At 36.4% G+C, this 115343-nt stretch carries 112 protein-coding genes, 1 tRNA gene, 1 pseudogene, 2 riboswitches and 1 other annotated feature (2 of these 117 running past the window's edge); of the genes and pseudogenes, 89 read left to right on the plus strand and 25 right to left on the minus strand.

The genetic code is table 11. From position 1 onward, the window contains the following. Nucleotides 1-540 carry the 5' portion of an FUSC family protein gene (locus I580_RS06345; RefSeq protein WP_010771130.1) on the minus strand. The gene continues 519 nt to the left of window position 1, outside the view, so the window shows 540 of its 1059 coding nt (coding positions 1-540); it begins with the start codon at nt 538-540; its stop codon lies beyond the left edge, outside the window. Between the two features lie 448 nt (nt 541-988). Between I580_RS06345 and I580_RS06350 the strand changes: the two genes are divergently transcribed. Beyond that, entirely contained in the window at nt 989-2665 is a 1677-nt protein-coding gene (locus I580_RS06350) for a peptide ABC transporter substrate-binding protein (RefSeq protein ID WP_010771131.1), read from the plus strand. Nucleotides 2666-2743: 78 nt separating this feature from the next. Here I580_RS06350 and I580_RS06355 read toward each other — a convergent pair whose 3' ends face one another. After that, nucleotides 2744-3091, minus strand: a complete 348-nt coding sequence (locus I580_RS06355; protein ID WP_010771132.1) for a DUF3899 domain-containing protein — start codon at nt 3089-3091, stop codon at nt 2744-2746. 81 nt (nt 3092-3172) lie between these two features. Between I580_RS06355 and opp1B the strand changes: the two genes are divergently transcribed. The 18 genes and pseudogenes from opp1B to I580_RS06445 all read left to right on the plus strand — a co-directional run bounded on the left by opp1B (nt 3173) and on the right by I580_RS06445 (nt 23651). Continuing rightward, complete coding sequence (gene opp1B, locus I580_RS06360; RefSeq protein WP_010771133.1) at nt 3173-4114, plus strand: oligopeptide ABC transporter permease Opp1B; 942 nt, start codon at nt 3173-3175, stop codon at nt 4112-4114. Next, the gene (opp3C, locus tag I580_RS06365) at nt 4114-5166 is read left to right on the plus strand and encodes an oligopeptide ABC transporter permease (protein ID WP_010771134.1); all 1053 of its coding nucleotides are present in this window, start codon (nt 4114-4116) and stop codon (nt 5164-5166) included. The genes opp1B and opp3C overlap by 1 nt, the downstream gene beginning before the upstream one ends. A gap of 5 nt (nt 5167-5171) precedes the next feature. Next, a complete protein-coding gene (gene opp1D / locus I580_RS06370) occupies nt 5172-6233 on the plus strand; it encodes an oligopeptide ABC transporter ATP-binding protein Opp1D (protein ID WP_010771135.1) in 1062 nt (353 codons plus the stop codon). Further along, nucleotides 6233-7192 (plus strand): ABC transporter ATP-binding protein, encoded by a 960-nt coding sequence (locus tag I580_RS06375; RefSeq protein WP_010771136.1) that lies wholly within the window; start codon nt 6233-6235, stop codon nt 7190-7192. Before opp1D ends, I580_RS06375 begins: the two co-directional genes overlap by 1 nt. A gap of 548 nt (nt 7193-7740) precedes the next feature. Next, entirely contained in the window at nt 7741-8862 is a 1122-nt protein-coding gene (locus tag I580_RS06380; protein ID WP_010771137.1) for an RNA-guided endonuclease TnpB family protein, read from the plus strand. Nucleotides 8863-9129: 267 nt separating this feature from the next. Further along, a complete protein-coding gene (locus I580_RS06385; protein ID WP_010771138.1) occupies nt 9130-9915 on the plus strand; it encodes a Cof-type HAD-IIB family hydrolase in 786 nt (261 codons plus the stop codon). A gap of 14 nt (nt 9916-9929) precedes the next feature. Beyond that, complete coding sequence (locus I580_RS06390) at nt 9930-10730, plus strand: Cof-type HAD-IIB family hydrolase (RefSeq protein WP_010771139.1); 801 nt, start codon at nt 9930-9932, stop codon at nt 10728-10730. 311 nt (nt 10731-11041) lie between these two features. Beyond that, complete coding sequence (gene infC, locus I580_RS06395) at nt 11042-11563, plus strand: translation initiation factor IF-3 (RefSeq protein ID WP_010763961.1); 522 nt, start codon at nt 11042-11044, stop codon at nt 11561-11563. Between the two features lie 47 nt (nt 11564-11610). Beyond that, nucleotides 11611-11811 carry a 50S ribosomal protein L35 gene (gene rpmI / locus I580_RS06400; RefSeq protein ID WP_010771140.1) on the plus strand — a complete coding sequence of 67 codons (201 nt, stop codon included), beginning with the start codon at nt 11611-11613 and terminating at the stop codon, nt 11809-11811. Between the two features lie 97 nt (nt 11812-11908). Further along, nucleotides 11909-12268 carry a 50S ribosomal protein L20 gene (gene rplT / locus I580_RS06405; protein WP_010771141.1) on the plus strand — a complete coding sequence of 120 codons (360 nt, stop codon included), beginning with the start codon at nt 11909-11911 and terminating at the stop codon, nt 12266-12268. 240 nt (nt 12269-12508) lie between these two features. Beyond that, on the plus strand, nt 12509-15439 hold the full coding sequence (locus tag I580_RS06410; protein ID WP_010771142.1) for a glycoside hydrolase family 3 C-terminal domain-containing protein: 2931 nt from the start codon (nt 12509-12511) through the stop codon (nt 15437-15439). 180 nt (nt 15440-15619) lie between these two features. Further along, nucleotides 15620-16723 (plus strand): UDP-galactopyranose mutase, encoded by a 1104-nt coding sequence (glf, locus tag I580_RS06415; RefSeq protein WP_010771143.1) that lies wholly within the window; start codon nt 15620-15622, stop codon nt 16721-16723. 41 nt (nt 16724-16764) lie between these two features. Continuing rightward, nucleotides 16765-17472, plus strand: a complete 708-nt coding sequence (locus I580_RS06420) for a LytR/AlgR family response regulator transcription factor (protein WP_010771144.1) — start codon at nt 16765-16767, stop codon at nt 17470-17472. Further along, nucleotides 17469-18785: an ATP-binding protein gene (locus I580_RS06425; RefSeq protein ID WP_010771145.1), complete on the plus strand. Its 1317-nt coding sequence runs from the start codon at nt 17469-17471 to the stop codon at nt 18783-18785. The genes I580_RS06420 and I580_RS06425 overlap by 4 nt, the downstream gene beginning before the upstream one ends. A gap of 123 nt (nt 18786-18908) precedes the next feature. After that, nucleotides 18909-21362, plus strand: coding sequence for a glycoside hydrolase family 3 C-terminal domain-containing protein (locus I580_RS06430; protein WP_010771146.1), 2454 nt, complete (start codon nt 18909-18911; stop codon nt 21360-21362). Next, nucleotides 21346-21855: a GtrA family protein gene (locus tag I580_RS06435; protein WP_010771147.1), complete on the plus strand. Its 510-nt coding sequence runs from the start codon at nt 21346-21348 to the stop codon at nt 21853-21855. Before I580_RS06430 ends, I580_RS06435 begins: the two co-directional genes overlap by 17 nt. 2 nt (nt 21856-21857) lie before the next feature. Then, entirely contained in the window at nt 21858-22868 is a 1011-nt protein-coding gene (locus I580_RS06440) for a glycosyltransferase family 2 protein (RefSeq protein WP_010771148.1), read from the plus strand. 175 nt (nt 22869-23043) lie between these two features. Then, a pseudogene (locus I580_RS06445) lies at nt 23044-23651 on the plus strand (CPBP family intramembrane glutamic endopeptidase). A 67-nt stretch (nt 23652-23718) separates the two neighbouring features. Here the strand turns inward: I580_RS06445 and celB are convergent. Beyond that, nucleotides 23719-25041: a PTS cellobiose transporter subunit IIC gene (gene celB, locus I580_RS06450; protein ID WP_010771150.1), complete on the minus strand. Its 1323-nt coding sequence runs from the start codon at nt 25039-25041 to the stop codon at nt 23719-23721. 367 nt (nt 25042-25408) lie between these two features. Here celB and psiE point away from each other — a divergent pair, with 367 nt between their 5' ends. Then, complete coding sequence (gene psiE / locus I580_RS06455; protein ID WP_010771151.1) at nt 25409-25858, plus strand: phosphate-starvation-inducible protein PsiE; 450 nt, start codon at nt 25409-25411, stop codon at nt 25856-25858. Nucleotides 25859-25993: 135 nt separating this feature from the next. On the opposite strand, the gene I580_RS06460 is transcribed toward psiE, so the two are convergent. Next, complete coding sequence (locus I580_RS06460; RefSeq protein ID WP_010771152.1) at nt 25994-27040, minus strand: YeiH family protein; 1047 nt, start codon at nt 27038-27040, stop codon at nt 25994-25996. 110 nt (nt 27041-27150) lie between these two features. Here I580_RS06460 and I580_RS06465 point away from each other — a divergent pair, with 110 nt between their 5' ends. The 12 genes from I580_RS06465 to I580_RS06520 all read left to right on the plus strand — a co-directional run bounded on the left by I580_RS06465 (nt 27151) and on the right by I580_RS06520 (nt 41772). Beyond that, complete coding sequence (locus I580_RS06465; RefSeq protein WP_010771153.1) at nt 27151-27969, plus strand: LysR family transcriptional regulator; 819 nt, start codon at nt 27151-27153, stop codon at nt 27967-27969. Nucleotides 27970-28171: 202 nt separating this feature from the next. Then, entirely contained in the window at nt 28172-28528 is a 357-nt protein-coding gene (locus I580_RS06470; protein WP_010771154.1) for a DUF7006 family protein, read from the plus strand. A gap of 571 nt (nt 28529-29099) precedes the next feature. Further along, nucleotides 29100-29600: a MepB family protein gene (locus tag I580_RS06475; protein ID WP_010771155.1), complete on the plus strand. Its 501-nt coding sequence runs from the start codon at nt 29100-29102 to the stop codon at nt 29598-29600. A gap of 972 nt (nt 29601-30572) precedes the next feature. Further along, nucleotides 30573-30782, plus strand: a complete 210-nt coding sequence (locus I580_RS06480) for a hypothetical protein (RefSeq protein WP_010771156.1) — start codon at nt 30573-30575, stop codon at nt 30780-30782. A gap of 147 nt (nt 30783-30929) precedes the next feature. Next, the gene (gene sapR / locus I580_RS06485; RefSeq protein WP_010771157.1) at nt 30930-31604 is read left to right on the plus strand and encodes a two-component system response regulator SapR; all 675 of its coding nucleotides are present in this window, start codon (nt 30930-30932) and stop codon (nt 31602-31604) included. Nucleotides 31605-31618: 14 nt separating this feature from the next. Next, entirely contained in the window at nt 31619-32644 is a 1026-nt protein-coding gene (gene sapS / locus I580_RS06490; RefSeq protein WP_010771158.1) for a two-component system sensor histidine kinase SapS, read from the plus strand. Nucleotides 32645-33028: 384 nt separating this feature from the next. After that, nucleotides 33029-33892 (plus strand): GRP family sugar transporter, encoded by an 864-nt coding sequence (locus tag I580_RS06495; RefSeq protein WP_010771159.1) that lies wholly within the window; start codon nt 33029-33031, stop codon nt 33890-33892. Between the two features lie 82 nt (nt 33893-33974). Beyond that, on the plus strand, nt 33975-35363 hold the full coding sequence (locus tag I580_RS06500) for an amino acid permease (RefSeq protein ID WP_010771160.1): 1389 nt from the start codon (nt 33975-33977) through the stop codon (nt 35361-35363). 134 nt (nt 35364-35497) lie between these two features. Further along, complete coding sequence (gene fumC / locus I580_RS06505) at nt 35498-36862, plus strand: class II fumarate hydratase (protein ID WP_010771161.1); 1365 nt, start codon at nt 35498-35500, stop codon at nt 36860-36862. Between the two features lie 30 nt (nt 36863-36892). Next, a complete protein-coding gene (locus I580_RS06510; RefSeq protein WP_010771162.1) occupies nt 36893-38071 on the plus strand; it encodes an NAD(P)-dependent malic enzyme in 1179 nt (392 codons plus the stop codon). 268 nt (nt 38072-38339) lie between these two features. Beyond that, nucleotides 38340-40349 (plus strand): methionine--tRNA ligase, encoded by a 2010-nt coding sequence (gene metG / locus I580_RS06515; protein ID WP_010771163.1) that lies wholly within the window; start codon nt 38340-38342, stop codon nt 40347-40349. Nucleotides 40350-40545: 196 nt separating this feature from the next. Next, nucleotides 40546-41772: a cytochrome P450 family protein gene (locus I580_RS06520; RefSeq protein WP_034860231.1), complete on the plus strand. Its 1227-nt coding sequence runs from the start codon at nt 40546-40548 to the stop codon at nt 41770-41772. Between the two features lie 127 nt (nt 41773-41899). On the opposite strand, the gene I580_RS06525 is transcribed toward I580_RS06520, so the two are convergent. The 5 genes from I580_RS06525 to I580_RS06545 all read right to left on the minus strand — a co-directional run bounded on the left by I580_RS06525 (nt 41900) and on the right by I580_RS06545 (nt 48697). Further along, nucleotides 41900-43087 carry a phosphoenolpyruvate hydrolase family protein gene (locus tag I580_RS06525; protein ID WP_211214780.1) on the minus strand — a complete coding sequence of 396 codons (1188 nt, stop codon included), beginning with the start codon at nt 43085-43087 and terminating at the stop codon, nt 41900-41902. Between the two features lie 110 nt (nt 43088-43197). Then, a complete protein-coding gene (locus I580_RS06530; protein ID WP_010771166.1) occupies nt 43198-44022 on the minus strand; it encodes a phosphoenolpyruvate hydrolase family protein in 825 nt (274 codons plus the stop codon). Nucleotides 44023-44275: 253 nt separating this feature from the next. Beyond that, entirely contained in the window at nt 44276-45505 is a 1230-nt protein-coding gene (locus I580_RS06535) for a Tm-1-like ATP-binding domain-containing protein (protein WP_010771167.1), read from the minus strand. Nucleotides 45506-45803: 298 nt separating this feature from the next. Continuing rightward, complete coding sequence (locus I580_RS06540) at nt 45804-46394, minus strand: hypothetical protein (RefSeq protein WP_010771168.1); 591 nt, start codon at nt 46392-46394, stop codon at nt 45804-45806. A 128-nt stretch (nt 46395-46522) separates the two neighbouring features. Further along, nucleotides 46523-48697 carry a HelD family protein gene (locus I580_RS06545; protein WP_010771169.1) on the minus strand — a complete coding sequence of 725 codons (2175 nt, stop codon included), beginning with the start codon at nt 48695-48697 and terminating at the stop codon, nt 46523-46525. Between the two features lie 152 nt (nt 48698-48849). Here I580_RS06545 and I580_RS06550 point away from each other — a divergent pair, with 152 nt between their 5' ends. From I580_RS06550 to I580_RS06610, 13 genes are all read left to right on the plus strand, one after another. Continuing rightward, nucleotides 48850-49620 carry a TatD family hydrolase gene (locus I580_RS06550; RefSeq protein WP_010771170.1) on the plus strand — a complete coding sequence of 257 codons (771 nt, stop codon included), beginning with the start codon at nt 48850-48852 and terminating at the stop codon, nt 49618-49620. Next, nucleotides 49617-50183 carry a ribonuclease M5 gene (gene rnmV, locus I580_RS06555; protein WP_010771171.1) on the plus strand — a complete coding sequence of 189 codons (567 nt, stop codon included), beginning with the start codon at nt 49617-49619 and terminating at the stop codon, nt 50181-50183. The genes I580_RS06550 and rnmV overlap by 4 nt, the downstream gene beginning before the upstream one ends. A gap of 26 nt (nt 50184-50209) precedes the next feature. Beyond that, on the plus strand, nt 50210-51091 hold the full coding sequence (gene rsmA / locus I580_RS06560) for a 16S rRNA (adenine(1518)-N(6)/adenine(1519)-N(6))-dimethyltransferase RsmA (protein WP_010771172.1): 882 nt from the start codon (nt 50210-50212) through the stop codon (nt 51089-51091). 201 nt (nt 51092-51292) lie between these two features. After that, nucleotides 51293-52486, plus strand: coding sequence for an MFS transporter (locus I580_RS06565; RefSeq protein ID WP_010771173.1), 1194 nt, complete (start codon nt 51293-51295; stop codon nt 52484-52486). Between the two features lie 42 nt (nt 52487-52528). Beyond that, nucleotides 52529-53521, plus strand: a complete 993-nt coding sequence (locus I580_RS06570; protein ID WP_010771174.1) for a choloylglycine hydrolase family protein — start codon at nt 52529-52531, stop codon at nt 53519-53521. A gap of 26 nt (nt 53522-53547) precedes the next feature. Then, nucleotides 53548-53651: riboswitch (glycine riboswitch) on the plus strand. Between the two features lie 185 nt (nt 53652-53836). Beyond that, on the plus strand, nt 53837-54922 hold the full coding sequence (gene gcvT, locus I580_RS06575; RefSeq protein WP_010771175.1) for a glycine cleavage system aminomethyltransferase GcvT: 1086 nt from the start codon (nt 53837-53839) through the stop codon (nt 54920-54922). Nucleotides 54923-54946: 24 nt separating this feature from the next. Further along, nucleotides 54947-55330: a glycine cleavage system protein GcvH gene (gene gcvH, locus I580_RS06580; RefSeq protein ID WP_010771176.1), complete on the plus strand. Its 384-nt coding sequence runs from the start codon at nt 54947-54949 to the stop codon at nt 55328-55330. Nucleotides 55331-55333: 3 nt separating this feature from the next. Continuing rightward, nucleotides 55334-56650 (plus strand): aminomethyl-transferring glycine dehydrogenase subunit GcvPA, encoded by a 1317-nt coding sequence (gene gcvPA, locus I580_RS06585; RefSeq protein WP_010771177.1) that lies wholly within the window; start codon nt 55334-55336, stop codon nt 56648-56650. Continuing rightward, nucleotides 56647-58092, plus strand: a complete 1446-nt coding sequence (gene gcvPB, locus I580_RS06590) for an aminomethyl-transferring glycine dehydrogenase subunit GcvPB (protein WP_010771178.1) — start codon at nt 56647-56649, stop codon at nt 58090-58092. Before gcvPA ends, gcvPB begins: the two co-directional genes overlap by 4 nt. Before the next feature lie 317 nt (nt 58093-58409). Then, the gene (gene lpdA, locus I580_RS06595; RefSeq protein WP_010771179.1) at nt 58410-59792 is read left to right on the plus strand and encodes a dihydrolipoyl dehydrogenase; all 1383 of its coding nucleotides are present in this window, start codon (nt 58410-58412) and stop codon (nt 59790-59792) included. A 166-nt stretch (nt 59793-59958) separates the two neighbouring features. Further along, nucleotides 59959-61146: a M20 metallopeptidase family protein gene (locus I580_RS06600; protein WP_010771180.1), complete on the plus strand. Its 1188-nt coding sequence runs from the start codon at nt 59959-59961 to the stop codon at nt 61144-61146. A 35-nt stretch (nt 61147-61181) separates the two neighbouring features. Further along, on the plus strand, nt 61182-62846 hold the full coding sequence (locus I580_RS06605) for a formate--tetrahydrofolate ligase (RefSeq protein WP_010771181.1): 1665 nt from the start codon (nt 61182-61184) through the stop codon (nt 62844-62846). Between the two features lie 234 nt (nt 62847-63080). After that, nucleotides 63081-63713, plus strand: a complete 633-nt coding sequence (locus I580_RS06610) for a hypothetical protein (protein WP_010771182.1) — start codon at nt 63081-63083, stop codon at nt 63711-63713. A gap of 43 nt (nt 63714-63756) precedes the next feature. Here the strand turns inward: I580_RS06610 and I580_RS06615 are convergent, their stop codons facing one another. Further along, nucleotides 63757-64866 carry an ABC transporter ATP-binding protein gene (locus I580_RS06615; RefSeq protein ID WP_010771183.1) on the minus strand — a complete coding sequence of 370 codons (1110 nt, stop codon included), beginning with the start codon at nt 64864-64866 and terminating at the stop codon, nt 63757-63759. 185 nt (nt 64867-65051) lie between these two features. On the opposite strand from I580_RS06615, the gene mgsA reads away from it, so the two are divergent. Together mgsA and I580_RS06625 are read left to right on the plus strand one after the other, a co-directional pair. Next, nucleotides 65052-65474 carry a methylglyoxal synthase gene (mgsA, locus tag I580_RS06620; RefSeq protein ID WP_010771184.1) on the plus strand — a complete coding sequence of 141 codons (423 nt, stop codon included), beginning with the start codon at nt 65052-65054 and terminating at the stop codon, nt 65472-65474. A 72-nt stretch (nt 65475-65546) separates the two neighbouring features. Beyond that, a riboswitch (THF riboswitch) is annotated at nt 65547-65645 on the plus strand. Between the two features lie 164 nt (nt 65646-65809). Beyond that, nucleotides 65810-66346, plus strand: a complete 537-nt coding sequence (locus I580_RS06625; RefSeq protein WP_010771185.1) for a folate family ECF transporter S component — start codon at nt 65810-65812, stop codon at nt 66344-66346. A gap of 55 nt (nt 66347-66401) precedes the next feature. On the opposite strand, the gene I580_RS06630 is transcribed toward I580_RS06625, so the two are convergent. Both I580_RS06630 and I580_RS06635 read right to left on the minus strand, forming a co-directional pair. Beyond that, nucleotides 66402-68165 carry an ABC transporter ATP-binding protein gene (locus I580_RS06630; protein WP_010771186.1) on the minus strand — a complete coding sequence of 588 codons (1764 nt, stop codon included), beginning with the start codon at nt 68163-68165 and terminating at the stop codon, nt 66402-66404. After that, nucleotides 68162-69886, minus strand: coding sequence for an ABC transporter ATP-binding protein (locus I580_RS06635; protein WP_010771187.1), 1725 nt, complete (start codon nt 69884-69886; stop codon nt 68162-68164). Before I580_RS06635 ends, I580_RS06630 begins: the two co-directional genes overlap by 4 nt. Nucleotides 69887-70264: 378 nt before the next feature. Between I580_RS06635 and I580_RS06640 the strand changes: the two genes are divergently transcribed. The 3 genes from I580_RS06640 (at nt 70265) to I580_RS06650 (ending at nt 73222) form a co-directional block, all read left to right on the plus strand. Further along, nucleotides 70265-71110 (plus strand): putative ABC transporter permease, encoded by an 846-nt coding sequence (locus tag I580_RS06640; protein WP_010771188.1) that lies wholly within the window; start codon nt 70265-70267, stop codon nt 71108-71110. Between the two features lie 228 nt (nt 71111-71338). After that, nucleotides 71339-72514 carry a 3D domain-containing protein gene (locus I580_RS06645; protein ID WP_010771189.1) on the plus strand — a complete coding sequence of 392 codons (1176 nt, stop codon included), beginning with the start codon at nt 71339-71341 and terminating at the stop codon, nt 72512-72514. Nucleotides 72515-72652: 138 nt separating this feature from the next. Then, nucleotides 72653-73222, plus strand: a complete 570-nt coding sequence (locus I580_RS06650; RefSeq protein WP_010771190.1) for a GNAT family N-acetyltransferase — start codon at nt 72653-72655, stop codon at nt 73220-73222. A 22-nt stretch (nt 73223-73244) separates the two neighbouring features. Here the strand turns inward: I580_RS06650 and I580_RS06655 are convergent, their stop codons facing one another. Together I580_RS06655 and I580_RS06660 are read right to left on the minus strand one after the other, a co-directional pair. Continuing rightward, nucleotides 73245-73760: an LURP-one-related/scramblase family protein gene (locus I580_RS06655; RefSeq protein WP_034860232.1), complete on the minus strand. Its 516-nt coding sequence runs from the start codon at nt 73758-73760 to the stop codon at nt 73245-73247. Nucleotides 73761-73800: 40 nt separating this feature from the next. Next, nucleotides 73801-74670: a Cof-type HAD-IIB family hydrolase gene (locus I580_RS06660; RefSeq protein ID WP_010771192.1), complete on the minus strand. Its 870-nt coding sequence runs from the start codon at nt 74668-74670 to the stop codon at nt 73801-73803. 188 nt (nt 74671-74858) lie between these two features. On the opposite strand from I580_RS06660, the gene I580_RS06665 reads away from it, so the two are divergent. The 5 genes from I580_RS06665 (at nt 74859) to I580_RS06685 (ending at nt 79295) form a co-directional block, all read left to right on the plus strand. Further along, nucleotides 74859-75542, plus strand: coding sequence for a uracil-DNA glycosylase (locus I580_RS06665; RefSeq protein ID WP_010771193.1), 684 nt, complete (start codon nt 74859-74861; stop codon nt 75540-75542). A gap of 153 nt (nt 75543-75695) precedes the next feature. Then, nucleotides 75696-76676 (plus strand): phosphate acetyltransferase, encoded by a 981-nt coding sequence (gene pta / locus I580_RS06670; RefSeq protein ID WP_010771194.1) that lies wholly within the window; start codon nt 75696-75698, stop codon nt 76674-76676. Between the two features lie 125 nt (nt 76677-76801). Then, complete coding sequence (gene tsaE / locus I580_RS06675) at nt 76802-77275, plus strand: tRNA (adenosine(37)-N6)-threonylcarbamoyltransferase complex ATPase subunit type 1 TsaE (RefSeq protein ID WP_010771195.1); 474 nt, start codon at nt 76802-76804, stop codon at nt 77273-77275. Further along, nucleotides 77272-77793, plus strand: a complete 522-nt coding sequence (locus I580_RS06680; RefSeq protein ID WP_010771196.1) for a GNAT family N-acetyltransferase — start codon at nt 77272-77274, stop codon at nt 77791-77793. Before tsaE ends, I580_RS06680 begins: the two co-directional genes overlap by 4 nt. Before the next feature lie 182 nt (nt 77794-77975). After that, a complete protein-coding gene (locus I580_RS06685; RefSeq protein ID WP_010771197.1) occupies nt 77976-79295 on the plus strand; it encodes a 6-phospho-beta-glucosidase in 1320 nt (439 codons plus the stop codon). Nucleotides 79296-79320: 25 nt separating this feature from the next. Here I580_RS06685 and I580_RS06690 read toward each other — a convergent pair whose 3' ends face one another. The 5 genes from I580_RS06690 to I580_RS06705 are packed head-to-tail and all read right to left on the minus strand — an operon-like array spanning nt 79321 to nt 81942. Next, nucleotides 79321-80073, minus strand: a complete 753-nt coding sequence (locus I580_RS06690) for a MurR/RpiR family transcriptional regulator (protein ID WP_010771198.1) — start codon at nt 80071-80073, stop codon at nt 79321-79323. A gap of 40 nt (nt 80074-80113) precedes the next feature. Beyond that, nucleotides 80114-80908, minus strand: coding sequence for an alpha/beta fold hydrolase (locus tag I580_RS06695; RefSeq protein ID WP_010771199.1), 795 nt, complete (start codon nt 80906-80908; stop codon nt 80114-80116). Nucleotides 80909-80926: 18 nt separating this feature from the next. Beyond that, nucleotides 80927-81289, minus strand: coding sequence for a GNAT family N-acetyltransferase (locus I580_RS06700; RefSeq protein WP_010771200.1), 363 nt, complete (start codon nt 81287-81289; stop codon nt 80927-80929). A 12-nt stretch (nt 81290-81301) separates the two neighbouring features. Next, nucleotides 81302-81448 carry a hypothetical protein gene (locus I580_RS17240; protein WP_010771201.1) on the minus strand — a complete coding sequence of 49 codons (147 nt, stop codon included), beginning with the start codon at nt 81446-81448 and terminating at the stop codon, nt 81302-81304. A 20-nt stretch (nt 81449-81468) separates the two neighbouring features. Next, nucleotides 81469-81942: a GNAT family N-acetyltransferase gene (locus tag I580_RS06705; protein WP_010771202.1), complete on the minus strand. Its 474-nt coding sequence runs from the start codon at nt 81940-81942 to the stop codon at nt 81469-81471. 252 nt (nt 81943-82194) lie between these two features. Between I580_RS06705 and I580_RS06710 the strand changes: the two genes are divergently transcribed. The 14 genes from I580_RS06710 (at nt 82195) to I580_RS06775 (ending at nt 95641) form a co-directional block, all read left to right on the plus strand. Then, a complete protein-coding gene (locus I580_RS06710) occupies nt 82195-82413 on the plus strand; it encodes a hypothetical protein (protein WP_010771203.1) in 219 nt (72 codons plus the stop codon). Next, nucleotides 82410-82919: a phage major tail protein, TP901-1 family gene (locus tag I580_RS06715; RefSeq protein ID WP_010771204.1), complete on the plus strand. Its 510-nt coding sequence runs from the start codon at nt 82410-82412 to the stop codon at nt 82917-82919. Before I580_RS06710 ends, I580_RS06715 begins: the two co-directional genes overlap by 4 nt. 105 nt (nt 82920-83024) lie before the next feature. Beyond that, complete coding sequence (locus I580_RS06720) at nt 83025-83366, plus strand: tail assembly chaperone (RefSeq protein WP_010771205.1); 342 nt, start codon at nt 83025-83027, stop codon at nt 83364-83366. Nucleotides 83367-83422: 56 nt separating this feature from the next. Then, nucleotides 83423-83707: a hypothetical protein gene (locus tag I580_RS06725; protein ID WP_051091053.1), complete on the plus strand. Its 285-nt coding sequence runs from the start codon at nt 83423-83425 to the stop codon at nt 83705-83707. 15 nt (nt 83708-83722) lie between these two features. Further along, nucleotides 83723-85723 (plus strand): phage tail protein, encoded by a 2001-nt coding sequence (locus I580_RS06730; protein ID WP_010771206.1) that lies wholly within the window; start codon nt 83723-83725, stop codon nt 85721-85723. A gap of 13 nt (nt 85724-85736) precedes the next feature. Continuing rightward, nucleotides 85737-86504, plus strand: a complete 768-nt coding sequence (locus tag I580_RS06735; protein WP_010771207.1) for a distal tail protein Dit — start codon at nt 85737-85739, stop codon at nt 86502-86504. Next, nucleotides 86501-89308: a phage tail spike protein gene (locus I580_RS06740; RefSeq protein ID WP_010771208.1), complete on the plus strand. Its 2808-nt coding sequence runs from the start codon at nt 86501-86503 to the stop codon at nt 89306-89308. The genes I580_RS06735 and I580_RS06740 overlap by 4 nt, the downstream gene beginning before the upstream one ends. Nucleotides 89309-89333: 25 nt before the next feature. After that, nucleotides 89334-90209, plus strand: a complete 876-nt coding sequence (locus I580_RS06745; RefSeq protein ID WP_010771209.1) for a phage baseplate upper protein — start codon at nt 89334-89336, stop codon at nt 90207-90209. Further along, nucleotides 90209-90439, plus strand: a complete 231-nt coding sequence (locus I580_RS06750) for a hypothetical protein (protein WP_010771210.1) — start codon at nt 90209-90211, stop codon at nt 90437-90439. The genes I580_RS06745 and I580_RS06750 overlap by 1 nt, the downstream gene beginning before the upstream one ends. Further along, entirely contained in the window at nt 90436-90756 is a 321-nt protein-coding gene (locus I580_RS06755; protein ID WP_010771211.1) for a collagen-like protein, read from the plus strand. Before I580_RS06750 ends, I580_RS06755 begins: the two co-directional genes overlap by 4 nt. Next, nucleotides 90756-91277, plus strand: a complete 522-nt coding sequence (locus I580_RS06760; protein ID WP_010771212.1) for a hypothetical protein — start codon at nt 90756-90758, stop codon at nt 91275-91277. Before I580_RS06755 ends, I580_RS06760 begins: the two co-directional genes overlap by 1 nt. A 284-nt stretch (nt 91278-91561) precedes the next feature. Further along, nucleotides 91562-92026 carry a MarR family winged helix-turn-helix transcriptional regulator gene (locus I580_RS06765; RefSeq protein WP_010771213.1) on the plus strand — a complete coding sequence of 155 codons (465 nt, stop codon included), beginning with the start codon at nt 91562-91564 and terminating at the stop codon, nt 92024-92026. Continuing rightward, nucleotides 92023-93759, plus strand: coding sequence for an ABC transporter ATP-binding protein (locus tag I580_RS06770; RefSeq protein WP_034860234.1), 1737 nt, complete (start codon nt 92023-92025; stop codon nt 93757-93759). The genes I580_RS06765 and I580_RS06770 overlap by 4 nt, the downstream gene beginning before the upstream one ends. Next, nucleotides 93752-95641, plus strand: coding sequence for an ABC transporter ATP-binding protein (locus I580_RS06775; protein WP_010771215.1), 1890 nt, complete (start codon nt 93752-93754; stop codon nt 95639-95641). The genes I580_RS06770 and I580_RS06775 overlap by 8 nt, the downstream gene beginning before the upstream one ends. 64 nt (nt 95642-95705) lie before the next feature. On the opposite strand, the gene I580_RS06780 is transcribed toward I580_RS06775, so the two are convergent. Then, nucleotides 95706-95779, minus strand: a tRNA-Arg gene (locus tag I580_RS06780). Between the two features lie 172 nt (nt 95780-95951). Continuing rightward, nucleotides 95952-96030 (plus strand) — a sequence feature (ribosomal protein L21 leader region). 19 nt (nt 96031-96049) lie between these two features. Between I580_RS06780 and rplU the strand changes: the two genes are divergently transcribed. From rplU to rpmA, 3 genes are read left to right on the plus strand one after another with little or no spacing between them, the layout of a single operon-like run. After that, a complete protein-coding gene (gene rplU, locus I580_RS06785; protein ID WP_010762829.1) occupies nt 96050-96358 on the plus strand; it encodes a 50S ribosomal protein L21 in 309 nt (102 codons plus the stop codon). A gap of 33 nt (nt 96359-96391) precedes the next feature. Continuing rightward, nucleotides 96392-96736: a ribosomal-processing cysteine protease Prp gene (locus tag I580_RS06790; RefSeq protein WP_010771216.1), complete on the plus strand. Its 345-nt coding sequence runs from the start codon at nt 96392-96394 to the stop codon at nt 96734-96736. A 12-nt stretch (nt 96737-96748) separates the two neighbouring features. Then, the gene (gene rpmA, locus I580_RS06795) at nt 96749-97036 is read left to right on the plus strand and encodes a 50S ribosomal protein L27 (RefSeq protein ID WP_010762831.1); all 288 of its coding nucleotides are present in this window, start codon (nt 96749-96751) and stop codon (nt 97034-97036) included. 118 nt (nt 97037-97154) lie between these two features. Here the strand turns inward: rpmA and I580_RS17445 are convergent, their stop codons facing one another. Then, complete coding sequence (locus tag I580_RS17445) at nt 97155-97391, minus strand: tyrosine-type recombinase/integrase (RefSeq protein ID WP_143141685.1); 237 nt, start codon at nt 97389-97391, stop codon at nt 97155-97157. Nucleotides 97392-98259: 868 nt separating this feature from the next. On the opposite strand from I580_RS17445, the gene I580_RS06805 reads away from it, so the two are divergent. Next, on the plus strand, nt 98260-99369 hold the full coding sequence (locus I580_RS06805) for a lysozyme (RefSeq protein WP_010771217.1): 1110 nt from the start codon (nt 98260-98262) through the stop codon (nt 99367-99369). A 306-nt stretch (nt 99370-99675) separates the two neighbouring features. Here I580_RS06805 and I580_RS06810 read toward each other — a convergent pair whose 3' ends face one another. Beyond that, complete coding sequence (locus I580_RS06810) at nt 99676-99963, minus strand: hypothetical protein (RefSeq protein ID WP_010771218.1); 288 nt, start codon at nt 99961-99963, stop codon at nt 99676-99678. A 604-nt stretch (nt 99964-100567) separates the two neighbouring features. Here I580_RS06810 and I580_RS06815 point away from each other — a divergent pair. The 3 genes from I580_RS06815 to I580_RS17060 all read left to right on the plus strand — a co-directional run bounded on the left by I580_RS06815 (nt 100568) and on the right by I580_RS17060 (nt 101986). Continuing rightward, on the plus strand, nt 100568-101032 hold the full coding sequence (locus tag I580_RS06815; RefSeq protein WP_010771219.1) for a DUF2798 domain-containing protein: 465 nt from the start codon (nt 100568-100570) through the stop codon (nt 101030-101032). Nucleotides 101033-101212: 180 nt separating this feature from the next. Beyond that, a complete protein-coding gene (locus I580_RS06820) occupies nt 101213-101617 on the plus strand; it encodes a pyridoxamine 5'-phosphate oxidase family protein (RefSeq protein WP_010771220.1) in 405 nt (134 codons plus the stop codon). A 222-nt stretch (nt 101618-101839) separates the two neighbouring features. After that, the gene (locus I580_RS17060; protein WP_010771221.1) at nt 101840-101986 is read left to right on the plus strand and encodes a hypothetical protein; all 147 of its coding nucleotides are present in this window, start codon (nt 101840-101842) and stop codon (nt 101984-101986) included. A 69-nt stretch (nt 101987-102055) separates the two neighbouring features. Here the strand turns inward: I580_RS17060 and I580_RS06825 are convergent, their stop codons facing one another. Then, nucleotides 102056-102865 carry a metallophosphoesterase gene (locus I580_RS06825; protein ID WP_010771222.1) on the minus strand — a complete coding sequence of 270 codons (810 nt, stop codon included), beginning with the start codon at nt 102863-102865 and terminating at the stop codon, nt 102056-102058. A 175-nt stretch (nt 102866-103040) separates the two neighbouring features. Between I580_RS06825 and I580_RS06830 the strand changes: the two genes are divergently transcribed. The 10 genes from I580_RS06830 (at nt 103041) to recN (ending at nt 112425) form a co-directional block, all read left to right on the plus strand. Beyond that, entirely contained in the window at nt 103041-104105 is a 1065-nt protein-coding gene (locus I580_RS06830; RefSeq protein WP_034860156.1) for a M24 family metallopeptidase, read from the plus strand. Nucleotides 104106-104596: 491 nt separating this feature from the next. Then, complete coding sequence (locus tag I580_RS06835; RefSeq protein WP_010771224.1) at nt 104597-105022, plus strand: Asp23/Gls24 family envelope stress response protein; 426 nt, start codon at nt 104597-104599, stop codon at nt 105020-105022. Next, nucleotides 105015-105464, plus strand: a complete 450-nt coding sequence (nusB, locus tag I580_RS06840; protein WP_010771225.1) for a transcription antitermination factor NusB — start codon at nt 105015-105017, stop codon at nt 105462-105464. The genes I580_RS06835 and nusB overlap by 8 nt, the downstream gene beginning before the upstream one ends. A gap of 319 nt (nt 105465-105783) precedes the next feature. Then, complete coding sequence (locus tag I580_RS06845) at nt 105784-106629, plus strand: bifunctional methylenetetrahydrofolate dehydrogenase/methenyltetrahydrofolate cyclohydrolase (RefSeq protein ID WP_010771226.1); 846 nt, start codon at nt 105784-105786, stop codon at nt 106627-106629. A 9-nt stretch (nt 106630-106638) separates the two neighbouring features. After that, nucleotides 106639-107982, plus strand: coding sequence for an exodeoxyribonuclease VII large subunit (xseA, locus tag I580_RS06850; protein ID WP_010771227.1), 1344 nt, complete (start codon nt 106639-106641; stop codon nt 107980-107982). Between the two features lie 4 nt (nt 107983-107986). Further along, nucleotides 107987-108226 carry an exodeoxyribonuclease VII small subunit gene (locus tag I580_RS06855; RefSeq protein WP_010771228.1) on the plus strand — a complete coding sequence of 80 codons (240 nt, stop codon included), beginning with the start codon at nt 107987-107989 and terminating at the stop codon, nt 108224-108226. Then, nucleotides 108226-109113 (plus strand): polyprenyl synthetase family protein, encoded by an 888-nt coding sequence (locus I580_RS06860; protein ID WP_010771229.1) that lies wholly within the window; start codon nt 108226-108228, stop codon nt 109111-109113. Before I580_RS06855 ends, I580_RS06860 begins: the two co-directional genes overlap by 1 nt. 16 nt (nt 109114-109129) lie before the next feature. Beyond that, nucleotides 109130-109945 (plus strand): TlyA family RNA methyltransferase, encoded by an 816-nt coding sequence (locus I580_RS06865; RefSeq protein ID WP_010771230.1) that lies wholly within the window; start codon nt 109130-109132, stop codon nt 109943-109945. 321 nt (nt 109946-110266) lie between these two features. Further along, on the plus strand, nt 110267-110716 hold the full coding sequence (locus I580_RS06870) for an arginine repressor (protein ID WP_010771231.1): 450 nt from the start codon (nt 110267-110269) through the stop codon (nt 110714-110716). Nucleotides 110717-110733: 17 nt separating this feature from the next. Continuing rightward, a complete protein-coding gene (gene recN / locus I580_RS06875) occupies nt 110734-112425 on the plus strand; it encodes a DNA repair protein RecN (RefSeq protein ID WP_010771232.1) in 1692 nt (563 codons plus the stop codon). Nucleotides 112426-112546: 121 nt separating this feature from the next. On the opposite strand, the gene I580_RS16715 is transcribed toward recN, so the two are convergent. Further along, entirely contained in the window at nt 112547-112660 is a 114-nt protein-coding gene (locus I580_RS16715; protein WP_010771233.1) for a DUF4044 domain-containing protein, read from the minus strand. A gap of 71 nt (nt 112661-112731) precedes the next feature. Next, entirely contained in the window at nt 112732-113688 is a 957-nt protein-coding gene (locus I580_RS06885) for a magnesium transporter CorA family protein (protein ID WP_010771234.1), read from the minus strand. A gap of 185 nt (nt 113689-113873) precedes the next feature. Between I580_RS06885 and I580_RS06890 the strand changes: the two genes are divergently transcribed. From I580_RS06890 to rsmH, 3 genes are all read left to right on the plus strand, one after another. Then, the gene (locus I580_RS06890) at nt 113874-114245 is read left to right on the plus strand and encodes a DUF3397 domain-containing protein (RefSeq protein WP_010771235.1); all 372 of its coding nucleotides are present in this window, start codon (nt 113874-113876) and stop codon (nt 114243-114245) included. 282 nt (nt 114246-114527) lie between these two features. Further along, nucleotides 114528-114959, plus strand: a complete 432-nt coding sequence (mraZ, locus tag I580_RS06895; RefSeq protein ID WP_010771236.1) for a division/cell wall cluster transcriptional repressor MraZ — start codon at nt 114528-114530, stop codon at nt 114957-114959. 13 nt (nt 114960-114972) lie between these two features. Next, nucleotides 114973-115343 carry the 5' portion of a 16S rRNA (cytosine(1402)-N(4))-methyltransferase RsmH gene (gene rsmH, locus I580_RS06900; RefSeq protein ID WP_010771237.1) on the plus strand. Its footprint extends 589 nt past the window's final position, so the window shows 371 of its 960 coding nt (coding positions 1-371); it begins with the start codon at nt 114973-114975; the stop codon falls past the right edge of the window.

The raw sequence follows: 115343 nt of genomic DNA on the forward strand, positions 1-115343 counted from the left end.
TCGTTCCTGTAAAGATATTTTTTTTTGCGGTACTGGAGATTCACCTTCAATAAAGTATAAGATGACAGCCACTACAAGTGACGTTAGAACACCTAATAAAACATAGCTCATCATGACGGGAACTTTGTCCAAAGGAATTTTAGTTCCACTGCCCATAGCTGTTACCATGACAATAAAAAAAGCCCCTGGCTTAGCTATCCTGTATAACCTAAAAATAATTCGAGCACTAAAGCTGATCAAAGCAATCACAATTGGAATCAACCATGGAATATGGGTGCTAAGAACACCAACGAGATTTCCAAAAAGTAAAAAAGCACCGACTGAACTTAAAAGGGTCAACAACTCCTTCAACGGAAGCGTTTGATAATAAAGAAAAGTAAAAATCCCTAGAGAACCAAAACTGCCAATCAATAAATTATTAGAGAAATAACCAATGAATAATGGCACTGCCATACAAATCCCCGCACCAATCAGGCGAAAAGGTGCTTTTTGAGGCTTATGAAATGTAGTTAATTCTTTGAAAAAAGATGAACGATGCATCTGATCACTCCTTTTTAATAATATGAAATGGGACAAATCGTTTTCAACTCACCTGTTGGAAACCGTCAAGTAAAAGAGCCCTGTTTGCGACTGTCAAATTATTTTTTCTTCTATATACTAATCTAACATATTTTTTTATAAGAAGACAATCGCTTTTTACCCAATATAGCCTTTTGGAAAAAGAAAACCTCTGATGGTATAAAAAGTTTTCCCATCGTGTTTTCCTGTTTTTCAGTTAGAACGGACTAAGCCTATTCAGCTTTCTATGGCTATTTCTAAGAAATCACTTCTAAGGAAGATAAAATTTAATGATGCGAGTATTAAGAAAGAATAAGATTATTCTTGATTTTTTAATTTAAAAATTGTAAACTATACCTCAGTACAATAAATAATTATTAAATTCTGATTTTTCAGAAAATACTCAGGGTCTTTTAGGGAGGAAAAAAGAATGAAGTTAAAGAAATCATTTGCTTTTGGATTCATCACTTTATTTAGTTTAACACTCGCAGCGTGCGGTAATGGCGGTGGAAATACAGACGATTCAGGCAGCTCAAAAAAGGCTGATGGCAAAGCAAGCGGAGAACAAATTTTCCGTATTAATGAACAACAAGAAATGCCAAGTGCTGATCCATCATTAGCAACTGATGAGGTTAGTTTTACAGCTTTGAATAATGTTTATGAAGGAATTTACCGTTTAGATGAAAAAAATAAACCACAACCAGCTGGTGCTGCTGAAAAAGCAGAAATGAGTGAAGATGGTCTTGTTTACAAAATCAAGTTAAACGAAGATGCTAAATGGTCTGACGGAAAACCTGTAAAAGCAGAAGATTATGTTTATGGATGGCAACGTACCGTTGATCCTGCAACAGCTTCAGAATATGCTTCCCTTTACAGTGCTGTTAAAAATGGTCAAGACATCATGGATGGCAAGAAAGACAAATCTGAATTAGGAATCAAAGCAGTTGGTGATTATGAATTAGAAGTCACTTTAGAGCAAGTAACACCGTTCATGGATTACTTATTTGCATTCCCTTCATTCTTCCCACAAAGAAAAGACGTTGTGGAAAAATATGGTGCTAAATTTGCGGCAAACAGCGAAAATGCAGTATATAATGGGCCGTTTACTTTAGCCGATTTTGACGGACCAGGAACGGATACAGAATGGTCTCTTAAAAAGAATAAAGACTATTGGGATAACAAGACTGTTAAATTAGACGAAGTTAAAGTAAGTGTTGTGAAAGAAGCGCCTACATCATTGAATCTTTTCCAAGATGGTCAAGTAGATGAAGTGGTATTAAGTGGCGAGCTAGCACAACAAATGGCGAGTGACCCAGAATTCGTTATTGAAAAAGAAGCATCAACTCAATATATGGAATTAAATCAACGTGAGGCAAATTCACCATTTAAAAATGAAAACCTAAGAAAAGCAATTTCGTATTCAATCGATCGCAAATCATTAGTTGATTCAATCTTAGGAGATGGTTCAATAGAACCAAAAGGTCTTGTTCCAGCAGATATGTCAACAAGTCCTAAAGGAGATAAAGATTTTGCTGATGAAGCAGGAAATGTGATTGCACATGACGAGAAAAAAGCAAAAGAGTATTGGGAAAAAGCGAAAAAAGAATTGGGTATCACTAAGCTAGATATGGACATTCTTTCTTCAGATACAGATTCTTCTAAGAAAACAGTTGAGTATCTACAAGGCGCTATTCAATCTACATTAGATGGTGTAAAAGTTACTGTTAGTCCCGTACCATTTGCTGTTCGTTTAGATCGTTCAAACAAAGGCGACTTTACAACAACAATCGGCGGTTGGGGAGCAGACTATGCTGATCCAAGTAGTTTCTTGAATCTATTTGAAACAGGAAATTCGTATAACCGTGGTCACTATAGTAGCCCTGAATACGATAAAAATGTTAAAGCAGCAGCGACAACAAATGCCAATGATCCTGAAAAACGTTGGGATAATATGATCGATGCTGAAAAGGTTATTATGGATGATATGGGTGTTGTTCCACTTTACCAAAGAGCTCAAGCTCGTATGCGTTCAGAAAAAGTTAAAGGGATTGCATTCCACCCAGCTGGACCAAAATTTGATTACAAATGGGCTTATATCTCAGAATAATCGAAATGGATAGTCAATAGCAAAAAGGACCTTTGCCCTCTTTGAATAAAAAGGCAACGGTCCTCTTGCTATCTTTGCTCATAAAAAGTAAAATAATAAAGAAACAATAGCGACAATCAGTAAAATACCCCCAGTTTCAAGCCAGTAAAGCTGATGAGCTTTGCCGATTTCTGAAAATGGGATGAATTCTTTCGGTTCATTTTTCTTTTTAAAGCGAAAATGCATTTTCATAAAACGTTGGAAATTATCAAAAAAACCTGAGGACATAATCCATAAGGCTAGACCGATAATCAGAAAGAATAATGAAACAATGAAGAAGGTATCAGATACAGAACGGATAGTTAGTGATTGATTTATCACTAGGTAAGTGAAAATACCGATGCTTGAGACCGCTGAGGTAATCAAGGGCCATTTAAAGTTTTTCATGTGCTCATCCTTACTTAATTTTCTATCCTTACTTTATCGAAAAAAGCTGATGAAGTCAAAATAATCTCGGAGGTGTCATTCTTGAACAGTTTTGGAAAATATTTTCTTAAACGGGTCTTCTTTATGATCATCACATTGTGGTTGATCGCAACGATTACGTTTTTCTTAATGCAATTATTACCAGGTACTCCTTATACCAACCAAGAAAAACTTAGTCCAGAAACAATTGCTATGTTGAATAAGCAATCTGGTTTAGATAAACCCGTGATCGTTCAATATGGAATTTACTTAAAAAATCTGCTAGTTGGTGACTTTGGTATTTCATTCCAATTCAAAAATCAACCAGTAGCAAAACTTTTGGCAGGTCGTATTGGACCGTCAGTTCAATTAGGGGCGCAAGCCATTATCTTTGGTACACTAGTCGGTATTTTACTAGGAATCATTGCAGCGATGCGCCAAAATACATGGGTAGATACATTAGCGACATTAATGGCAATTTTAGGACGTTCAATTCCTAACTTCGTCTTTGCCGTATTGTTACAGTATATCTTTGCCATGAAATTAAAAGTATTACCAATCGCAATGTGGAATGGTTTTGCTTATACGATTCTACCAACGATTGCTCTGGCGATGAGTCCGATGGCCGATTCTGCCAGGTTTATACGAACCGAGATGGTTGAAGTTTTACATAGTGACTATGTAGAGTTAGCTCGTGCCAAAGGTTTGAGTCGTTGGCAAGTGGCTGTGAGACACGGACTTAGAAACAGTTTGATTCCTTTGATCACATTACTCGGCCCATTAGCTGTTGGGTTGATGACAGGATCTTTAGTTGTTGAAAATATTTTTGCTATCCCAGGTATTGGAGAACAGTTTGTAAAATCAATTATGACGAATGACTATCCAACAATCATGGCTGTAACGATTTTATATTCTGCTTTACTAGTATTTGTTATTTTGATCGTTGATTTACTTTATGGATTGATCGATCCAAGAATTCGTGTTTCAGGAGGTGCCAAAGGTTAATGGAAACAGTTGACTTAAACAATGTCCCAGATAAAATCAAAGAAATACCTGCAAAAGAATTCCAACCTTTGGATACATCAACAACCAAGGAACGTGAACGAATTGCAACACCGTCATTGAGTTTTTTACAAGATTCTTGGCGTCGTTTGAAAAAGAATAAAGCTGCTGTGATTTCTTTGATTTTACTCGGAATCATCATCTTTATTTCGATTATCACTATTTGGGTCTCACCTCATGACCCAACACAACAAAATGTAGCATACATCAACTTACCACCGCGTATTCCATTTTTAGATAGTATCAATGGATTTAACGGTACAGCTAACGTTGCTGGTAAAATGGTAGACAAATACGCCCAAGCCAATGTTCCTGATAATGTAAACTTTTATCTTGGAACTGATGGACTAGGTCGTGATGTATTAAGTCGCTTATTCATGGGAACGCGTATCTCATTATTGATCGCATTTATCGCAGCTTTACTTGATATTACGATCGGTGTAACATACGGTTTGATTTCAGGACTATTAGGTGGACGTGTGGATACAGTGATGCAACGTATCTTGGAAGTTCTTTCTGGAATTCCTAACCTTGTTGTCATGATCTTAATGCTAACTGTTTTTGATCCAGGTATTTTGTCAATCGTATTAGCGATGGTGATTACTAACTGGATTTCAATGGCCAGAATTGTTCGGGCTCAAACGTTGAAACTAAAAGATCAAGAATTTGTTTTAGCTGCCCAAACATTAGGGGAATCTCGTTTGAAGATTGCCGTAAAACATATTTTACCGAATATTTCGAGTGTGATCATTGTTCAAATGATGTTCAGTATCCCATCAGCAATTTTCTTCGAAGCGTTTCTAAGTTTCATTGGTTTAGGATTAAGACCGCCGACCGCTTCACTTGGAACATTATTAAATGAAGGATATAAAACGTTCCGCTTCCTTCCATATTTGATGTGGATTCCTGCCGTAACACTGTCAGTCGTAATGATTTGTTTCAACTTGTTAGCTGACGGACTACGTGATGCCTTCGATCCTAAGATGAAAGAGTAGAGTGAATGACTATGGAAAAAGTATTAGAAGTAAAAGACTTACAGATTTCTTTTGATACGTTTGCTGGAAAAGTAAATGCTATTCGTGGCGTTAGCTTTGAGCTGTTCAAAGGGGAAACACTTGCGATCGTAGGAGAGTCTGGTAGTGGTAAATCAGTGACTACTAGAAGTATCATGCGATTATTGAGCAGTAATGCAAACATCGATAATGGAGAAATCCTGTTTAAAGGTGAAGATATCGTACACAAAACGGAAAAACAAATGCAAACCATTCGTGGAAAAGAAATTGCAATGATTTTCCAAGACCCAATGACATCATTGGACCCAACAATGCCGATTGGCAAGCAAGTTGCGGAATCGTTAATCAAACACAATAAAGTCTCTAAAAAAGAAGGCTTGGATCAAGCGTTAGAATTATTGAAATTAGTAGGGATTCCAAACGCTGAAAAACGTTTGAAAAATTACCCTCACCAATTTTCAGGTGGACAACGTCAACGTATCGTGATTGCGATTGCTTTGATCTGTTACCCAGAAGTTCTGATTGCCGATGAACCAACAACCGCTTTGGATGTTACGATCCAAGCGCAAATTTTAGAACTATTGAAAGATTTACAACAAAAAATCAGCACATCGATCATCTTTATCACCCATGATCTAGGTGTGGTAGCAAACGTGGCTGACCGTGTAGCGGTAATGTACGGTGGACGTTTAGTTGAAGTGGGAACATCAGAAGAAATCTTCTACAATCCACAACATCCATACACATGGGGCTTATTAGGCTCAATGCCGACAATGGAAGGAACAGAAGATAAGCTATACGCGATTCCTGGTTCACCTCCCGATTTGTTAGATCCACCAAAAGGAGATGCTTTCTATCCGCGTAATGAATTTGCGATGAAGATCGATGCAGAAGAAGCACCACCGTATTTTGAAGTATCACCAACTCATAAAGCTGCAACGTGGTTATTAGCACCGCAAGCACCAAAAATCACTCCTCCAGCTGAGATTGTAAGACGTTGGGCGATTTACGCTGAGCGCCATAATACGACTGCAGGAGGCGTTAAATAATGAGTGAAAAAAGAAAAGTACTTTTAGATGTTAAAGGACTAAAACAATATTTTAACGTTGGACGTCCTGATGAAGTAAGAGCGGTTGATGATATCAGTTTCCATATCTATGAAGGCGAAACCTTCGGGTTGGTTGGAGAATCTGGTAGTGGTAAATCAACGACAGGTCGCAGTGTAATTCGTTTATATGACCCAACCGATGGCGAAATCATTTTTGATGGGGATGATATCAGTAAAATTCGTTCAAAATCAGCAATGCAAGCATTTCGTCGTGAAGTGCAAATGATTTTCCAAGATCCTTATGCTTCGTTGAATCCTAGAATGAAAGTCAATGATATTATTGCAGAAGGAATCGACATCAATCATTTAGCGAAAGATGCAGCTGAACGCGAATCAAAAGTCAACGAATTACTAAAAGTCGTTGGTCTTGATCCAAGTCATGGTACACGTTATCCACATGAGTTTTCAGGTGGACAACGTCAACGTATCGGGATTGCAAGAGCATTAGCTGTTGATCCACGCTTCATCATTTGTGATGAGCCAATTTCAGCATTGGACGTTTCAATCCAAGCGCAAGTCGTTAATTTATTGCAAGACTTACAAAAAGATGCTGGCCTGACTTACTTGTTTATTGCCCATGATTTATCCATGGTGAAACATATCAGTGACCGTATCGGCGTGATGCATAGCGGTAGATTATTGGAAATGGGGTCAAGTGATGATGTGTATAACTTTGGTGTACATCCGTATACTGAAAGTTTACTATCAGCTATCCCATTGCCTGATCCAGATTATGAGCGTACACGTAAACGTATCGTTTATAAACCACAACCAGAAGACAACAAAGAACGTAAACTAAGAGAAATCACACCTGAGCATTATGTGTATTGTTCGGAAGATGAAGTTGACGTTTACCGTAAGAAAATTGAAGAGAAAAAAGCCCAAGCGAATCACGAGTAGTCCCTTGGAAAACAAAAGACTAGCTAAGAAAAGAAATCATTTTTTCTTAGCTAGAATTTTTAAAACATTAGATGAATGAATCAGTTTTCATTCTGACGTAATGATTTTAGATGGCTTTATGAGACAACGCTCTCAGTAAGTTAGGTGTCTCATTCAGCTTTTTATCTAGTCTAGCTTCACGGGCTAGCACCTCGGAAAAAAGATAAAATAAGAGTGAGACAAAAAGCGTCTCAATCGTAATTTCCTATTTTTCAGTCGGTGCTGAACGAGCCCGCTCAGCTTTTTATCTAGTCTAGCTTCGCAGGCTAGTCTCTCGGAAAAAAGATAAAATCTAAATGAGGCAAAAAGCACCTCAGTTAGATTTTCCTATTTTTCAGTCGAGACTAAACGAGCCCGCTCAGCTTTTTATTCAATCTAGCTTCATGAGACAGCTCTCTCGGCAAGTAGATAAATATATTGAAAGATAAAAAGCATCTTTCAATATATTTCCTAACTTGCTCAAGAGCTAAACGTCTCATTCAGCTTTTTATTGGTAGGGTGGTATTCAAATGAAGGTATTAAAGGCTTATAAATACAGGCTTTACCCTACGGCATCACAAGAAGAATTTATTAAAAAAACTTTTTCTTGTGTAAGGCTTGTGCATAATCTTTTATTACAGGAACGGATTAAGTTGTATAAGCAACTGAAAGAGGACCCTAATTTAAAAGTTAAGTTACCGACACCTGCTCAATATAAAAAAGAGTATCCTTGTTTAAAGGAAGTGGATAGTTTAGCTTTATCGAATGCGCAAGTTTATTTGGATCGAGCATTTAAAAAATTTCACAGAGAAAAGTCAATTGGTTTTCCCAAATTGAAACAGAAAAAAGATTCTGTTTGCTCTTATACAACGAATAATCAAAATGGTACAGTGAAAATTATTGATGAAAAATATTTAAAAGTACCTAAATTAAAATCGTTAGTGAGAATGAAGATGCATCGTCCAGTAATAGGGAAAATAAAGTCAGCAACGATTTCTTTGGCTCCCAGTAACAAATATTTTGTTTCAATCTTATGTGAAGAGGAAATTCCAACGATCGAGAAGACCTATTCGGCGGTTGGCATAACCTTAGGTGCTTCTGAATTTGCGATATTATCAAACGGTAGACGTATCGACAATGATAAATTTACGAAAGAATTCGAGCAGCGAATCACGAGAGAAGAAAGAAAACTGACACGTCGTAAAGAAATTGCAAAAGCAAAAGGGACGGATCTTTCCCAACAAAAGAATTACCAGAAACAAAAATTGAAAGTAGCGAAAATGCGGGAAAAGCTGATGAATCAACGAATCGATTTTCTTAATAAGATCACGACAGAAATTGTTCGAAAGTACGATTTGATTTGCATAGAAGATATTCATCAAGCTGATTTTTATAGAAATAGTAAGTTACATCGTGGCATCTCAGATGTTTCTTGGGCTTTATTTGTTTCAAAGCTTGAATATAAAGCTACATGGTATAACAAAAGAGTGATCAAGGTTTTAGCTTGCGGAAAATGTTCTGAACATTCAGAAAATAACGTGAGTCAAATTTTTACTCAAGATATCAATGAGCAAAAAGGACTGCAAGATCCTGAGACTGCTGCTAGTATCAACGTATTGATCCAAGGACTGAAAGAAACAACAGGCAATTAACAAAGTAAAGAACTGTAGGGACTACAGGGATAGCCTAGGGCATATAAGATAGATATAGCGTTTAGTCGATCATTTATCTTTTTCTAGGAAATTTCTAGTTAATAGAAATAGTTCACTAATTATTAGTTAATGAAAAATAAAAAATTGAACTTTATTCCTCTTAATTCAAGCAACCAATAGTTTGGATAAGATAGAATAAAGTTTTTTGTTGTATCCGTTAAAAATATAGTACAATAATAGTAAATAAAGGTGAAGAAAAGGGGCCGCATGAAGGAGTATAAAGCACTTGTTTTCTTTGATTTAGATGGAACATTACTAGATAAAGAGTCAAAAATACCAAAAGAGAATCATGAAGTCATTTTGAAGTTAAAGGAAAAAAATATTTTACCATTGATTGCCAGTGGGCGATCGCCAAAGGAAATCAGACAAATCACAAAAGATACACCAATCAATTCTTATATAAGTTTAAATGGTCAATTCAATGTTGCTGAAAATCGAGTCATCTCAAAGCATACAATTCCATTAGAATTGATTGAAGAATTGATGGCTCTCACTGAGAATTTAGGACATTCTTTGGCTTTTTATACAGAAACAGAATATGCTGCTCGCTATTCTAATAAAACTATGGAAAAATTGTATCATTTGGATAATGCGCCAATGCCAATGATTTCAACCGAATTTCACAAGAAACATGATATATATATGCTGTATCTTTTTTCAGAAGAGCAAGAAAAAGATACAATGTATCGAGTAGCTTTTGCTGATCGGCTTACCTTTTTCAGGGACAGTCCATATTCAATGGCAGTTGTTTTAAACGGTCAGTCAAAAAAAGCAGGTATCCAGCAAGTAATCGAAAACTTGAAACTAAACCATGTACCGACCTACGCGTTTGGTGATGGAGAAAATGATTTAGGGATGTTTGATGCTGTACAAACGGCAATTGCAATGGACAATGCTTCGGAACACGTAAAAAGTCAGGCAGATTTTATCACCAAATCACATGTGGATAATGGGGTCTGGTTTGGATTGCACCATTTTGGACTATTAGACTGAAAGGAAGTAGAAGAATGACAGTAAAAATGATTGCAGTAGACATGGACGGAACGTTTTTGAACAGTCAACAAGATTATGATCGTAAAAGTTTCAATCAATTGTACAAACAAATGAAACAACAAAATGTTCGTTTTGTTGTGGCTAGCGGGAATCAATATTATCAACTTAAATCTTTCTTTCCAGAAATTGCAGAGGAATTGTCATTTGTAGCAGAAAACGGCGCTTATGTGGTGAGTGAAGGGAAAGAGATATTTACAGGTGAAATCGATTCAAGCACTATTCATGAAGTACTTACTATTTTAGCTGATTTTAAAGAGGGGCACACGATTTTGTGCGGTAAAAATAGTGCGTATGTTGCTGAATCTGAACCTGATTCTTTTGTCGAACACGGCAAGAAATATTACCATCGATTAAAAAAAGTACCTAATTTATTCGAAGTAAAAGATGATACTCTATTCAAGTTTGCTTTGAGTTTTCCAGTTGAGCAAGTAGGAGAAGTGCTCGATCAATTACATCAAGCATTGGGTGATAAAGTAACTCCTGTTTCTAGTGGACATGGCGATGTGGATCTAATCATTCCGGGAATTCATAAAGCGCATGGATTGTTACAACTTCAAGAATTATGGGGCATAAAAAAACATGAAGTAGCTGCTTTTGGTGATAGCGGTAATGATTTAGAAATGTTAAAGCATGCGGAATATAGTTATGCAATGCGTAATGGACAACCCAAAGTGAAAGTAGCCGCCAAAGAAATTATTCTATCCAATGATGAAAATGGTGTGCTTGTGAAAATAGCAGAGCTACTTGGGAACTAAAAAATAGGAACAAAAAAGCTTAAAACAGAAGTGATCAATTCCTCATTTCTGTTTTAACTAACAAAGCATTGACAAAAGCAAATAAATAGCATATACTGTTAAAGTTGAGAAATGAAAGCAGAAGCACCCGCTTCTCGCCTTAGCTGACAACGTCACTGGGCTGGATATTGGATTCCTTATATCAATTGATATGAGTCCGAAAATCGCGGGGTCTGTATAACAGAGCCTGTTTTTTATTGTGTTTTTCACAATAACAGACTTTGGGAATAAGCGTTTCAGCATTGATTTTCTCTTAAAAAACTTGGAGGTGAATGACCATAGCAAAGGATATGATGGTGAACGACGGCATTCGTGCACGCGAGTTACGTTTGATCGGACAAGACGGAGAACAATTAGGAGTAAAAACAAAAGTAGAAGCATTACAAATTGCTGAAACTGCCAATTTGGATTTAGTTCTAGTAGCGCCTACTGCGAAACCTCCTGTTGCGCGAATTATGGATTACGGGAAATTCCGTTTCGAAACGCAAAAGAAAGAACGTGAAGCTCGTAAGAAACAAAAAGTGATCAACGTAAAAGAAGTTCGTTTAAGTCCAACAATTGACGTAAATGATTTCAATACAAAACTTCGTAATGCACGTAAATTCTTAGAAAAAGGGGACAAAGTGAAAGCTTCGATCCGTTTCAAAGGCCGTGCCATTACCCACAAAGAAATTGGTCAGAAAGTTCTTGATCGCTTAGCGGAAGAAACTGCAGATATTGCTACAGTGGAACAAAAAGCGAAAATGGACGGACGCAGCATGTTTCTAACGCTGGCACCGAAGAATGAAAATTAAGCTAACAAGCTGATAACTAGTATGAAAATGTAGGAGGAAAATTAGTCATGCCAAAACAAAAAACACACCGCGGATCAGCAAAACGTTTCAAACGTACTGGTAACGGCGGGTTAAAAAGATTCCGTGCGTTTACAAGTCACCGTTTCCACGGTAAAACAAAGAAACAACGCCGTCAATTGCGTAAAGCAGGAATGGTATCAGCAGGCGATTTCAAACGTATTCGTCAACAATTAGCAAGAATGAAGTAAAAAGCTTGCTTGATTTGAGAGAGCTGAAAAGATTCTTGTTACAACTTAGCAATTAAAATAACTCATAGAGACAACAGATATTTAGGAGGAATTAACCATGGCACGTGTTAAAGGTGGCGTAGTAAGCCGTAAACGTCGTAAAAAGATCCTTAAGTTAGCGAAAGGCTATTACGGATCAAAACATACTTTATTTAGAACAGCAAAAGAACAAGTAATGAAATCTTATAGTTATGCATACAGAGATCGTCGTCAAAAGAAACGTGATTTCCGTAAATTATGGATTGCGCGTATCAACGCAGCAGCTCGTATGAATGGCTTGAGCTATTCTAAATTAATGCACGGTTTGAAATTGGCAGAGATTGATATCAACCGCAAAATGTTAGCTGAATTAGCTGTTAACGATGCAGCAGCATTTACTGCATTGGCTGACCAAGCTAAAGGTGCTTTAAGCAAATAATTTTAAAAACATTGCTATAACAATGTCTAACCTTACTCATTTGAGTAAGGTTTTTTTGTCTCGCTAGATTTATTAGAAGCCTTCCTTTAACTTCTAACAGTGCGAACAAGTTATGAATGAAATCATACAGTTTGCGCAGGAAACGTTTTCAATAAGAGCCTTGCTGGATATAATCTTGTTGTAATTAGAGAATTAATTGACGATAAATCAATACTCTCTAAAGAGCAAGGAGGAAAAGATGTGAAAAAGCTAAAAATGACTAAAAAGAAATGGGCAATACTGGGAGGATGGCTTGCGATTGTCGCCTTTATTTATCTTTATTTATTTAATCATGGCAAAGCGAGTGGAAGTAATCCGTCATTTGGGATCAATGTCCAATTTTTAGTTGGCTGGATAACGAAAATCATTCTCGTATTGGCAATCTCTTTAGTCGCCTATTCTATCTATAGAATTGTCAAAATTCGCAAAACAAGGAAGATTTTGTATGCTCTATCCTGTTTATTGTTAGTTGTGCTAGTTATTTTCAATGTAGCAGTGAATCAATATGCAATGATTATCAATACTTATTTTTCCGCTTCACAAATCAATCAATCGGAAGTAAAGAAAACGAAAGAACAAGCCATGGCTTTAACTGAAAAAGTGGCAGGAGAAGGCTCTGTTCTTTTAGAAAACAAAAACGAAGTATTACCCTTACAAGGAAAAAATATAAACATATTTGGCTATGCATCTAGAAATGTTGTTTATGGCGGAACTGGTTCTGGCGGCGGTAAAGAAGATAACAATATCGATCTACAAAAAGGACTAGAAAATGCTGGCTTCAAAGTAAACGATCAACTAACAAAATTCTACGATGAGCGATATGTTCCTAGAGAAAAAATCAATATTCATAAATTAGTCGGTGGTGATTTCAATATTCATGAGCCAAAAGTGAGTGAATACAGTGAATCATTAATGACATCAGCAAAAGAATTTAGCGATACAGCCTTAGTCGTTTTTTCTAGAAATAGCGGTGAAGGTGCTGATATTACAAATGAAATGAAAGATTACACGGGCGGAACAAAAGGGAAACATTATCTAGAACTTTCAGAGGATGAATCAGCTACCCTTGATTTAGCGAAAGAAAATTTTGATAAAGTTGTCGTGATTCTAAACTCATCATTCCCGATGGAACTTGGCTTTTTAGAAGATGAAAAAGTTGACGCTGCCCTTTGGATCGGCGGTCCTGGTTCAACTGGGTTTAATGCAGTAGGCGAAATTCTATCTGGAGAGATCAATCCATCTGGCCGATTAGTCGACACATATGCGTATGATGAAACAAGCGCACCTTCTTTTAATAACATTGGAGAATTTCCATATTCTAATTCAGAATTTGATTACGAAAAAAATACTTGGCATTATAAATATGTAGACTATGCCGAATCTATCTATGTAGGCTATCGTTATTATGAAACACGTTACATCAACAATGAGACTGGAAAAATGGACGAAGCAGCTTATGAAAAAGCAGTCCAATATCCATTTGGCTATGGTTTATCCTATACAGATTTCAAACAGGAAATCTCAGATTTTAAAGTAGATGGTAAGGAAATCAACATGTCGGTCAAGGTGACCAATACAGGGAAACATTCAGGAAAAGATGTCGTACAATTATATTACACGCCGCCTTACACGATTGGTGGACTTGAAAAATCCCATGTTGTATTATCTGGATTTGCCAAAACGAAGGAATTAGCCCCAAATGAGACAGAAGAAGTCAACCTTTCTTTTGATGTAGAAGATATGGCTAGCTATGATGAAACACAGCATAAAGCTTATGTTCTTGAAAAAGGAACGTACAACATTAATTTAATGAACAATGCGCATGATATTATTGATTCAAAAAATTATGAAGTAGCAAAAGATGTTATCTTTAATAAAGAAAACAAGCGTGAAAGCGATCAACGTTCCGCAACGAATCAATTTGAGGATGCCAAAGGTGATGTCCAATATGTATCGCGTTGGGATTGGGAAGGCACGATGCCTAAAGAAATGGCAAAACCAAAAACGGCTTCTAAAGAATTATTAAAAGCGTTGAAAGATCAAAGCGTAAAAGAAGGAAAAGCGGATCCAATCAAATTTAAAAAATACGGGTTAGAACTATACGATTTAAAAGGTGTTGATTATAATGATCCAAAATGGGATCAGTTACTAGAACAATTATCTGTAAAAGATATGGAGAACCTAATCACGTATGGCGGTTTCCAAACACCAGCTATTAATTCGGTGAAAAAACCAGCTACGATCGACGCAGATGGACCTGCCGGAATCAATCATTTAGTAAGTCAAGCGCATGGTAATCAATATACTAGTGAAGTAGTTGTGGCTTCTACTTGGAATACAAAATTAGTAGAGGAAATGGGTGAAAGTCTTGGCAAGGAAGCAAAAGCTTCCAATATTACCGGTTTATATTTACCTGGTGTAAATATCCATCGTTCTCCGTTTGGCGGGCGAAATTTTGAGTATTACTCAGAAGATGCATTATTATCTGGAAAAATAGGCTCTAGCTTGTCAAAAGGAGCGATGAATCAAGGTAGTTATGTCTTTATGAAACATTTTGCGATGTATGATCAAGAAACCAGAAGATATGAATTCCCAACAGGGGCTGCGACTTGGTCGACAGAACAGGCGATGAGAGAAGTGTTTTTAAAACCATTTGAAATTGCCGTGAAAGATTCAGGAATCACAGGTATTATGTCTTCTTATAACCGAATTGGACCTAAATGGGTTGGTGAAAGTGATGCTCTGTTACAAAACGTTTTGAGAGATGAATGGGGCTTTAAGGGAACGGTTATTTCTGATTTTTACAAACCACAATATATGAATGTGGACCAAGGCCTAAGCGCAGGAAATGATTTGGTGCTGTACTTGTTACCGACGAAATTAAACAAAGTGACAACAGGAACAGATTGGGGGCAACAAAATATGCGGAAAGCGAGCCATAACATTCTTTATACAGTGGTGAATAGCCATGCTTATGAAGTTGCTGAAACCAATGTTCCAAACTGGATTTACTTACTTGTGAGCATTAATATCACGGTATTCACTTTCTTGGTTTTTTGTTTTACAAAAACAACGCATAGAAAAAAGCCAGCAAGAAAATTTAATTTTTTAAGAAGAAAAAACCATAAATAATAAGTTCTTTTAATAGAAACTAAGAAATCACTTTAAAAGGGTTTCTTGGTTTCTATTTAGTCAAATAAGTGAATAAATAGAAAGAGTCGTAAAAGTCACTTTTTAAGGGAATAATGCGCTTGATATAAAAGATTATATCCTTTACTATTTAAACTTGTATAGCATGAAAGGTGGATTGAATTGACACATTACTTAGTTGTAGGCTCAGGACTATTCGGTTCTGTTTTTGCCTATGAAGCAGCAACAAGAGGACATAACGTGACAGTTTTAGAAAAAAGAAGTCATGTAGCTGGAAATATCTATACAAAAGAAATTGAAGGAATACAAGTTCACCAATATGGTGCACACATTTTTCATACTTCAAAGGAAGAAATCTGGCATTATATCAACCAGTTTGCAACCTTCAATCAGTTTATTAATGAGCCGATGGCCAATAGTAAAGGAAAAATGTATAATCTACCCTTTAATATGAATACCTTTTCTCAGATTTGGGGAATAACGACACCAAAAGAAGCTAAGAAAAAAATCGATGAACAAAGGCAAGTCTTGCAGGGGAGAAAGCCGAGTAATTTAGAAGAGCAAGCAATTTCCTTAGTTGGATATGATGTGTATGAAACATTGATCAAAGAATATACAGAAAAACAATGGGGAGAAAGTTGTAAGAATTTGCCTCCGTTTATTATCAACAGATTGCCAGTTCGCTTTGTCTATAACAATAATTATTTTAATGATAAGTACCAGGGGATCCCTGTAGATGGCTACACTAGGATAATTGAACAAATGCTCAGCCATCCAAATATAGTAGTTCATTTAAATGAAGATTTTTTAGCGAACAAACAAAAATGGGCGGCGCTCTCAGATAAAGTGATTTATACTGGAATGATTGACGAATATTACGATTATTGCTTTGGTCATTTAGACTACCGCTCATTAGTGTTTAAACATGAAGTAATAGATCAGGCAAATGTGCAAGGGATCGCTGTCGTGAACTATATCGATAAAGAAATTCCCTTTACTAGAGTGATTGAGCACAAACATTTTGACTTTGGTAAACAGAACAAAACAGTGATTACAAAAGAATATCCTGTTGCGTTTGAAAAAGGTTTGGAACCGTATTATCCAGTCAATAATCCTGTAAATTCGCTCTTATATAAAAAATATAAACGTTTAGCACAAGCTGAAACCGCAATTGTTTTTGGTGGAAGATTAGGCATGTACCGCTATCTTGATATGGACGATACGATCGAGCAGGCTTTACTCTTAGTGAAGAGAGAATTGGCATAGGTACGAGGAGCAAAAGTTTAAACACATACTTGGGGGAAAAGATGAAAATAGCTATTTGTGAAGATAATCAACAAGATCGAAAAAGGTTAAAAGAGTTTATTCTCCAATATAGTGAAGAAAAGAATTTACTAGTCAATATCGATGAATACACTGATGGAATGGAGTTGATCGATCATTATAACAAGCTTTTTGATATTGTGTATTTAGATATTGAAATGGAAATGATGAATGGTATGGCTGCTGCTGAAAAACTGAGGAAACATGATGAAAATGTCATGATTGTTTTTGTGACAAATTATGTCCAGTATGCCATTCGCGGGTATTCAGTAAATGCATCAGACTTTTTATTAAAACCATTGACGTACTTTAATTTCGAAGAACATTTTAAAAAAGTGATCCATCAATTTGAGAGAAAAAAAGAAGTATTTATCTCGGTAAAAACCAACAGTGAAATCAAACGCATAGATGTAGATCAAATTTTATTTGTAGAAAGCCAAGGTCATTATCTATATTTAAATTTAAAAGCAGATATTTTTACTGTTTTAGACACAATGAAAAATATGGAAAAGCGTCTATCAGACAAAGGATTCTTTCGCTGTAACAATGGTTATATTGTTAATTTAAAATATGTACGGAGTGTGGATAAAAATACTGTAGACGTGGGCGGTCACTTATTACCGATCAGTCGACCTAGAAAGAAACTATTTATGGAAGCGTTAACTGATTATATTGGAGATGATTTATTATGATTGAAAATATTCCCGGTATTCCAAGAATGTATACTGCGTTGTCTGAATGGCTTGCCTGTATGATCATTATAGTACCTTTTTTTAGAGGAAAGTGGACGTTACCTAAAGTATTGACATTGTTTGGCACATTAGCTGTTCAGATTTTTTTTCAATTAGGGGCAGGTATGCTACCAATCATCTTCTGGATTCCTGGAATGATCATCAATGTTCTATGGATGTATGTTTCTTTAAAGTACTTTACGAGACAACATTTTAAGACAACAATTTTTTTATGTTGTAAAGCATTTATACTTGCAGAGTTCTCAGCAGCGATTTGTTGGCAGTTGTTCTATCAATTTTCGATGGGACGAGAGGTAGAGAAAGACAGTTCATTTCCTTATATGATCGGAGGACTAATCATTCTCTTTTTTGTGTTCTTGATTGTGGAACGTCGAATGAATCAACACGAGGTACCAATAAAAATTAGCAATAAAGAAACGTTAATGGCTATTTTGACCGCATTAATCATCTTTATTCTAAGTAATAGTGGGTACTGGTTATCTGATACTCGTGTTTTTTTTGGAAATGCAGTAGGTATTTTTTCTGTCCGTTCGTTTGTCAATCTTTCTGGTATTTGTTTATTATATCTTCAAGAAACGCAGCGAAACGAGGACTATTTAAAAAAAGAATTGTTGTCGATCAACAACGTATTCCAGACACAGTATCAACAATATATTGCCTATAAAGAAAATAGCGATATTGTGAATCGGATGTGTCATGATTTAAAACATCAAATAGATGTGATTCGAGCAGAAGATGATCCAATTAGACGAGAGCACTATTTAGAAGAAATGGAAAAAGAAATTATTGATTTTGAGTCGCCAGTGGAGACCGGACATCCAGTTTTAGATACCATTTTGACGAGAAAAAATCAGTATTGTTTAGAGCATGGGATTAAGTTGTCATGTTTTGTAGATGGGCAATTATTGTCGTTTATGAATGTCATGGACATCTGTAGTTTATTCGGTAATGCACTAGATAATGCGATCGAGTCGGTTCAGGAATTGCCCAATAAAGAACAGCGTCTGATTCATTTACGAGTAGATGAAAAAAATGGATTTGTGATCATTAAGTTGAATAACTATTCTGTCAATCAAATCGATATCGCAGATGGCTTACCAGAAACCACGAAAAGAGACAAATTAAGACATGGCTACGGTCTAAAAAGTATTTCCCAAACTGTTGCAGTCTATGACGGTACAATGACCATTTCCGCAAAAGAAAATTGGTTCATTTTAAAGATTTTATTCCCTAATAAAAGAATCGCTTTCTAAAAAAACTGAGATGACAAATTACGTATGAATCAAAACAATCTGTGAGGAATCTATTTTGTCTTTTGTGATCCATGCTAGAATGGGGAAAAAGGAAAGTGAACACCTTTTCTGAAAGGAGAACCTATGAAAAACAGTGAACGAATCGATAAAATGACCTTAACGGAGAAAGCTAGATTGATGTCTGGTGCATCCATTTGGCAGACAGTAGCACTTCCTGCTTTGGATATCCCAGCTCTTTTTCTTTCAGATGGACCTACGGGATTAAGGAAACAAAACGGTTCTGGCGATCATCTGGGGTTAAATGCTAGCATTCCCTCAACTTGTTATCCAACTGCGGCAACAATTGCCAATAGTTGGGATCTAGAGTTAGCTGAAACTCTTGGTAAATATCTCGGTGATGAAGCATTGGAACAAGAAATCGACGTTATTTTAGGCCCAGGATTAAACACGAAGCGCAGTCCATTATGTGGGCGTAACTTTGAATATTTTAGTGAAGATCCTTATCTATCTGGCAAAATGGCTGCCGCCTATATTAAAGGAATACAGGCCAATGGTGTAGCAGCTTGTCCTAAACACTTTGCTGCCAATAGCCAAGAGTTAAGACGGATGGCAAATAATTCAGTTGTAGATGAAAGGGCTTTAAGAGAAATTTATTTGACTGGATTTGAAATAGCTGTAAAAGAAGCAAAACCAAAAAGTATCATGACAGCCTATAATCGAATCAATGGCATCTATGCTAATGAACATCACTATTTACTTCGAGAAATCTTAAAAGACGAATGGGGATTTGATGGGTTTGTGGTTTCCGATTGGGGCGGAAGTAATGATCATGTGGAAGGGGTAAAAAATGGTAGCCATTTGGAAATGCCGGGAACTGGAAATGCGGGTGCTTTAGAAATTGTCGAAGCGGTTGAATCCGGTATTCTTGCTGAAACTATTCTTGACGAGCGCATAGATGAGTTATTATCAGTAACCTTAGATATTCATGAGCAAAAACAAACCCAACACGTGAAAACAACATCAGAACAACGTAATGCATTTGCTCAAAAAGCCGCGGCGCAAAGTATTGTGTTGCTTAAAAATAATCATGAAACATTGCCATTAAAAGAGCTGGAAAAAGTTGCGATTATTGGTGACTTTGCAAAAGTTTCAAGATATCAAGGAGCAGGCTCTTCTTTAGTGAATCCAACAAAAGTCGATACGATAGTAAATGCTGTGCAAGAATATGATCTTGAAATTGCTGGTTTTGCGCAAGGCTACGATCGTAAAAATAAAATGGATAACGGATTAGTGATGGAGGCAACGGCTGTAGCAATGAAATCTGATGTAATTTTACTTTTCATGGGTTTGACTGAGATTAGTGAAGTAGAAGGATTGGATCGGGAACATATGAAGCTTCCAAAAAATCAAGAAGTCTTATTGCATGAACTAGCAAAGTTAAATAAAAAGCTCGTTGTGGTATTGTCTGGTGGTTCAGCTATTGAAATGCCTTGGCTAGAAAAAGTGGATGCAGTGATTCATTGTTATTTAGGAGGACAAGCAGGCGCACATGGAGCACTGGATGTTTTGACTGGCAAAGTAAATCCATCGGGCAAACTAAACGAATCCTATCCAATCAGTTATTCAGATACACCAGCTGCATATTACTATCCAGGAAAAGAATACGATGCTGAGTATAGAGAATCTATTTTTGTTGGCTATCGTTACTATGACAAGGTGAAAAAATCAGTGTTATTTCCCTTTGGATTTGGTCTAAGCTACACGAACTTTTCTTGTACGGATTTTGTTGTAACAGAGCAAGGTATTTCATGTTCAGTAGAAAATAATGGCAAATTGGACGGAGCCGAAGTGCTGCAACTTTATATAGGAAAAAAAGATTCGGCGATTTTTCGACCAACGAAAGAGTTAAAAGGGTTTAAAAAAATATTTTTGAAAAAGGGCGAAAGAGCTACAGTCACTATACCGTTTGATGCGTATACATTTCGATGCTTTAACCCAGAATCAAATCAATGGGAAATTGAAGCTGGGGAATATTTGATTTCTGTTGGGACGAGTAGTCAGGATATAACATTTGAAACAACGATTATGCGACAAGGCGTGACGCTGCAACCATTTTACGACAAAGCGAAATTAGCACCATATTTCAGCGGTGAAGTGAATCGTTTGTCTAAAGCTGATTTTGAAATTCTTTACCAACATGAAATTACAGGAAGTATGTGGAATCGGGAAAAAGACTTAGGAATGAATGACACACTTAGTCAAATGTTCTATGCCAAAAGTAGGTTAGCAAGAGGAATCTATAGAGTTTTGACTAGAATCAAAGACAAAAGCGTTGAAAAAGGAGAACCGAATTTAAATATCTTATTCAATTACAATATGCCTTTTCGTGCGATGGCTAAAATGACTGGAGGCAATATCAGTCAATCCATGGTAAAAGCAATTTTGTTGATTGTAAATGGTCATTTTTTTAAAGGAACGAATAGATTGTTGAAAGACTTTTTTCTAAATAACAAAGTGAAGAAAAGACAAGATTTAAGCAAGCTTGAAAGGAATTTAGAAGGTGGAAAAAGAAAATAAAGTAGTTGAAGCATTTAAAAGCTGGAGAGGAAAACACCCTGAAATTTATGAGTTCCTCTTATTTAATGTGATGAGCAATGTAGCAACGATCACGAATTTTCTTGTATTATGGGCAAGTTCAGGACTTTTGCCGATGTTTATTGAAAACACAGCTTTTCAATGGTTTATTTTTGATTATCCAACTTCTGAAGGCGGACGAGTTGGGTTTGTCAGTTTTTTAATTGCGTATATTTGCGCTCAGATCGTAAACTTTGTGGTACAAAGAAAAGTTGTTTTTGGTTCAACGAATAAAATAGGAGATGCTTTACCGTGGTATATTTTGACGGTAGTTGTAGCTGGAATTATTTCTATCTGGCTACCACCTCATGTGATTGGGTTGATAAAACCAATGACAGGAAATTTTGCACCAACCATTGCTAATTTGGTAAATATCATCATCCAAGTGGTGATTAATTACCCGATGATGAAATTTGTGATAATGAAGAAGGACTGATCATGAAAATACTAAGTGTAGTTGTTCCAGCTTATAATTCAGAAGATTATCTTCATCGTGCTATTGACTCTTTATTAAGTGAAAAAGCCGATGTCGAAATTATTATTGTAAATGATGGATCGACGGATAGCACAGGAAACATTGCCGATCAATATAAAAAAAACTATCCAGATACAGTCAAAGTTATCCATCAAAAAAATGGCGGACATGGAGATGCTGTAACAACGGGATTACAAGTGGCTACAGGGTGCTATTTTAAAGTGGTAGATAGTGATGATTGGGTCGATGAAACGGCATATCAACGTGTTATCCAGCAATTAAAACAACTAACAAACGATCAAAAAGTTGATATGTTGATAACGAACTATGTTTATGAGAAAGTCGGAGCATTCCATAAAAAGCGTGTAACTTACACACGAGCTATTCCAGAAAATAAACTATTTGGTTGGAGTGAAACGAGATTCCGCCAAGGAAATTATTTATTGATGCATTCGATTATATTTGACACAAAATTATTAAAACGAATCAATCTTCGTTTGCCTAGACACACGTTTTATGTAGATAATTTATTTGTTTTTGAACCGATGCAGTATGTTCGGAAAATCTATTATTTAAATGTTGATTTTTACCGCTACTTTATTGGTAGAGAAAATCAATCAGTAAACGAAAGTAAAATGATTGAGCAAATCGATCAGCAACTTTTTGTTAATAAAAAAATGATTGATTTGTATACTTCTAATTCAGTTGATGATGAATCGTGTAGGCAGTATCTGTTTCAATTTTTAGAAATCGTCACTACTGTATCCTCCGTTCTGGCATTGAAGAGTAACACCCAAGAAGACCTTTGGAAAAAAGAAATGTTATGGCATTATATTGAAATGGTTGATCCTAATCTATATGCTCAGTTAAGAAAACGATTTTTAGGAGCATTGCTTTCGAGGAAAGGATTTGGTATTCGCTACTTTGTTTTACGAATTTATAAAATGTGTCAAAGAATTTATGGATTTAATTAAGATAGAGCCATCAAGTAAGCCTAATGCTCGATGAAACAGAACTACACGAAGCTCTTTTTATTTTTCTAGCAATGAGCAACTAAAATCCATTTAAACATTGAGAATATCAAATTAAGTGTATTAAGCTCGTTCCATCTTGTTGTTCACCTATGTTACTACTTTATAATAGTTTGGTATGATGGTGTTTGGTTTTGCTAAAGCGCCTTCGTTAGGAATGGGGCATGCGCAATTATCGTTATTTACATCAATTCTATTGATCCTGTTGGTGATTGGAAACATTTGGTTATTGATATTTTTAGGAAAAAATTAGGTTTTTTAAACCTAATTGTTGATTTTTTTACCAAGAAAAATGTTGGGATTATTTTAGGTGGATTTATTCTAGCAAGAGTAATTGCTATCGGGGGAACACTTTTATTAAATACTCAAGGGGCAGAATCGACTGCAAATGATGCTGCGATTCAAACAATATTTACAGGAGAAAGTCCTCTGTTAATCATATTATTGATTGGAATTTCAGCACCAATCATGGAAGAAATCGTTTTTAGAGGTGGAATCATTGGTTATTGGCTAGCAAAATTCCCAATAGTTGCTATTGCAATTAGTTCGATTGTATTTGGTTTGATTCATGGGCCAACAAATCTTATTAGTTTTTTGATTTATGGATTAATGGGCTTGATTCTATCGCTGGCTTGTTATAAAACACAGCGTTTAGAAATTAGCATCTCAATTCATTTTTTAAATAACATTTTTGCGGCGATTGTGATTGCTTTCGGAATGATTTAGTGAAATAAAAATAGTCAAAAAAGCGAAAAATCTGATCCTGATTTTTCGCTTTTTTGATTGTACTGCCTTAAACATACTCTGTATTTTCTGACTCCAATGCGTCATCATAAGACGTCTTCCCATCAAGCTCAATCTTATAAGCTTTTAAATCTTCCATCTTAAAGAACGGATAATACAGCCCAAAGCTTAATAAGATTTGAACGATTTGTAAGACAGCGCCTCGCCAGCCACTTACCATCAATCCAGCAATCACAGGGGGCATAGTCCACGGTAGATTGACGCCGTTAGCCAATGGAACGATTCCTGTTGCCATCGCTGTATAAGCAATGACACACATCAAAAGGGGTGTAATGACAAATGGAATCAACATGATAGGATTTAAAACAATCGGAATCCCAAAAACTAAGGGTTCATTGATATTGAAAATAGCAGGAGCAAAAGATAATTTTCCAAGAGTTTTAAACTGAGTGGATTTCGCGAAAAATAGACAAGCAATTGCTAGACCAATTGTTGCACTAGAACCACCTAGTTTGACGAAATTACTATAAAACTGATAATTTACAATATTAGGTAACGTTTCACCTGCAGCAAAAGCCTGTGCATTTTCTACAGTTAAGGCAATCCAGATCGGTTGCATCACAGCCCCAACAATATTTGAACCATGGATGCCAAACGACCATAATAATGCTTCAAATAACAAAATAATCAACGTTGCCGGAAGTGAACTACCCAGAGCTAAGAGTGGCGTTTGTAAAACTTCGAAAATAAAATTTTGAGCAGTCTCATATGAAGTAAACGTAAACCCAATTCGAATCAAGTTAAAAACAATGACCACAAAAAATCCTGGAATCAAGGCCGAAAAAGATTTTGCAACATTAGAAGGAACAGATTCTGGCATCTTTATTGTCCAGCCTTTCTGAACTACCCAACGAAAAATTTCAGCAGCTAGGATTGCTGTAATCATACCAACAAATAAACCTGATGCACCAAAGTTTCCTAAAGGTAAAAATGAACCATCATCTGTCGCTGTGATTGGTGTTAAAACTAGAAAAGCAACCAGAGCAATGGCTTGAGTAGAGCCGCGATCTACAGAATAGTATTTTGCCATCTCGCTAGCGATGCCTAAAATAACGAATAAGGTCATTGCATTCATTGTCATATTATTGACCTGTAAAAATAATGCCATCCAATCTTTTCCTAAAATGGACTCCATAAATTGAATATATGGCTGTATCGGTAATTGTGTAACCAGTAAGAACATGGAACCAATAATCAATAAAGGCATGGCAACGAAAAAACCATTTTTTATTGCAGAAAGATAACGGTTTGAATCTAGTTTATACGCGATTGGTCCTAACTTGGCTTGTAATTTTTCTAAAAAAGTATTCATGTTACTCCTCCTTTGTTGTGTGTAAATAAATAGATTGAAAACCCTTACATTTGTTTCGTGATGAAAAGTGTTTTTCCTGAGCTCTATCCTGAAGAAAGGTTGATAAATCTATTTTATAAGATAGGTTTACTAAAATCAACAGACTCTAGAGGTTTCTTTCAATAAAAAGGAGTTAAATAGTTAGTTATGAGAGGGTTTACTCAGATTTAGATTTTTACATCATATAAAAAAAATGCTATATTATTCTTATAAAGAAAGAGTAGCGAATATTTTTAGATAGACGGATACAGCTGTATTGTGTTATCTAGCTTTGCAAGCTAGACTCTGAACAAATTGGTTCAGCTCTTGAAATGAAAGGAGGATGAAAATGAAAGAGGACCAGAGATTTGGTATTATGAAAAAGTATGTCAATTGGGTGTTAGATATTGTTTTAGGTGTACTTGCTCTGCTTATTCTAATTTTTATGATACGTCAATTGATTGATATCAGTACATTTATCAATAAACCTATGACGCCTAAAAATTTATCGATTGTGATGCAAGAAGTTGTGGCATTTTTCATGTTATTTGAGTTTATTATGATGGTGATTCGTTATATTCAAGAAGGTCATCATATTCCAATCAGGTACTTGATTCTGATTTGTATTACAGCTATTTTAAGGCAGTTAATGGTCTTACATGGTGATGCTGTACAGACGCTCTTATTATCAGTATCGATTTTATCACTAGTTATTGTGTTGTTTGTGCTTAATTTAAGTGGGAATAAATCCTACGTTGGGTTTAAATCTCGCGCAGACGATAGGCAGGAAATAAAATAATTAAGTAAAAATAGGCTGAAATAGCAGCATTCACCCCTGAGCAATCAGAAAGGTTGCATGCTGCTTCACCGTTTATTCAGATTTAGGTTGTGAAACAAAAGTGAAGGTTACTTTTGTTTCGCAACCTTTTTTTATTTAAATGCTCAGTAAAAAAATCAACACAATAGCTAAAACAACTTGAATCACACCAACAGATAAGCCATAGATCAAGAAACGTTTTCCTTCTTTAAAGAATTTTTGAAAGTCTAAGCGTAAACCAATTGCAGCTAAAGCTGTAATTTCAAACCAACCGCTAAAGAAATGAGCTGTTTGACTTAATCCAACTGGCAAGTGGATCAAACTATTGATAACACAAAATAACACGAATCCCACAACATACCAAGGTAGTGCAGAGCTCTTTTTCTTAGATATTGTTTCTTCTGTTGTAGAAACCGGCACTCTTTGCTGTTTAAATCGACCAAAGAAGTAAACAACGACTACGAGCAACATGATCCGCATGATTTTAAACAGCATGGCAAGCTCTACTACTTCTCCATTTATCATACTGGCGCTAGCGACGACTTGTCCTACAGATTGTAGTATACCGCCGATCAAGGCACTTTTTGTAAGGATGTCAGTCCCATAAAGAATGGATGCGATAATTGGTAATAACAGCATCAAAATGGTGCCTAGCAAGTTGACTAGTGTAATAATTTGCCCTTTTTCTTCTTCTTTAGCATGAATCGCAGGTGCAATCGATGCAATCGCTGAAGAGCCACAAACGGCATTTCCGCCAGCCATTAATAAGGACATATTATCTGAAAACTGCATCTTTTTACCCAGTACATAAGAGGCAATGATCGTTAATACCATTTGGAAAAGAACAAAAATGCCTCCTCTGATGCCAATTTGAGCAATAGTCTGAAAAGTAACGGTTGCGCCTAAGAGAACGACAGAAAATTCTAATAGCTTTCCTTCGGCTATTTTAGTTCCTTTTTCCAAAATTGGATTTTTTAAAAAAGTATTCCCTAGCAAAATACCAAGCAAGATAGCAATCGTTGCAGCGCCCAAAGTCGGTAGCCATATCGCAATGACCTTACTAATCACGGCTACGATAAAAGCCGTGATCAGTCCAGGTAGAATGACCATTGCTTTTGTTAAATAAGCGCCTTTTACATAATTATTTTTCACTAAATCATTCATCTTCTTTCCTTGTTTATCTATCTACAAATTCAGTATAACGAAATTATTTGCATTTGAGAAATAAATAGTTAAAATAATATCTATAATGAAAACGAATGGAAAGGGTGTCTATGTTTAAATTACTGAAAACATTTCGCATTGTGTATGAAACAAAAAATTTTTCTAAAGCAGCAGAACGCCTGTTTATTTCACAACCAGCAGTTTCGAATCAGATCAAACAATTAGAAGAAGAACTTACTATTCAGTTATTTATGCGAAATGGGCGACAAGAAATCATTACAACCAAGCAAGCAGATATTTTGTACAATCACTTACTTAATTTAGCAGATGATTGGGAAGATGTTTTACAAGCGTTACAAGTTCATACCAACAGTAGAGAAACATGCAGGATTGTTGCTTCAAATACGTTTGCAGTCTATTATCTACCAGAATTGATTGACCAGCTAGTTCAGCAATTTCCAGAGGTTTCATTTATTTTAGACATGGATAATTCTGAACAAGTATTGGATAGAATAGAGAAGCATCAGGCACATTTTGGTTTTATCGAGAAACCGTTAATAACTGAGTCGATCATCCGAAAAAAAATTGTATCAGATGAGTTAGTACATGCAGGCGATTTTTCAAAAGACCTGTGGCTTGTTCGAGAAGAACATTCTGGTGTATTTCATTATACTGAACGTTACTTTTTAGCACAAAATCTGGATCCTCAAAAAATGATCATCAAAAATAATGAAATGATCGTTAAATGTTTAGAACAAGGAATTGGTCAATCGATTATTTCTAAACGAGCATTAACAGAAAAAATCAAATGGAAACCGTTAGAGCAAGAATATCAGAGAAATTTTTACTTTATCAAAAGACAACATATCGAATCTAGCCAGCTAAGTGAAATTGATTTGTATATCAATGAATACTATCAAGTAAAGTAGCACAAAAATAGAAAAAAATAATACTATTAGCCTTTTATATAAATAAAATAGCATTTTAATGGAATAAAATGGGTACATTGTGATATCTTAATAGGAGATTCTTTCATAAGAAAAAATAATTAGCACATTTTTGTGTAAGCATTTACTAATAAGAGCTCATATAAGAGCTTATTAATAGCAGGCCTAGGTCAGGGGGAACATTGTGGAAACATTTTTATGGAATATTCGGTTAGAAGAATATGTTGCAACAGTGGATCAAACAATTAAAATTGATCAGGAATATATCGAGTACTATAATAAGTTAGCAAAAGAAGCCAATCAATTGGTTGAGAAAATAAGCGCTGAGACGTTAGCTGCAACATTGCCAAAATTAATGGCTATCGATGAAAAATGTACATTGATTATTTTTTATATCTTTAATGGATATGCCCTTGAGAATGATACAGCACTTGATACAATTCGATTGATTGAACAAGAATACAAGAAAACACACAGGGAAAAGTACATTTTTGATATGCCTGAATATGAAACTTGGTCGATTTCTCAAAGAATTGTGTAGTGTATATCTCTGTTTTTATAGGGATTTTATGAATAGTACTAAATTAAACGAAACAATTGAAGCTGATTTAGAAAAACATGACGAACGAATAGGTTTAGTTGTGTTTTTTTGTCTGTTTAAATAAAAGAGTAGTTTTTGTTCGTCTCTGGTTAATTAGGCAAGTCACTCGGAAAAAAATTAGGAATGGATGATGAAACCGAGAAGTGAGCACAGTTGCTTGTTCTATAAAGAAGAGGGGCAGAATTAGTAAAGTATGTTCGAATTGCAGATATAGACTTGAAAGAAAATAGTTTTGAACTATAGAGGGAAACGAGTTACAAACAGAGCATGGTCACTAATTTAACTGAAATAGAGTCAATAGGAATCGATCGTTGAGTAAGTTTTTTAGTAAATGAATAAGCATAAGGGCTTTCTATATGGCGTATGCGGAGGTGATATGACAAAGAATAGTGAAGGTACAAGCAATAGATCGAAAAATGATTTTACGTTAATTTGTTTTTTTACTATGATATAATAGAATTTCTTATAAGGTATGGGCATGAAACATAGTTGAAATGAAAGGAATTTAAATATGGAATCGTTGGACTATTTACTAAAGATAGTGGCTAAAATTAGCCCATCTCCCATAGAAAATCTTCAAGTTGAAGAACAAAACATAGATTATGAAGGGGTAACGTTCTCACTAGGAAATCAAACGTTTAGGAGTAGAAAAGCAAAAGTAACACCAAAAAAATCAGGGTATTTTGTTGTTTTCTGGGAGAAAGATGATAATAATAAAAATCAGCCTTATGAATCAACAGGTGCCCCAGACAATTTGGTGATCACAGTACTCGATCAAGAAAAAAGTGGACAATTTATCTTTCCTAAAGAAATTCTAATAAAAAAAAATATTTTAACTGATGGAGAAGCGAAAGGCAAAATGGCTTTGCGTGTTTATCCAGAGTGGGTGACTGGGTTGAATAAAACTGCCAGTGCTACTCAAGAGTGGCAAAAACCGTACTTTGTGGATTTAACTAATACGTGGGATTTGAAGCGATTGGAAGATATTTATTTTAATCAATCAAAAAAATAAACAGGAAATAAGCAATAAAGCTTACTTCCTGCTTTAATAGTCATTAATAAAGAAAATACAGACAATGATCTTCATATAAAGGAAGTATTGAAAAAGGTAACGTTGTTTTTGATCGTTGTGTTTTCTTAAAAATACTTGGGAGTAGTAACTGACTATTATTTTTTTAGAACCGTTGCTTACTCTTTAAATCATCCAGGAGAATGGGTAAAAGCTGGTTGGGATCAGCATTTTATGATAGTCAATGGTTGGTTGACGATTATATGTTATGATTTAAAAAGTAAGCAGACGTTTCCTCTAGATAGAAACGAATAGACAAAAAAATGGCGTTGGACACACTTCCAACGCCATTGTAAGTTCAATAAATAAGCATAAACATCTTCAAGTCAGAAAAAACTAGTATAAACCTCTAGAAATTTCTGCCAAAATTGAGTAAAATGGAAGATGTCAATGTATAAATATTGGCTTAAGCAACTTGATTGGTCAGGTGTTCACTGACTATTCAGGGCTTCATGATTTAGTTGGTAGCTAAATCATGAAGTGCTTTTTTTTATCCTATTCGTTTCTATCTACTTTCCATTTTATAGGAAAACCCTTTTAGGGTCAATAAAGGGTTGGAAAAAAATTACGTGAATCGTTAAATTGTTGTGAATATGTACGGAAAATATATCTGCCAAAAGATAAACTAAATATAGCTAAAATAATGGATTAGAGAAATATCGATAAAACGCGTTAATTATTTTTAGTGCATAAAAAGAGATGATTGCGTTAGCTAGGTTTTGTCACTATCACTAGTTTCATTTTATCAAAATAAAGTTAGCGGCTAATGATAAAATAGTAGTAATAAATGTAGAACGCTGCTTGTTATCTGCTCTTATTCTGGCATCAGGGATATTATTTTCTTTAAAAAAAGACTGCATTAGCGTAAAATGTAAGTGTATACAAAAATAAGATGAAGCTATGGGGAGCAAAACAATGCTGATAGAACTCGTTTTAGTACTGACGGTTTTCACATACGGCAGTAACTTTATTTTATATCTAATTCTTAGGACGAAAGAAAAAATCCAAGGAATTGAAAAATTATCAATCTTTTTTGGTGTGAATATGACGATTTTACTATTAGATGGAATTTTTTTGTTTATTGGTAAAGCGATATCTGATAGTGGAGTTGCGGTTTTGGAGTGAGTTTAGAGAGGAAAAAGTGTGGCTGGGATATGGCTTTTAGAGTCATGTCTCAGTCACTATTTTGTTAAAAATTCGGCTAAAAGTCCTATATGAATGACGAGTGATTTCTGATAAGGTACAATAGAAGAAATAACAGGAGGTCAGGAAATGGCAAAGATCATGATCATAGAAGACGAGACAACGATTCGTGAATTAATCAGCGAGGAGTTGCAGAAATGGCAATTTGATACATTTGGAACAACAGATTTTAATAATGTTTTAGAAGATTTTCAAAGAGAAGACCCGCAATTGGTATTGTTGGATATCAATCTTCCGGTATTCGATGGTTATTATTGGTGTCAGAAATTACGAGAAATTTCCAAAATTCCGATTATTTTTATTTCTAGCCGAAATACAAACATGGATATGATCATGGCGATGAACATGGGAGCCGATGATTTTGTCACAAAACCATTTCAAATCGATGTGTTGATCGCAAAAATTAATGCTTTGCTGCGTCGTTCATATAATTACTCAGAAGTTGGCAGTGAAATCATGTCACACAATGGCATTACTTTGAATGTAGATAATGGTAGTATGGAAATCAATGGGGAAGTGATTGATTTAAGTAAAAATGAATATCGACTACTCTATATTTTGATTAAGAAACATGGCAAGATTTTAACACGAGAAAAATTATTGCGGGCTTTATGGGAAGATGAACGCTTTGTGGATGACAATACGTTAACTGTCAATATCAATCGTTTAAGAAAAAAAATTGAACAAGCTGGTCTTGAAGGGTATATCGAGACTAAAGTGGGACAAGGATACATCGTCCCATAGAATAGGAGCGGAGAATGACGATTGGCAAGTATTTAAAAGATCATTGGTTGTTATTGGTCGGTTGGCTATTTTTTATTGGTGTGACGTGTTTTATTTTGTGGCTTTCTCCAGATATGGTGGTGAATCCATCGATTATTTGGTATTTGGTCTTATTACAAGGGTTGTTTTTGCTTTTATTTTTAACAATCGATTATTCATTGAAAAAGCGCTGGTGGCGTTCTTTAGATATTTCGGAACATCCGCCGTCTTTACAACATTATTTAGGTGAGGCATCAAAATCAGAAGAAAAACTAGCTCAGGACTATATCAATAGTTTAGTAGTGGAACACCAGCAAGTCATGCAACAAGCGATCAACAATCAACAGGATCAAAAAGACTATATCGATTCTTGGGTTCATGAAATCAAAGTACCGCTAGCGGCTGTTAATTTGATTTTACAATCGATCGAAGATGATATTCCAGAAAAAAAATATTATTTGGTTGAAAATGAGCTAAGCAAAATCGATGAATATGTGGAGCAAGTTCTTTATTATGCAAGGTTGGATAGTTTTTCCAGAGATTATTTGATTCAGGAATATTCGCTGAAAGAAATCGTTCAATCGGTGATTCGGACACAAGGGAATTATTTTATTCAAAAGAATTTGCAATTCTCCATTGAAGGTGACGATCAAATGGTGCTGACAGATGCGAAATGGGTTGCCTTTATTTTTAAACAATTAGTCAGTAACGCCATCAAGTATACTCCTTCTGGTGGCAAGATCACGGTTATCATTTCCAGAACCAAAGAAGGAGCTTGGTTATCTTTGAAGGATACTGGGATTGGGATTCCTAAAGAAGATCAGCGTCGTATTTTTGATAAAGGGTTTACGGGTGAAAATGGTCGAACTGGTGAACAGCATTCTACGGGATTAGGATTATATTTAGCCAAAAGTCTTGCAGATAAATTAGGGCATCAATTGACGATGGAATCTGTTGAAGGCGAGGGAACAACTGTAAAATTGTTGTTTCCGTTTTTAAGTTATTTCAATGAGAGAAGATAAATAGAGCTATGTTATGAAATGAGTAGCTTTTTGTCAGCATTAAACAGAGGAGAACTGCCCCTAAGCTTGGCAGATCAACTGGTTATTTTTACCAATAAATCATGCATCTTAAATGGTATACAAAAGAGGGATATGTTCGCGCATATTCCTCTTTTGTAGAGTTATATACCTATGATTAGAATTAGATAGGGTAAAAGCGGAGACTGTAAGTGCCTTTGTGAATAGTTTTGCTAGATAGAGTACATTTGTATATGTGGAAATTTTTCATTTTCTACACTATAAATAATGAGAGAAATTTTAGTAAACTTTTTTCTATCTTATAGTTGTATAGAGAACGCTTTTATTGTTAGACTTAATACATCACACTTTTGATAGGAGCATATTATGGAGATATTAGTAGCGTTGATCCCGATGTTTGCTTGGGGCAGTATTGGTCTTGTCAGCGGTAAAATTGGCGGTAGTGCCAATCAACAGACACTTGGTATGACGATTGGTGCGTTGTTCTTTTCAATAATCATCTTTTTCGTTGTTCAGCCTGCGATCACTATACAAATGGTCGTGATCGGGATTTTATCTGGTTTATTCTGGAGTGTCGGGCAAAATCAGCAATTCCATGGGATGAAATATTTAGGTGTTTCGGTTGGTTTACCTGTGTCAACAGGGATGCAGTTAATCGTTAATACGATTGCCGGAGCAGTCTTTTTTCATGAATGGAAAGGTAGTCGAGATTTTCTTTTAGGGTTTATTGCACTTGGGTTATTGGTGTTGGGTGCTTATTTAACAGCTAGGCAAGATGATGATAGTGGTGTAAAAACAACGAATTCAATGTTGGATTTTAATAAAGGGTTGCGGGCATTGATTTTTTCAACGATCGGTTATGGCGCGTATACGATTATTATCAATGCAGCAGGACTTGATCCGATGGGGATTATTTTACCTCAAAGTATTGGGATGTTAATTGGTGCTAGCTTTTTTGCGTTTAAAAAGGTTAAGTTGGATCGCTATGTTTGGCAGAATATGAGTTGTGGTCTGTTATGGGGCTTAGGAAATATCTGCATGTTATTGACGATGCGACAAATTGGTTTAGCAATTAGTTTCTCTTTATCTCAAATGGGAATCATTATTTCCACATTAGGTGGAATTTATATTTTAGGTGAAAGCAAGTCTAAAAAAGAAATGAGATATGTCATTATTGGTTGCTTATTCGTTATTTTAGGTGGTATTCTTTTAGGGTATATGAAAGCGTAAATGTCATATTTACGCTTATTTTTATGAGAAGATTTGCACTTATTAAGATTAGAAAACGGATTGATTTATTGGAGGAAAAGAAATGTCGATGTTTCGGAAAAAAGAGCTGACGGCTGTCTCAAGTGAGCCAAGCGCAATGAAAAAGGATTTAAAAACAATGGACCTGATCATGCTTGGGATCGGTGCGATTGTTGGAACAGGAATTTTTGTTGTGACTGGCGTTGCGGCTGAACAATATGCAGGGCCTGCGCTGTCTCTGTCGTTTTTAGTTGCAGCAGGGGCCATTGTTTTAGCAGGTTTATGTTATGCGGAGTTCGCTTCAAGGATTCCAGCGATTGGCGGTCCGTATGCGTATATGTATGTGGTTTTTGGAGAATTGGTTGCTTGGATGACAGGTTGGTTAGTGATTTGCGAGTTCTTTCTGGCGGTTTCTTCGGTGGCTTCTGGTTGGTCTGGTTATGTTCATGGCTTTTTAAATAGCTTTGGTGTGGATTTACCGAAAGCGTTGAGCGGGGCATACAATCCAGCGAATGGCACCTATGTTGATTTGATTGCAATGTTGGTTCTGTTGGCTGTTACATTTTGGGTATCACTAGAAGCGAAAACAGCGTTGCGTTTGAATAATATGATGGTGTTTGTGAAATTTGGAATCATCGCGTTGTTCTTACTGGTTGGTATTTTTTATGTGAAACCTGATAATTGGCAGCCGTTTATGCCGTTTGGATTTTCAGGAGTCGTGAGTGGAGCAGCTGTCGTTTTCTTTGCATTTTTAGGATTTGACGCAGTGAGTATGACCGCAGAAGAAGTCAAAAATCCGCAAAAAGATATCCCAAAAGGAATTATTGGTTCAATCATTATTGCAACCGTTTTGTATGTAATCGTAACTTTAGTTTTGACAGGAATCGTTCCGTTTGATGCCCTTGGTGTGAAAGATCCAGTAGCCTTTGCGATGCGTTTTGTCCAACGTGACGGTGTGGCTGGCGTGATTTCTGTAGGGGCGATTTTAACATTGTTGACTGTGACGATTTCTATGATGTACAGTCTAGCAAGAATTATTTATGCAATCAGTAAAGATGGTTTATTGCCGAAGTTTATGAGTAAAATCGATGAAAAAAATCGTACACCGAAAAATGCAACGTATGTAGCAGGGATTTGCACGATGATTTTTGCAGGGTTAGTTCCGATGGAGTTACTAGCTGAGCTGACGAATATTGTGACCTTGATGTATTTGATCGTGATGGCGATCGGGATTATTCGTTTAAGAAAAGTAGCTGGCGATCCTAAGCCAGGGGAATTTAAAATTCCATTTGTTCCGTTTGTCCCGATTTTATTAGTCATTGTGAGTATTGCCTTAATGCTGCAATTACAGGCGGCAACTTGGAAGGCTTTTGTAATAGCATTAGTTTTAGGTTTTGCAATTTATTTTGGGTATGGCTATAAACATAGTAATGAAGGTAAGGTTAAAAATTAAAAGTGGAAATCAGTGATCGAAAGGATTGCTGATTTTTTTCTGTCTTTTTCCTGAATAAAGAAATTTTACTGTAAATCATGATTGGTTTACAGTATAGTGATAGTGAAGTGTGAAAAAAGGGGAGGATCACAAGCATGTCTTATCGTATTGAACAGGATTCTATGGGAGAAATTCAAGTTCCTGAAACGGCACTTTGGGGAGCGCAAACCGAGCGTAGTCGCCAAAATTTTAATATTGGGATAGAAAAAATGCCCGCTGCTCTGATTCGGGCACTAGCATTAGTAAAAAAGAATGCAGCCAAAGCGAATGAAGCAACTGGAAAATTAGACACAGTAATCAGTCAAGCCATTCAACAAGCCGCAGATCAGATCATTAAAGGCGAGGTAGATGAGCATTTTCCTTTGTCTTTATGGCAAACTGGTAGCGGTACGCAAACCAATATGAATGTTAACGAAGTGATTGCCCATTTAGCAGCTAAATCTGGTGTAAACGTTCATCCCAATGATCATGTCAATATGTCTCAAAGTTCAAATGATGTGTTTCCAACAGCGATACATGTAGCAGGTGTGCAGTTGATCGAGCAACAATTATTTCCTGTAATGAAACAAATGCTTGAAACGTTACATACACTTGAAACTGAAAATCAAAACATCATTAAAATCGGACGGACCCATTTACAAGATGCAACCCCAGTGACGTTTGCCCAAGAAATCAGTGGTTGGCGTTCGGGGCTTGAGCACAATTATCAGATGCTAGCGTTAACGCTGAGTGAGCTTAAACAATTGGCACTTGGCGGCACAGCTGTAGGAACTGGGCTGAATGCGTCTAAAGAATATATTCAATCATTTTTTACTCACTTGAACCAAGAAACGAACAATCAATTTTCAGAAGATCCCAATAAATTTCATGGTTTAGCCAGTAAAGACGCACTTGTTTTTACTTCTGGTGCCTTAAAAGCGTTAGCTGCCAATGCAATGAAAATGGCGAATGATATCCGTTGGATGGCAAGTGGTCCAAGGAGCGGCTTAGGTGAGATCACGATTCCTGCCAACGAGCCGGGGAGTTCTATCATGCCTGGGAAAATCAATCCAACACAATCTGAAGCCTTGACTATGATTGCCATACAAGTGATGGGAAATGATACCACGATTGGCATAGGCGCTTCACAAGGAAACTTTGAATTAAATGTCTACATGCCGGTAATGGCGTATAATTTGATCCAAAGTATTGCATTATTAACCGATGGATTGCGTTCTTTTGATAAAAATTGTTTGGTTGGAATCAAGGCAGATCAGGAAAAAATGAAACAATATGTAGAACAATCGCTGATGCTTGTTACAGCTTTAAATCCACATATCGGGTATGATAATGGGGCAAAAATCGCTAAAAAAGCTTTTGCAGAAAATACAACGTTAAAACAAGCAGCATTGACTTCAGGTCTAGTAACCGAAGCAGAATACGAAAGCTGGGTCAAACCAGAGCAGATGTTAGGCAAATAAACGGAGTGATCTTGGAAAGGAAAGAGAAAAATGGCAGATATCTATGAAGAAGCACTGAAAGCACACGCACAATGGCGAGGAAAGATCGACATTCATTCAAAAGCCAAAGTGAAAACAAAAGAGGATCTATCATTAGCTTATACACCAGGTGTGGCTGAACCGTGTAGAAAGATCCATGAAAATCCGAATTCAGTGTACGATTATACGTGGAAAGGCAATACTGTAGCAGTCGTAACCGACGGCACAGCTGTCCTTGGTTTAGGTGATATTGGTCCTAAAGCGGCATTGCCAGTGATGGAAGGGAAAGCATTGCTGTTTAAAGAATTTGCTGGAATCGATGCGATTCCCATTTGTTTGGATACGAAAGATCCTAAAGAAATCATTGCCATTATCAAAGCAATGGCTCCAACCTTTGGCGGAATCAATTTAGAAGATATCTCTGCTCCACGTTGTGTAGAAATTGAGCGTATATTAATGGAAGAGCTGGATATTCCCGTCTTTCATGATGATCAGCATGGAACAGCAATCGTTACGATTGCAGCGTTGATCAATGCGTTGAAAATTGTGGATAAAAAAGTCGATGATATCAAAGTGGTTGTATCAGGAACAGGTGCAGCAGGTAGTGCAATCATAAAAATGTTGCATCATTTTGGCGTAAAAAATATCATCGCGTTCAATATTGACGGTGCATTATCCAAAACAATGGATAGATCGATGAATTTTTTAGAGAAAGAAATTGTTGAAATCACGAATCCTGAAAACTTTAATGGAACTTTAGGAGAAGCCATGGTTGGAGCGGATGTGTTTATCGGTGTTTCTGCACCTAAATTGGTATCAAAAGAAATGGTCGCATCAATGAATGCAGGTGCTATTGTCTTTCCAATGGCTAATCCTGAATCAGAAATCGATTATCAAGATGCAATCGATGCTGGTGCGGCAGTTGTAGGAACAGGTCGTTCGGATCATCCAAATCAAATCAATAATGTTCTGGCTTTTCCAGGATTGTTTAAAGGTGCCTTTGTCGCGGGGGCAACAAAAATTACTGAAAACATGAAATTGGCTGCAGCAAAAGCCATTGCGGAAATTATTCCAGAATCAGAACTTACGAGTGAATACATTATTCCCTCTCCTTTTAATCAAGAATTAGTGGATGTCATCATACGTGAAGTCGCTGAAACAGCTGTTCAAGATGGTGTTATTAGAGGGTAAACATAGAAAAAGCTAACAGATTGCAAGACAAAACTAAAACGTAATAAACGGTGGCCAAAAGTCAGGCCCTTCGGCAATTTCGTAAAAAACGAGCAATACGAAAAGCGTATTGTTCGTTTTTTACTCCAATTGCTCGAACCAAAGCGACTTTTGGCTCAACCTCTTTTTTATCTTGAGAAAATATCAGGATTTCTAGTTCAATAAAGCCAAGTGTGGTATACTATTTAGGAGTAAATTCAAGAGAATGCTAGAAGGAGGATGTTTCTACATGTCAGAAAAAGAAACATTTTATATCACCACCCCGATTTATTATCCAAGCGGACAACTACATATCGGCAATTCTTATACAACGATTGCTTGTGATGCGATGGCCCGTTACAAACGTTTGATGGGCTTTGACGTATTTTACTTAACAGGTGTGGATGAACATGGACAAAAGATTGAAAATAAAGCCTCAGAATTAGGCGTTACCCCTAAAGAATATGTGGACAAAATGGCAGCAGATGTCCAAAAATTATGGAAAACACTGGATATCAGCTATGATAAATTCATCCGTACAACGGACGATTACCATAAAAAAGCCGTTCAGCAAATCTTTGATCGCTTATTAGAACAAGGAGATATCTACCTTGGCGAATACGAAGGTTGGTATTCTGTCTCAGACGAAGAATACTTTACAGAAACACAATTAGCAGAAGTCTATCGTGATGAAGAAGGTAAAGTGATCGGTGGTAAAGCACCAAGCGGTCACGAAGTAGAATTAGTCAAAGAAGAATCGTATTTCTTCCGTATGAGTAAATATGCGGATCGTTTATTAGCATACTACAATGAACACCCAGAATTTATTCAACCTGAATCACGTAAAAATGAAATGATCAACAATTTCATCAAACCAGGTTTAGAAGATTTGGCCGTGTCACGTACGACATTCTCATGGGGAATTCCATTATCGAATGATCCGAAACATGTGGTTTACGTTTGGATCGATGCGTTATCTAACTATATTACCGCTTTAGGTTATGGATCAGAAGATGACAGCCTATTTAAAAAATACTGGCCAGCAGATGTTCATATGGTCGGAAAAGAAATCGTTCGTTTCCATACGATTTATTGGCCAATTATGTTGATGGCTTTAGACTTACCGTTACCTAAGAAAATTTTTGGCCATGGTTGGTTGTTGATGAAAGACGGTAAAATGTCTAAATCTAAAGGCAATGTGGTTTACCCAGAAATATTAGTGGATCGCTATGGCTTAGATGCGCTGCGTTATTATTTATTGCGTGCGATTCCGTTTGGAAGTGATGGCGTCTTTACGCCAGAAGATTTCGTTTCTCGTTTAAATTACGATTTGGCGAATGATTTAGGAAACTTACTAAACCGTACGATTGCGATGATCAACAAATATTGTGAGGGACATGTTCCCACATACGCTTCAAAAGTTACGCCGTTTGACAGCGAATTATCCACTACTGCTGCAAATGTGATTGGAAAATACCATGAAGCAATGGAAAAAATGGAATTCAATACGGCAATTGCCGAAGTTTGGACGTTGATTTCTCGCGCGAATAAATATATCGATGAAACACAACCTTGGGTTTTAGCCAAAGATGAAGAGAAGAAAAATGAATTGGATAGTGTTATGGTCCATTTAGCTGAAAGTTTGCGTATTGTAGCGATTCTGTTACAACCTGTGATGACTGAGACACCGACAAAAATCTTTGAACAATTAGGTTTAGATCCTGATACGATGAATATGGAAGAGATCCATTTTGGTGAATTTCCAACCGAAGTCAAAGTTGTTGCGAAGGGAACACCGATTTTCCCACGTTTAGAGATCGATACAGAAGTACTTTATATTCAAAAGAAAATGTCTCAAAACGCGCAAACAACAACGGAAGAAATCAAATGGGACCCAGAAGAAACAGAACTTATTTCTACAAAAGAAAAAGAAATCAAATACGAAGATTTTGATAAAGTAGAGCTAAAAGTAGCCGAAGTTATTGATTGTAAAAAAGTCAAAGGTGCTGATAAGTTACTACAATTCCGTTTAGATGCAGGAGATGAGCAAGATCGTCAGATTCTATCAGGCGTGGCTGAATTCTATCCAGATCCAAGTGCTTTAATTGGTAAAAAAGTTGTGATTGTAGCAAACTTGAAACCAAGAAAAATGCGTGGTCAGATCAGCCAAGGAATGATTCTTTCTGCTGAATCACCGGATGGCAAATTACAAATCATTGATGCACCAAAAGAAATGCCGAATGGCGCAAGCATTGCATAGATGAAGAAACCACATATATAAATAAAAATGACCAGATGATTTGTCTAGATTCAAAATAGATAAAATTACTGGTTATTTTTTTATATAAATTTTGATAATTTGAAAAAAAGAGTTGAAATCCATGTCAAAAAAATCTATTTTATTGTATCATTATAATGGAACAAAAAAATTGAGTACTAAACAAGGAGAATGTTTAATGAAGATGAAGAAGTACATGTTGGGGATTATGACAGGGGTTGCCATTTTTTTATTAGCAGCTTGTGGCTCAGACCCAAGAAAAGAATTTAGCAATGCGTTATTCAGTTCTAAAGGGGAAGAGTATAATGCGGCAAGTTTTGAGATGAAGATCAAAGATTTGGCGTATGATGGTGATGAGGGTGGCGCATATGTAAAAATGTTTGCTAGTCAATTAAAAGATATGAGTATTGACGGAAAATATGCGATTGATGATAAGACAGATGCGATGGAAATGGAAGTCACAGCTAATCTATTTGGCGAAAAATTGCCATTCCAATTTGTTGGTGATAAAGACAAATATTTCATGTCTACTAGTTTTGTTTCAGGTATGTTGGATTTAGCGAATTCATTTGATTATCCAATTGAATTAAGCAAAAGTGATTTGAACAAATTAAAAGGAAAATATATTGATCTTGCTGAAGCAGGTGATACACTTACTTCAGGTGAATTAGACAAAAAAACCAATTCCTTGAAGAAGAGAACCTTTACAAACACTGAGGATTCTAAAATGGGACGAGAAATGAAGAAGCTGATTGAAAGCTTCGATAAAAAATCATTTACAAAAGATAAAGATGTCGTAACACACACATTTACTAAAAAAGAAATTATCCAAATGCTAGAAAAAATCGATGAAGTTGCCAAAGAAGATAAAGACTACAAAAAATCGGGCGATGCTAAAGAAATGAAAGATGCAATCAAGTCTTTAAAAAATGATTTGGATAAAATGGATGTTAAGATCAGTATCAATCAAAAAACAAAAGCACTTGATATGGATATGTCATTAGCGGCAACAGATAAAAAGGACGCTAAAATGAGCATTGTGATGACGATGGCTGTTAAACCACAAAAAAATAGTGGGAAAATCAAGATGCCTAGTAAAAAAGAAGTCATCAGTCAAGATGAGTTAGAAAATATTTTATCAAATATTACTGGAACTGGAACAGATGATTCAGCTCTAAATGATGACTCAATGGATTACAGTGATTTAAAAGATGATCCTGAGATTCAAAAACTAATGGATGAGCAATTAGATGAAATGATCAAACGCATAGAAGCAAATCCAAGTGCTGTAACAGAAGAAACTGCAAAAGAAGCACGTGAAGGCGCTAAAGAGATTTTCAACGAAGAGCAAATGAAAAAGCTAAATGATGCCTTAGATAAAGCATTGAAAGCTGGAACTGTTTAAGCTTAAAATAATAAATGAGGTTTGAAGTAATCAAAGAGAGGATTGCTTCAGACCTCATTTGTTTATCTACTCATTTATGATGAATCTTAAAAAAATTGAAGAAATACTAGAAAAAGAAAATCGATTCTTATTTCTTTTTAGATGAGCGAAAAGCATTTGGTGGAAATCCAGTATATTTTTTAAAGGCACGGCTAAAATAGGACGCATCTGTGTATCCAACCATTTGGGCTAGTTCGCTAATAGAAACATTCTTATTTTCTAAAATAGTGATAGCCTGATTCAATCGATAGCTTGTTAAATAATCAGAAAAAGTAAGGCCCATTTTTTCTTTAAATAAAGTACCTAGATATTGACGGCTAATGTGCATGATATCTGCAAGTTCCGTTAACTTAATTTCATCCATATAGTGATCAGCAATATATTTTTGGGTGAAATCTACATAATCGTAATGTTGTTCTAGTTCCTCCAGCAGCTGATAAAGCTTTTTATCTGATTCAAGTATACCAGCAGTCTTAAATTCGTTGGTGATTTGTCCGATGCTGTCTTCAACAGGGGTGCGTTCAAATGAAGAACCGCCGATATACCCTTGGGCAGAGGTTTGCTTAAACATATAATCTGCATCTAGCGGACTGTCCACAGGTCCACCGTAAATCATGCGAATGACGTTTGGATTCACTTTTTCACAGATATCAAATAACTCTTTGGCGATTTTTTTCCCAGCTTCTAAAGAGAGAATCTTTTTTGCACCAACCGTTCCACCACTAGTCAAGCCTAAATGAACACAGATAATATCAGCACCTGCAGCTAACATTTGCTTTGTTTGAGTTTGATCGAAGACAAAGGCAATCGTCAGTAAGCCTAAATCATGTGCAAGTTTGATGGATTCAACTTCTTGGTCGTAGTTTAGACCATTTTCGTCTAACCACTCTCTAAATTGACCATCGAACATACCTACAGTTGGAAAGTTATTGATTCCAGCAAAACCGTTGGCCTTTATTGACAACAAGCATTTTTTTTTGTCGATTGTAGGGTCGGTTCCGTTAAAACCAAAGAAGACAGGAATGTTGTTTACTCGAGGTAGAATCTCTCTTCTACCGTAATCCATTACGATTTCATTTGCATTAGAAAATGGCAACCAACCCGCTAACGAGCTAACCCCCATTTGCCGAAACTTTCCTGAATTCAGAGCCAAAATAAAGTCAGCTCCGCCACTTTCTGCAGCTTTGGCTGCTAACCCAGAACCAGCTGCGACACCGATGACTCGCTTATCAGTGCGAACGCTTCTTTTAAGTTGGGTCATTTGTTTTTGTTCCACTATAAGCAGTCCTTTCTATAGGTTTTTTCTTTATTATAAACGCAAACCATTATAAAAGAATAGAGTATAGAACAAAAGTTGCTCTATACTCTAAAACGACAGAATCAAATTCATTGAATTTGTTTAAAGGCTTGGGTTTGTTCTTTGATGCCTTTTTCAGCAGCAAATCGTTCAATACTTGAAGCACCGAAAAAGCCATGAACACCTGTTGTATGTTTGATGATGTATTGAGCGTCTTCTGGCTCTGCAATTGGTCCGCCGTGGCAAATGACTAAGATTTCTGGATTGATTTCTTTAGCTGCATCCGCAATTGCTTGAACACGTTTAGCAGATTCTTCTAATGTTAAAGCCGTTTGTGCACCAATACTTCCTTTGGTTGTGAGACCCATATGTGCGACGATCATGTCCGCACCAGCTTGCGCCATTTTTTTAGCTTGTTCAGGATCAAACACATAAGGTGTGGTTAAAAGATCTAACTCATGAGCTTTAGCGATCATTTCAACTTCTAGATCATATCCCATACCTGTTTCTTCTAAATTTTGTCTAAAGACACCATCGATTAGTCCAACAGTGGGGAAATTTTGAACGCCCGCAAACCCTTGGTCTTTTAGTTGCTTTAAAAAGACATCCATGACACGAAACGGATCTGTGCCGCACACACCTGCTAAAACGGGCGTGTTTTTTACAACAGGTAGTACTTCAGCACCCATTTCCACAACGATTTGGTTTGCATCACCATAAGACAGCAATCCTGCCAAAGAGCCACGCCCAGCCATTCTGTAACGTCCTGAATTGTAAATAATCAGCATATCTGTTCCACCGGCTTCAGAACTTTTGGCGGTGATACCAGTTCCTGCTCCCACACCTAATAAAATATTTCCATCTGCGATTTGTTGACGAAAGTCAGCCAAAATTTCTGTTCTTGTTTTTTTCATGAATTCATTCCTCCTAAATTTAAAAGCTGAAAGAGCTCGTTTAGTCTCGACTAGCAAATAGGAAAAAATAACTGAGACGTTTTTTGTTTCATTTAGTTTTTACCTTTTTCTCGAGAGACTAGCTCTTGAAGCTAGATACTGTTAAAAGCGTAGCGGGCTCGTTTTGCTCTGACAGGAAAATAGGAAATTATGAATGAGACGCTTTTTATCTCAAGCATAATTTATCTTTTTCCCGAAGAGCTAGCCCACGAAACTAGATATCGTCAGTATGTTCATTCATTAATTGAGCTAATTTTTCAGCAGCCACTGTGGCAAATTGCGGATCATTGATATTGTAATCTAGTGAAATGATCTCAACTAAAGGATTGCTGATATTCGCTGTTACAGTATCAAATAGAACTTGGTCGATTTGCGGTGCATAAAATTCATGGTTTTTATTATCTAAACTAGATAAGCCTTTTAAAGGTAGCATCAAAATGGTTTTACTCGTTACTTGATTTAATTTTTCAGCGATCGTTTCACCCAGTTGTTGATTTTCTTCGGCTGTAGTCCGCATCAGGGTTACCATAGGATTGTGTTGGTAAAACGTTCGATCTTGGTATTTTTTTGGCACTGTTTCTACTGCACCAAAGTTTACCATATCAAGTGCGCCTAGAGAAACAACTTGAGGAATTCCAGTTATCGCCGCCGCTTCTAAACGATGCTTTCCACCAGGCATGTTTCCGCCAAATAATTCATCACACCATTCAGTAGTGGTAAGATCTAGCACACCTGCGATATGGCCATCTGTGATTAATTTTTCCATTGATTTTCCGCCAGCACCTGTAGCGTGGAAAACAAGTACCTCATATCCGTCCTCTTCTAACAAACGTCTACTGACTTCCACGCTTGGGGTAGTTACACCAAACATACTTGCCGCAATAACTTTTTTCTCTTCTGTTTGTTCAATACTTAAATTCGCAACCATTCCGCTGATCGCATTCGCAGCATTGGTAAAAATTTTCTTAGAAATCGAGTTGATGCCAGCAACATCAACGATCGATGGATACATGAAGATATCACTTGATCCTACATAACCACTGACATCTCCAGCAGCAACCGTGGAAATCATCAGCTTAGGAACTCCTATTGGTAGTGCTCGCATACTTGGTGTGACCATTGAAGTTCCGCCAGAACCACCAGCAGAAATAATGCCATCAAATTTTCCTTCACTATATAGTTGAGGCAGTAAAATTTCTAAACCTTTGGCAATTGCATTCGTTCCTTGAGCACGATCTCTATTAACAGCTATTTCTGTTATATCAGCACCTACTACTTCAGCGATTTGGTGATTCGTGACGTCTGGTTCAAAAGCAGGGGTGAAAATACCGGTGTGGATCAAAAAAGTGTTTAGACCTGTTTTTTCAATTTGTTCTTTGATAAACAAGAATTCTTCAGATTTTGAGTCAAAGGTTCCAGCTATTGCTACAGTTCTTTTATTCATGAGAATACTCCTTTCAGTAATTTTGTTTACGTTTTCATTATAGAAGGTCTTTCATAAGAAAGATATGAAGTATTGTCATTTGAAATAGGACTTATGTCATGTGGAAGATAATAAAAAAACATGGCTGGGACATAACTCTACGAGTCACATCCCAGCCACAAGAAACCTGAATAACCGGTGGGAACCGAAGCAACTCTTTCGGAAATAGGCTAGAATTCATAAAAATCTGAAGGACAACTTTCGTGAATTCCCCCTTATTTCTCGGAGTTAAATACTTCCGTCCCAACCTCGAAACTGACTAGAATTTCAGTTTTCTATTTGATTTAACTCTATGAAAACGAGTTGGTAAGAGCATGATTAATAGTGCATAAGGCACGCTAATGATTGACCAAGTCAAGGTACGGCTCAAACTATTATTTTTATATAACCAATTAAGTAAAAAATGCAGGCCTAAGATACTGACGGAAACAAAAATCAACACGGCATAACTGGGCTCATTTTTTAGGATAGCTCTAAGAATACTGCCAATTAGAGGAACCAAATAAAAATAAGCACTAGTTATGGAAATCCGCCAACTTTTTGCGATAGTTCCAAGGTTCATCAAGAAAAACACAAGAGACAATAAGAGTCCAAGCGGCGGAAAAAAGGCAATCAAGGCGGAATATACAGCACCCCATAAAAGCATTAAGGGACCTTTAACAATTGCTGCAATAATAACGAAAACGACTATCAGAAGAAGCTGTTGTGTCATTGAGCCATAGGCTAACAAACCGAAAAGAACCAGTAGTACCCAGTGCCAGATCGTATTGACTTGAGGTTTTCGTTCAATCGTTACGTTCTTTTGGATCGTTGTTTTTAGAAAGCCAGATTCTTCAAAGAAATTTTTCAAACAGCATTCACTCCTATCAAATTGAAAATCAGACTGAAGTTAAGTTTACTGCTGAAAAGGGAGAAAAACATCGGGCTAAAGTCGTTTTTTTGAATGCTGTTGCTTCAAAATTGGATAATCTTCAATAACTATTTAGCCTTAAGCAGATTAGAAAGCTCCCCAATATAAGGTAAAAAGACCTGTTTCATTCCGCGAGAAATCGCTGTATAAAGAATCTTCTTCTCTCGTTCTGTTGTTCCATAGCGTAATGTCGAAGGGTCATGAATAATCACATTGTCAAACTCAAGACCTTTGGCCATATCGATCGAAAGAATTTGAGCCTTGATCGTGTTCTGTTTGGTAGTCAGTTGTTGTTCTAATTCTTCTGCTTCCATTTCAGTTTTCGTAATGATTACTGTCGCTTCTTCAGATGATAATGAATCTAAAAGTGAAGAAAGTGTTTTTAAATATGCTTCTTGATTTTCACAAGAAATAAACATCGGCTTCTCACCATCTTTTCGGATGGATACAATGTTTAGCTTTTCATGATTGGTCACTAACGTTTGAAATAGTTGAGTGATTTCTTTACTTGAGCGGTAACTATTCAATAATTGATATGAAGTAACAGAACGGCTAGAAGCAGATAATAGGTCTTTTAGTCCTATAAAACTGATTGATGTATTAAAAATTGCCTGATTTTCATCTCCCGCTAAAGTGAAGTTTGCTTGCGGAAATAATTTAAGCAGTAAAAGAATTTGAGCCTCTGTATAGTCTTGGACTTCATCCACCAAAATAAACGCCATTTGCCGATTGGACAAATCTTCAATAAATGTATCCTTGATCAGTAACAACATCACAACTTCATCAGCAGTATAGGCTGCAGTTACTCTTTCATAGGAATCTTGCTGATGATTCTGATACAATGCTTCAAAAAGTAACCATTGATCGAACCAAGTAAAATCAGTGATTGCATCCACTACTTTGCGGTATTTTTGTTGCAATCGTTGAAGGGCAAACTCTGCTAATTGTTCGTCATCTTCCTCAGCAAATGTTGTGTCAAAGTAGCGTAACTGCTCGGCTTCAGTCAAGTCTTGCATTTGATCGATCATTTGCTTGGATTTGGATTGTTTGATCAAATAACGATTCCATAAACTGGATAGTTTTTCTTTTGTTGCAGATAATCGGTCTCTGATTGACAAACTCGTTGGTGTTTCTTGGTATAAATTAAAAATCAGTTCAGCCGAAAAGATCGGTTTACGTTTGAATAAAATCGGTTTGAATAATGATTGTTGAATTAGGGAAGCATCTTCGAAAGAGTGAATAAAATCAACAAATTTTTGTGATTGAATCACTCTTTGCTGGGCATTGACGCGCTCCGCGGTAATTCGTTTGAAATAAGCTGATTCACTTTCGATCGGTGCTTTTTCACGAAAGGTAAATTTAAGAAACTGTAATAAAGTTAAATTCAGTGGATTTCGTTCACCTAAATTCGGTAATACCTGAGAAATATAATCAATAAAGGTAGAGTTAGGAGAAAGCAGTAAAATATCATCAGCAGTAATCTTGGTTCGATGATTATACAGTAAATAAGCAATTCGCTGCATGATCGCTGATGTTTTCCCGCTCCCTGCTATTCCGTTGACTAAAAGCAAAGGATGACGTTCATCTCGGATGATCTCATTTTGTTCTTGTTGGATCGTTGTTGTGATATCTTTCATGTATTGAGAAGAATCCGCTTCTAGTGAATGGAGTAAAATATCATCTTGGATCGCAAGGCTAGTATCAAAGAAATTAATCAAACGATCTTCCTCAATAATCAATTGCCTTTTTAGATTTAACGTAACAGGAATCTCTGTCTTATTGACAAGATAACTGCTGTCGCCTAAAACATTATTATAAAAAAGGGAAGCAATTGGTGAACGCCAATCGTAGATCCGTGATTCACCTTCCAGATTGGTAAAATCATTCATCCCGATATAAAAAACATCCCGATCAGAATCGTCATCTAAAAATGTCACATCGATTTTCCCAAAATAAGGAACTTTCAGTAACCGTTCAACTTTTTCCAGTTGCTTAGCAGCAGTTGCGTTTTGGATGTTTAATTGGTCGATTTCCCTATTTTTCATTTCCATCATGGCAAAGGTTTCTAAGTTATCTGAGTAACTATCAAAATTTAGCTTTGTATCACCGCCAAACTGCTCTAGCACTGACTTTCCTGTGGTGTTGACTTCATCGATAGCGGTTTGATAGGTATCTTTTGCTTGAGTTAATTCTTCGTAAACCTGATGTAGATGACGAGTTTCTTGTGTGCGATCGTTTGACATATTGGTTCCTCCTGACATAAATTGCCGTGACCGAATAGTATAAGCTATTTTTTTTAATAAAGCAATTATAAGAAGCTGATAATTTATCGATGCTGTCCATTCAGCTTTTGGTTAAAATGTGATAAAGTATAGAAGACAGAGGAGGGGTTTACTTGATTTTTGATTCTCATACCCATTTAAACGCAGAACAATTCAATGGAGATATTCCAGAAACTATTGAGCGTGCAAAAGAGTTAGGTGTAACGGAGATGGCAGTAGTTGGTTTTGATACACCGACAATCGAAAAGTCTCTTGAGCTTAGCCAACACTATAAAGAAATCCAAAGTATTATCGGCTGGCATCCAACAGAAGCTGGAAGCTATACGTCGGAAGTGGAGAAAAAACTTCAGCAGTTATTAACAACACCAAAAGTAGTGGCACTTGGTGAAATTGGTTTAGATTATTACTGGATGGAAGACCCAAAAGAGGTACAAGATCGTGTGTTTCGTCGTCAAATCGCAATTGCCAAAGAAATGAACCTGCCAATCAGTATCCATACACGAGATGCGATGGAAGATACGTATAAGATTTTAAAAGAAGAAGATATTCGTGATATTGGTGGTATTATGCATAGTTTTAGCGGTGATCCTGAGTGGATGGCGAAATTTTTAGATATGGGCATGCATATTTCTTTAAGCGGTGTTGTGACGTTTAAAAAGGCGTTAGAAGTACAAGAAGTAGCGAAAGCAGTTCCGTTAGATCGCTTACTGGTAGAGACCGATGCACCGTATTTAGCGCCTGTTCCTTATAGAGGCAAACGTAACGAACCAGGCTATACTCGTTATGTAGTAGAAAAAATCGCAGAATTAAGAGAAGTTCCATTGGAAGAAATTGCAAAGCAAACGACAACGAATGCGCATCGTTTATTCAGGTTAGCCGAATGACAGAGAAGTTGAGAATCGAAGAAATCATTGTCGTTGAAGGAAAAGACGATACCAGACGGATTCAAGAAGTTGTTGATGCAGATACGATCGAGACAATCGGTTCAGCGATCAATGAAGATATTTTAGAACAAATCGAGCATGCGCAAGAAACACGAGGTGTCATCATTTTTACTGACCCCGATTTTTCAGGTGAAAAGATTCGTAAAACAATCATGGAAGTTGTGCCTGATGCTAAGCACGCCTTTCTCTCGCGGCAACTTGCAGCACCTAAAAAGCGTGGCTCAAGTTTAGGCGTGGAACATGCCAGTGATGAAGCGATTTTAGAAGCGCTGGAAAAAATTGTAACACCTATTAATGAGACCGATGACTATCAAGAAATCCCTAGACAAACTTTGATCGCATATGGTTTAATAGCGGGAGCTCATGCAAAAGAACGCCGTGAAAAATTAGGCGATGAATTGCGCATTGGTTATACAAACAGTAAACAATTAACGAAACGCTTGAAAATGTTTCGCATCACTGAAAAAGAATTAAGAGATGTCATGAATAACTTAAATGAATGACCTAGTGAAAAATCGGAGGAATCAATTTGACAGAATATAAAGAAATAGCCACCCCTTCAAGAACCAAAGAAATTTTGAAGCAACACGGCTTTTCATTCAAAAAAAGTTTAGGACAAAACTTTTTAACAGAACCGAATATCTTAAGGAAAATCGTTGAGACAGCAGGAATCGATACGCATACCAATGTGGTGGAAGTCGGACCTGGTATAGGTGCTTTAACAGAACAGCTAGCCAAAAATGCTGCACAAGTTTTAGCGTTTGAAATCGATGATCGCTTGATTCCTGTTTTAGAAGATACAATGAGTCCCTATCCAAACGTCACAGTTGTTCATAATGATGTGCTAAAAGCAGATCTAGTTGGTACGACAAAAGAGGTCTTTAAAGAAGAACTTCCTATCAAAGTAGTTGCTAATTTGCCTTACTATATTACAACGCCTATCATGATGCACTTTTTAGAATCGGATTTAGCGGTGGAAGAAATGATCGTTATGATGCAAAAAGAAGTCGCAGACCGAATCTCGGCAAAACCTGGAACCAAAGCTTACGGCTCATTATCGATTGCTGTTCAGTATTTTATGGAAGCAAGCATCGCGTTTATTGTGCCGAAAACTGTGTTTATCCCGCAACCAAATGTTGATTCAGCAATCATCAAATTAACAAAACGTGATAAACCAGCAGTTGAAGTTACGAATGAAAAAGAATTCTTCAAACTGACAAAAGCATCCTTCCAGTTGCGCCGTAAAACATTGTGGAATAATTTGATTCATTTTTACGGTAAAGATGAGGAAACCAAAGCCTGGTTGACTAAAAGTTTGACAGAAGCTGAGATTGAACCTTCACGTCGTGGAGAAACGTTGTCATTAATCGAGTTTGGGCGTTTAAGTAATACTTTAGAAAAAAATCGTTAAAAAAGTGGATTGAGAAAAATTGTTTAATTTTTTTCAATCTCCTTTTTTATACAAAATAATGTAACAAACTTTTTTATAAAGAGAAGAGGAAATCATTTTCTTTTGACTTTATGTAAAATAATTGGATTGAGATATTGACTTTTTTTAAATATCAAGCATAATTATATTTAGAAAGCGCTTTCTGTTGTTAGGAGTGAAACTATGGAAAATAATAAGACAAGAAATGTTACGTGGATGTTAGTAGCTATTTTTCTGGGATACACTTGTATTTATGTTGATAAGACGACAATTGGGATGTCACTGGTGACGATTGCAAATGATTTAGGCTTTGATCCACAGCAAAAAGGTTTGATACTAAGTGCTTTTTTTCTAGGCTATACGATTTTTCAAATTCCATTTGGCTACTTATCTAGTAAGATTGGGACAAGAAAAATGATGATTACTTCAGTTTTTCTCGTAGGAATTTTTCTATTTTTATTTGGCTTCGGCTTTTCTTTATTATATTTGATTTTGATTCGATTTATGACAGGAGCTGTGGCTCATTCTGGGTATCCGTCTTCTGTGAGTACCTTTATTTCACAAGAATTGCCAATAGAGAAACGGGGACCAGCACAATCAACAATGATTGCTTCTTCAGGTTTTGCTGCAATCGTAGGACCGTTATTGATTGCCCCCCTTTTATTACAGATTGGTTGGCATAAGACTTATTATTTTTTAGGGGCAGCAGTCCTTTTGGTCGCCGTTTTAATGTATTTTGTGATCCCTAAAGAATTTGGTGGAGTGAAAGAACAGTTAAAAAATAAAAAAGTTATTTCATTTCGAGATGTACTAAAAGATCGAAATGTTTGGATTTTGATTTTTGCAGCATTCTTTATCAACGCTGCAATATATGGTCTAAATGGGTGGATGGCAACTTATCTAGTCGAAGCCCATGGTCTTGTTCTAACTCAAACGGCATATGTAGCAGCTATTATTGGCTTTTTCACGATGATTGCCGCTATGTTGGGTGGTGTTGTAGTGAATAAATACTTCGTTGGTAAAGAAAAAAATGTGATTTTTATAGCTACTATTGGTGGAGGAATCTTTGCTATTTTAGTTTCAGTTGTTGGAACATTCGTCATGAGTATGGTGGCATTAACTTGTGCTGTGGCATTTGCGAGCTTAGCTTTTGCTACATTGATGAGTATTCCATTAAAAATATTTCCAACAGATGAAGTGTCTGCAAAGTACGCAACGATCAATGCAATCGGTGTTTCAGGTGGATTTGTTGCGCCGACGATTATTGGTGCACTGATTCAACTGTCTAATGGTGCTTTCTTTAGCTCATTCTTATTTATTGGAATTTCGTTTATTGTTGCTGGAGGAATTACGTTATTAGTGAAAAAAAGTGAATGATCGTAGTTCAGAATTTTGAAAAAATGAGAAGGGTGTGAGAAAATGTGTACAGGAATTACAATTCAATCAATCAAGGGGAATAGTTATTGGGGGAGAACACAGGAATTTAATTTATTATTGGAGTATGATGCTGCAATTATTCCAAGAAATTATGATCTAACTGTTTCGTTAGACCACTTCTTAACACGTTATGCTGCGATGGGTGTCTCAATTTCCGGTCAGCCATTATTAGTAGATGGAGTGAACGAGAAAGGATTGATGGGCGGTTCTTTTTACTTTGGGCATTATAATCGGTATATCGAAGCAGAAAAAATTCGTGCAATGGGAAAATTACCATTAGCAGGTGCTGAATTTGTGACCTATGCGTTAACAAACTATGCTTCTGTCGAAGAATTGAAAGAGCGGGTAAATCAAGACACTGCAATAGCAATTGTTGACAATCCGGCGGGAATTCCGCAACATTATGTGTTTCAGGATGAATCTGGTGCCTCTGTTGTAGTTGAACCTTCCATCGATGGCGGATATGAAATTTATGATAATCCTGTCGGTGTTTTTACGAACAGCCCTAAGTTTGATTGGCATTTGACCAACCTGCAAAATTATGTTGGACTAAGTGATACAATAGCACCTGATATTCAGATGAATGATCTTCATGTGATTTCAAATGGGAAAGGTTCTGGCTTACGAGGAATTCCAGGGGATTTTACTCCACAATCTCGATTTGTTCGAGCCGCATATTTGAAGCATTTTTCTGAAAAAGTTGAGGATGAACAGGCAATAGAACAAATTTTTCATATTTTAGATAGTTTTGATATTCCAAAAGGTGTTGTGAAAGTCAGTTCAGATACAGATGTACAGTATACCCAATATACCAGTGCATATGACTGCAAAGAAAAACAAATGTACATTCATTTGTATGAAAATCGTACGATCCAAACTTTATCTTTAAATGCTGGCATACTAGATAGCTCTGTACCGCAATATTTTGAATTAAAAATGGAGCAACAATATCATACAATGCTAAAAAAAGGGTAAGGGTAAACATAATTTAAGTTAGATGGAAGAAAGTTACGGGAGAGACTAGTCATAGCACCGAAGGAATAAATGATCAGTGGCGCAAATCATTGAACATGAAGATCTCAGGTAAAAGGACCGTAATTGGACATCACTCTGGAAAGCGGATGCACCGAAGGAGCAACTCTTCAGATGAAGACGAATCTCTCAGGTTTTGTACAGAGGAACAGGCATTTCTTTAAGATGCCTGTTCCTCTGTTTTTATATAGTCATTTTGGCTTGGAGGTGCCATATATCAATTACAAAAAAATATGAAGAAGCAAAGGAGTAGAAAAGATGGATTTGAAAACACCTTTATATGACGCACATCTTGAAGCTGGCGGGAAAATGGTTTCATTTGCTGGATATACACTGCCTGTTCAGTATAAAGATAGCGGCGTGATCAAAGAGCATTTAGCTGTTCGCAACCAAGTAGGATTATTTGATGTTTCCCATATGGGAGAGGTCGTTTACGAGGGAAAAGATGCTTTAGCGAATTTGCAGTATTTATTAACAAATGATTTTAGTAATTTAGAAATAGGTCGTGTGAGATATACCTTGATGTGTAATAAAAACGGCGGTGTGATCGATGATCTACTCGTTTATAAATGTAGTGATGAAAAATATTTATTAGTCGTCAATGCGGCGAATCGTGCAAAAGATGTTGCATGGATGAAAAAGCACTTATTTGGTGAAGTCGAATTTTCAGACCAATCGGATCAATTTGTTCAAATCGCATTGCAAGGGGCATTTGCGAAAGAAATTATTGGAAAATTAACGAAAGAAGAAGAGATACCCAAAAAGTATTATAGCTTTACTGAACACGCCGATGTTGGCGGTGTGACGTGCCTTTTATCACGAACAGGCTATACAGGAGAGTTTGGGTACGAATTGTACTGTAAACCTGAAGACGGGCTTAAATTGTGGAATCTGTTATTAGAAACAGGTCAAGCATACGGCATCATACCGTGTGGTTTAGGAGCGCGTGACACTTTACGTTTAGAAGCAGGAATGCCACTTTATGGTCATGAAATGACGGAAGAAATCACTCCGCTTGAAACAGATCTAAGTTTTGCAGTTAAGATGAAAAAAGAAGATTTTATTGGTAAACAGGCAATCCTTGATAAAGGTGAACCTAAGATCACTCGGATTGGACTACAATTAACGGACCGAGGTATTGTTCGTGAAGGAGCAAATGTTTATTTTAAGGGAAATAAAATTGGTCAAACCACTTCAGGCACTATGTGCCCGTTTATCAATAAAGCATGCGCAATGGCATTAGTTAAAAAAGGGATTGTAGAAATCGGTTCATCAATAGAAGTTGAAGTTAGAGGCAAGAATCTCACAGCTGAAGTTGTTGCAATACCATTTGTAAAAAAATAATTAGAAAAGAAGGAGTCGGTTAATATGGCAAAGGCAGAAGAATTGAAGTTTTCAAAATCACATGAGTGGGTACTTTTTGATGAGGATAAAGTAAAAATTGGTCTTTCTGATTACGCACAAGATCAGTTGGGAGATATTGTTTTTATCGATTTACCAGATGAAGGAGATGATGTAACGAAAGGTGAATCATTTGCAGATATTGAATCTGTTAAAGCTGTTTCAGAAGCGTATTCTCCACTTACAGGAACAGTAATTGCAATCAATGAAGAGTTGATGGACAGCCCAGAGTTAATTAATTCTGCACCATTAGATTCATGGTTGATTGAAGTGGAGGGAGTCGAAGAAATCGAGGATTTATTAAGTGCTGAAGAATATAAAACATTCTGTGAAGAATCTGAGGAGGCATAATGAATGGGTAATTATCTTGGATCAACAGAAAAGCAACAGCAAGACATGCTGAAAACAATCGGCTTAACGGATATGAGCGACCTCTATCGTTCTCTTCCTAAAGACATGATCGTAGAAACACTTGATATTCCAGCTGGAAAGTCAGAATTCGAAGTGCGTCGCATCGTGGAAAATATGGGGAAGAAAAATAAAGTCTTTTCAAGTATTTTTCGTGGTGCTGGTGCGTATAATCATTATATTCCCGCTATCGTTAAACAAATTTCGGCAAAAGAAGAATTTATGACATCTTATACACCGTATCAGCCTGAAATTAGTCAAGGGTTATTACAGTCGATTTTTGAATATCAAACCATGATTTGTGAAATTACTGGAATGGACGCGACAAATGCGTCGGTTTATGATGGACCAACAGCTGCGGCAGAAGCTATTAATATGTGTTTAGAGAAAAAACGGCTGAAAGTCTTGATTTCAGAAACGACAAATCCAATGACGATCCAAACAGCCTTGACTTATTTTAGCTCAAGAGAAATCGAATTTGTGATGATTCCAGAGAAAGATGGGTTGACCGATGTATCGGTATTGCAAGAAAAACTGGATGATACGAGCGCATGTTTTATTGTTCAGCAACCAAACTACTATGGTGGAATCGAACCAGTTGAAGCGATAGCAGAAATGGTCCATGCTGCAAAAGCCAAATTTATTATGAGTGTCAATCCTGTTGCGAGCACAATACTGAAAACTGCAGGGGAAGTCAATGCGGATATTGCAGTCGGTGACTCACAACCATTTGGCTTACCACTAGCTTTTGGTGGACCATATATTGGCTTTATTGCCACAAAAGAAAAAATGATGCGGAAATTACCTGGTCGTATTGCAGGAGAAACAGTGGATGAAGCAGGTGAGCGAGCATTTGTTTTAACCTTGCAAGCCCGAGAACAGCATATTCGCAGAGAAAAAGCGGCATCGAATATTTGTTCAAATCAAGCCCTGTGTGCGTTAACTAATGCAGTTTATATGAGTACAATGGGTCCACGCGGCATTCAGGAGGTTGCTGAGCAATGTTATAGTAAAGCTCATTATTTAGCGGATCAACTAACTCAAATCAGTGGGGTAAAACGAAACAATCAAAGTCCTTTTTTCCATGAATTTGTTACAAGTTTCCCTGTTTCAATTGACGTCGTGTTAACAAAATTGGAAGAACACGACATTTTGGGTGGCTATCCTACAGATGAAGGGTTGTTATGGTGTGTGACAGAAATGAATACGAAAGAGCAAATCGATGAAGTCGTGGCTTTGGTGAAGGAGGCGTGTGAACAATGAAATTGATTTTTGAACGTAGCGTAGACGGATACTACAATGATATGATTTCGCCCTGCGATGTACCGACCACTGCACTTCCAGAAGCAATGAAGCGTCAAAAAGAGCTACATTTACCAACACTTCCTCAACCAGAAATCAGTAGACATTATACTGAATTGGCGAATGCAACCTTTGGAATCAATGACGGTTTTTATCCATTAGGTTCTTGTACAATGAAATACAATCCGAAAATCAATGATGAAATGGCGGCTTATCCAGCGTTTGCTAACATCCATCCACTTCAACCGCAGCATACAGTTCAAGGTTCTCTTGAAGTGTTTACTATGGCTGAAAGTTTATTAAAAGAGATTACAGGGATGAATGCGATTACGTTTCAACCGGCAGCAGGCGCGCATGGTGAATTTACAAGCTTACTAATGATCAAAGCTTACCATGAAAAAAATGGTCAGCCACAACGAAATAAGATTATTGTGCCTGACTCAGCTCATGGAACAAATCCTGCAAGTGTGGCAATGACCGGTATGATTACCGTTAATATTCCATCCGATAAATACGGTTGCGTAGATATTGAAGCCTTAAAAGAAGCGGTTGGAGAGGACACCGCAGGTTTGATGTTGACCAACCCAAATACAGCAGGTATTTTCGATAAAAATATTTTAGAAATTACAAAAATCGTTCATGATGCTGGTGGATTGAATTATTATGATGGAGCCAATCTAAATGCCATTATGGGTGTTGCTCGTCCAGGAGATATGGGCTTTGATATTATTCATTTGAACTTACACAAAACATTCTCTACGCCTCATGGTGGTGGTGGGCCTGGATCAGGTGCTGTAGGCTGTAAAACGTTATTAAAACCATTTTTACCTAATTATTATCCAGTAAAAGAAGGGACAGAAATTTCATTTACAGAGCCTGAATACTCGATTGGTATGGTCAAAGGATTTTATGGTCAATTTTCAGTATTTTTGAGAGCATTGACGTATATTCTATTTTTAGGATCAGAAGGGATTTCATCAGCATCTAAAAGTGCTGTATTGAATGCGAATTATATGCTTCATGAACTAAAAGATATTTTTGAAGTGCCATATGGCGAAACATGTATGCACGAATTTGTTATCAGTTTAGATAAATTAAAAAAAGAAACTGGTGTGACAGCATTAGACATGGCTAAAGGAATTTTGGATCATCACATGTATCCACCGACAATGTACTTCCCGTTAACAGTGCCAGAAGCTTTAATGGTCGAACCTCCGGAAACCGAATCAAAAGAAAGATTGGATGATGCGATTGCAGTCTATCGCAAACTTTATGATGAAGCATATAAAAATCCAGAAGTCTTTCATGAGTATCCACTACATGCTCAAATCCATCGAGTGGATGAAGTAAGGGCGGCTAGAAAGCCAATTGTTCGATATGATTTTGGTGATAGTGATAGCTAAGTAAGGGTGCTATTTGACTAGTGTAATTGTCTAACTTCATGAGCTAGCTCTACTTTTAAGTTAGCTAGCTTGACAGGCTAGTCTCTCGAGAAAAAGATAAAATATACTTCTGGCAAGGAGCGCCATTCTTATATTTTCCTATTTTCTTGTCGAGACTGAACGAGCCTGTTCAGCTTTTAAAGTTATCTAGCGTCACAGAACAGTTCCCTCAACAAATAGACAAATCATCTGAAAGTCAAAAAGCGACTTTAAGTTGATTTCCTAATTTGCTGGGGAACTAGACATTCTGTTCAGCTTTTAAAGAAAGGAGGAAAGGTATGCGTTATGATTTAATCGTTATTGGTGCAGGTCCTGGAGGCTATGTTGCTGCAATCAAAGCAGCTCAATTGGGGATGAGAGTGGCCTTGGTTGAAGGGAATCGTGTTGGTGGTACTTGTTTAAATCGTGGTTGTATTCCGACGAAAGCGTTACTGCATTCAGCGGAGACGGTTCGCAAAATAAAGAATGCGAGTACTGAAGGGATCCATATTAAGGAACTTCAAATAAACATGGAAGAGGTCTATGAAAAGAAAAATAAAGTTGTTGGTAATCTAGTACAAGGCATCGAAGGATTGGTCAAAGCAAATAATATTGAACTAATTTTTGGAGCGGCTAAAATTATCAAGCCAGGAGTCATCGAAATAGCTGGCACGATATATGAAACAAAAAAAATCATGATTGCAACAGGTTCAAAACCAGCGCTACCACCAATTCCTGGTAGTGATTTACAAGGTGTTGTGACAAGCAACGAGATTTTAACTGAAGCGAAGAACTATGAAAGTTTGATTATTATCGGTGGTGGTGTGATTGGTGTGGAATTTGCGACGATTTTTAATGCATTGGGTTGCGCTGTAACAATCATTGAAACGGCCGATACACTACTTCCCAATTTTGACAAAGAAATCGCCAAAAAATTAGCCATGACTTTAAAAAAACAAGGAATCAAAATAGCAACGAAATCAATCGTTACCAACATTTCCGAAGAACAGCAGTTAACATGCACCTACACTTCTAATGGTAAAGAGAATGTTATAACTGGTGATGCTGTTTTGATTGCGACGGGGCGAAAAGCAAATTTTGAAGGGTTATTTACCTCTGAACTGGCTATCAAAATAGAAGACCAAACAATTTGGGTAGATGAGAACTTTGAAACATCTGTTAAAGGTATTTATGCAATTGGTGATGTAGCTAGCCAAGGAACACAATTAGCGCATTTAGCTTCTGCTCAAGGGGTAAATGCTATTTTAAAAATGAATCAACAACCAATAGAATACAATTTAGAGATAATTCCATCTTGTGTCTATACAACACCAGAGATTGCTTCTATTGGTATGACAGAAGCCAAGGCGAAAGAGTTAGATATACCAGTTAAAATCGGCAAGTATAACATGGCGGGTAATGGAAAAACCATGATTGCTGGTACCACATTAGGATTTATCAAAGTTATTGCTGAATCTGAAAGTGGGAAAATTATTGGTGCTCAATTAATGTGCGACCGTGCAACGGATATGATTAGTGAATTTACAACAGCAATCGTGAATGGCTTGTCGATTCATGAAGTGACTTCAATCGTTCATCCTCATCCAACGTATAATGAAGGGGTAGGCGAAGCTTACGAAAATCTTCTGGGACTTGGGATTCACACAATTCCTAAAAAATAACAGAAATTTAGCAAATATTCTGAAATATTTGGTACTATATAGTAAAGAAGATTTTAATTCATTCGCTTTGGTTGTATCGTTGGGAAGTTGAGCCACTACAACAGTCAATTGACCGATAAAGAGCAGTCAAAAGTCACTTAGCTTTAAAAGAAAAGGAGAAAAATAAATGCTGACAGAAAAACAAAAAAGCTTTGCCAATGGTTTAGAAGCAGAACTGATTCAAATTAGAAGACACTTGCACCAGCACCCGGAAATTGGGATGGAATTGCCAAAAACTGTCGCTTTTGTAAAAGAAAAATTAACAGAATATGGTTATGAACCGAAAGCTTGTGGAGAGTCTGGCATTACAGTGTTAGCGGGAAAAAAAAGCGGTAAAACATTCCTATTACGTGGAGACATGGATGCTTTGCCCATCAGGGAATTAACGGACTTACCATTTAAATCTGAAAATGGATATATGCATGCTTGCGGTCATGATATGCATACTACGATGTTGCTTGGGGCTGCTAAGATTTTGAAAGAATTTGAAGATGACCTAACTGGACAAGTAAAATTGTTGTTCCAACCTGGAGAGGAGATTCTTTCCGGTTCTAAAGATTGTATTGAACATCAGGTCTTAGAAAATCCCAAAGTAGATGCTGGTATGATGATCCATGTATTTCCATTTAAAGGATTTAAAGCAGGTCAAATTATACCAACACCAGAAGGAACTTTTATGGCCAGCGCAGATTGGTTTGAGATTAATATCAAAGGACGAGGTGGTCATGGCTCGCAACCGGAAACATCGATTGACCCAATCAATGTAGCAGTTCATATTTACACTGCTTTACAAGAACTTTCTGCAAGAGAGATTGGCTCAGAAGAACGTTTTGTTTTAACCATCGGTGAGTTTACAGGAGGGACTCCTGGGGCGTCAAATATTATTCCAGAAACAACCGTAATGAAAGGAACTTTACGAACCTTGAAAGAAGATGTTCGTACACAAGTCAAAGAACGAATGATTGTAATGGCAGAAAACATTGCCAAAGCTTTTCGGGCAGAAGCAGAAGTGATTTTCACTAACGGTTGTACCACGAATGTGAACGATCCAGACTTGACAGCATTTGCAAAAAAATCATTAATTGATACTTTCGGAACTGAACGAATCGTTGCAATTCCAACATCAACTCCGCTGATGGGCAGTGAGGATTTTGGAGAAATCAGTCAGCTGATTCCAACGACAACCGTCCTGTTAGTAGCGTCAGAAGAAAATATCAATCTTCATAATCCAGCTATTGTTTTTGATGAATCCGTCTTAATTGAAGGCGCAAAAGTATATGCAGATACAGCGATATCTTGGTTGAAAAAAGACTGATAGTATGAAAAACATAGTAAAACGGAGGGGAAAAAGTGGTTAAATCAGATATTGAAATTGCACAAGAAGCAACGATGCTGCCGGTTACTAAAGTAGCAGAAAAAATTGGATTGAATGAAGAACAATTTGAATTATACGGAAAATATAAAGCAAAAATTGATGTAAACAAAATTAAAGCTGATAAAAAAGGGAAAGTCATTCTAGTGACGGCAATCACACCAACACCAGCTGGTGAAGGGAAAACAACAACCGTTGTTGGTTTAGGTGATGGGTTAAATCGAATTGGACAAGATGCGATCATAGCTTTAAGAGAGCCTTCTTTAGGACCTGTTTTCGGGATTAAAGGAGGAGCAGCAGGTGGCGGATATGCTCAAGTTGTGCCAATGGAAGATATCAATCTCCATTTTACTGGTGATTTTCATGCCATCGGTGCGGCGAATAACTTATTAGCAGCCATTATTGATAATCATATCTTTCAAGGAAATGAATTAGGGATCGATAATCGTCGAATCACTTGGAAAAGAGTAGTGGATATGAACGATCGACAATTGAGACATGTGGTCGATGGTTTAGGTGCTCGTGTCAATGGTGTTCCTAGAGAAGATGGTTTTGAAATCACTGTTGCATCAGAAATCATGGCCATTTTATGTTTATCAAATGATATCGAAGATCTAAAAGAAAATCTAGCCAATATCATAGTCGGCTATACCTATGATAATCACCCTGTCACAGCGAGAGAATTGAATGCTCAAGGCGCAATGACTGCTTTACTAAAAGAGGCGATCAAACCTAACCTGGTTCAAACGTTAGAAAACAATCCTGCTTTGATCCACGGGGGCCCATTTGCAAATATTGCTCATGGGTGTAACAGTGTAATAGCAACGAATACTGCTAGAAAGCTAGCGGAATATGTTGTGACTGAAGGTGGTTTTGGTGCTGATTTAGGCGCGGAGAAGTTCATCGATATCAAATGTCGAAAATCTGGAATTCGTCCTTCGGCAGTTGTCGTAGTGGCAACTGTTCGTGCTTTGAAAATGCATGGCGGCGTGTCGAAAGATCAACTAGGCATTGAAAATGTAAGTGCCCTTAAAGAAGGGTTGCCGAATCTTTTAAAACACATCGAAAATACAACAACTGTTTTTGGATTACCTACGGTTGTTGCAATCAATAAATTTCCAACAGATACTGAAGCGGAATTGAATCTTGTAAAAGAAGAGTGTCAAAAACGAAATGTCAATGTGGTTTTATCGGATGTGTGGGAGCATGGTGGCGCTGGTGGAGAAGAGTTGGCGAGAGAGGTTGTTCGTTTAGCTGATCAAGAAAATAATTTTTCATTTACGTATTCAGATGAATTGTCAATCAAAGAGAAGATTCAAGCAATCGTAGAAAAAATTTATGGTGGAAATGCTGTTCGTTATGAGCCGATTGCCGAAAGAGAAATTGCTAAACTAGAAAAACTTGGTTTTGGCAACTTGCCAATTTGTATGGCGAAAACACAGTATTCATTTTCAGACGATCAAACTAAATTAGGAAGACCAACTGATTTTACGATAACAATCAGTAATATCAAAATATCAGCTGGAGCAGGTTTTATAGTGGCATATACAGGCACTGTGATGACGATGCCTGGGCTGCCGAAAAAAGCAGCTTATGAAAAAATCGATGTGGATTCTGATGGGAAGATTATTGGTTTGTTCTAAGTTGAGAAAGTAAAAAAGAATAAGTACTGAGGTTGGGAAGAAGTGTTTAACTCTGAAGGCGTTGTTTTTGCTCCCACCGTTTATTCGGATTTCTTGTGGCTAGGATGTGACTCGTAGAGTTATGACTTAGCCACATTTTTAGATTGAAATAAATCTCTTATGTGTCTTGACACATCTGTTTTTTTCTCGTAAAATAAACAATGTTAGATATGTCAAGACACATCGGAGGAGAATATGAAAAAAAATTCAGTTAGACATTTAACGATTGCAGCATTGTTAGTAGCAATGGGGATTATTATTCCTATGGTTATGCCAAGAATTGTGATAGGACCAGCTTCTTTTACTTTAGCCAGCCATGTGCCATTATTTTTAGCAATGTTTTTTTCACCAGGAATAGCGGTTGCTGTTAGTTTAGGTACTGGTTTTGGTTTCTTTCTTTCAGCTACGCCGATCATTGCGATAAGAGCACTTTCTCATTTACTTTTTGCATTGATAGGGGCATTTTATTTACAGAAACATCCGACGATTGTTTTAACGAAGAATAAACTTGTTTTGTTTAATGGTCGTTTTCAACTATTTAATTTTGGAATTGGCTTAATACATTCTGCTGCAGAATTAGCTGTAGTAAGTGTTTTTTATACGATGGGAAATATGCCAGAGACGTACTATGCACAAGGATACATGCACTCGATCTTTTTATTGATGGGCATTGGCGGACTGATTCATAGTTTGATCGATTACAACATTGCCTATTTTGTGGCGAATGCATTAAGTAAACAATTTGATATTCCAGTATTTAGCCAGGCTAAAAAATTGGAACAAGTAAAAGTGAATAATCTTCCCCAAGAAATTGAAGCACAACAATAAAAAATGAGCAGCAGACAAATATCTGCTGCTCATTTTTTATTGTTTAAGGTAATTTGATGACTTGTTCAGATTTTGGATCGAAGAAATGTGCTTTACTGATATTAAAGGCTAAGTCAACCATTTCTTCAGGTTCATGAAAATCTCGAGCATCTACTTTTGAAATAAACTCAGTATCACCTAATCTTGTATAAAGCATTGTTTCAGCACCTAGTAATTCAGAAACAACAACCTCAGAACGAACGACTGCATCATTCATTGTATCCAAAGCTACTTGTTCACTATGAATATCTTCTGGTCTAATTCCAAAGATAATTGATTTTCCTTCGTAGCCTTTTTCAACTAATAATTTATTTTTGCCTTCAGGAATTTTTAATTCTAAACCATGCCCATCACGGATGATACCATTGTTTAACGTAACATTGAAAAAGTTCATAGCAGGAGATCCGATAAATCCAGCAACAAAGACATTATTTGGCATATTGTAGACTTCTTTAGGTGAACCAATTTGTTGTATAAAACCATCTTTCATGATGACGATTCGATCGGCCATTGTCATGGCTTCTGTTTGGTCATGGGTAACATAAACTGTAGTTGTTTCTAAACGACGATGTAATTTAGCAATTTCAGCACGCATTGCCACACGTAATTTTGCATCTAAGTTAGATAACGGCTCATCCATCAAGAAAACTTTTGCATCTCGAACAATTGCTCGACCTAATGCGACACGTTGGCGTTGTCCACCTGATAAGGCCGCTGGTTTACGATGTAGATATTCTGTTAAACCCAAAATTTCACCAGCATTTTCTACACGTTTTTTGATTTCTGCTTTGTCATATTTACGTAGTTTCAATCCAAATGCCATATTATCAAAAACAGTCATATGAGGGTATAGAGCATAGTTTTGGAACACCATGGCGATATCACGATCTTTTGGTGCAACGTCATTCATCACTTTGTCACCAATCGAAAGTTCGCCTTCAGTAATATCTTCCAGACCAGCAATCATACGAAGTGTTGTAGATTTACCACAACCTGATGGACCAACAAAAACGATAAATTCGCGATCTGCAATTTCTAAATTAAAGTCTGTAACAGAATAATTTTCTGCATTGTCATATTTTTTATAGATATGTTTTAACGCCATTTCTACCATTATCGTCACTCTTTTCTTTTTAATATATCCATAGTATAAATGAAAGCGCTATACATCTTCAACGGAAGGTTGCACAAGAAAAAAACTGCTTTTTCGTCAAAGTGACAAACGTTCGATCATTCCTTTAACTTTAAGATGGAAGACTTTGTTATAATGGGGAAAAGAATTGAATTGGGGGAGTAATGATGAAGATTGCATTAATAGCACACGATCGCAAAAAAGACTTAATGGTTAAACTGACATTGGCATACCAACCAATATTAAAAGAACACGAGCTATTTGCCACAGGAACAACAGGATTGAAAATATCAGAAGCTACAGGATTATCAGTACATCGATTTAAATCGGGACCATTAGGTGGTGATCAGCAAATCGGAGCGATGATTTCAGAGGATAAATTAGATATGGTGATTTTTTTACGAGACCCTTTAGCTGCACAACCTCATGAACCAGATGTAACAGCATTGATTCGTTTGAGTGATGTTTATGAGATTCCTTTGGCTACGAATATTGGGACTGCAGAGATCTTACTAAGAGGTTTACAGGCTGGTTTTGCGGACTTTAGAAATGTGGTTCATAAAACAGAGAATAAACCGCTGTCGTTTTGATTGTTTTTATTAAAGTTTGTTGCAGCAAGGTAAGGAATATGCTATATTTCACTTAGGCTTAGGCCTAAATAAAACAGAGTAGGAAATAAAGCGTTAAGTGCTGAAAGGATGGGATGTTGCCTTTCGGACGAAGAATATATAAGAATAGTGGTATAGCTACATGAAGCAGTCTTTGAGGAAAATAGATAAAGTATCAGTGAAACAAAGAACGTTTCAATGCTACTTTCCTAATTTTCAAAAGAGATAACCAGTTCGTTCCACTTTTCTATATTCGCGGTTTTGTTTTCGCATTCGCTGCATATTTTGTGTAGCAGCTCTTAGAGGAGATGCTAGAAATGAAAAAAAGAAACATTGATACACGTACCATTACGCTGATGAGTTTATTGATTGCGTTGATGGTGGTTTTCACACGATTTATTTCGTTTGAAACCCAATTTTTACGAATTAGTCTAACCTTTATTCCAGAGTCGTTAATGGGGATTCTTTTTGGTCCATTCTGGACAGGGATTGGTAGTGCAGTAGCTGATACGGTTGGTATGCTGTTATTTCCAAAAGGACCATATTTTCCTGGTTTTACCTTGAATGCATTTATTTCAGGAGCGATTTACGGGTTCTTCTATTACAAAAAGGAGTTAACTTGGCAACGAGTAATCTTTGCAACGCTATCTGTTACGTTGATTATTCATATGTTTTTAACCCCCCTATGGTTAGGACTAATGTATGGCGTAAATATCTCCAACTTGGCTTGGTGGGCGCCTAGAATCGTGAAAAATATTATCTTTTTCCCAATTCAAGTAGTCGTCACTTATTATCTAGGGAACAAAGTCCCTTATAAACAATTTTTGAATAAATCTTTAACCAATTTAAAATAAAAAAAAGACCTCAAACTTTCTAACATCCCATGGAAAGTTGAGGTCTTTTTCTGAACTACAATTGATTTTTGAATTGAGCTTCGTACAATGCACGATAATAGCCATCTTGTTTATGAATCAATTCATCATGATTCCCAATCTCTACCACAGCTCCTTGCTCCATGACTAAGATTTTATCTGCATTCTTAATGGTGGAAAGTCGGTGAGCAATCACAAAACTTGTCCGTCCTTCCATCATTTGTAAAAAGGCATCTTGAATTTTTTTCTCAGTTAAAGTATCAACTGAACTGGTTGCTTCATCTAATATCAACATTGGCGGATCACTGATCATTGTTCGAGCAATCGTCATCAGCTGTCTTTGACCTTCTGAAATTTTGATTCCGCTAGTCCCGATTAGTGTATCTAAACCTTTAGGTAAACGAGTCACAAAATCAAAAATATAAGCTTTTTTCATAGCAGCTTCGATTTGAGCATCTGTTGCTGTTGGGTTACCGTACGTTAAATTATCACGGATTGTACTATCAAACAACCAAGTATCTTGTAGCACCATACCAAAGTTTTTTCGTAAACTATCTCGTGTGACGTGAGTGATTTTATGATGATCGATTGAAATTTGACCATTGTCTACTTCGTAAAAACGCATCAAGAGATTAACTAAAGTTGATTTTCCAGCACCTGTTTTTCCAACTATGGCAATCGTTTCACCAGGTAAGGCCGTTAAATTGAAATTTTGAATCAATGGTTTTTTCGGTGTATAAGCAAAATCCACATGTTCAAAGACCACTTTTCCTGTAACATTGCTTAAAACAAATGCATGTTGACCATCTGGCTTTTCTTCAGGCTGATTAATGATTTCAAACGTACGGTCTAATCCAGCCAACGCCGTCTGGATTTGGGTAGTGATCCCTGATAATTCAATAAACGGTTTAGAAAATTGGCTAGAGTAGATTGTGAAGCTTGAAATCACACCAATCGTAATTGCCTGATGCCCACTTAGTAACAATAATCCGCCAACAAGACCAATCGATAAATAAGCTAAATGATCAACGAAACGTGACAGCGGATTTGTTAATGAAGAAGAAAACTGTGCTTTTTGTCCGCGCACATATAATTCTTGATTCAATGCTTCAAAACGTTTTTGAGAAACACTTTCTTGTTGAAATGCTTTAACGATTTTTTGATTGCCAACCATTTCTGAAACGAAACCTGAAATTTCTCCTACGATTTTTTGTTGGGCGGAAAAATTTTTCTGAGAGGATTTAGCAACCAACCAATTGACTAAAAAAATAATAGGTGTAGCGACTAGAACAACTGCTGTGAGTAATGGGCTGAGTTTAAGCATAAAGAAAAACGCAATAATCACTACAGATAACCCAGAAAATAACTGATTGAAAACAGCCGAGCAAGCAACGGAAATGTTATCCATGTCATTTGTAAAACGACTGACGATATTTCCGTGTGAAGTCTGATCATAATAATTTAATGGTAAACGATTTAAATGCGCAAAAGCATCTTTTCGTAATTCTGCAACAGAAAGGTAAGAAACCCGGTTACCTAATCGTTGAATCAGCCATTGACTGATAACGGTAATAACTAGAATCCCACCTAATGTGCTAAGTAACTGCATAAGAATCACGAAATCGACATTGCCTTTAGCAATCATTGTATCGACAGATTTTCCCATATAATACGTCATTAAAACCGTTGTTAATCCACTCAAAATACCTAGAAAAACAGCGGCAACCATTTCTTTTGGATAGCGAAGTAAGTAAGGCATAAAACGATTAAATGAGTTAGATACCATTTTTTTGTTCATCATTTTTCGCTCTCCTCCTCTTGTGATGCAACGATTTCTTGATAGGCTGGAGAATGCTGCAATAATTCCTCATGTGTACCTAAACCAACTTGTTTGCCACTTGCCAAGACTAAGATTTGATCCGCCTGTTGAATCGAACTGATTCGTTGAGAGATTAGAATCAATGTCGTCTCTTTTAAGTCTCGTTGAAGGGCTGTTCGTAAGTTTAAATCAGTTTGGTAATCCAATGCGCTTAAAGAGTCATCTAAAATTAAAACATCTGGTTTATGAATCAAAGCACGAGCAATTGTTAAGCGCTGTTTTTGACCACCTGAAAAGTTTTTTCCACTTTCATATACTTGTGTATCCAAACCTTCGCTTAGATTTTCGACAAACTCTTTACATTGAGCAGTTTCCAAGGCTTGCCAACACTCTTCATCAGTCGCACCTTCTTTTCCCCACTGGAGATTTTCCCGAATCGTACCCGTGAATAAAACAGCGGTTTGTGGTGTGATTGCGATTTTTTTACGTAGTTTCTCAATAGACCAGTCACGAACATTGATACCATTTACGAATAGATTTCCTTCACTAGTATCATAAAAGCGGGGAATCAATTGAGTTAATGTACTTTTTCCACCACCTGTAGGTCCTGTGATACCTAAAACGGAGCTAGCTGGGATATTTAAGGAAATGTCTGTTAAAGCTAACCCTGCTTCTGGTTGATAACGGAAGGAGACATGGTCAAAAATGATGCCTTTTTCGTGTTCTTTAAGAGAATTATTTGGAGTATCAGACTGAATACTTGGTACAACAGACAAGACTTCACTTACTCTTGAAGCGGATGCTGATGCACGAGTGAAAATAATGACTAAATTTGATACTACGATTAAAGCAAGCAACATTTGATTCATATAATTTATCAAAGCGAGTACTTCCCCTTGTTGTAGCCCCCCAATGTTTACTTTGATTCCACCAAGATAAAGCAGGGCTAAAATACCAAGATTCATTACTAATGTCGTAGCAGGAGTTAATAAAGCAGAGATATTAGAAACACGAATATAAATAGAAGAAAGGTCATCGGTTACATCATTGACATGTTTTTCTTCAGTTTGTTTTCTAGCAAAGGCGCGAATGACTCGAACCCCGCTTAAATTTTGACTGATTTGACGATTTAATAAGTCGAGCTTTTCTTGAACTTTTTTATATAATGGCACAGTTGTTTTTATAATAAAATAAAGAATCAGGCAAAAAAGCGGCAACATCAAGAGAAAAATCAGCCCCATTTGCACATTGATGTAAAAAGCCATAATAACAGAACCAATACTTAAAAAAGGCGCACGAATCACTAAACGAATCAACATCGCCAAAGCTAACTGCAACTGATTGATATCATTTGTCATACGTGTGATCAAGGTATCCGTGCCAAAACTGTTTAATTCAGCATGGGAAAGCTGATTGATTTTTTTCATTAATTGATTTCTCAATTCTGTTCCGAAACCTTGAGAGGCAATAGATGAATAATATTGACAAATCATCACACAGATTAAGCCAATAATAGACATCAAAAGCATCCATCCGGCCATTTGAAGCACGTAAGACCGATCATTATTTCGAATTCCCTGATCAACCAAACGGGCCATAAATAAAGGCAAGACTAATTCGAAACAAGCCTCTAAAAATTTGAAAAATGGACCAAGAATAATCTGTTTGCGGTATTTTTTTGCATATTTTAGTAAATCGATCATAGGTTCCTCCTTATTTTAAAAGCGGAATGGGCTCGTCCAGCCTCGACAGAAAAATAGGGAATTTTGACTGAGGTGCATTTTACCTCATGCAAAATTTATCTTTTTTCCGAGAGGCAAGCCCATGTAGCTAGATAATAGAAAAGTTAGAATGGGCTCGTCCAGCCTCGACAGAAGAATAGGAAATTTTGACTGAGGTGCACTTTACCTCATGCAAAATTTATCTTTTTTCCAAGAGGCAAGCCCATGTAGCTCCATATCGTCTAATGCAAAACTTTCCTTCTATTGTATATCAATCTGCCATCATAATAAAGATACTCGCATAAAACCATAATTATTTGATACAATGACTAGCAAATGCTATTTTAAAGGAGAAAATATATGAATGAATTTATTAAAATCGTTTTATTGTTTTTCATTTATTCGTTTATCGGCTGGCTATGGGAAACTGTTTATTGCTCATTAAAAGCTGGAAAATTTGTGTATCGTGGATTTTTAATCGGCCCGTATTGTCCAATTTATGGTTTTGGTATTGTAAGTGTCTTATATTTTTTAGAACCATTTAGACAAAATATCGTGGTTTTGTATCTATTATCAACAATCTTAGTAACAATTTTAGAGTATCTCACAAGTTACGGATTAGAAAAATTGTTTCATGCTTCTTGGTGGGATTACAAAGATGTACCGTTGAATATCAACGGTCGAGTCGCATTACCTGTATCACTTTTTTGGGGGATCGGCTGCGTGTTGATTGTTCGTGTCATTCACCCCAAAGTAATGATAGTAGAGCTTTTTCTATCTGAAAAATTTGGGTTGATCTTGCCAATTATTTTATTGATAGTTATTGTTCTTGACTTAGTTTACACGTTGGTCAATATGCAATCGTTCAAAAAAGTTACAACACAAATTAGTGCAGCAATAGACGAGCGTAAGCAAGAGTTATCTTCAGCATTGAATGAAAAACGCGATGAATTATCGGAAAGTTTTTCTGATTTAAAAGAGTCTGTAGCTGAAGAAATCAGCGAGCGGAAACGGACAAAGAGGTTGGAACGAACTTCATTGATAGAAGAATTTAAAAATACGCCATCGATCAAAAAATTAGTAACCCATATGAGTTACAATCAAAAGCGTTGGGTGCGAAATTATCCTAATTTAAAGCTGAAAAATGTGAAAAATCTTTCTGAAGTTCAACAAATCATTAATAAAAACAAAAAAAATAGTAAATAAGTTATAGGAAGTATAACAGTCTTTTTTTGTGTCTTATAGTTGCTTGAAACGTTTTTATATAAGCGTTTCAAGCGATATCTTTAAGATGGAATGAAACGGATGAAACGTGATAATGTTACAGATAAAAAGGAGTTTTCGCTAAAACGTAATAAATTGTAACGTTATTGAAATAAAATAGGCGTCATAGATTAGTATAATAGGTGGAGTTGGATTTAGTTAGGAAAGGTGTTGGATTCAGTGAAAGTAAAAAAATTGATACCATTTTTAGCTGCTATCATGCTAGTAAATGTTGCCCTACCACTCGGCGCTGCAGCAGAGTCATTAGATGAGCTGAAGGATAAAGAAGCACAAGCCGCACAAACAGGAGCATCACTTAGCGAAGATATCAATACAGCTTTGAATGATGTTAATGAAAAATACGCTGAAATTGAAAAATTGAAAGCAGATATTTCAAAAGCTGAAGAAACAATCAAGAACTCTGAAGCCGAGATCGAAGTAACAGAACAAAGTATTGCACGCCGTAAAGAAGTCGTTGGAAATCGTATGAAAGATGTCCAATTAAGTGGGGAACAACGGACATGGCAAGTATTGTTAGATGCTGAAAGTGTGTCGGATTTCTTTAATAAAGCGTATGCGATGACGGTCTTACAAAATGCAGAAAAAGAAAAAATAGATAGACTATCTAAAGATAAAGAAAAATTGTCTGATCTTCAAAAAACTGTAAAAAGTAAACAAGAAGAATTACAAACCAACGAAGCTAAATTACAGGATGAAGCATCAGCAATGGATGAACAAGTTGTTACATTAAAACAGCAATTATCTGATAATCAAGCGGCGTTACAACAAATCGCCAGCCAAAAGCAAACAGAAGAAAAACGAATTACAGATGAGAAGAAAGCAGCTGAAGAACGTAAGCAACAAGAGGCAGCCAAAGAAGCGCAAAGAAAAGCTGATATTATTGCTTCATCAAGTTCAAGTAGCAGTTCATCATCAAGTAGCGAAACAAGTAACAGTTCAAGTTCAAGCTCTAGCAGCGAAGAACAACCAGTTGTTACACCACCTTCTCAACCAGAAGAAATACCAAATACTGGTGGAAATACAGGGAATGGTGGAGCGAACGGTCGAGTACTTTACATGCAATCAACTGCCTATTCATGGAGAGAAGCCGGCTCTGGTTTTATTACAGCAACAGGGATTGATTTGCGCTCTCAAAGTAATGTGATTGCGGTTGACCCAAGTGTAATACCACTAGGATCATTTGTTGAAGTAGAGGGTTACGGATTTGCGGTTGCAGGAGATACTGGCGGCGCAATCAAAGGAAACATTATTGATGTGCATTTTCCAACAGTCGATCAATGTTTGACTTGGGGACGCAGAAACAATGTGAAAGTTACAATTCAATAAGAATGCGAAGACACTCTGATGAGTGTCTTTTTTTGATTGCTTTTGAGAGTTACTTAAATGATTATTAAAAAACAGCTGAATGTAATGCATTAATAAACAATAAATGGTACACTTCAATAAAGAAAGTGAGGAATAACAATGATTCGTTTTGCAACAAAAGAAGACGGAAAGGCTATTGCTCCGTTAATTTTAGTTATTTTAAAAGATATGGAATTACCTTTATTAGAAATTATCCCAGAAGAAACTCTGTTGGCTGTTTTAGCTGAAGCTGTCGCAGATCCTACATACCGCTATGGTTATCAACGTGGTCTAGTTTATGAGGAAGCAGGAGAAGTTGCAGGTATTGCTTTTGGGTACCCTAATGAAGACGAACCAATAATTGATGAACCCTTAAAAAAAGTATTACGTAAGTACAATTTGGATGAAGAAATCAGAATATTTATTGATCCAGAAACATTGCCTGGTGAATGGTACCTAGATTCAATTTCAGTAGACGAAAAATATCGTGGTTTAGGAATTGGCTCTAAATTATTAGATGCCTTACCAAAAATGGCTAAAAGAGCTGGGAAAGAAGTGATTGGCTTAAGTGTCGATAAAGGGAATCCCAACGCTAAAAAATTGTATAGCCGTAAAGGATTTAAAGATGTTGCTGAGATGATGATCAGCGGGCATTTATACGATCATATGCAAAAAAAAATCAACGGATAGTATCCGCTGATTTTTTTTTGATTCAACAGGTTCCCCAACCAATAATCGGTTTATGCCCCTGATTTTTTTTCTTGTTGTATAACCAATAATCCAAAACCGCCGCAACGCAAATACATACAGGCGCATCTTCATCATCGGCCACTACCAAACTAAAATAATCGCCTGAAAAAAGAGTAGCCTTACTCATCTCCATGATTTTATGATTGACTTGATAAATAGAGTACTGGTGATTTTTTATATCACCTAAAACAGTCCAATGGAGATGTTGAATGTAATAAAAATCAGCATTTAAATTTAATATTTTGCGAAGAACGCCAACCTTTTCAAAGCCTTTATACAATTCAAAACGCGAACCAAAAGCAAACGATGTCTGTCTGATACTAGCGACTAGTTCACCATCCATTGCATAGAGAGAAAGGACATCACCACGAGTACCCCAGCGTCCAACAAGTAAGAAAATGGACTTGCCGTCCTCATCTTTGACAAGTGTTCTTGTGACTTTGCTCAACTGTTGTTCTTGAATAAAAAACTCAGACACCATATCTCACCTCTTTTCAGCGTTTTTAGTCATTCAATGGTTACAAATCTTCTCTGATCGCGCGGAGTATCGCTTCACCTACACCGTTTTCTAAATTAGTTGATGTAATGTATTTTGCGTGATCTTTGACTTCAAGTTCAGCATTCCCCATGGCAAAACTGACACCAGCCCATTGTAACATGCTAACATCGTTAAAGTTATCACCGATGGTCATGACCTCTTCTTCTGATATTCCACGCTCTTTTGCAACGTGAGCAACTGCAATTCCTTTTTGTGCATTTTTATGATTGACTTCAATATTATTTTGGGCAGATGAAGTAACAACTAAATCATTTAACTGTCTAATTTCAGTGCTTGCAGGTGCCAATACTTTTGGACCATCCATACTGAAACCAATAATCTTTAAGACTTCAATATCAGGTTGTTGAATTAATGTACGCATATCTTCAATGTAAGTGATATCCAACAAAGATAAGTGAGCAGCAGCCATTGCGATTGCTACTTTGTAGGTTAAATGAGGCATTGTTGTTGCAATATGAGCAGCAAAATTCTCAATTCTTTTTTCTTGACGCTCAGAATAAATCCCTTTATTCGTAGAAACTTCAAAATATACATCATGGGTATCTAAAATATCTAGAATCTCAGTTGTAGTTTTTTTATCAATACCAGCAGTAAAAAGTGAATTACCAGCTTTATCAAAAACTTTAGCACCATTCAAGGTGATCATCGCACATTCAATCCCGGCGTCATCTAGAGCAGGTTTTGCTTCTGTATAAGCACGCCCAGTAGCAACCATAAATTCAATACCCAGTCTTTCAGCTTCTCGGATAGCAGTAGCGTTGTCTTTAGAAATTCCCATTTTTGAATCCAGTAAAGTTCCATCCATATCTGAAGCAATTAATTTAATCATAAAATTTTCTACTCCTCGTTTATTTAACTTATCTATAGTTTACCATGTTTTTTCGGTTTCAGTGCAGAAAAATTCTCTTGTCACTTCATTAAAAATCCGATATGCTAAAAGTGTAAAAAAAAGCTGTCAGAATAAAAGCTATTAATTATTAATACCTAAAAAAAGAATCAAATGAAGGAGGGCGACTAATGAAAGCAATTATTCATAATAGTTGGCAGGAAGTTTTAGAGGAAGAATTTACAAAAGAGTATTATTTACATTTAAGAGAATTTTTAAAACAAGAGTATAGCGAGCAAACAATTTACCCAGATATGTATCATATTTATTCTGCATTAGAATTAACTCCTTATGAAGATGTCAAAGTCGTGATATTAGGACAAGATCCTTATCATGGGCCTAATCAAGCTCATGGGTTGAGTTTTTCTGTGCAGCCAGGCGTGAGAACACCGCCGTCTTTGATGAACATTTACAAAGAACTTCAAGCTGATTTAGGGTATTCACCAGTTTCACACGGTTTTTTAGAGAGCTGGGCAAAACAAGGCGTTCTTTTATTAAACACTGTTTTAACTGTTCGTAACGGACAAGCCTATTCTCATAGAGGGCAAGGGTGGGAACAATTAACTGATGCGATTATTAAAAAACTGAACGAACGTGATAAGCCAATTGTATTTATTCTATGGGGCAAACCAGCGCAAGAAAAAATCAAAATGATCGATACGAGCAAACATATTATTATAAAATCCCCACACCCAAGTCCTTTAGCTGCTCACCGTGGTTTTTTTGGATCGAAGCCATTCTCAAAAACGAACCAAGCTTTGGAACAATTGGGAGAGACGCCAATCAACTGGCAGTTACCTGATACAGTGTCATAAAACAGGACGTTCTGTTATAGTGCAGTGGGGTGAGTTTGTGAAAAGAATATCAGAATCAGCATTTTTTCCACTAATACAGCTAGAAATAACTGTTATTTTCTTGAAGAATGGTGTATGATAAGTTTGTATAAATAATCAGTTGGAGGGTATATCGTGGAATTATTCGATAGCTTAAAATTTAAAGTCATTCGCCGTAACATCAAAATTGTTTTTCCAGAAGCAACAGATCCTCGTATTTTAGGGGCTGCAGCTCGCTTGAAAGCAGAAGAATTAATGGAACCGATCTTGATTGGGAAACAAGAAGCCATTGTGGAAGCGGCTCATGCTCGCGGAATCAAGGCATCTAACTTTACGATCATCGATCCAGATAATTATGATGGATGGGAAGAAATGGTTACAGCGTTTGTTGAACGTCGTAATGGTAAAGTCACTGAAGAAGATGCACGCAAGATTTTGAAAGATGTCAACTATTTTGGAACAATGTTAACTTACATGGGACTTGCTGATGGTATGGTCAGTGGTGCGATCCACTCAACTGGAGACACTGTTCGTCCAGCCTTACAAATCATCAAAACAAAACCAGGTGTTAGCCGTACAAGTGGTGCAATGATCATGGTTCGTGGCCGTGACCAAGAAAAATACATCTTTGCAGATTGCGCAATTAATGTAAATCCAACAGCCCAAGAGTTAGCTGAGATTGCCGTTGATAGTGCTAAAACAGCTGAATTATTCGATATCGAGCCAAAAGTTGCAATGATGAGCTTTTCTACAAAAGGTTCTGCGAAAGCACCTGAAGTTGATAAAGTCGTTGAAGCAACAAAAATCGCGAAAAGCTTAGCGCCTGAACTTGAAATCGACGGCGAATTACAATTTGATGCTTCATATGTAGCGTCAGTTGCACAATTAAAAGCACCAAATTCACCTGTTGCAGGACAAGCGACAGTCTTTGTTTTCCCAGAATTACAATCAGGAAATATTGGCTACAAAATTGCACAACGTTTAGGTAACTTTGAAGCGATTGGTCCAATCTTACAAGGATTGAACAAACCAGTATCTGATTTATCTCGTGGAGCAAATGAAGAAGATATTTACAAATTATCTATTATTACTGCTGCACAAACATTAATGAACTAATGAATACTATAGAGAACTAAAACAAAACGTTCAGCGTTGTGTCTTAGTTCTCTAGTTTTTTTTGCAAAAATTCGGTATACTACACTACATAGAAACATGAACCGTTTAAATAGGCAGGTGAAAAAATGGAGATTAGGATCAACAATCCAGAAGAAACAGAAACAATAGCAAAGATCATCGGATCAGTCGCTGACCCAGGAGATACGATTATTCTTTCTGGCGATTTAGGTGCAGGGAAAACTACGATGACTAAAGGGATTGCATTAGGTTTAGGTATCGATCAAATGATTAAAAGTCCGACGTATACTATCATTCGTGAGTATCAACAAGGACGTTTGCCACTGTATCATATGGATGTCTACCGTATTGAAAATGGAGCAGATGATCTTGGTTTAGATGAGTATTTTGAAGGTGATGGTCTATCTGTTGTTGAATGGGGAAAATTATTAGGAGAGTTTTTACCAGCTGACTATGTAGATATCACGATTGAAAAAGATCCAGAAGACATGGAAAAAAGAAAACTACGGATTCAAGCATTTGGGAAAAAATCAGAACAATTTTTAAGCCGTATTCAGCAAAAAATGGAGGAATCTGTATGACAGAGGTTGAATTTACAATTCGGGAAGCTATTCCAGATGACGCAGCAGAGATTTTACATGCATTAAAAGTTATTGGCAGTGAGACACCTTATCTCGTGATGGATGAAAAGGGAATGGAAATGACTCCCATTGAGATGAGTGAGAACTTAGCAAATCTTTATGAATCACCGAACAACGTGTTGATGGTTGCTTTAGCAGATGGCAAAGTCATTGGTACGGCTTCTGTCAAAGCGTCTTCAAAAAAGCGAATGGAGCATATTGGAGAAATTGGGATCAGTATCTTAAAAGACTTTTGGGGCTTTGGTTTAGGAAGTTTGATGATGGATGAGCTGATTTTATGGGCGAAGGAAAGCGAAGTGATTCGCCGTTTAGAATTAACAGTTCAGCATCGAAATCAGCGTGCGGTACACGTTTATGAAAAAATTGGGTTTAAAACAGAAGCAATCATGCCGCGAGGAGCGAAAACGGACGATGGTGAATTTTTAGATGTTCACTTAATGAGTATGATGATCGATTGAGATAAATAAAGCGTTGGACAGATAAAGAATCGTGTTCAATGCTTTTTTAGTTACACTACGTTACCTAGATGTCACAAGTTACCTCTTCTTTCATCGTGTAACTACTTTCGTTTTTTCTATATATTGTTTTCTTCGTAAGCGCTATACTGAGGTCAGATAAAACGCTTAAGGAGCTGAACGAAATGTCAAAAGGAATTAAAATCGTTACGATCGGTGGAGGATCAAGTTACACACCAGAATTAGTAGAAGGATTTATTAAACGTTATGACGAATTGCCTGTGCGTGAATTATGGCTGGTTGATATTGAAGCAGGAAAAGAAAAATTAGAAATCGTTGGGGCTATGGCAAAACGGATGGTCAAAGCAGCTGGTGTAGATTGCGAAGTTCATTTAACATTGGATCGTCGTGAAGCACTGAAAGATGCTGATTTTGTTACAACACAGTTACGTGTAGGATTATTAGATGCTCGTATTTTAGATGAACGTATCCCTTTAAGCCATGGGTTGATCGGTCAAGAAACAAATGGGGCCGGTGGCATTTTCAAAGCGTTAAGAACTGTTCCAGTGATTTTAGATATCGTTGAAGACATGAAAGAATTATGTCCAAATGCTTGGTTGATCAACTTTACAAACCCAGCGGGAATGGTAACGGAAGCTGTTTTACGTTACGGAAATTGGGATAAAGTTGTTGGCTTATGTAATATTCCAGTCAATGCGGTCTTTGAAGAAGCTGAATTATTAGGTGAAAAAAATAGTGACTTGTTCTTCCAGTTTGCTGGGATCAATCATTTACATTGGCATACGATCACAGATAAAAATGGTAAAGACCGCACAGATGAGCTAATCAAAGTGATGTATGGACAAGACGATGCCAAATCAATCGTAGCAAATATCAAAGATAATAACCTAATTTGGGAACAAGTTGAAAATCTACACATGGTTCCTTGTCCGTACCACAATTATTACTACTATACAGATAAAATGTTAGCTGAAGAATTGGAAGACTTTAAAAACAATGGCACACGTGCCGAAAAAGTGAAAGAAATCGAGCATGAATTGTTTGAACTATATAAAGATCCAAATCTAGACTATAAACCAAAACAATTAGCAGAACGTGGTGGCGCTCGTTATAGTGATGCAGCGTGTGAAATCATCAACTCTATCCATAACGATAAGCGTACAACGATGACAGTTAGCACTAGAAACAACGGTACGATTACTGATTTACCAGCTGAAAGTGCAGTAGAAGTAACATGTACGATCACTGGAAAAGGTCCAGTCCCTTATAACTTTGGTAGCTTTAAACCACAAGAACGTGGTTTACTACAAGTGATGAAATCAATGGAAGAATTAACGATCGAAGCAGCTGTTACAGGAGATTATGGTACGTTGCTACAAGCATTTACGATGAATCCACTGATCACTAGTGGTGATGTTGCTAAAGAAGTCATGGATGAATTATTAGAAGCACATAAACAATATTTACCTGCATTCTTTAAATAAACTAAAAAAGCAAGACTGCTCAATTTTATGAGTGGTCTTGCTTTTGTTTTTGCACTTCTTTTGCTAAATACTCAACTGTATAAAGCGCGGGAACTTGGGAAGTAATATCACTATCACCAATTCTTTCAGTTGAAATGTAATAGGGAATATTTACATCAGAAAGAGCCGCAATCGGAGATTTTTCACTATTCGTGATCGAAATGATCGAGCTGTCGTTCGTAATAAAATGATTCAGATAATTAATAATCGCTTCATTTTCTCCACTGACGGAAAGAGCGATCACACAAACATTTTTCGCCATACTTTTATTAAAAAAGTTGACTGGATGATTGATCGGATCTTCAATGTGAAAGGCCATACTGAAAATAGATGAAAAATACAGCGCACCATATTCAGCGATAATATTTGATGATCCTGTCCCAATAAACAAAACAAGATCTTTTTCGGACAACAATTTCGCCGCAGCTTGAATTCGTTCTTGATAAAAAGTTTCGGTCGATCGTTGGATAAAATTAGTAAAAGATGTTTCATCTACAGCATGGGTGGTTACGGGTTCAGCCAATGATTTTCGATATAAATTCAATTTAATTTTAAATTCAGAAAATCCTTCACAACCAAACTTGCGGCAAAAGCGTAAAATACTAGCGGTACTGCTATGTGTTTCTTTGGCTAATTCGCGAATTCTCATATACACGACTTCATCGATATGAGAGGCAATATATTTATAAATTTCTAAATCGATGGGACTCAAATCTGGACTGTGATCTAAAAATAACAAGATATCCACTACTTTCTTTGTTGAATAAATTAATAGTTGGCTAGCTATGGAAAAATGAAATAAGTAATTGGTTGATTAATTCTGGTGCTTCTAAATTAGCTAAATGTGCAGCATTAGGAATAACCATTTTTTCAGAATGAACAATAGTTTGATTAAAAAACTCCGAAATGTTTTGAAAATCAGGAACATCATTTTCTCCAATAATCACTAAAACTGGAAGTTTAAGTTGACTAAGTCGATCAGGTATGGGAGGCATTGATGCCTCTTCCTCAACGGAAAATGGCGGTTCCGGTCTTGTAAAAGCTGCCATTTGCATATCAATTACCAGCTTTTTGAGTTTAGGATCAAGAGACTCTGGATTACGATCTCGAAGGATCCATGTTTGGTAATTTAATTCTGCTGCTTGTTCAAAACGTTTTTGTGCTAATAATTGTTCTTCTTTTTCATCATATTCTTGTAATTCTTGTGAGAAATCCCATGTGCCGATAGCAGAAGATTGTAAAGCTAAACGTAAACATCGCTCGGGATGTTCTAACACAAAATTTAAAGCAATTTTTCCTCCAAATGAAGCAGCAAGGATATGTGTTTGATTAATGGATAAGTGCGTTAAAAGCTTATTAATAAGCTTTGTATAGGAAAAAGTGCCTCCAGTAAACGAACTTTGTCCAAAACCTGGTAAATCAAATCGAGTGACGTGAAATTGTTTAGCTAATGAATGGAACTCGTTTTCCCACATACGAGAATCGGCAATCCCTGCATGGATCAACAAAATATGTGGTCCATGTCCTTTCGATTCAAAATAAATAGTCGCACCAGAAACGTTTAAAAAAGGCATATGATTCCTCCAATATTGTTAGTTTAAATCAAGGCTATAAACAAAATGTCGGACTGGTCGTCCAGAATAATCTTTATCAAATTGTTTGATTATAGTCATTCCATTTTTTTCTGCAACTTTTCGAGAAGCAAGATTTGTATCTCGAATGAATGAACAAATTTTTTCTGCTTTTAATTTGTCTTTAGCATAAGCTATGCATAGTTGGCTAGCGGAACTTGCATAGCCTTGATTCCAGTATCGATTGTTCACTAAATACCCGATTTCTAAGAACGATTCATCTTCGACATCAGAATAGACAATCCCGCATTGACCGATAAAGTCTTTACTTTTTTGATCGATGATAGCCCATAGACCAAATCCGTGTTCTTGATAACTTTTCAAATTCCAGCTCAATCAATTGTTTACTTTTTCTTCTGTAAAAGCTGTTTCATAAGCATACATTGTTTTTTCATCTTGGAGAATCAAACATAGATCCTCAAAATCCTCAGACGTGAATTCTCTTAAATAGAGCTGTTCATTTTCGATTATTTTTTTAGTCAATGTAGATTTCTTCCTTTTTATCAAACTTCTAACTTCATATTCATGACGAATAGCGGTCCAAATTCTCCTTGGATAATTTTCTCTAAACGCTCAAAACCTGTTTTCTCATAAAGTGTTTGGGCAGCAATGTTCTTTTGGTTTACTGCAAGAATGATTTCATTAGTATCTGGGAAATTTGATCGGATGTAATCGGGTAGCGCTTTTAGTACTGCTTTTGCGTAGCCATGCCCTTGATATCGCTTATCTGTAGAGAAGGTTCTGAGTAAAATAGCTTGCTCATTTGTTGTATATAAAGCAACATCTTTTTTTTCATCTAAAACAAAAAAATTTGTTAATTGTTTGTTTTCTATCCCTAAAATTGGATGGATAAAAGGGTTTGTTTGGGAAATTTGGATGGGCATCTCAGGAGTTCCTGTATAGAGTAATTGTTCATCATTTAATTGATAGTGCTGGATCATTGCTGAAAAATCAGCGGTATACCGTTGTAAGAGCATATTTTACACATCCTTTCATACATATTTTTCCTGCATCAAAACAGGAAGAGCTTCTATTATTTTACCACAGTAACTGGTTAAGACTGTAAAAAATAAGGTTGAAGAGTTCAAATAGTGACAGAAAAATAAAAGGAAGTTGGGATAATGTCAACAGAAATCTGGGAGTTTGCACTCACTATTTCCACGTATACTAAGTCCATCAAGTAATAACTGCTGTATTACTTCGATAATCATAGTCGCCCGAGACTTTAAATGAGAGGAGATGTCAAATCGAAATTGAACGGTGTTTATTTGGATAGTAACCGGCATTTAACTTTTGAGCAGCAAGATAAGGCAATCAAAAAACAGTTGAAAGTTATCGAAAAGCTGCAAAAAAGGGTAAAAACAGAACAACAACGAAAAAATCAGCTTGCATCTCAATTAAAAGAATTAACACAGCAGCAAAACACTAAGGAGGAAATGAACAGATGACAGCATTAAGCGGAGTAGATGTAGTTTGGCGTTTTCGTTTAGCCGAAGACGAAGGAAATGAAAGTGCGTGGGGACTAGCCTACAGTACAGAAAATGGTTATTCAAAATCGAAAGAAAGTGAATCGACTGTTACGAAAGACGGGAGTGTTGTAACGCCAGGAGCAACTGAAACAACAGTAACGGCTACAACATTATACAAAATCGGTTCAACTCAAATCGATAAATTAGAAACAGCGATGGATGAAAATAAACGTGTCCAAATTTGGCGCATCAATACCAAAGAAATTGGTACAGGAAACAATGAAGGAAAATATAAAGCAAAATATTTTGAAGGTTTCTTTACATCATTTGAAGAAACGGATTCAGCAGAAAATAAAGTTGAGTACTCTTTAGAATGGGCAATCGAAGGCGCTGGGAAGAATGGTTTTGCAGCATTAGAATTGGATACTTCTGAAGGCGGCGATTATGAATTTAAAGACACTGTAAAAGTTGAAACGAAAGCATAATCATCCCAGACTTAAATACTTGAAAGAGGTTAGATTCTAGCCTCTTTTATATAGTTTATTGTAGCGAGACAATTATTGTAGTTTTAAAAATTAGGAGGAAATGACATGGAATTATCAATGAATGAAAAAAACTTTGACTGTAAATTCGGGTATGGATTTCTAAAAGAAATCAACAAACGGTACTCAGTAGAACGCGGCGGCATGCAATTAAAACTAGGAGTTGGGGCAATCGTTTCAAATCTCCTTTTATCAGATGTAGATACGCTTTTTGAAGTTTTGTTGATTGCAAATATGACAGAGAAACCTCGAATGACAGTCAAATTTTTAGAAGATTATGTTGAACAAAAAGGGACAAAAGATTTATTTGAAGAAGTGATCGATGAGCTAAAAAAGTCGGAATATACCGGAATGATGACCAGCAAGATGTTAGAAGAAGCACAAGCGTAAATAACATAGATTTTGATGAAGTATATGAGCAGGTTCGTTTAAACTGTTTACGTTTCTTGAAGATAGAAGATTTTAATGAAATAGATCGTTTGACGATGCCTGATTATGAGCTGCGAATGAAAGCCTATCAATTAAAGCAATTGGACCGACAATATGAAATTCATATGCAGGCGTGGGCTACAGTCATGGCAGGACAGACAAGAAAAGGCAGACCCGTTTTTAAAACTTTCGATAAATTCTTTGATTATCACAAAGCAGAAGAGAAAATACTCGGCAGGGAAAAAAGAACTTCTCCTGATAAAGAGAAGCTTCAAAATTGGATCGCGAATTTTAATTCATAGGAAAGGAGGAGGGAAATGGAAAAAAAGATTGATGTAATAGCGGTTTTAAAAGCTGTAGATATGGGATTAAACACTTCCCTTGATGGAGCTTTAGAAAATATTGAAAGAGTACATGACAGTATTGTAAAACTTTTTGACTCCTCGATGGATTCTTCAACAATTACGGCAAATTTTAATGAAGTAAAAGCTTCATTTACCTCGCTAAATAGTTTGCTAAATGGGTTTGGATTATCTAATGTTCAGAGTTTAATTACTAGTTTTGGAGGAATTACACAGGAACAAATTGGTAAAGCCGCAGGAACTTTTGATCTATTTGCTGATAAAGCAAATAGTGCAACAGATAAAGTTGGGAGTATTTTTGGTAAAGTTGGCTCATCTTTTAAAAATATACCAGGAAGTATTTTGCCAGCTTTCGACGTAATTGAAGGTAAAGTTAGTGGTTTTACAAATGATGTAGCTAGAACGTTCAGTAATCTTGCTCCGAAAACAGTACTATCTATGCTGAACATGGAAACTGGTGTAGCGTCAGCAATGGATAAAATAGGGTTAAAAGCGATAGACGCGGAAATTTTCTTTGAATCAGTTTCTGAAGGAATGAAAAATGCCACTCAAAACGTTCCGCTTCTAACTAAATCTTTGGGTGGAATAGGCTCAAGCATTCAGAAATCAGCAGGTGTGGGAACAACAGCTATGAGTACGATGGTTCAAGGATTAACCTCAGTTTTTGGATTTGCACTCAAAGCATTAGGTCCAGCAGCTATTTTAGGAGTAGCTCTTGTGGGGCTGGGTTTAGTTAATAATAAATTTGGTGGTCAATTACAAGAGATGATTACAACAGCAATTGAAAAGGGCCCGGAAATTATTACTGGATTTGTGGATGGAATTATTTCAAAATTACCAGCTTTAATAGCCTCAGGAACACAACTAGTTGTTGGCTTGGCAGAAGCTATCTCTGTAAATCTACCTGTGATCATGCAAAGTGCAGTTGACCTGATAGGCGCACTAGTTCAAGGTGTAATCGAAAGCTTACCTACTCTTATCCCAGCCGCTTTAATGTTGATTGAATCATTAGCGACAAGTTTATTATCTGCAGCGCCACAGCTGTTAATGACCGGATTAGATCTATTGATTGCTTTAGTAGATGGGATTATGGCTAATAAGGATCAAATCATTACTACGGTAACAAATATTATCCAAGCGTTCACTACAAATATTACGAATAAATTACCTGAGATTATTAAAAAAGGGGTTGAAGTTTTAACAAAACTTGCAGAAGGTATCGCCTCTGTATTGCCAACCTTGATACCAGTCGCTATAGAAGCAATTGCAACGTTAGTAGGAACACTACTAGAGCAGTTGCCAACCTTAATTGATGCAGCAATAAAAATTGTCGCAACTTTGTGTAAAGGGTTATGGGATAGTTTACCAGATATTTTATTAGCTGCTGGTAAGTTGTTATGGACATTTATTGAAGGAATTATGGGACTTTTACCTGATATTGCCACAGCAGGATGGAGAATGGCCAATGAAATAATCAAAGAAATTACAGGTGTAGATTTATTTGAAATTGGTGGGAACATAATACAAGGATTGATAGATGGGATCGAATCAGGAGTTAAATGGCTTTTAAAAACATTGGGGAATATTGGTAGCAGTATTCAAAATTTCTTTACTGGTAAGTTCAAAATCCACTCACCATCACGCTGGATGCGAGATGAAATCGGGGCAATGCTACCAGCCGGTTTAGCCGTAGGTATCGAAAGAAATACCCATGTAGTTGACCAACCAATGGACAAGCTAGCCTCTCAAATTATGTTACCTAGCTTAGACAGCCTAGATCAACATTTAGAAACGGTCCAAGATGTATCTGTCCAATCTAGCAGTAAGCAAATGATGATCCAAACAAAACAACCAGCAACCTTCAACATCAAACTGGGCAACCAACAATTCAAAGCGTTTGTTTCAGATATTTCAGAAGCAATGGGACAAGATTCTGCTATCAATTTAGCATTTTAGAAGGAGGGAAAAAATGTATTATTTTGAAGACACAACGAAAAAAGTCCACAAAGATGATTTGATCCTTCCTTCTTCAGCTATGCTGTATGACGGCCTTTATCTTGAAAAAATGATCACAGGCTACCGTACACTAGCTGTAACAGGTAGGGAAATGTTATCTCTCAATATAGAAACGCAAGAAACACAAGTCGGTAGTATCAAACTAAATCAAAAGTTACCTGCTAGAACAATCAAAGTCAGCTATCAATTAATTGGAAAAGACGCAAAAGATGTGCAAAAAAAATACCATCAGTTGATGCGTTTACTTTATAAAGAGTCAGATGTCGAGATTCGGTTTAAAGATGAGCTAGATTACCATTATTATGGACAATATATGACAACAGATGATGTTCGCGGAGATACCAATAGTATTATTGCTAGTTTTGAAATTCTTTGTACAGATCCAAAAAAATATTCTGTATTATTACAAACAGATAGCACAATCACCACCTATTTACCCTATCCGACAACCCCTGAAAAGATTGAAGTTATTATTGAAAAATTTGGACCGTTAATGATTTCAAATGGTGATAAAACAATTAAAATCACCAGCTACAATTTAAGTGCAGGTGATCAAGTCACTTTTGATTTTTTAAAAGGAAAAGTTTTTGTAAATAAGCTGGATCAAACATTTCTACTCGATTTAGAAAGTGATTTTGAAAATTTTACGATCCAAGAAGGTCAAACTATTGGTTGTAGCAATGGGTCGATGATTATTTCTTATCGGGAGGTACAACTATGACCAAAAGTGTTTATTTCTTTGATGAACGTCAGCATTTACTTCGAATCGTTAAAGAAAATGAGTTGATAGAAGTTATTCAGGAAAAAGAGATCACCTCAAATAAAGAAGAATTGATGAATGATACTTTAAATGTATCTACAATTTATGATGAAGAGCTAAAGCAAGCGGCTTACATGGCTGTAAAAGAAGAAAGTTCTTTCTATAGTTTGTACAGAATCATTTTAGACAGGGAAGAGGAAAATCTCTTATCCTTTGTTGGGATTAGTTTTGCGCCTGATGAGTTAGATTCCTATGTTGTTAAAAATGTTCAAGTGAAAAACGAATCGATCAAGAATACCATACAAAAGTTACTGGTAGAAACAGAGTGGCGCATAGGTAAACTAGACTCTAAATTACCTGTAATAACAGAAGATTTTCGTTTTCTCTCTGTACGTGACGCTTTAAAAAATATTCAAGCACAAGGTTGCGAAATTCTATTCAAATATAAAATTGATGGTATCGGTATTACGGATAAATGGCTAGAAGTCTATCGTGAAATTGGCGAACAAAGCAATCAACGTTTTACGTATGGTGAGAAAGCATTAAGTATTGTAAAAGAACAAGACCGTAACCAAGTGTATACAAGTTTAATCGGTCGTGGTCGTGGCGAAGATGTTGGTGACGGCAAAGGGAAGCGAATCGAGTTCACTAATGTAGAGTGGAAAAAAGCCAATGGTAAGCCTTTAAATAAACCAAAAGGACAAAATTGGCTGGAATTTCCTGAGATGACCAAACAGTATGGCATTCCCTTAAAAAATGGTGGGATGAGAAGACGGGAAAAAGTCATCACGTTTGATGAAGAAGAAAGTCCAGAAAAATTACTACAAAAAACATATGATTCACTCATCGAATATTCTCGTCCACTTGTTCAATTTAAAACAGAAATCTTAGGTGGAGATACAATTGGTAATACCGTAACGATCCACCGTCATGATCGAAACTATCACTATCAAACACGAGTTTTTAAAGTGAAAATCGATCGTTTAACAGGCAAAGTCGAAGCTGGTTTAGGAGATAATATTACAAAAAGTATTTCAAAAGCTACCTCTGATTTAAAAGGGAATGTCGATTCTTTGGACGAAAAGAAAATGACGTTTTATGATTCAGAAGAAATTTCAAAGTGGCAGGATGACATTATCCGTGGAGCAAAAGGTGGCTCGATAAAACTGATGAACGGAATCGAAACGGGAAAGTCAAATAGCCGTGAACCATATCAACAAGTTTTTATGGATGGAAACTCGTTAGATAATAGTAAACACTTTTTAGTCATGAATTCTGAAGGGATAGGTTTTGTTAAAGGAAAGTTTACAAACAAGCCTAAAACGGCTTGGACGATTGATGGGAAATTTAACGCTGATTTCATTCAAGCAGGTACATTAGAGGGAGTTACTGTCCAAACAAAGAAAGACAATGATTTTCAAATTAAGTTACAGTCTAATGGAACTATTGCTTTTAGAAATCAAAAAAAGAACGAAGAAGAAGCTTGGATTGGTGCTGTAATCGATGGGAAAACAAAAGAACCAGTCGGTGTTGCCGTTTGTCAAATTCCTGGATATCAGTTTTCAATTGGTTCAGCGGTTTCTAGAGAAGAAAGAGCACCAAGCGCGGTGTTTGAAATCCCTAAAGAATCCAACGCAAATAAGAAAATATGGCGATTACACGGCCAAGGAGAAATTAATGGTGACTTAAATATCACTGGCAATCTAAACATTAAAGGGAAATTATTCCTAAATGGCAAGGAAATCACTGGTAATGGGAATGGCAGTGGCGGTAACGGAGGTACCGGTGGAGCATATCCACCTGAGATAACAACTCAAACAGATAAATTCGCTTGGGATTTGTGGAGCTTTCTAACTTCTAATGGCTATAGCAAAGCCACAGCTGCTGGTATTTTAGGAAATGTTCAACAAGAAACCGGTGGGACGATGGACCCAAATACAGACCAAATTGGTGGACCAGCCTATGGTTTAGTGCAATGGGACGGCTCAAGCTATCCACTAATTGGTAGTCCAACTTGGGATGGTCGCGAGTACGTTAAACGTTTGATTGGAGCCGCTGGTATTACAAATGATTACCAATCAACATTAGCGCAAGCAAAATTAATTGATTGGTGTATGTACAATGGGCAGTGGATCGGCGCGGTTAATCCAACGAGTGTTAGTGGTTTTAAGGCAATTACAGACCCAGCTATAGCTGCGTATGCTTTTGAAATGAATTTTGAACGACCTAAAAATGCACATCCAGAAAGACAAGGCTATGCCCAAGAATGGTTTAACAAATTTAAAGATTTAAAACCATCAACTGGAGCAGGCAAAGCGGGGTTGGATCATTTAGAATCATTAGTTGGTCGCTATTGGGGCAATGGTCAATGTTATGCTGTACCAGCAGAATATTCAGGTTTTCTGGGTGGCTGTGGTTTAGGTGCTCAAACGAACTATCCTTTAAGTCATGTAATCGGAAATACTGAAGCTGCGGCTGATATTGGTAGCTCGTATGATTGGGCTGCGGTTGGCTGGAAAGTTATCTATCAACCGGAGTATAAAGACTTAGTGACAGGAGCCATAATCAACTGGAAACGTGGAGGAAATATTGGCGGATTCAATGTCGACTATACTTACGGACATACAGGTGTCATCAGAGGATTAACAGCTGGTGGATTCCAAACATATGAGCAGAATATCGGAAAAGGACAAATTATTGAAAGATACGAACGTCAATGGGTTGGGGCAAGCGAAATCAGTTCAATTGTCATCCCACCCAAATAATCAATTTTTAGAAAGGAGTGAGTAAATGTCAATCGTATATCCAATTTTCTTATCAACGACACAACCAAACGACAATATTCCATCAATCATGATTCGTCAATTTGACGAAGGAACCCAAGTCTTGGCTGTGACAGTAACGGAACATGGAAAACCAAAAGACATTTCAAATTTAACCCCTTTTTTCTGCGTCAAACAAGGGCATCATGCTGGACTTGGACTATCCGAGCAAAAAGTTACTAAAGTTATCGACGCCAAAAAAGGGAAATTAGAATATACATTAACAAATTACGATATGCAAAATGTCGGGGAAAATACTGCTTACTTTAGCTTTAGAGAACTTCAAAAAGATTTAAGTTGGAGACAACAATTTTCGACGAGAGATTTTGCTTATCAAGTCAAAGAAAGCATTTACGACGAGGGAATCAAAGACAGTAACTATATTTGGACATTTGAAGAAATCTTACGCTATTTCACTGAATGGGTGAAAACATGCCAGGAGATTTATGATGATTGGTATTTAGTAGCACAAGAAGAATTGCAGCGTATTATTGCAGAGTTTCAAAGTTGGATCACAACAAATCAAGAGCGATACGATCAATGGACGACAGTTCAAAGAGCAGAATTCGATCAATGGTTTGCAACGATCAAAGAAATCTTAGATGAAAATGTTGCGGGGAATCTTTTAAATTTAATTGAAGAGTTAAAACAAGCACATTTCACGTTGAAAAGTGGTGAAGCTGGAATCCTTAGAACGATCCGAGATGATAAATTTAGCTTAAATCACGGCGTAACCAAATTAGGAACAGTGACACATAAAAAAGAAGCTTCAGCTTTAGTAATAGCTGAAATTGATAGTGAAAAACAAAAGACTTTCTTCATAAGAAAGGTAGGTTCAGTTTGATGGCAAATGAAGTAGAAATAAAAAAAGTCATGGAAACGGATGAAGCGGGTGTACAACGCCAAGTTTTTCCAGAAACACACGTTAGTGCAATCCTCGGTTTAGATAAAATCGAAACAGTAGGAAGCGGTGTGACTTCGATCAATGGAAAAACGGGAGATATTACGTTGACTGCTAAAGATTTAGGCGTTGAAGGAACAGGAATATCAATAGAGAAGGTGGGAACAGTATGACAGATATCGTCGAATTAAAAAGTGATGGTGTTGTTGTTTATCCTAAAACACACGTAAATGCGGTGGAAGGTTTAACAACAATCAAAGGTGAAAAAGGAGATATAGGTCCAGCAGGTCCGAAAGGCGCAACTGGAGCAACGGGTGCAGTTGGTCCACAAGGTTTAAAAGGTGCAACTGGACCACAAGGACCAGCAGGAGTCAATGCAACAACGACTGTAGCTGCAACACAAACTGCTAATGGTTTGATGAGTGCAGCTGATAAGAAAAAACTAGATACATTACCAACAATAACGTTTAGTAAGGTGGGAGCAGTATAATGGCAGATATCGTACAATTAGAAGAAAAAGGGAACTTGCTTTATCCAAAGACGCATACAAGTGCTATTGATAATTTTGATGAGACTGTTGTGAAGAAAACAGGGAATGAAACTATTTCAGGGGTTAAAAATTTTAAAGATGGGATTCAAATTAATGGAGAAAATTTAATCAACGACAAAATATATTCATTGGCAAGTATTCCACTTGGTTTTGGAGTAATTGGTGGGTTAAATAGAGTTGGCAATTTGGTCACTCTATCAGTACACGCTAATCAAAATAATACAAGAAGTAACGGACAGTCAAATTTGGCCGAAAAAATTCCACTAGGTTATAGACCTACACAAATGCAGTGTATTCCAGCTATGATTTCAATTGGAAAAACAATAGAAACAGGGAGATTTTTAACTCAAATTATTCGTCCTGATGGTAGTATGCAGACGTATAACAAAGGTATGGATGTCGCTCCGTTAAGTATTAGTTTTAGCACAACATGGATTACAAATGATCCAATCCCAGTTTAAAAAATAAAAAGTTTAAGTAATATTCGCAAATTAATTAAAAAATCTATTTATGTATTTAAGATAGGCAAAAATGTTTGATTAATGATATTTTATTTTAAATAAGGACACTTTACTAGTTATCACGTTTATTTTCTAGTAAAGTGTTCTTACTTTTTTGTTCACATGTCTTGAACTGATTAGAAAGGAATTTGTTTAGTATTGCTCAATTAAAATTCTGCTTGACCAAGTCATAACACTTATCGTAATATAGTTAGGAACCGAACTATATCATAAGGAGGTAAATCATGGACAGAAAAATCGGTCTAAAAATCAGAATACTAGCCAACGAACTCAATCGAAAAGCAGCAGAAATTCTAAAAGAAGACAACGGCGAAGCATCATCAAGCATTCAAATGCGCATCCTCAACTTTATTCATCGTCGCAATAGCCAACCAATCCCAGTTTATCAAAAAGACATAGAACAAGAATTTGATATTCGTCGTTCCACTGCGACAGGCGTCTTACAAACGATGGAGAAACGCTTATTTATTGAACGAAGTAGTTGTAAAGAAGACAATCGTTTCAAAACCATAATTTTAACCGATTTAGGGCAACAAAAAGTCAAGGAAAACATCGTAAAGCTACATAAATTCGATGAATTATTAGTTCAGGGAATCTCAGAAGAAGACCTGACTATTTTCTTTAAGTTAATGGACAAACTTTCTGAAAACAGCAAAAAAATAAATAAGGAAGGTGAATGGGTTACATGATAAAAAAACTGATTGCCAATATAGGTGTCTACAAAAAAGAAAGCATCATTACACCACTTTACGTAACTGGAGAAGTGATTTTAGATATCATCATTCCTTTGGTGATGGCGATGATGATCGATAATGGAATCGAAAAAGGTGATACAAAAGCTATTTTAATGTATGGAGCAATTTTATTTGTGTGTGCAATCATTGCTTTATTTTTTGGTGCGATGTCAGGTCGTTACGCAGCTGTTGCCTCTGCTGGTTTTGCCAAAAATCTACGAGATCAATTATTTGTCCGTATCCAAGGGTTTTCTTTCTCAAATATCGATCGTTTTTCTACATCAAGTTTGATTACTCGGATGACAACGGATGTGACCAATGTTCAAAATGCCTATCAAATGATTATTCGACTTTTAGTTCGTAGTCCGTTGATTATGATTTTTTCATTAGCGATGGCGTATAGTATCAATAAAGATTTATCATTGATTTATTTAGGCGTTGTGCCATTTCTGATGATTGGTTTAGCAGCAGTTATTTACTTTGCTCATCCGAATTTCAATAAGGTTTTTCGGATCTATGATAAATTAAATAACGTTGTACAAGAAAATTTACAAGGGATTCGCGTTGTTAAATCTTATGTGAGAGAAAAACATGAAGATGAAAAATTTAAATCTGTTTCTAAAGATATCTACAAAACATTTTCAAAAGCTCAAAGTATTGTTGCTTTCAATAATCCTATTTTACAGTTTGCAGTCTACACTTGTATGCTACTGATTTCATGGTTAGGGGCGAAATTTGTGGTAGGGAGTACGTTAACTACTGGGGAATTAGTCAGCATGTTCACCTACACAATGCAGATTTTAATGAGTTTAAATATGTTATCAATGGTTTTTGTAATCGTGCTGATTGCCCGGACTTCTGCTGAGCGGATCACAGAAGTTTTATCAGAGGAAAGTGATTTAAAAAATAATGCAGATCCTCTATATGAAATAGCGGATGGTTCTGTTCGTTTTAACGATGTGTGTTTCAGTTATGCGAATGATCTTGAAAAATTGGCATTGATGCATGCAAATATGGAGATAAAATCGGGTGAAGTGATTGGGATTGTTGGTGGAACAGGGAGTTCAAAATCAACGTTGGTTCAGTTGATTCCAAGGTTATATGATGTGACAAAAGGGTCGGTCGAAGTGGGCGGACATGACGTACGGAACTATGATCTGAAATCTTTACGGGACCAAGTCAGTATGGTTTTGCAAAATAATGTATTGTTTACAGGGTCAATTAAAGAGAATTTGCGCTGGGGAAATGAAGAGGCGACAGATGAAGACTTGATCAGAGTCTGTAAAATTGCACAGGCAGATAGTTTTATTCAAGAATTTCCTGATAAATATGATACGATGCTTTCACAAGGTGGAAATAATGTATCTGGAGGGCAAAAGCAACGTTTATGTATTGCTCGTGCGCTATTGAAAAAACCAAAAATTTTAATTTTAGATGATTCAACTAGTGCTGTGGATACGAAAACAGATCGTTTAATTAGAGAAGGAATGAGACAAGAGATTCCTGGTACAACTACCTTTATCATCGGACAGCGTGTGTCTTCCATTCAAGATTCTGACCGTATTATTGTGATGGATAAAGGCTTGATCGATGCTATTGGAACCCATGATGAATTACTTGCTAGTAATCAGATTTATCAAGAAGTGTATGAATCTCAAGAGAAAGGATTTGGTGAAGAGAATGCGTGATGAACAAACAAAAGGGATTCGCAAAAGTCAAGATCCTTTGAAAACCTTAAAGCGCCTGTTTTCATATATGGTTAAAAAATATAAGTTTCGTCTCGTATTAGTGATGATCCTTATCCTGCTAAGTACCTTTGCCAATGTCCGAGGCTCTTTGTTTTTACAAGTAGTGATCGATGATTATATTACACCACTACTTGGCCAAAGCAATCCTAACTTTTCTGGATTATTAAAGGCAATTACAACGATGGCACTGATTTATGGTGTAGGAATCATTTCAAATTTAGGGTTTAATCTAATCATGGTTCGTATTAGTGAAGGCACTCAAAAAACAATTAGAGATGAAATGTTTACCCATCTTGAAACATTGCCGATTCGCTATTTTGATTCAAATTCTGATGGAGATATTATGAGTCATTTCACGAATGATACGGATACTTTGCGGCAGATGATTTCTCAAAGTATTCCTAATCTGATTGCCGCTGTAGTGAGTTTTGTCAGCGTGTTTATTGCAATGTTTACCATCAGTGTGCCATTGACTTTAGTGGTGATCGTTTCTGTTTCAATAATGATTGTGACAATTCGGATGATAGCTGGGCGGAGTAGTCGTTATTTTGGCAAACAGCAAAGAGATTTAGGAAACGTAAATGGGTTTATTGAAGAAATCATGCATGGACAAAAAGTGGTGAAAATTTTTAATCATGAACCACAAACAATCAACCAATTTAAGGTAATTAATGAAGAGTTACGGCAAAGTGCGACACAAGCAAATAAATATGCGAATAGCTTAATGCCGATCATGATGAATTTATTAAATATTCAATATGTACTATTAGCTGTAGTCGGCGGAATTTTTTCAGTATATGGTGTTTCTGGTCTGACTATTGGGATGATTGCCTCTTTTCTTCAGCTGAGTCGTTCATTGAATATGCCGATCAGTCAAGTGTCTCAACAAATCAATTTTGTGATCATGGCATTAGCTGGAGCTGACCGAATCTTTACGTTGATCGATGAAAAGTCAGAAGTAGATGATGGCTACGTGACGTTAGTTAATGTGAATCGACAGGGAGATAATTTGGTTGAAAGTGAAACTAGAACAGGTATTTGGGCTTGGAGACATCCGCATAACGATGGTACAGTGACATATACTGAATTAACTGGGGATGTACGTTTTGAAGATGTGTCTTTTGGCTATACAGATAAAAATCGAGTGTTAAAAGATATCAATTTATATGCTGAACCAGGACAAAAAGTGGCGTTTGTTGGCGCAACAGGTGCGGGCAAAACGACTATTACAAACTTGATCAATCGTTTTTACGATATTCAAGAAGGGAAAATACGTTACGACGGAATCAACGTGAAAAAAATCAAAAAAAGTTCTTTACGAAGATCATTAGGGATTGTTTTACAGGATACCCACCTATTTACTGGGACGATACGCGAGAATATTCGTTATGGGAAGTTGAATGCTTCTGATGACGATGTGATCCGAGCAGCGCAGTTAGCGAATGCTGAGAATTTTATCAATAATTTACCTGAAAAATATGACACTGTAATCACAGGTGATGGTGAAGGCTTATCTCAAGGCCAACGGCAATTATTATCGATTGCTCGTGCTGCAATTGCTGATCCTCCAGTAATGATTTTGGATGAAGCAACCTCTAGTATTGATACAAGGACAGAAAAGCATGTACAGGCTGGGATGGATCGTTTGATGAAAGGCAGAACGGTATTTGTTATTGCCCATCGGTTATCGACGATTCAAAATTCAGATGCGATTATGGTGATGGATCATGGACGTATCATCGAACGAGGGAGTCATGAGGACTTGCTTAAAGAAAAAGGAATTTATCATCAACTGTACACAGGAAAAGTAGAACTTTCATAAGTATAATAAAAAAACACCAACCGTTTAATAGGTTGGTGTTTTTTTAGATATACGTTTAAAAGAATACGCCAAGAGAGATTCGAACTCCCGACCGCTCGCTTAGAAGGCGAGTGCTCTATCCAGCTGAGCTATTGGCGCAAAATATTAACGCAACAAAATTTATTATAATGAACATCTAAAACAAAGTCAATCATAAATTAGAAATAACAACAAAGTTTTTTTGAAAAGTAGTTTATATCGCTAAATCACTAAGTTCTTATTGACTCTCGCGCCTTATTTTGATATGATACTAATGTTGTAATTGTGGACTCCACAGCTACAACCGCACAGAACAAGTATTGTAAGTATGACACTAGTCATCACTTGGGATGGCGAGTCTAAGTCTAGAAGAAGGAGGTGCTGTATAGCATGTACGCAATTATCAAAACTGGTGGTAAACAAGTAAAAGTTGAGGTAGGTCAAGCAATTTACGTTGAAAAATTAGACGTAGAAGCTGGCGAAAAAGTTGTTTTTGACGAAGTTATCTTAGTGGGTGGCGAATCTACGAAAGTAGGAGCTCCAACTGTCGCAGGTGCAACTGTCGAAGGAACTGTAGAAAAACACGGCAAACAAAAGAAAGTCGTGACTTTCAAATACAAACCTAAAAAACACACTCACCGCAAACAAGGTCACCGTCAACCATATACAAAAGTTGTAATCAACGCAATCAACGCATAATTCTTTTAAGTTGAATAGGAAAGAGGCCTATCAATGATTAAAAGTTCTTTTAAACGAAATGGCTCAGGTCAAATCGTTTCATTTGAAGTCTCAGGGCATGCGGAATCAGGTCCGTATGGTAGTGATATCGTTTGTGCAGCAGTGTCTGCATTAACAATCAGTACCGTTAACGGCATTGATGCATTAGCTGGCTTTGAACCGATTGTCGAGACCAATGATGATGAAGGTGGTTACCTTTATGTTGAAGTGATTTCAAATGCCAATCAGGAACAAACCAACATTGCCCAAATTCTCTTGGAAAACCTTTTATTAGGTTTACAAGCAGTCGAGCAAGAAAATCTTGAATTTATTCAAGTCAAAACCATAAATGAAAAATAGGAGGTGCAGACTATGTTATTAAACATGAATTTACAATTATTCGCCCACAAAAAAGGTGGAGGTTCTACTTCCAACGGACGTGATTCAGAATCTAAACGCCTAGGTGCTAAAAGCGCTGACGGACAAACAGTAACTGGTGGATCAATTTTATACCGTCAACGCGGAACTAAAATTTACCCAGGTGCTAACGTAGGTATTGGCGGAGATGACACTTTATTTGCTAAAGTAGACGGCGTGGTACGTTTCGAACGTAAAGGCCGTGACAAAAAACAAGTGTCTGTTTACCCAGTAGCTCAATAGTAATTGAATTTATCGGCTCTATCCCTTGTGTAGTAAGGGGTAGGGCTTTTTTTATTCTGGTTATACAAACACTTGAATACGGTTTTGAATGCGGTTGGTTAAAAGTTAGCGTATTTTGCTAACTTATCAGCCTTTTTTTCTTAGTTAAGTGAGTATATACATCCATTGTCATTTCTATGGAACTATGCCCCAGTTGCTCTTGAGCTTCTTTCATTGATGTGCCACTTTCAAATAGCATAGATCCATGGGTATTACGATATCTATGAGAACCTCGTATATCCGAAAAGATAATAGAGGTTGCTTTGATCTCATCTGAAAAAAGAAATTCTCTTTGTTTGAGTTGCCAGCGTTCCAAAGTATGAATAGTTTTGTCATCTAGCGAAATTATTCGGTTGGAGTTTAAGGTTTTAGGTGTAGAACCTTTCTAGTCTTTCTTTGTTTTAGAAAGGTTTTTGTCTACTGTAACGGTATTATTTTTGAAATCAATATCATTCTATTGTAAAGGAAAAACTATTTATAAAGAAAAATAAATTTTCTTTACGAAACACTTATTTAATAAGTTTTACTGAAAAAAGAGTGGAAGTAAAGTTATCTTTCAATAGGAACTTTGCATGTATAATGTTGTGAAATAAGGGAATAATTAAAAAAATAGATACAAAAATTTCAATTTGAGTGTACTAGGTTTGTAAAAATGCTGTTGTTTTTCGAAAACTATACACCCGTTCTATATATTGGGGCTATAAGGCTGAAGCTTTATAGATGGATAGTTTTTATATAATAATAGGAGAGTATATGTGTATATATGTGGATGCAACCACTAAAAATTTTTCAACTATACACCTTTTAAAGATGGAGGTCAAATGATAACAGAAATTGATATTCAAAATAATATAAGAAGATCACTAGCACAAAATGACTGTTTTATTTATTAAGGAAATGTCGGTAAAGTAAAAATACAAGTTGGTTGATGGTTTGATACAGGACTACCAAAAGGGTGGCTGGATTTATCTGGCTGGTATGTAATACACAGGTAAATATATAGTTTATAGCCTGTGGGTATTTAATTAATATTCGGGTGTCTTGTACTTGTATAGTCATCGCTTATGTGGTGATTTATTATATTGGGAGATTTATGACTGAATTGTGATAGTTTTTATAGATAAATGTACCTTATACTAATGTTGTAAGATCTTACAAAAACAAAAGTTAGGAGGTAATAACATATGGCAAAAACAATCGGAGAAGTAAGGAGTTTTCTCGACAGTCTCATTGGTAAAATAACTGTCGATAAATCTGATTCTGGACTAAACGGGCAGTGCGTGAGTTTGATTAAGAATTTACTTGAATTCGTTGGAGCGCCTAATCCATACGCTGCGCGAGGAAATGCTAAAGACATTCCAAACACATATGTTTCTCAAGGGATTGCAAAAGTTGGTAGCGGTACACTCAACATAGCAGTCAATAGAAATGGTGGCGGTGGCTATGGACACGTATGGATAAAAATCGGTTCTGATAGTTGGCAAGCAAATTGGAATGGATTCGCTGTCAAGAAGAATGTCGGAGAAGTTGCTGTTACAGATATTTTAAATCTAGATCAATGGATTTCAACTAGCAACACAACAAATCCTGAAGGGAAAGCAACTACTTTAGGTACTAAAGGTGAAGCGTTAATCAAAAAATTTGAAGGATGTAGACTTACAGCGTACGATCTTGGGGATGGAATGATTACCATTGGTTGGGGACATGCAGAACCAAAAGGACAAACAAGTTTAGTCGCTGGGGTAACGACATGGTCTCAGGCTCAAGCAGACGGTCAGTTCCAGAAGGATATAGTGACCTATGTAAATGCAGTAAATAGCTACTTTGTCCGTTCTTTTAATCAAAACCAGTTCGATGCAATGGTAAGTTTCACTTATAATAGCGGTACTGGGGTCTTTGCAAGAGATAATTGGGATAAGAGTGCTTCCAATAGTTATATTACGGAATCACTCGCTAATTACATTAATAAGGGAACAATATTTGAAGAGGGCTTAAGAAGACGTCGCCAAGAGGAAATTAATCTATTTAACACACCAGTAAGTGGTAGTGAAGTAACAATTAAGGAGGATGAAGATATGACAGAATTTGCTATTTTATATGGAACAGGGGTATATTATGTATGTGGAACAAAAATGGTTCCCTTGACCACTGCTACGCAATGGAGCGTATTGAGATCGGTCTATGAACAGGTACAAGAACATAAGACAGGAAAAGCAACGCCAATCAAAGTAATGGATTGGAGAAATAACCAAGCAACATTTGATGCGTATGCAAAAATTTGTGGATTAAAATAAATATAAAATTAAGATCACTCACTGAGTGGTCTTTTTGTCAGTTGTGAGACAAGAAAAGGAGACGGCTCGAGGGCTGTTTCCTTGTTTGTTTTATAAGTTAAAATCAATATTACTATAATCTATACAATCTTGAGATTTAACAGGCACCACAGAACTAACTCTGACTTTAAATTCCAAAGTTACAGCGGAGTCGTTTGATACTTTGATTATCTCTCTGCTTTGTTTAAATCCTCTAGGAAAGGAATAGTCTAAAACGCTAGCGAAAAGTGTTGCTTTGTTATCATAGTAAGCTTTTGTCAAATACTTCTAAGGTATTCCAGGAAAGCCTATTGCCCGAGTGATAGCAAAACTTTCTTTGTCATGGGATTCGATATTAACTTTTACTACATATTTACTGCAAATTTCATCACGATCAATGGTGTTAACAATGAATTCTGTTGACTGACCTGAATTAAGCGATACTTCACGTAAGGATGATGTTGATCTAGTCGCAGGGTATGCGTTTAAGCTTACATCTTCTGCATTCACTATTTCAGGCGCTACAAATAAGCCGAATGCTAACGAACACCCTACTGCTAATAATTTCTTTTTCATAAAACAAATAACTACTTATTATTTGTAATTAAAATTCAATACAAAGGATGTATTGATACAGTGCTTAATTAATATTTAGACTATAATATTATAAGCCATTTTACGTTAACCGCCTTGCTATAACAGGGATGCGTTTTTATTTAGCTTTCTTTATATTTTGAGTTGTAAATAATATTTTTTAATATGGAAAAGACAGGTTTATGTTTAGTAATTTAAATATATTTTATAGTTAATTTTTTAATAGAGGTTGATGCTGGATTAATCCTAATTTGAATGTCATAAACTTATTAATAGACAAAAAATAATGTGATTGTGTTTATAATCAAATATTGTGGTGTAATTGTTTTGTTGATTAGGTGTATTTGAATAGCGATTAATCAAAGATTGTCTTATGTTTTAATGGTTAAAATTATACCTATTATCAATAGTAATTATAACGACTTACTCTCTTTTTTGTATGTGAGGACTTTTTATTGATGAACGCTGATTTAAGTAATTTTATTGAGTATTATCATTAAAAGGACATTAAAAAATTTTAACTTACGAGAATTTTCTTTATATGGTAGCATGAACTCTGTTACAAAAAAATAGAGGAGAGTGTTTTATGCCACAAAACAAAAAAGAAGGTTTATTTTTCACTACGATTGTCTGTTTTTCAATGGTGATGACAATGAGTGCTTATAATCTTTTGTTACACGGGCAATTTTCATTAAGTAATCTATTTGGTGGATTAGTGCCAGGATTTATCGTAGCATTTTTATTGGATGTCTTAGTCGTTTCATCTCCTGCTAAGAAGATTGCTTTTGCCTTACCTGTCAATAAAGAGAAAAAAATCCAGTTGATTATTGCTGTATCTAGTTGTATGGTTTTGGGAATGGTCTTTTTCATGTCAATGTATGGTGTTGTTATGCAGTTTGGCTTTACAAAAAATTTCCTGAGTTATTACATCGGAGCGTTTGCTACAAACCTAATCATGGCTTTACCATTGCAATTGCTTGTTGTTGGGCCTGTTTGTAGAATGATTTTAAGGAAGAGTCGCCAACGCAGTTGGTTAAAAGAAAAAATATGAGATGCGAACATAAAAAGTGTTCGTATGTAGACAAAGTGCGAGACAAAAGCTAATAATTAGTTTTTGTCTCGCTTCTTATCTTTTCTATAGAAAATCCATTTAAAAAAGGTACCAGATTTTCAAATTTGATATAAAATTGTTATAATTAATAGAATCTTGATTAACAGGAGGTCTTCAACGATGGAAATACATGAGCGAATTGTCAGGTTATTAAATTCTAGTACGGTATTTTTGATTTCAACAATTGATCAACGCGATTTTCCAACAGTGATTACCGTTTCTGAACCATTATGGAGAGAGGGCTTGTTAAGGTTACAGTTTTATTTGGATAGCAACGGTGAAACTGTTAAGAATATCCACTGTAATCCCAATGGTTCAGTCTGTTGCTATGAAGAAATTGAACATGAAAGTCTACTTTTAAAAGGGAAATTTACGATTGAGCAGATCGAATCGCCAGAAGCAATCGAACCTAAATTATCAGCATATCAGAAAGAATTGAATCATCAAAAGCCTGTATTGGTTAATTTTGAAACTTGGACAGCCAGGATACATATGGATAAAAAAACAAAGGACATCATCGTTTAGTGGTCGACAATACTAATACTTTGTATGAAGAGTTGAGAGAATAAACAATCTTAACTCTTTTTTATTTTCCAGTGTAAAAGTCATTTTTAAGTAAAATTAGTACTTCTTTATGGTTTTTTTAGAAGTCTTCATAAAATATTCGCAGATTTTTATGTTTGAGTTAAGGTCTTTTGGGTATAGTAAGAGAGCATCAACTGATAACACTAGAAAGGAGGAAGGGAAATGTACGCTGTAAAAGTATTACATGGTTATATTGGTAAAGACGGACAACGTACAAGAGATAAAAATCGTGTTCGACTCTTTCCAACTAAAAATTATGCGGAAAAATTTGCTGATAAAATTGGCGGTCGTGTAAAAATGATCGGCTAAATGAATGAACTAACAGGAAACGAACAGCCCGAAATGTTTTAATATTTCGGGCTGTTCGTTTGTAAAAACTTAAATATAAAGGTCGAAAACGGCGATTTCTGGAGGGACTCTAAAACGTGCTGGAATTTTTGTCGTGCCTAAACCAGTATTAACATACAAGGTTGTATTGTTAGCGAGATTATAGAATCGTTCAAAATATTTTTCAGCCATCACATTTTTGATAGTAATAAAAGGAAGCTTAATTTGTCCACCGTGACTATGACCTGATAGGATTAATTGGATATTGTGATCGAGTAATTCCTCTGCTTTATCTGGTTCGTGGCTCAATAATATGGTGTAGTTACTTTGGCGGTTTGCCAGGGTATCTTCTATTAATGCATTTCCTAACATGGAATCATCTAAACCACCAATAAAAATAGATTTTCCGTCAGCTATTGGAACGTTAACACCCGTGTTTTCCAGTAATTGAAAATTGGATGCGGCCATAATTTCAGGATAGACACGAGCACCACCACCGCCATAATCATGATTGCCCCAAACAGCATATTTTCCTAAAGGTGCGGATAATCGGTTCAATGCAGCAATAACTGCCTCTTCAGGGCCGTATTTTGCATAATTATCGAATAAATCACCTGTAAATAAAATGATATCAGGTTTTTCATTATTGACCTTTGTAACGATTTTTTCTAATTGTGCAGTAGAATAATTTTCTTGGATATGAATATCGGAAAGTTGAACAACTTTGACTGGTTTTTGTCCAGCATTAGTGCCTACCGTATAGTGATGAGTGACGATTCTTTTAGGTTCTATAAAAAAGGCGTAGAGAACCATGCCGATGAGGGCTAATATAAATAAGTAAAAAATAACTCTTTTTTTCATTGGTGACCTCTCTTTCGAAAATTTACTATAACGGACATACATTAAAAAAAAGTAAATATGGAGCCAAATATTGGGAATCTTTAGAATAATTTAGAGGTTGCGTGACTTCGGTGTTTTTCAAAAACATTATTTGCTATAATAGAGAAGAACTTATTTTGGAAAGAAGGATGAAAAAATGATGGTAAGAGTCAATAAATTAAGAGAATTAATGAGAAAAAATGATCTATCTGGTTTTCTAATTACAAGTCCATATAATTTACGCTATCTAACAAATTTTACGGGAACAACAGGACTTGCAGTGATTACTTTAGATAAAGCTTTTTTTGTAACGGATTTTCGTTATACAGAACAAGCAGCAAAACAAGCGCAAGGCTTTGAAATTATTCAAAATTCTGGTCCAATTTATGATGAAGTGGTCGGGATTGCAGAAAAGGAACAGTTAGCGAATATTGCATTTGAAGAAACTTTCATTAGTTTTGCAGAATATAGTTTGTTAGAAGAAATTACTCCATGTGACTTGATTCCGGTGGCTGGATTGGTAGAAGAATTACGAGAAGTCAAAGATGAAGAAGAAATTGCGATTATTGAAAAAGCTTGCAGCATTGCAGATATGGGCTTTAAACATATTTTAACGGTGATTAAACCAGGAATGACTGAGATTGAAATTGCGAACCAATTAGATTTTTATATGCGTTCTTTAGGCGCTTCGGGTGTTTCGTTTGAAACAATCGTTGCAAGTGGCGTTCGTTCAGCAATGCCGCATGGTGTTGCTAGCCAAAAAGTTATCGAAAAAGGTGACTTGATCACACTTGATTTTGGTTGTTATTATGAAGGATATGTTTCAGATATGACCAGAACATTTGCCATTGGTGAACCAAACAGTAAACTAAAAGATATCTATCAAATCGTTCTAGAAGCACAATTAAAAGTATTGGATGAAGCAAAACCTGGATTAACAGGTGTTCAGCTGGATGCTATTGCACGTGACCATATTGCTTCATATGGATATGGTGATGCATTTGGTCATAGCACAGGTCACGGAATCGGCTTGGAAATTCATGAAGGACCAAATGTTTCCTTTAGAGCGGAGCAACAATTTGTTCCAGGCAATGTGATCACGGATGAGCCTGGAATTTATCTGCCTGGTCTTGGCGGCGTTAGAATTGAGGACGACTTGTTGATTACTAAAGAAGGAAATCGAGTGTTGACTCATTCACCTAAAGAGTTGATCATTTTATAAAATAGACCGCATAAGCGAGAACAAGGTTGTAGTTATCTTATATGAAATCACTTTCTAAGTATAAATTGTTTTCGACCCATTTTCTCATAGTTTTTTTGGTAGCGAAAGAAGCTATTTAATGATAAACTATGAGAGAATGGAAACCTAGGTAGGTAAATGGATAGAAACTTTGATTATTAAAAATTTTCTTGTCGGAGCTGAACGAGCCCGCAATGCTTTTGTTTTAAACTACAGTGAATGAAATGAGCTGATATTGAAACATGCAAAGTTAGCAAAGCGGAACGTTGTTATCTATATGTTATCTAGCTTCGCGGACGAACATTACGCTCTGCTTCGATCGCAACAATCTCTAAGAGCTAAAGCTTTAAGAATTGAAGGCCTTCGGGGAAAAGGTGAATTATGAATGAGGTAAAAAACACTTTAATCATGATTTCTCATTTTCTTACAGAGCCGAATGAGCCCGCTACGCTTTTATTATAAGGAGGATTAAAATGACTGAAGAAAAAAATCTAGTGATCAATACAAAAGATTCTTTAGGCGAAATCGTGATTGCACCAGAAGTAATTGAAGTCATTATTGGTATTGCAGCATCTAAAGTAGATGGCGTCTACGGTATGCGTGGAACATTTGCTAATAATGTAACAGAATTTTTAGGCCGTGCCGCACACGGTAAAGGCGTTTATTTAAGAGCAGAAGAAGAAGGCCTTAAAGTTGATATTTATTGCTACTTGAATTACGGCATTTCAGTACCTAAAGTAGCATTAGAGATGCAAGATCGCGTGAAACAACAAGTATTGTTCATGACAGATATCGATTTAGTAGAAGTGAATATTCATGTTGTAGCAGTAGTTCCAGAAAAACTACCTGAACCAGATTTTGATGAATTATTCCCGGAAGATGAGGGCGAAAATGAGTAAGCCAAGTTTCACTCGTCATGAGATTCGTGAAAAGGCGCTACAAGCGCTATTTCCTTTAGATTTTAATGTTGACTTAACAAAACAAGATGCGATTTCTTATGCATTAGAGTTAGATAATCAAGAAATCATTAGTGAGGATGGGGAAGAATTTGTCCCAACTTACTTAGATTTATTGGTAGGCGGCGTTTGTGATCGAAAAGCAGAAATTGATGAGGTTGTCAAAAAACATTTAGGAAACAACTGGTCGATTACACGTATTGCTAAAATGGATTTAATTATTTTGCGTATGGCTATTTTTGAAATGTTTTATGTAGGAGATGTTCCGAACACTGTTGCTTTAGATGAAGCAATTGAGCTTGCAAAAAAATATAGTGATGACCGTTCAAGAAAATTCGTTAACGGTGTTTTAGCCAATGTAATGAAAGATATTGATTCAAAGTAGAAATACTTTGAATCTTTTTTGTTGTGAATCACTACGATTGGCTCCGCCAGAGTAGATGATGAACAATACAAGGCGTGCAAAGGGAGAGAAGTAACCTTACTAGTGAATCACCAAAAGTCTAGGTCTAAAAAAAGTGAGGATTAGTATTTGAGTTACCACGAAGATTTTAGCCAGAGTAGATGATGAACAATACAAGGCGTGCAAAGAGAGGTAAGTTCCATAGCTATACAATTCAAGGAGATAAGGATTATAGAGTGTTAAGACTAGCTAAATTATGCTAAAATAAAAGAATACAAACAAAAAATGAGGAGTGATCTTAGTGGGAGAGTTAATCAACGGTCGTGAGTTAGCAGATAAAATGCAAGCGCAAATCAAAGAAGAAGTGCAAGAACTTGAAAAAAAAGGCATTCATCCAGGGTTAGTTGTTTTATTAGTTGGTGAAAATCAAGCAAGTCAAACGTATGTAAAAAACAAAGATTTAGCTGCAGCTAAAATCGGGATTCACTCGAAAATCGAACGCTTGCCTGAAACAATCTCAGAAACAGATTTACTCGCTGTGATCGAACGATATAATCAAGATCCTAAGTATCATGGGATATTAGTACAATTACCATTACCAAAACATATTGATGAAGAAAAGGTGCTATTAGCCGTTGAGCCTAAAAAAGATGTGGATGGCTTTCATCCAATGAATATGGGACAGCTGTTTATTGGGGAACCAACGATGATACCTTGTACACCATATGGTATCATGAAAATGTTTGAAGCTTATGATATAGATTTAGAAGGCAAACGAGCTGTTGTGATCGGAAGAAGCAATATTGTTGGCAAACCAATGGCTCAATTGATGATGATGAAAAATGCTACTGTAACGATCGCTCACTCAAGAACAGTTGATTTACCGGCAGTAGCTAGAGAAGCTGATATATTAGTTGTTGCAATCGGTCGAGGTCATTTCGTAACAAAAGAGTTTATTAAGCCTGGTGCTGTCGTAATCGATGTTGGTATGAATCGAGATGAGAATGGGAAACTGATTGGGGATGTAAAATTCGATGAAGTTGCACCGATTGCAAATTTTATCACACCAGTGCCAAAAGGTGTTGGACCGATGACCATTACAATGCTGATGTATCAAACGGTAGAAGCCGCTAAAAAACAAAAGTAAGGTGAGAAGATGGAGCAGCAATATTTAACAGTTACAGCTTTAACCAAATATTTAAAACGTAAATTCGATGCTGATCCATACTTGGAGCGGGTTTATTTAACAGGGGAGATTTCAAACTTTAGGATGCGACCAAATGCTCATCAGTATTTTAGTGTAAAAGATGATGGTGCAAAAATTTCTGCAATTATGTTTAAATCAGCTTTTCAAAAATTGAAATTTCAACCTAAAGAAGGTATGAAAGTGTTGTTAGTCGGTCGAATCTCGCTATATGAAAGCGGCGGTTCTTACCAAATTTATGTAGAGCATATGGAACCAGACGGTGTTGGTGCATTATATCAAGCTTTAGCTGAATTACGTGAGAAACTAGGAAAAGAAGGCTTATTTGAAGGCCCTAAAAAGCTATTACCTCGGTATCCTAAACGGATTGCGATTGTGACTAGCCCGAGTGGTGCGGTGATTCGAGATATTATTACAACGGTTAAACGGAGGTACCCAATTGCGCAACTTATTTTATTTCCGACGCTAGTTCAAGGAGATCGGGCAGCGGATGATATTGTTCGGAATATCCAACGTATAGAAGCGCTTGGGACTTTTGATACGATGATCATTGGTCGAGGTGGCGGTTCCATTGAAGATTTGTGGCCGTTTAACGAGGAAAAAGTTGTTAGAGCGATTTATCAGACAAAAACACCGGTTATTTCATCAGTTGGTCATGAAACTGACGTGACACTTGCGGATATGGTCGCAGATGTTAGAGCTGCAACGCCTACTGCTGCTGCAGAACTGGCAGTACCAGTACTAAACGAAGAGTTATTGAAAATCAAGGAGCGGCAAACTCGTTTAGAACAAAGTTTTCTCTATCAACTACAACAAAAAAATGATCGCTACCAACGTTTAAAAAACTCTTATGTATTTAAACAGCCTGATCGTTTATATGAAGGCCAAACAATCAAATTGGATCGGATCACACAACGTTTGATTCAATCAATGGAAACAGTGTATCATCAAAAACAACGCATAGCACAAGAAATTATTGCTGGATTTAGACAGCAGACACCGCTTGGGCAAATCAGAGAAGGACAGCAGCAACTAAAGTTTTTAAATCAATCGCTTCATGATCGGATGGAACGATATATGAAAGATAAAGAGAAACAATTTACTTCGGCTGTTCAACAATTGGATTTACTAAGCCCCTTAAAAATTATGGGTCGTGGGTATAGTTATACGACAAAAGAACAGCAAGTAATCAAGTCAGTCAATGAACTGAAGCCAAAAGAAAAAATTCAAATCCATTATGTAGATGGTACAGTAGATACGGTGATTGAACAAATAACACCAGCTGAAGAGGAGTAAAAAAATGGCCAAAGAAAAAGCAGTCGAAAAAACATTTGAAGAATCATTAATTGAATTGGAAGAAATCGTTCAACGCTTAGAACGTGGAGATGTACCTTTAGAAGAAGCCTTAACAGCTTTTCAAGAGGGGATGGTTTTAAGTAAACAGTGCCAAGATACTTTGGAAAAAGCTGAAAAAACATTAACAAAAGTGATGACTGAAAATAATGAAGAAGCTATATTTGAAGAAAGTGAGGGAAATTGATGGAGGCTTTCAATGATTTTCGTAAGCAGAGTTTACCGCTTATTGAAAAGGAAATGGAAAACTTTATCAACGACTACACAGCAAATGAGCGGCTAAAGGAAGCTATGTTATATTCAATCAAGGCTGGTGGCAAACGATTTCGACCATTGCTTATTCTGGCCGTTCTTCGTTCGTTTAATAAAGAAGCACAGATACATGATTATCAAGTAGCTGCAGCGTTAGAGATGGTACATACCTATTCGTTGATTCACGACGATTTGCCAGCAATGGATGATGATGATTTGAGACGGGGGAAGCCTACCAATCATAAAATATTTGGTGAGGCACATGCAATATTAGCTGGAGATGGTTTGCTTACCGCTGCTTTTCAATTACTAGCTATCAGTCAAATCGAGTCAAATCAAAAAATATTATTGATTCAGCTGTTGAGCAAGGCCTCTGGTACGCAAGGTATGGTTGCTGGACAAGCGGGCGATCTGCAAGGTGAGAATCGGTCGTTATCTTTGAATGAATTAGCAGAGGTTCACGAAAAGAAAACAGGTGCCTTAATAGAGTTTGCTCTTTTAGCAGGTGGAATCTTAGCGAATCAGACAGAAGAAGTTGTTGATTTATTAGGCACATTTGCTCAACATTTAGGATTAGCATTTCAGATCAAAGATGACTTGTTGGATGCAACTAGTTCAGAAGAAGCGTTGGGCAAGCAAGTTGGTCGCGATGAAGAATTAAATAAAAGTACTTACCCAAGTCTACTTGGATTAGCTGGTGCCAAAGCAGCATTGACCGATCAGTTATCAATGGGTAGCAGTATTTTAACAATTATTGCACAAACAAGCTCAGAATTTCATTCAGAATTACTACAAGAATTAGTAGAACAATTGCGTTTATGATAGAAAGAAGGCACTTATGAAAAAAGAGCGCGTAGATATATTAGCGTTTACTCAAGGATTATTTGAAACAAGAGAAAAAGCCAAACGTGCAGTGATGGCAGGTCTGGTTTATAACGATAAAAATGAACGACTTGATAAACCAGGAGAGAAAATTCTAATCGAAACACCTCTCCAAGTAAAGGGGCAAACACTGCAATATGTTTCTCGTGGCGGCTTAAAATTGGAAAAAGCACTGGATGTTTTTGAGATTGATGTAACCGGTAAAACGATGTTGGATATCGGTTCTTCAACAGGAGGATTTACGGATGTAGCCTTGCAAAATGGAGCTCGTTTGAGTTATGCGCTGGATGTTGGTTATAATCAATTAGCTTGGAAAATTCGTCAGGATGAACGCGTTGTTGTAATGGAACGAACGAATTTTCGTTATAGTACGCCAGAAGACTTCCAAGAGGGTGTTCCAGATATTGCAACGATAGATGTATCGTTTATTTCACTTAAGTTGATTTTACCTCCGCTACATAAAATTTTAAAGCCAGGTGGTAAAGTAGTTGCATTGATCAAGCCCCAATTTGAAGCTGGCAAAGAGCTGGTTGGCAAAAAAGGGATTGTTCGAGAACCAGAAACCCATAAATTTGTTTTAAATGAGATACTTTCATTTGCCCAAAAACAGGGCTATTCAATCAGTGGCTTAGATTATTCACCAATTACAGGTGGAGAAGGAAATATTGAGTTTCTAGCTTATTTGACTTCAGTTGAAGGTGAAGGTATCGTTGGAGAGACAGTGAATGTAGAGGAAACCGTAGAGAATGCGCATCAAGAATTAAAAAAATAAATAATAAAAAATCTCTGGTAAAAGCGAATCAAGCGTATACCAGAGATTTTTATACGTTAATACTCTTTTTTATCGACTGATTGTAGCATTTTTACGATTTTGTTTCTAATCGATCCATTTTTAATCGACTATTTTAAGAGAGGACGTGAGGGGGCACAGTAGGTTGTATTTGCTATGAATAAATTGTATTCTGGTTTTTTCAATATTAAAAAGCCGAAGGGGCTGTGTGAGGCGGTTGTTTTGTTAGCTTTTAGACTTTCAAAATGAATAAAAATAAGCTATGATAAAATGGAAATGAATTCGAAAAAGGGGCATATTATTATGAGGAAAAAAGATCGGCATCGTCTGATTACTCGTTTATTAGCTGATAAAAATATCCAAAAACAAGAAGATTTTGTCACGTGTTTGGAAGAAAAAGGGATAGAAGTGACCCAAGCAACAATATCTCGTGATATTAAAGAAATGAAATTGATCAAAGTACCTTCAGTAGAGGGCGGCTATCGTTACAGTATTCCTGCGGAAACGAAAGAAGATACGTCTATAAAATTGGAAAAGTTGATGAAAGATGCATTTGTTTCAGTTGACCAGATGGATAAGCAGGTTGTTTTGCGTACTATACCAGGGAATGCTGCTGCAGCTTCTAACTTAATTGAAAAACACTATAAAGAAATTGTCTTTGCGGCAATCAATGATGACGACAGTGTGTTGATCATTGCCCGAACCGAAAAAGATGCCGAATTTTTAAAGAACGAATTTTTCCGATATTTATAAAATTGAGGTGAATAAAAATGCTGCAAGAACTTTCTGTAAATAATTTTGCTATTATCTCTTCTTTACAACTAGAATTTCAGATGGGAATGACCGTTTTAACAGGAGAAACAGGTGCAGGTAAGTCAATTATTATTGATGCGATGGGCCTATTGACTGGCGGGCGAGGATCGAGTGACTATATTCGCCAAGGTGCTTCAAAATGTACACTGGAAGGCTTGTTTACGATGCCTAAAAACCAGGAATTAATGAATCTTTTGGAAGAATTAGGGATCGAGAATGATGACGAATCGATTGTGATTCAGCGAGATATTTCGACTTCTGGCAAGAATGTTTGTCGTGTCAATGGTCGTATCGTCAATATTGCTAACCTACGTAAAGTTGGTGAATTTTTGGTTGATATCCATGGTCAAAATGAACACCAAGAATTGATGCAAAGTGAAAAACATTTGGGCATGTTAGATGATTTTGGCGGCAAAGAGTTGTTCAAAATAAAAGAGCAGTATGAAGGAAGTTATTCAGAATATCGCATGATTGAAAAAAAAGTTAGAAATCGTCAAAAAAACGAAAAAGAATTTGCCCAACGTATGGATATGTTACAGTTTCAAAGTGATGAAATTGCGGCAGCTGAACTGGTTTTGGGTGAGGAAGAGCAGTTGATTGAAGAGCGGAACAAGCTTGGGAATTTTCAAAAAATTGCAGATGCCCTAGCAACAAGTTATGAAGCAATCAATGGCGATAGTGATAGCAGCTTAGACAAAATCGGCTTTGCTATGAATGAATTGCTGTCGATTGAAACGCTGGATCCAGAATATAAAGTGATATCAGAAGCTGTTCAAAATAGTTATTACCTTCTGCAAGAAGCTAGCGGTGATTTATCAAGACATATCGACAGCCTTGAGTTAGATGAAAATCGCCTAAATGAAGTCGAAACAAGGCTGGAACTGATTCGGCAAATGAAAAGGAAATACGGAGAATCAATCGACTCGATTTTGGATTACTATCAAGAAATCACTCGTGAATTAGCGGATGCGGATTTTTTAGAAGGACGAACTGGTGAGCTGGAAACCTTATTGATTGAAAAGAAAAATCAAGTGATCAAAAATGGATTGAAACTACGAGAAGCCCGGAAGAAAATTGCGAAAAAGTTAGAAAAAAATATTTTGCGTGAATTAAAAGAATTGTACATGGAGCGAACAGTTTTTGATATCCGTTTTACTGAATTACCAGATGAGCAATTTACTGAAGAAGGACTAGATCAAGTTGAATTTTACATTACAACAAATCCAGGAGAACCGTTGAAACCTTTAGTTAGAGTAGCATCTGGTGGAGAGCTTTCTCGTGTGATGTTGGCGCTTAAAACAATTTTTTCAAAATCACAAGGAATCACTAGCATTGTTTTTGATGAGGTTGATACAGGCGTGAGTGGACGTGTTGCCCAAGCAATCGCAGATAAGATCTATCAAATATCGGAAAATTCGCAAGTGCTCTGTATTACCCACCTTCCTCAAGTTGCAGCTGTTGCAGACTATCAATACTTCATTGAAAAAGAAATCGTTGGGGAACGGACAGAAACGAAAGTCAGAAGATTAAAACAAAATGAACGAGTTGCAGAAATTGCCCGAATGCTTTCAGGTAGCGAAATTACTAAATTAACGACAGAACATGCAAAAGAATTATTGAATATGGCTGGGAATGATCGGAGAAATTAACAGAAATCCTCTTGATCGAACATGTTAATAGGAAGAATGAAGAGATATTTTAATCAAAAAAAGGGCAGAAAAAGCGATGTCTGATATCGCTTTTTCTGCTCTATTAATGTTATTTAGTTGATTATCGTAAACTCATGAAAGCAGTCAAGATCGTTGAGCCAGCAATGGCAATTAGCATCAACCAAACAACGACTTTTGTGACTTTAGAAAACGTGCTTGTTTTTTTATCGTTCATTGATTATACACATCCTTATTCCTTACTTTCTATAGTTTACATCCTTTTACTAAAATCGGCAACTAGAAATTTTACAAAAGGTTTCGTTTCTTTAGCCTGTGAATAACAAAAAGACAGGTAGCTGTAGTGACAACAAAAATCCAGAAAAAAGCATCTTCTCGATTAGCAAATGGCAATTTTACATTCATTCCAAAGATACCGCCAATGATTGTTGGTATCGTCAGAACGATAGTCAGTGAGGTTAAAATTTTCATGACATTATTCAAATTGTTTGACACGATAGCTGAAAAAGTGTCACTAATTTTATCTACCAGTTTTAATTGAATATTAGTTGTCGTTGCTGCTTGCTTTGTTTCAACTAAAATATCATGGAGTCGAGGGAGATGGGCTCTAGGATCTTTGAAAATGCTAGCGCTGTAGAGCATATTTAAAACTTCTAGATTGGAATTGATTGCTGATTCAAAATAAACTAAGCTTTTTTGGATATCCATTATTTTATATAGCTGACTATTTTCTGTAGAAACTTTCAATTCACCCTCCAGTTTATTGGTTTCTTTGATCAATTCTTTTAAGAACCGGTTATAGCAAGTAGAAATATGCCAAGATAAATATAAAACAAGCGTCTCTTGAATCGGTAGTTCAATATCTGGGACGGGTGTAGAGAGTGCTCTTTTTAAAAAGTCAGCGGAATTGTTGATAACAGTAATCACTTTTCCGTTTGTCGTCAAAATAATTGCAAACGGGAATGTATCCAATTGAGTATATCCACTAGGACTAATTGTAGCATGAGGATACTGAACTAACATCAGCGCAGGCTCTTCAAGTACATTTTGATGGAGACCTTCGAAACGAGAATTTTCGTCATCATCCAAGACACCTGTGATATAATCTTTAGGGAGTTTATAAGTTGTGACTAAATATTCAATCTCTTCTTCAGTTGGTTTTTCAACGGCAAGCCAAATCGAGTCGTCGGTATCAGTTTTGGATGGTGTAAATAATCCATTTTCTATTTTTAAATAGTTGATCAAGATGTCACCTCATTTTTTTTTAGAATCTATTTCATTCTATTATAATAGAGTTGGCTTGTTTTTGGGGAATAAAGCCCTTGAAAATTAGTATTATTTAGGCATGAATTTTTAAACGAAATGAAACATCTGTGTAAAGAAAATAAAGTATAGTTAATAAAGCGTGTTACGAAAGGAATTGTTAGGAAATGGTGTCGTTTTCAGTCATTATGCTTTTTTGGTATGTTTTTCCAGTAATTGTCTTATTTGCGTGTAATTTTATTATTACAACGTTCTCGCTGACAGAACGTTTTAAAATAAAAGCGCCAGATATCTCAATTCCATTTTTATTTATAGGATTAAATGAATTGTCAAAAGATAGTTATGGACAATCAATCGTGCCCTATATGGTTATTTCCGTTTTACTATTAGGCATTTGTGTTGCCGTTTTCCAAGCCTATTATTATGGCGAGATCCTTTATGGCAGATACTTTAAAATGTTCTGGCGTTTAGTGTTTCTTCTGAGTTTTATTTTATATGGAGCGCTTGTGTTGTTAAATATCGTGCATTACTTTTCATAAAATCGAAAAAGGTGGTAGCAGATAGTTCCCCACTTCTCACCACCTTTTTCGATTGTAATATTTTTATGAGAAATCAACCATAGAAATAATCAGAAAAAACCCTTTTAAAAGTAATGATATCAACATTGGTATCGCTTTTTTTGGAAGAGTATCTGTATACTGAAATATTACAAACTTTTTAAATAACCATTAAATGAGAGTAGTTTCACTGTTTTTGGTGGTAGAAAGTGGCGGGATGTGGTAGACTGTTTCTATCAAGTGGAAAAGTGGGGAATATTGGCTATGTTTATGGGTGAATTTCAACATAATATAGATGCCAAAGGCCGACTCATCGTACCAGCTAAATTTCGCGACCAATTAGGCGAGAAATTTGTGGTAACAAGAGGAATGGATGGCTGTTTATTTGGTTATCCAATGTCCGAATGGGAAGAACTAGAGGGTAAATTAAAAGAAATGCCTCTAGCTAAAAAGGATGCCCGTACATTTGTCCGCTTTTTTTATTCGGCTGCTACAGAATGTGAGATTGATAAGCAAGGTAGGATCAACATCCCTGCTACGCTTAGAACGCATGGTAGTTTGGAGAAAGCTTGTGTGATCATCGGTGTTTCAAATCGAATCGAGATTTGGGATGAAGCCCGCTGGCAAGAATTTTCTACAGAAGCTGAAGAGAATTTTGATGAAATTGCAGAAACAATGATTGATTTTGGTTTTTAGAAAGAGGAGCATTATGACAGAAGAGTTTCAGCATTATACTGTTTTACTAAAAGAAACAGTTGACGGCTTACAAGTGAAAGAAGATGGCATCTATGTCGATTGCACATTGGGCGGCGCAGGTCATAGTGAGTACTTACTCTCTCAACTGAGCGAACAAGGACATCTATATGCCTTTGATCAGGATCAAAAAGCATTGGATTTTGCAGCACAACGATTAAAAAAATATGTAGATCGAGGCATGGTGACCTTTATCAAGTCGAATTTTCGACATTTAAAAGAAAAATTAGCGAATCACGAGATTTACCAAGTTGATGGTATTTTATATGATTTAGGCGTTTCATCTCCTCAATTAGATGAAGCTGAGCGTGGGTTTAGTTATCATCA

The sequence above is a fragment of the Enterococcus caccae ATCC BAA-1240 genome, assembly GCF_000407145.1.
In the GTDB taxonomy this organism is placed as follows: Bacteria; Bacillota; Bacilli; order Lactobacillales; family Enterococcaceae; genus Enterococcus_L; species Enterococcus_L caccae.

What these genes read in the sequence shown, in the direction of transcription:
- I580_RS06695 (WP_010771199.1), bottom strand. Translation starts at nt 80,908, where the DNA reads ATGCCTTTTTTAAACGTTTCTGGTGCGACTATTTATTTTGAATCGAAA.
- I580_RS06355 (WP_010771132.1), bottom strand. Translation starts at nt 3,091, where the DNA reads ATGAAAAACTTTAAATGGCCCTTGATTACCTCAGCGGTCTCAAGCATC.
- I580_RS06650 (WP_010771190.1), top strand. Translation starts at nt 72,653, where the DNA reads ATGATTCGTTTTGCAACAAAAGAAGACGGAAAGGCTATTGCTCCGTTA.
- I580_RS06730 (WP_010771206.1), top strand. Translation starts at nt 83,723, where the DNA reads ATGGAAAAAAAGATTGATGTAATAGCGGTTTTAAAAGCTGTAGATATG.
- I580_RS06475 (WP_010771155.1), top strand. Translation starts at nt 29,100, where the DNA reads ATGGAATCGTTGGACTATTTACTAAAGATAGTGGCTAAAATTAGCCCA.
- tsaE (WP_010771195.1), top strand. Translation starts at nt 76,802, where the DNA reads ATGGAGATTAGGATCAACAATCCAGAAGAAACAGAAACAATAGCAAAG.
- I580_RS06660 (WP_010771192.1), bottom strand. Translation starts at nt 74,670, where the DNA reads ATGATTAAATTAATTGCTTCAGATATGGATGGAACTTTACTGGATTCA.
- I580_RS06600 (WP_010771180.1), top strand. Translation starts at nt 59,959, where the DNA reads ATGCTGACAGAAAAACAAAAAAGCTTTGCCAATGGTTTAGAAGCAGAA.
- gcvT (WP_010771175.1), top strand. Translation starts at nt 53,837, where the DNA reads ATGGATTTGAAAACACCTTTATATGACGCACATCTTGAAGCTGGCGGG.
- I580_RS06630 (WP_010771186.1), bottom strand. Translation starts at nt 68,165, where the DNA reads ATGATGAACAAAAAAATGGTATCTAACTCATTTAATCGTTTTATGCCT.
- I580_RS06855 (WP_010771228.1), top strand. Translation starts at nt 107,987, where the DNA reads ATGGCCAAAGAAAAAGCAGTCGAAAAAACATTTGAAGAATCATTAATT.
- I580_RS06380 (WP_010771137.1), top strand. Translation starts at nt 7,741, where the DNA reads ATGAAGGTATTAAAGGCTTATAAATACAGGCTTTACCCTACGGCATCA.
- mgsA (WP_010771184.1), top strand. Translation starts at nt 65,052, where the DNA reads ATGAAGATTGCATTAATAGCACACGATCGCAAAAAAGACTTAATGGTT.
- gcvPA (WP_010771177.1), top strand. Translation starts at nt 55,334, where the DNA reads ATGGGTAATTATCTTGGATCAACAGAAAAGCAACAGCAAGACATGCTG.
- I580_RS06805 (WP_010771217.1), top strand. Translation starts at nt 98,260, where the DNA reads ATGGCAAAAACAATCGGAGAAGTAAGGAGTTTTCTCGACAGTCTCATT.
- mraZ (WP_010771236.1), top strand. Translation starts at nt 114,528, where the DNA reads ATGTTTATGGGTGAATTTCAACATAATATAGATGCCAAAGGCCGACTC.
- xseA (WP_010771227.1), top strand. Translation starts at nt 106,639, where the DNA reads ATGGAGCAGCAATATTTAACAGTTACAGCTTTAACCAAATATTTAAAA.
- I580_RS06760 (WP_010771212.1), top strand. Translation starts at nt 90,756, where the DNA reads ATGGCAGATATCGTACAATTAGAAGAAAAAGGGAACTTGCTTTATCCA.
- I580_RS06685 (WP_010771197.1), top strand. Translation starts at nt 77,976, where the DNA reads ATGTCAAAAGGAATTAAAATCGTTACGATCGGTGGAGGATCAAGTTAC.
- I580_RS06810 (WP_010771218.1), bottom strand. Translation starts at nt 99,963, where the DNA reads ATGAAAAAGAAATTATTAGCAGTAGGGTGTTCGTTAGCATTCGGCTTA.
- fumC (WP_010771161.1), top strand. Translation starts at nt 35,498, where the DNA reads ATGTCTTATCGTATTGAACAGGATTCTATGGGAGAAATTCAAGTTCCT.
- gcvH (WP_010771176.1), top strand. Translation starts at nt 54,947, where the DNA reads ATGGCAAAGGCAGAAGAATTGAAGTTTTCAAAATCACATGAGTGGGTA.
- recN (WP_010771232.1), top strand. Translation starts at nt 110,734, where the DNA reads ATGCTGCAAGAACTTTCTGTAAATAATTTTGCTATTATCTCTTCTTTA.
- I580_RS06425 (WP_010771145.1), top strand. Translation starts at nt 17,469, where the DNA reads ATGATTGAAAATATTCCCGGTATTCCAAGAATGTATACTGCGTTGTCT.
- I580_RS06775 (WP_010771215.1), top strand. Translation starts at nt 93,752, where the DNA reads ATGCGTGATGAACAAACAAAAGGGATTCGCAAAAGTCAAGATCCTTTG.
- I580_RS06830 (WP_034860156.1), top strand. Translation starts at nt 103,041, where the DNA reads ATGATGGTAAGAGTCAATAAATTAAGAGAATTAATGAGAAAAAATGAT.
- I580_RS06625 (WP_010771185.1), top strand. Translation starts at nt 65,810, where the DNA reads ATGAAAAAAAGAAACATTGATACACGTACCATTACGCTGATGAGTTTA.
- I580_RS06680 (WP_010771196.1), top strand. Translation starts at nt 77,272, where the DNA reads ATGACAGAGGTTGAATTTACAATTCGGGAAGCTATTCCAGATGACGCA.
- I580_RS06890 (WP_010771235.1), top strand. Translation starts at nt 113,874, where the DNA reads ATGGTGTCGTTTTCAGTCATTATGCTTTTTTGGTATGTTTTTCCAGTA.
- I580_RS06520 (WP_034860231.1), top strand. Translation starts at nt 40,546, where the DNA reads ATGAAGATGAAGAAGTACATGTTGGGGATTATGACAGGGGTTGCCATT.
- I580_RS06860 (WP_010771229.1), top strand. Translation starts at nt 108,226, where the DNA reads ATGGAGGCTTTCAATGATTTTCGTAAGCAGAGTTTACCGCTTATTGAA.
- I580_RS06635 (WP_010771187.1), bottom strand. Translation starts at nt 69,886, where the DNA reads ATGATCGATTTACTAAAATATGCAAAAAAATACCGCAAACAGATTATT.
- I580_RS06440 (WP_010771148.1), top strand. Translation starts at nt 21,858, where the DNA reads ATGAAAATACTAAGTGTAGTTGTTCCAGCTTATAATTCAGAAGATTAT.
- I580_RS06755 (WP_010771211.1), top strand. Translation starts at nt 90,436, where the DNA reads ATGACAGATATCGTCGAATTAAAAAGTGATGGTGTTGTTGTTTATCCT.
- I580_RS16715 (WP_010771233.1), bottom strand. Translation starts at nt 112,660, where the DNA reads ATGAACGATAAAAAAACAAGCACGTTTTCTAAAGTCACAAAAGTCGTT.
- I580_RS06825 (WP_010771222.1), bottom strand. Translation starts at nt 102,865, where the DNA reads ATGAAAAAAAGAGTTATTTTTTACTTATTTATATTAGCCCTCATCGGC.
- I580_RS06710 (WP_010771203.1), top strand. Translation starts at nt 82,195, where the DNA reads ATGAGAGGAGATGTCAAATCGAAATTGAACGGTGTTTATTTGGATAGT.
- rplT (WP_010771141.1), top strand. Translation starts at nt 11,909, where the DNA reads ATGGCACGTGTTAAAGGTGGCGTAGTAAGCCGTAAACGTCGTAAAAAG.
- I580_RS06565 (WP_010771173.1), top strand. Translation starts at nt 51,293, where the DNA reads ATGGAAAATAATAAGACAAGAAATGTTACGTGGATGTTAGTAGCTATT.
- I580_RS06715 (WP_010771204.1), top strand. Translation starts at nt 82,410, where the DNA reads ATGACAGCATTAAGCGGAGTAGATGTAGTTTGGCGTTTTCGTTTAGCC.
- opp3C (WP_010771134.1), top strand. Translation starts at nt 4,114, where the DNA reads ATGGAAACAGTTGACTTAAACAATGTCCCAGATAAAATCAAAGAAATA.
- I580_RS06510 (WP_010771162.1), top strand. Translation starts at nt 36,893, where the DNA reads ATGGCAGATATCTATGAAGAAGCACTGAAAGCACACGCACAATGGCGA.
- opp1D (WP_010771135.1), top strand. Translation starts at nt 5,172, where the DNA reads ATGACTATGGAAAAAGTATTAGAAGTAAAAGACTTACAGATTTCTTTT.
- I580_RS06465 (WP_010771153.1), top strand. Translation starts at nt 27,151, where the DNA reads ATGTTTAAATTACTGAAAACATTTCGCATTGTGTATGAAACAAAAAAT.
- I580_RS06835 (WP_010771224.1), top strand. Translation starts at nt 104,597, where the DNA reads ATGACTGAAGAAAAAAATCTAGTGATCAATACAAAAGATTCTTTAGGC.
- I580_RS06735 (WP_010771207.1), top strand. Translation starts at nt 85,737, where the DNA reads ATGTATTATTTTGAAGACACAACGAAAAAAGTCCACAAAGATGATTTG.
- I580_RS06390 (WP_010771139.1), top strand. Translation starts at nt 9,930, where the DNA reads ATGACAGTAAAAATGATTGCAGTAGACATGGACGGAACGTTTTTGAAC.
- I580_RS06420 (WP_010771144.1), top strand. Translation starts at nt 16,765, where the DNA reads ATGAAAATAGCTATTTGTGAAGATAATCAACAAGATCGAAAAAGGTTA.
- I580_RS06765 (WP_010771213.1), top strand. Translation starts at nt 91,562, where the DNA reads ATGGACAGAAAAATCGGTCTAAAAATCAGAATACTAGCCAACGAACTC.
- sapS (WP_010771158.1), top strand. Translation starts at nt 31,619, where the DNA reads ATGACGATTGGCAAGTATTTAAAAGATCATTGGTTGTTATTGGTCGGT.
- I580_RS06870 (WP_010771231.1), top strand. Translation starts at nt 110,267, where the DNA reads ATGAGGAAAAAAGATCGGCATCGTCTGATTACTCGTTTATTAGCTGAT.
- I580_RS06480 (WP_010771156.1), top strand. Translation starts at nt 30,573, where the DNA reads ATGCTGATAGAACTCGTTTTAGTACTGACGGTTTTCACATACGGCAGT.
- I580_RS06460 (WP_010771152.1), bottom strand. Translation starts at nt 27,040, where the DNA reads ATGAATGATTTAGTGAAAAATAATTATGTAAAAGGCGCTTATTTAACA.
- I580_RS06750 (WP_010771210.1), top strand. Translation starts at nt 90,209, where the DNA reads ATGGCAAATGAAGTAGAAATAAAAAAAGTCATGGAAACGGATGAAGCG.
- nusB (WP_010771225.1), top strand. Translation starts at nt 105,015, where the DNA reads ATGAGTAAGCCAAGTTTCACTCGTCATGAGATTCGTGAAAAGGCGCTA.
- I580_RS06350 (WP_010771131.1), top strand. Translation starts at nt 989, where the DNA reads ATGAAGTTAAAGAAATCATTTGCTTTTGGATTCATCACTTTATTTAGT.
- I580_RS06430 (WP_010771146.1), top strand. Translation starts at nt 18,909, where the DNA reads ATGAAAAACAGTGAACGAATCGATAAAATGACCTTAACGGAGAAAGCT.
- I580_RS06745 (WP_010771209.1), top strand. Translation starts at nt 89,334, where the DNA reads ATGTCAATCGTATATCCAATTTTCTTATCAACGACACAACCAAACGAC.
- sapR (WP_010771157.1), top strand. Translation starts at nt 30,930, where the DNA reads ATGGCAAAGATCATGATCATAGAAGACGAGACAACGATTCGTGAATTA.
- I580_RS06500 (WP_010771160.1), top strand. Translation starts at nt 33,975, where the DNA reads ATGTCGATGTTTCGGAAAAAAGAGCTGACGGCTGTCTCAAGTGAGCCA.
- I580_RS06495 (WP_010771159.1), top strand. Translation starts at nt 33,029, where the DNA reads ATGGAGATATTAGTAGCGTTGATCCCGATGTTTGCTTGGGGCAGTATT.
- I580_RS06385 (WP_010771138.1), top strand. Translation starts at nt 9,130, where the DNA reads ATGAAGGAGTATAAAGCACTTGTTTTCTTTGATTTAGATGGAACATTA.
- rnmV (WP_010771171.1), top strand. Translation starts at nt 49,617, where the DNA reads ATGACAGAGAAGTTGAGAATCGAAGAAATCATTGTCGTTGAAGGAAAA.
- I580_RS06770 (WP_034860234.1), top strand. Translation starts at nt 92,023, where the DNA reads ATGATAAAAAAACTGATTGCCAATATAGGTGTCTACAAAAAAGAAAGC.
- I580_RS06375 (WP_010771136.1), top strand. Translation starts at nt 6,233, where the DNA reads ATGAGTGAAAAAAGAAAAGTACTTTTAGATGTTAAAGGACTAAAACAA.
- rplU (WP_010762829.1), top strand. Translation starts at nt 96,050, where the DNA reads ATGTACGCAATTATCAAAACTGGTGGTAAACAAGTAAAAGTTGAGGTA.
- I580_RS06545 (WP_010771169.1), bottom strand. Translation starts at nt 48,697, where the DNA reads ATGTCAAACGATCGCACACAAGAAACTCGTCATCTACATCAGGTTTAC.
- I580_RS06740 (WP_010771208.1), top strand. Translation starts at nt 86,501, where the DNA reads ATGACCAAAAGTGTTTATTTCTTTGATGAACGTCAGCATTTACTTCGA.
- rpmA (WP_010762831.1), top strand. Translation starts at nt 96,749, where the DNA reads ATGTTATTAAACATGAATTTACAATTATTCGCCCACAAAAAAGGTGGA.
- I580_RS06640 (WP_010771188.1), top strand. Translation starts at nt 70,265, where the DNA reads ATGAATGAATTTATTAAAATCGTTTTATTGTTTTTCATTTATTCGTTT.
- lpdA (WP_010771179.1), top strand. Translation starts at nt 58,410, where the DNA reads ATGCGTTATGATTTAATCGTTATTGGTGCAGGTCCTGGAGGCTATGTT.
- I580_RS06790 (WP_010771216.1), top strand. Translation starts at nt 96,392, where the DNA reads ATGATTAAAAGTTCTTTTAAACGAAATGGCTCAGGTCAAATCGTTTCA.
- gcvPB (WP_010771178.1), top strand. Translation starts at nt 56,647, where the DNA reads ATGAAATTGATTTTTGAACGTAGCGTAGACGGATACTACAATGATATG.
- I580_RS06615 (WP_010771183.1), bottom strand. Translation starts at nt 64,866, where the DNA reads ATGGTAGAAATGGCGTTAAAACATATCTATAAAAAATATGACAATGCA.
- I580_RS06530 (WP_010771166.1), bottom strand. Translation starts at nt 44,022, where the DNA reads ATGAAAAAAACAAGAACAGAAATTTTGGCTGACTTTCGTCAACAAATC.
- I580_RS06570 (WP_010771174.1), top strand. Translation starts at nt 52,529, where the DNA reads ATGTGTACAGGAATTACAATTCAATCAATCAAGGGGAATAGTTATTGG.
- I580_RS17060 (WP_010771221.1), top strand. Translation starts at nt 101,840, where the DNA reads ATGTACGCTGTAAAAGTATTACATGGTTATATTGGTAAAGACGGACAA.
- I580_RS06705 (WP_010771202.1), bottom strand. Translation starts at nt 81,942, where the DNA reads ATGCTCTTACAACGGTATACCGCTGATTTTTCAGCAATGATCCAGCAC.
- psiE (WP_010771151.1), top strand. Translation starts at nt 25,409, where the DNA reads ATGAAAGAGGACCAGAGATTTGGTATTATGAAAAAGTATGTCAATTGG.
- celB (WP_010771150.1), bottom strand. Translation starts at nt 25,041, where the DNA reads ATGAATACTTTTTTAGAAAAATTACAAGCCAAGTTAGGACCAATCGCG.
- I580_RS06820 (WP_010771220.1), top strand. Translation starts at nt 101,213, where the DNA reads ATGGAAATACATGAGCGAATTGTCAGGTTATTAAATTCTAGTACGGTA.
- I580_RS06865 (WP_010771230.1), top strand. Translation starts at nt 109,130, where the DNA reads ATGAAAAAAGAGCGCGTAGATATATTAGCGTTTACTCAAGGATTATTT.
- I580_RS06535 (WP_010771167.1), bottom strand. Translation starts at nt 45,505, where the DNA reads ATGAATAAAAGAACTGTAGCAATAGCTGGAACCTTTGACTCAAAATCT.
- I580_RS06720 (WP_010771205.1), top strand. Translation starts at nt 83,025, where the DNA reads ATGGAATTATCAATGAATGAAAAAAACTTTGACTGTAAATTCGGGTAT.
- infC (WP_010763961.1), top strand. Translation starts at nt 11,042, where the DNA reads ATGACCATAGCAAAGGATATGATGGTGAACGACGGCATTCGTGCACGC.
- I580_RS06610 (WP_010771182.1), top strand. Translation starts at nt 63,081, where the DNA reads ATGAAAAAAAATTCAGTTAGACATTTAACGATTGCAGCATTGTTAGTA.
- metG (WP_010771163.1), top strand. Translation starts at nt 38,340, where the DNA reads ATGTCAGAAAAAGAAACATTTTATATCACCACCCCGATTTATTATCCA.
- I580_RS06815 (WP_010771219.1), top strand. Translation starts at nt 100,568, where the DNA reads ATGCCACAAAACAAAAAAGAAGGTTTATTTTTCACTACGATTGTCTGT.
- rpmI (WP_010771140.1), top strand. Translation starts at nt 11,611, where the DNA reads ATGCCAAAACAAAAAACACACCGCGGATCAGCAAAACGTTTCAAACGT.
- I580_RS06665 (WP_010771193.1), top strand. Translation starts at nt 74,859, where the DNA reads ATGAAAGCAATTATTCATAATAGTTGGCAGGAAGTTTTAGAGGAAGAA.